Raw genomic sequence first — 114616 nt, 5'->3', positions numbered from 1 at the left:
TCAGAGCGGCCATGGAAATGATTACAGAGATTATGGTTAGTCTGAAGGCACCCGCATCCCCACCCGGCACTTGCGTAAAGGTATAAATGGCGGCTGATAAAGTTTGCGTTTCACCCGGAATATTGGAAACAAAGGTGATCGTTGCTCCAAACTCCCCCATTGCTTTTGCAAAGGAAAGGATCATCCCGGCAATAATGCCTGGTAAGATGAGAGGCAAAGTCACCGTAACAAAGACCCAGACCGGACTTGCGCCCAAGGTGGAGGCAGCATCCTCCAATCCCCTGTCTACTGCTTCAACTGAAAGGCGAATGCTGCGTACCATCAACGGGAACCCCATCACGGCACAAGCCAAGGCAGCACCAGTCCATCGAAATGACAAAACAATCCCAAGATTCTCGGCAAGGAATGCGCCTATTGGTCCCCGCCTTCCAAAAAGAACGAGCAGGATGAAGCCGGTAACAACGGGGGGTAAGATCAATGGGAGATGTACCAGGCCATTTAAAAGTGACTTCCCCCAAAACCGCCCTCTGGCCAACAAAAGGCTCACTGCAATGCCAAAGGGCAGACTGACAATCATCGCTACAGTTGCAATACGCAAACTGAGATGAACGGCTGCCCACTCTTCCGTGCTTAACGAGAACCAATCCAAATCGAAAGCTCGCTCTATTCGTTTGCTGCAGGTCTTGGCCTAAGCCAGTCGTTAATTAAGAACTGTAAAACCATGTTTTTCGAACATGGGTACAGCTTTGTGTGATTTCACATAATCGAGCAGCGACATGGCATGAGCACTCTTGCTGTCAGCCAGCATCGCAATCGGGTAAACGATTGGCTTATGACTTTCTTCCGGGAAGGTTCCGACAATTACCACTTCTTTATCGGCCATGGCATCGGTCCTGTAGACAATGCCATATGGTGCCTCACCGCGTGAAACCAGTAGCAATGCAGCACGAACATTCTCTGTACCAGCGATCTTACTTTCGACAGAGGCCCATATGCCTAATGTTTCCAGCGCAGCCTTGCCATACCTACCCGCTGGAACCGAATCAACTGCGCCCATGGCTAAACGGCCATCGCCAAGAAGCCTGGCCAGATCAAAACCCTTTTCTATCTCGAAGTGCTCGGCTTTGTCTGTGGATGTTATGAGAACGATACTGTTGCCAAGAAGGCTTGTTCGTGTGGCTTCATTGATAAGTTTCTTTGCCGCAAGATAATCCATCCAATCCAGATCTGCTGAAATGATAATATCTGCAGGAGCGCCTGACTCGATTTGCTTGGCCAATGCCGAGCTGGCAGCATAAGATGTAGTTACTTCCCTACCGGTTTCGGCACTCCACGCTGCGGTGACCTCATCGAGTGCATTTTTAAGGCTTGCAGCGGCAAAAACCGTAACCTTCTCAGCTGCTTGGGCTTGGTCGATTTGGAGGGATGTCACCAACGAAAAAACTGTTAGCACAGTTGCAAAATATCTAGTCCAGTCACGATATTGAACGCTCATTGAAGCTCTCTTTGCCACCGTCATATTCCTATGAATATATCGATGGGCAAAGAATGGCCAGCGTTATATTTGGCGGGTTACAACCCAAAATACCCCACAGTCAAAAACTGCAGGGTACGATAAAACTGGAAGATCGGTAGGTGATCAGCGCTGCTTGGCTTTGCGAGCAGCATAACGGCGGTCACGTTCCGCCTTACGTTCGGCTTCGTCCAGAACAACTCTCGCAATGCGGTTTTTTGCTTCGGCAGCGAGTGCTTCGGCTTCAGCAGCAGCAGCTTCTGCAAGAGCATGGGCTTCAGCGGCTTTGCGCTCTTCTTCAAGCTTTGCCAACCGGTCACGCTCAGCTTTTCTGGCTTCGCGCGCAGCAATGATGGCTTCCCGTTCTGCTCGTTTGGCAATCATTTCAGGATCATCAGCTTTTGGTGCTGACTCAAATTTCTTCAGCAGAAGCTTTTTTGCCTCTATCGCCGCGGCGCGACGTTCGTTCAATTCTTTAAGATTTTTCAATAGAAAGCGGTCCTGTCGTTGCAAGCAATTGGCTTTTCAATTGCCGGGCGATGAAAAAGGCTGGACATCAAGCCCAGCCCTTCCATTTTATCCTACCACGGAATGCGCTGGAAGCGAACACCGTGGCCGGTTATTATACGGCTGCGAGTTGATCCGCCGACATTTTGCCGGACTTCTTGTCGCGAACGAGTTCGTAGCTGATCTTTTGACCCTCAACGATGTTGCGCATTCCAGCGCGTTCAACTGCGGAGATGTGAACAAACGCATCTGTCCCGCCATCATCCGGCTGAATAAAACCAAAACCTTTTGTTGAATCGAACCATTTAACTGTGCCTGTGGCCATGATGGACCTCCGTCTAGCAGCAACAACTGGCACCTATTAACAGGCGCCTCCTATTAATCGAGTTTTGAAGAAGGAGCTTGTCGAAGCGCTAGAAAGCGTAAAACAAAGTCAGACGATCCAAAATCCAATGCTTCTATTTACAGTCCGAACCCGCAGGGATCAACCCACTGCACGATTTGTTTTTACATGTAAAATTCCAGCCGGTTTATTTGCGTACAAGCTCATGAAATTCATCGCGTTGGCCTTCTATTTCAGTTGAAACCACAAGCGCCAATTGTTTTCTGTCAAAGAGGTCAAACCATTCATCCCATTCCACAAGCCGGGAACTTCCCAATTCGTCCGGGCGATCGGAGCCAGTCTCATCATTATCCTTATATACCTCTTGTCCGAACTTTATCATCAATATTGGTTCTGTGACGCCGATGAGATCAGCTGCGTCACGTATGGCAGGCACCCCCGAACGAGCACCAGCCCAATCGCGAATAGCCTGATGATCTGTAAGCAACGTTGTTTCAGCCATCTGTTCCTCCTGTCTGAAATTCAACGTCGACATAGCGGATGAGGTTCCGCCTCCAGTCACTTTCCAACGGAAGGACCCAGTATGGAACGCTCCTCCTTCATAAGCATTATTCCTCGTGCATAGGCATTGTGTGGTTGGCCATTGAGGGATTAATCGATGAAAACTCTTGCTAACGCCGTATTGGTACTCGCCGTGCTCGCCGTACTTGGCGTCGGGGGCGTCTATTTCTATTCACAAGAATCGGCAACTGTTGCAATCGAACAAGGTTATGGTCCCAATCCCGTCCTTCCTGCCCCCAATCCCAAACCCATCCCCACGGTCAACGTTGCCAAAGCTAGCGAATGGCCGGAAGGTGTCACGCCAAAGGCAGCGCCAGGCTTGAAAGTCAATGCACTTGCTAAAGACCTTGATCATCCACGCATGATCCGTGCTCTGCCCAACGGCGATGTTCTTGTTGCCGAAAGCAATGCGCCCGAAAAGAAGGATCAAGGTTTCAGCGTTCGAACATGGTTAGAGGATTTGATGAAGAGCCAGGCCGGCGCAAAGGTTAAAAGCGCAGACAGAATCATATTGCTACGCGACGCAGATAATGATGGCGTCGCGGAGGTGCGCGAGACATTCCTGCAAGATTTGCGCTCTCCCTTCGGAATGACACTGGCAAATGGTAAACTTTATATAGCAAATACCGACAGTATCGTTTCAGTGCCCTATATGGATGGCGACACTCAGTCCACTGCCACACCGGAAAAGGTTGCCGATTTACCGGGTGGACCAATTAATCATCATTGGACCAAGGATGTGACTGCGAGCGCTGATGGCAGAAAGCTGTATGCAACGGTTGGATCCAATAGCAATGTCGGCGAAAACGGCATGGATGCTGAGAAAAACCGGGCGAGCGTTCTCGAAATTGATCTTGAAACTGGCCAACAACGTGTATTTGCGTCCGGACTACGAAATCCCAATGGTATTTCCTGGAATCCTGAGAGCGGTGAGCTTTGGGTAGCGGTCAATGAACGTGACGAAATCGGCAGCGATCTCGTTCCAGACTACATGACCTCCGTTAAAGAAGGTGGGTTTTACGGTTGGCCTTACAGCTACTACGGGCAAAATGTTGACATGAGAGTAAAGCCGCAAAATCCTGAACTGGTGGCAAAGGCGATCAAACCGGACTATGCGCTTGGTGCGCACACTGCGTCACTCGGACTCACATTCAATACCTCTTCGCTTCTGGGGCCAGAATATCAAAATGGCGCATTTATCGGCCAACACGGATCGTGGAATCGTAAACCGAGGAGTGGCTACAAAGTGATCTATGTGCCTTTCGCCGACGGCAAACCCAATGGCGCCCCAAAGGATATTCTTACCGGCTTCATAAGCGACAATGATGAAGCATTTGGCCGACCTGTTGGTGTTGCAATCGCCAAGGATGGCGCACTCCTTGTTGCAGATGATGTGGGAAATACGATCTGGCGCGTCGTTGCCAATTGAGCTCAAAACCGAAACTTACTGGTGATTCAAGCCATCTGGTTGGAGACGGCAACCACGGCCGCGATCCATCTTCTCACGTCATGAGCAGAATGGACTTTGTATTGCGCATCGCTTTGAAACAGTGGCTCGCCCACTCTGACGGAACAACCGCTTGCCCCATTAACAAAACGGAACATTGTCTCATCCGTCAGATCATCGCCAATAGCCAAGGGCTTTCTACCCTTAAAGGGAGCCATTGCCATAAAGTCTGCTACAGCAGACCCTTTATCCGTTCCAGACGGAAGCAATTCAACAACCATTTTCCCACTTTGAAGTTTCCAGCCATCTCCAAGTTTGGAATGGACCTCAGACATCGTAGCCTGTACTGCCCTCTCAGCCTCGGGTACCAAACGATAGTGCATGGCTATGGCCAAGCCCTTGTCTTCGATAATGGTTTGCGGCCAACGCGAAGTCAGTTTTTCAAGCTCCTGTCGGGCTTGATCGAGCGCCAAGCGATCAATGAGCTTCCTACCGAGATTTCCCGAGCCATCCCTGACTTCCGAACCATGCATCCCCGCAACAGGAAACTGAAACGGAGCAAACATGGCGTCGACGGATTCGATTGAACGCCCAGTTACAAGAGCCATTGCACCATCCAACTGCGTGAAAAGTGACAGCAATTGGCCCGGCAACTCCTCTGGTATGCTGATACCCGTAGGTGTCGAGGCAAGGTCGACCAATGTTCCGTCGATGTCCAAAAACAATGCCCAGTTATGGAGATTGTTTGGAAGTACTCCCGTCATATCGGATTTCATACTAAAAATTTTCGCCGTGTTGATTGAGCTGACATTTATTGTTTAAACTCAGCGGAAGACGATTGGTTCATTACGAAATCAAAAAAAAGGGGAACCATCTGCCCCTGAGAGGATTGGGTTTAATTAACACGAATGCAAGGGACTTATCTATGGGACGGTTGGTTGTTGTTTCAAACCGAACGGCAAACCTCACTAAGAAATCACAAGCAGGCGGATTAACAGTTGGAATTGTCGATGCATTAAAAAGTCAAGGCGGCCTCTGGATGGGATGGGATGGGCGCATATCTGAAGATATTTCATCGATAAAAAGTGAAAGTCACGGCAACGTCGTCACGCTGACGACATCTCTCACTCCAGACGAACACGAGAAATATTATCTCGGATTTTCAAACAAAGTGCTTTGGCCCGCATTTCATTACCGGCTGGACTTGATGGATTACCGGACCGAATTTGCCGATTGCTACGCTTCCGTCAATGAACGTTTTGCAGCCACACTCGCTCCCCAGCTTAAACCAGAGGATGTGATCTGGATTCACGATTATCATATGATCCCCATGGCGGCAAAATTACGCCAGAATGGATGCCAGAATAAAATTGGTTTTTTCCTGCACATCCCCTTCCCTTCTGTCGATGTATTTTCGGCCGTTCCAAGACATGAATGGCTGCGCTCCTGCTTACTCCAATATGATCTCATCGGATTTCAGACGGTAAATGACGTCCAGAATTTCCATCGTTATCTGAAAGAACATTCCGACGCGGATATCATTTCACCAGAGCTGGTGCGGGTCAGAGACCGGACAATTCACATCGGGCATTTTCCGATCGGAATCGACGTGAAGCAATTTGCCCAGACGTCTGGCAAGCCAGATGACACTGTAGAACTGGAACGCATGCGCCGTAAGATGTTGAAGCGCTTTCAGATCATATCTGCTGATCGTCTCGATTACTCGAAAGGCTTGCCACATCGCATAAAAGCATTCCGTAAGTTTCTTGACCTATATCCTGAGTACCAGGGTCATGCCGAATATCTGCAAATTGCTTCTCCTTCACGTGAAGACGTAACAGCTTACGGTGATATAAAATCGGAACTCGAACAGCTTGCCGGTGCAGTCAACGGCAAGTTTGCCGATTTCAACTGGGCGCCTATACAATATATCAATCGCAGCATCGCACGTTCCAAACTGGCCCCTTTGTTTAAATCGAGTTTGATAGGTCTCATTACGCCCCTGCGTGATGGAATGAACCTCGTTGCAAAAGAATATGTTGCTGCACAGGATGACGCAGATCCCGGAATACTGATATTATCCAAATTTGCTGGGGCTGCCGAAGAACTGAGCGAGGCTCTGATTGTAAATCCTTACGATATCAACGATGTAGCACAGGCTATTCAAAAGGCAGCGACCATGCCACTGCCCGAAAGACAATTGCGTCACCGCAAGCTTTTAAAGCGTGTCACAGAACACGACGCGCAATGGTGGCAGCGCGAATATCTCGATGCACTTCTTGGCAAAACTGAACGGCCACAGCTTATACATCAGTTCACCAAACACTCACCTATCCACCTGACAACTTAACCAAGCACGATCAGGAGAAGTGAATCAGAATGCCAAACCGGAATAAGGTGCCGACATCAGCCTATCGCCTGCTTTTGAAAAACGGTGTCAATTTCAATCACCTGGCGTCAAGGGTGCCGTATCTGAAACGATTGGGGATAGATTGCGTCAGCGTTTCATCGGTCTTTGATACAAATGATGCGGGCAATGGACGTCGATCATTTGATCCGACTATGCTGGACCGGAAATCAGGCGGCGAACAGGGATTTGCCAGGCTCATCCAGTCATTGGAAAAAGCGGGTATGAGCCTTTTGATCGACATCAATCCCAACCAAATTCCAGCTTCCCACGAAAATGCCTGGTGGAGTTCGCTTCTCGAGTGGGGCAAGGACGCCAAATACGCCAAATACTTTGATGTTGACTGGCGCAGCCAGCTCAGCCTGCCGGTGCTGGAGCGACCGCTCGCCGAAGAAATCGAGAATGAGTCAATCAGCTTGGTATTTGACACCACAGCCAACACGCTTGGACTATCTCACTCTGATAATCTATATCCATTGTCGCCGTCATCTTACACGAACGTTTTAAAGGGACTTGATAGTGAGTTGGCTGAGCAGTTTCGTGAAGCAGCATCTGATGCTCAGCCACTTTATCCCGACCAATTCCATGAAAACTTGCGCATAATCTACGGGCAGAGCAGCGTCTCCAATCGTCTCGGTCTCGCTGACCACCTCAACAGGCTATCCACTGACATCACATCGCTAAAGAAAATTCTAGCAGAGCAGCACTGGATTCTGACGACCGTCGCCAACGCCCGCAAATACCTGCCTTACCGACACTCATATGACTCGCTTTATTCCGTTGGGGCGAATGTGGAGAATCCTGATGTTTTCAACGACTTTCATAAAACCGCGCTGGAACTAATCAAATTAGGTGCAGTGCGTGGATTTCGTGTAAATCAAATAGATGGCCTTGCAAATCCTGCTGGATATTTGAAGCAACTGCGTCACGCTGTCGGTAGCGACGCTTATATCGTTACCGACAAGATTTTCTTGAATGGAGAAATCCAGTCAGGGGAGTGGAGTGTGGATGGAACGGCTGGCTATGAGTTTATTGCCGTCACTGCGAATGTTTTGATCGACCACGCACAGCGACCAACTCTAGAACATGCCCATGCGACTATGGCTGGGGTAGAACGATCTCAGGAGAACCACTATCGCGGGGCGAAGTACGCCATTCTGCATAAGAAGTTCGCGCCAGAATTGAATGCATTGGGGAATCTTCTCCTACCATTTGCATCCGAAGACATTGATGAACTTGAAATAAGGCGCGTAGTTTCCGAAACCATCACGGAATTACCAGTGTTTCGAACTTACTCGAACGATCGCCATGACCACTACACTGTCATTCTGGAAACAGCAGGCATAAAAAGATCGGACTTGCCACCAAGAATATATAATGAGTTTGACACTCGCTATCAGCAACTGTCGGCCGCAGTGATGGCTCAAGCGATAGAAGAATCCTATCGCTACGACCGCGGTCCGATTTCGCTTGACGAAATCACAGTCTTCTCCGCAGATGCAAAACAGCCGGTTGAGGCATTTCATGCACACATGACTCAAAAAGCTCAAACAATGCCTTTGGGCATGAATGCAACCAGCTTTTCTTATGCGACGAAATTTGGCGAAGATGCTCGCATGCGCCTTCTGGCGCTCACCGAAGCACCAGCTATCTGGATACAATGCGTTTCTGATTGGCGAATACGTTTTGCTGAAAACGTCAAGATGATTGAAGGTGCCCTGGTTCCACACCCAGAAACCGAGTGGCTCATTTATCAGACCATGGCTGCAATCTGGCCTCCGCAACTTCATCTCGATGATCAAAAGTCACTTTCAGCTGTTCAGGAGGAACTAACTGGCTTTGTGATCAGAGCCATACGGGAAATGAGGAAGGATGCCTTTTGGACCGAAGTTAACCGGCCCTATGAAATGGCAATCGCTGACTATATCAGCGGCATTTTCCTCGATCGCGCATTTCTGATGGAATTTGCAGATCGGATGAAGCCCTATTGGGTTACAGGAGCGGTCAATAGCCTCTCACAAACCGTTCTTAAAATGACGACACCCGGCATTCCCGTCATACAAACTGGTTCTGAGACTTGGGATTTCTCGCTTTCACAAACGGGCGCGCCTGACGATATCGGCTTTGAAAAACTAAGCACACAACTGAACTACGCCGAGCAATCTCCATTCGTTAACTTGTTAGCGGATTGGCATTCGGGTGCCTTGAAACAACGCGTCATCACGATGCACCTTCGACTAAGACAGCGCTATCCCGAATTGTTTTTGCAGGGAGACTACATTCCGCTACAGGTCAGCGGCATCAATTCAGATCATCTTCTGGCCTTCCTGCGCCGCAATGAATCTAACTCGTGTATTGTCGCTGTACCCCGCTTGCCGTTCGAGGCCGTCTCGAAATTTCACGAGCCATTCATGCCCCTTCCGGCTTGGGGTGACACCACCATCCATCTGCCGGAAATGAGATCCGCAGTTTTTGAGAACATTCTGACGGGCGAGACGATTTCACCAAGTGACGCACTGCTCGCAGCTGAGGTGATGCGCGACTTCTCGACAGCAACGCTCATCGCCAAATAAGTAAAACACTTCTTGACTGTTTAAGCATGGAACTCGCTTCGAACTGAAACTCAGCTTTATGCCGCATCAAGTGTAAGCCGCCGATAGCTTCCAGGGGCCTTGACCCTGCCTACGGCTGCCGATGGCGGTGTCAGTTTCATCGCCTCTGTTACTGCACTTGCTACAGAATTGCTGTTCTGGAGCAAAAAGGAATAGCGAAGGCCGGACTGGCGGATGCGCTCCGCCAGATCCACCGCAGCGCGCCAGCGAGCCGCCATCGAGCTGTAATTGCCTTCTAAAAGCAGACAGGTCAGGGATGTGGGTCGTACGTAAAACTCTGGATAGTATTGCAGATCGCGGTGCGCGTAGTCCGTAACAACGGCTGTCAGCGGTCCACGGATGGCACAATAGTTAAAACTGCCGTCTGCATTGGAGGCACCACCATTTATCTCGAAAAGCGGTCTTCCGGTTTCGTCGCACAGCACAACAAAATTGTGGCTGGCTATCCCGGCAAAACGTGGAATAGGGTATGAACCGAATAATATTTGGTAGTTCATAAAGCGTCAACTTTCGAGCAGTTTATGGTGGATTCACTCATTAAATAAAGCATTTATTTTCAAAGACAACACACGAATTTCTACTAAAACACACCAATATATTTAGTTAGTCGACGAATACTTGTTTACCCTTCGATTTTAAACGCTTTTCTACAATGGTATCTGGCAGAATGACCGAAAATAATATTTGCGAACAATCGGTTGTTTACGCCAAAAACAATCATCTTTGTCGGCAAAACTTAGATCGCATTAAACAACGCTCACTTCAATTTCTGCAACGCCATCTACGCCACCAGTCATTTTATCCCCGCGATGTATTGCTCCAACTCCCGCCGGTGTTCCAGTAAAGATGAGATCTCCTGCTTTCAAATTGAACAGCGTCGAGAGATAGGCGATGGTTTCGGGTACCTTCCAGATCATCTGATCAAGATCGCCACGCTGACGCTCAACCCCGTTTACCTTCAGCCATATTGCCCCTTGTGCGGGATGACCAATTATTGAAGCTGGTACTATCGGTGAACATGGTGCAGATGATTCAAACGCTTTACCAACCTCCCAAGGGCGGCCAAGTTTTTTCGCTTCTCCTTGCAGATCACGTCGCGTCATATCCAGCCCCACCCCGTAGCCAAATACGTGATCAAGCGCTGCATCCGCAGCAATATTTATTCCGCCCTTCCCGATTGCTATCACCAGTTCCATTTCAAAATGAACATCATCTGTGGCCGGTGGATAAGGAAAATTCTCACCTTGCTTTACAAGTGAATCGGAATTCTTCTGAAAGAAAAAAGGCGGTTCGCGATTTGGATCATGACCCATTTCGATTGCGTGATCGGCATAATTGCGTCCAACGCAATATATCCGGTGAACAGGGAAAAGCTTGTCTGTGCCGGAAATCTCCAGTCCCGGCTGGGGGGCAGGTTCGAAAATAAACTCTTTGGGCATGATGTTGTTTTTACCGCTCATTGATCGCTGAACTTTTTCTGGACTAGATCATCCATATTACATGCTATCAAGATCAGAAAACGGTTATCCAGCCACGCCGCTCGCAACGGGAACTTTCGTCTTCATGCATCTAAGATATGACCGGACGGATTCAGAAGCCACCCAAGTCGATGATGACGTTCTGCTCGAACACGCACAGCGCGCAAGCTTCGCCTATTTTTGGGAAGGTGCACATCCGAAAAGCGGATTGGCACGAGACAGGTCAGGCCGAACCGCCGATCCCGTCAATGATCTTGTAGCCATTGGTGGATCAGGTTTCGCATTCATGGCGATTTTGGTTGCCGTGGAACGCAACTGGATTTCACACCGGCAAGCCCGCGAGCGGATAGATATCATGCTGTCGGCATTGGAATGTACAAAAAGATATCAGGGTGTTTTCCCCCATTTCATCAATGGCGCTGATGGTTCTACTGTCCCCTTCTCAAAGCTGGATGACGGAAGCGATCTGGTTGAGACATCATTTCTCATTCAAGGGCTGGTTTGTGTCAGACAGTATTTCAGCTCCGCAAGAGCCGAAGACCGGACGATGCGGGAACGCATTAACCGCATCTGGAGGGATGTGCAGTGGAACAGCCACATAAAACCCGGCAGTAACGTTCTCTATTGGCATCACAGTCCAAAATATCGGTTCGCTCGAAATGTACCAATTCAGGGATGGAACGAGGCGCTAGTCACCTATGTTCTGGCCGCTGGCTCCGAACAATATGGTATTGAAGCTGACACTTATCATAGCGGATTTGCGCGCAATGGAGCCTTTCTTAATGGACGTGATTATTACGGCATAAAGCTGCCGCTGGGAGCCGATTATGGTGGTCCTCTATTCTTTGCGCATTATTCATTTTGCGGATTGGACCCCCGAGGCCTCTCCGATCGCTATGCGGATTATTGGGAACAGAATCACAACCATAGCCGGATTAATTATTTGCATAGTGTCCATAATCCACATGGCTATACGGGTTATGGAGCCAATTGCTGGGGGCTCACGTCAAGTCACGGACCCAAAGGCTATCTGGTCAGTTCGCCTACATCCGATTTCGGAGTGATTACACCAACAGCGGCTTTAAGTAGCATGCCTTATACTCCCGCCGAATCCCTACAAGCACTTCGCCATTTTCTCGCCATGCCCAAAGGAAAGATGATGGGCCGGTTCGGCTTCATCGATGCGTTTTCACCAGCGAGCAACTGGTACGCTCGGACATATCTGGCAATCGATCAGGGACCGATTGTCGCGATGATAGAAAATTACCGCAGCGGTCTGCTTTGGTACCTGTTCATGAGCGCCCCAGAGATAAAACACGCATTGTTGAAATTGGGTTTTCAAAGTCCGCATATGGGAAAAACTGGGGAACCAAATCATCGCTGATCCATTGCATCAATTCGTATAATCAAACGGTTTTCAATCAAGTTCAATTCAATCCAGGGGTCGGCAATGAAGGTTCACGCCGTTTTCAATCGCGAGGGCGGCACATTCCGCAGCATGGACATGGATCTGTTTACACAGACTGCAAAGAACATTTTTGAGAAGCACGGCCACAGCTTTCAAAGCGAAGTGGTGGCGGGTAAAAATGTTGTAAGAGCACTCAAGAATGTGGCGGCAGAGGCTGGCGAACATGTGCTTATGGCAGGTGGTGGTGATGGCACGATTTCTGCAGCAGCGGATATCGCCTGGAAGGCGAAGGTGCCACTCGCAGTCCTGCCAGCGGGCACCATGAATCTCTTCGCAAGGGCTTTAAAAATCCCGTTGGAACTCAATGCTGCTCTGGAGAGCCTCGCAAACGGTCAGATTGAGGCAGTCGATATCTCGACCGCCAACGATGAGAGCTTCGTGCATCAATTCTCCATCGGCTTCCAACCGCAGATGATCAAGCTTCGCAATACGCTCGAATATAGTTCCCGTTGGGGTAAAAAACTGGCAAGCTTTCGTGCTTTTCTCAAAGTAATGGCCAAGCCCCCACGTTTTGCCGTGAGAATAACGATCGATGGAAGCCCAACCGAAAGAACTGTATCGGCGATCTCCGTAACCAATAATCCCTATGGCCAAACAATGCTACCTGTGCAGGAGCATGTAAACAGAGGGGAACTTGGCGTGTATATCGCGGGCAGCCTTACGCCTGGCACCCTTATGAAGCTGGCTTTAACAGTCATAACTGGTTCATGGCGTCGTAACACAGACGTCAATGAGATTTTGGCAAAGGAAGTAAGTCTCCACTTTCCTCATTTGAGAAAAAGCGCCAAGGCGACGATCGATGGAGAACTTATCGCCCTACCCAAGGATGTTAGAATAGCGATCCATGCGGGAGCATTGAAGGTCCTTGTTCCGCAGAAAGAGGAGCAGAATCAAGAACGGGACGACTAATGTCACCCCGCCCCCTGATCCTGATTATCTATCAGCTCTTCTTTTTTGGCTTGCGTACAGGCTCGGACTGACCAGAAGCCTTCTTGGCAGCGGCAGCTTCTTCGGCCGCAACCTGGTCTGCGCTTTTCGGCATTGTATCGACAACCGAGCGCACTGTCCCTTTATCAGTAACGGTACACATTGCATCGCGAATGTCGGCTCTCAGGCGCACCTGATTTACACCACCGCCAATTGGTTGGGCATCGACGGCAGTGATATGACGTTCTGTCAGGAAATATTTCGATGCTGCAGCCGCAATGCACGGATCAGCCAGCGCTGCATCGACGGGTGGGCGAACGGGCGCAAATGTTGGCAGGATTGTTGGCCGCATATTCGGTTCGCTTGTCGTGGAACACGCTGCCAATGGGACAAGAATTGCCAATGGGGCAATCCGGCATAGGATGTTGTTGGGCAGGCGCATTTGCTCTCTCCGCAAAGATCGTCTCGAGGGTGGTGTGTAGGGCAAAAACTATTCGCTTTTTAACAATTGTCGAGTGGCACAACTGTCACTATGGGACTTTATTGCAACAATCAATCAGGGCGCAACCGACAGCATCCAGTTCAACACCAGCCGCCAATCGGTCATGCGAATAGGCGTTCCATGACTACCACTTTCGAATCTGTGAAATTTAACCGGATAGCCTGGAGCCTGCGCTCTAATTTTTTGATAGAATGCCTCTTGATTGGTAATCGGGAACACAGGATCTCGACTCCCGTGCCCGAAGAATACCGGAACTCGACGTTTAAAGGCGGGAGAACCAACGAACGAGTCATCCCACAAGGAGCCTAGCAAAACCAGACCGGCAATATTTTTGGAAGCTGTAGTATCGTTTGCCAAACGCCAGCACAAATGCCCACCCATCGAACCGCAGGCAACCAACAGCCTGGCTTTGGGTGATCTGGCTTTGAAATAGCTGATCAAACCCGAAATCTCACCTGCACCCTTTCCTTCAAAGTCAGTAAAATCAGGGGACAGATAAAGTCCTCCATTTTTGTCCATCAGGTTCTTGAGGCGATTGAAATTGCCTCCAAACGTGTGGTCATTCATACCTTGCTGACGATTACCGCCCTGCCCGTGGAGATAGATCACTATGACTGAGGCGCCATCGAGGGTGCCAACCGCCATGACCTTCATTGCGCCCGTATCTATCGTAACTATCAAATCCTTTTGCGAACGCTTGGGCTGCATTGACACATAAGTCTGCCTTACACGCCGCTCCGGGATTTGATCGCGTCCGTTAATGTCGCGCATTTCATTGTAGTCTACGACAATATAATCCCCATTGTCGCTTGTTCTCAAAACATCCGGATAGGCAAACAAACTATCCTTATATGGCTCGATCTGTGCGGCCGATGCTGAACCGGCACACCACATGAAAATCAATACTGCAGACAAACCAAGCTTGTTCAATTCCTGTCCCTATCGTGATTATCGCGAGAGCGGAAAGCCTTGATTACCTGCCCAATGATCGCAACTGCAATTTCCTGCGGGCCGATGGCCCCGATGTCCAGACCGATCGGGGCATTGATCAAGCCTATACGATCATCATTGAATCCCATCAACTTCAATCGCTCAACACGTTTTGCGTGAGTTGTACGGCTGCCGAGAGCTCCAATGTAGAAGCATCCGGCATTCAAGGCCAATTCTAAAGCCGGATCATCGATTTTCGGGTCATGAGACAACACAGCCAACGCACAATAAGCATCAAGGGGACGTTCCAGCAGGACGTCATGCGGCCAGTCAGCATAGACCGCCACACTGGGAAAACGCTCCGGTGTCGCGAATGCAGAGCGCGGATCAATGATCTCCATCTCATAGCCGGCAGCCTTTGCCATAGGAGCCAGTGCGGCGCTGATATGAACAGCCCCAATGACAACGAGGCGCGGAGACGGCAGATAAACATTGAGAAAAAATGAGCGACCGTCGAGTTCTACGACCCCGGATTGTCCTGTTAGAAACGCCTTTTTGAGCGCATCGCCCAATTTACCCGCTACAGGGTCTGCTTCTCTTACTACCCGATCTCGCCCATCGGTAAGGTCGGTCAACATGATCACGGCACGGCGTTCACGTCGCTCTTTATTCAATTTCTTCAGGCTAAAGGGATCCATGATTAGCCCAGCCGTTCAACGTAAATTTTGATCCGCCCTCCGCAGGACAACCCCACTTTCCATGCGGTCTCATCGGCAACGCCAAATTCAAGCATAGTTGCTTTGCCGTGATTGATCACGTCAGCTGCCTCGGCGATCACCGAGCTTTCGACACACCCTCCTGAGACCGACCCCTCGAAATTTCCCGCATTATCAACAACTAACTGGCTTCCCGCCTGCCGCGGCGACGATCCCCACGTCTCAATGACGGTAGCTATGGCAACATCCCGGCCTTGCCTCATCCAGCCTTCTGCAATCATTAACGGATCAAGTGGCTGTTGTGGCATCATCACAACTCAATCTCCGACGCGATGATAGCCGCGATCAAGGTAAACAAGCGGGCTTTCAAGCTTACCCATGCTAATGGCAGTCACCTTGCCATAGATGACGTAATGAGTTGCCACTTCGTGCGTATCAATAATCCGGCAATCAAAGCTTGCAAGCGCATCGACCAAGACAGGCGCTCCCGTTTGCGCTGTATGCCAATTTCCAAGTGCAAATCTGTCAGTCTGTGAAAGATCACCCTTGCCGGAAAACGCCTCCGACAGGGCTTGCTGTCGAAAAGACAGTGTATTCAATGCAAAGACCTGATTCTCGATGAAAAGATGATTGAATTCATGCTTGCGATTGAGGCAAACGAGCATAGTTGCTGGATCGTCAGACACTGAACAAACAGCCGATATTGTCACGCCACGACGCCCAGCGGGTCCATCAGTGGTCAGGATATGAACGGCTTCGGCAAAATGGCTCATCGCATTGCGAAACGCGAGGGGCTCTATCTTCTGGTCTTTGGCTATAAACACAGTACTATTTTTCCATTTGTCTTCGCATCACTACCGCAAGACGTATCATTTATATAGGCCCGGATTGCGCTGAGTGAAGGAAACAGTTACCGAAAACAGGCTATTGCCTACCAGATACAAGGAAACGGCATTTTTCGATGATTCCCCTGATCCGCACGACAACCTTCGTTCTCGGCCTGGTGTTCTGCACTATCGCACATGCCGAAGACAAAATTGGTGTCGTTGCGCCAATATCAGGCGCTTTTTCTCGCTTGGGCAATCAGCTCGTAGATGGAACCACGATAGCAGTTGCATCGGATAAAGATGGACAAGGGGCATCAATAGTCACCAGCGATGACAAGTGCACGGCAGCCGGAGGCACTGAAACTGCGAAACAGTTACTTCAATCGGACGTCGTTATTGTGGTGGGATTCCTGTGTACAGAATCGCTTGAAGCTGCGTTGCCTATTCTTGGTCAGAAAGGCATAGCAATTATCACACCAGCCATACGCTCGCAAACGCTGACGGAGTTGCGGACCGAGCAACGTTATCCTGTTTTCAGACTTGCTCCTTCAAACCGCAATGAAGTGAACGAGACCAGTGCCATACTCGCTGACCGTTGGCATTCCACACCCTTTGCCATAATTGACGATGGGACAATCTTTGGGCGTGAACTTGCCTCAGCTATCCGCGCACGGCTTGAGGAGAAGGGTCTCAAACCAGTATTTTCAGATACTTATCGTCCGGGTCTCGACAATCAGAATGCGCTTGTCGGCCGCCTCAAACGCGCTGGTGCTACGCAGGTGTTTGTTGGTGGAGAACGTGATGATGTCGCCGCAATCGGGCGTAGCGCCACAGCGCTGGGTTACCCGCTGACAATTATCGGGAGCGAGGCACTGAACGCTTTAGGCAAAGAAAATGACCTTGCGATCGGGACGCTCATGATCGCGCCTCGTGCCGCGCAAACGCTGGAAAGTGCTCGCGCCGCAAAAAATGCGATTGAACTCGCAGGCAAAGTTCCTGAAGGCTACACAATCGCTGCCTATGCAGCCGGAGAAGTTGCTCTGGCCGTGCTGAAAGCCGCAAGATCACAAGCGGGCTCAATCAGCGAGCTGCTGCGCAAAACTACTTTTGAGACAGCAGTTGGACCGGTACAGTTCGATGCAGCAGGTGAACGTATTGCCGACACTTATCGTCTGCAAAAATATGATGGAAGACAATTTGTTCCGGAGGTCAATTAATGGCACAACGGACCGGTGCGTTTAATCTCATCACCGATGTTAGCGGCCTCAAAGTTGGCAATGCGTCCAGTGAGCGTGTGAAATCCGGCTGCACGGTCGTACTTTGTGATGCACCGGCAACGGCGGCAGTCCAAATACTCGGCGGCGCGCCGGGCACGCGTGAGACAGACCTACTGGAGCCGCATAATACGGTTGAAGCCATTAACGCATTTGTTCTATCGGGCGGCTCGGCGTTCGGGCTGGATGCTGCATCGGGCGTTCAAGCGGCGTTACGTGAAATGGGTATTGGCTTTGAAGTTGGAGCACAAAGGATTCCCATCGTTCCCGGAGCGATCCTGTTTGATATGCTCAACGGCGGTGACAAGGATTGGGGCCGGTACCCGCCCTACCGGGAGTTGGGATATGAAGCTGTGCATTCCGCTTCGCTGGATTTTACTCTTGGTACGATCGGTGCCGGAACAGGCGCAACAGTCGCCGGATTAAAAGGCGGATTAGGGTCAGCCTCTACGGTTCTGGACAATGGAACAACAATCGGCGCTCTTGTGGCTGTCAATGCGCTGGGCATGGTTACCGTTGGAAATACGCGGCACTTCTGGGCTTCGCCCTTTGAAATTGCTGATGAATTTGGCGGATTTGGCCTGCCCCACCCTCTGCCCGGCGAGGCTGCCGATATACGGACGAAATTCAGCGATGCAGCACGCGGCGCAAACACGACCATCGGCGTCATTGCTACCGACCTCATCCTCACCAAAGCTCAAGCCAAGCGCTTGGCAATAGCCGCCCATGACGGTTTTTCCCGGGCAATATGGCCTTCCCACACGCCTTTCGATGGTGACCTGATCTTCGCCCTTGCCACTGGAACAGCCGGACGAGCGCCGGAAATTGGCGAGTTTATTGAACTTTGCGCCAGTGCTGCCTCCACAATGGCAAGGGCCGTAGCGCGCGGTGTCTATGCTGCGACCCCTGCTGAAAACGATCCTTACCCCGTCTGGCGCTCACTGACATAAGCTTGTGTGGCAAGGCTGCACATGATAGGTGCGCGCCAACCATTTCCTATCCGGAGAATATCATGAGCCGTCCGCTCGTTATCGCCCCATCCATCCTTGCATCGGACTTCTCGAAGCTTGGCTCAGAGATTACCTCCGTCCTTAATGCAGGCGCAGACTGGATCCACATTGATGTCATGGACGGTCATTTCGTACCGAATATAACCTTCGGGCCAGATGTCGTGAAAGCCATCCGGCCATTGACCGATGCTGTTTTCGATACACATTTGATGATCGCCCCGTGCGATCCATATATCGAAGCTTTTGCCAAGGCAGGTTCGGATATCATCACTGTTCACGCGGAAGCAGGACCGCATCTGCATCGTTCACTACAGGCTATTCGCGCTTTGGGGAAAAAAGCAGGCGTTGCGATCAATCCGGCCACGCCGGAATCGGCGATCGAATATGTTCTCGATAATGTTGATCTTATCCTGGTGATGACAGTCAATCCCGGCTTTGGCGGTCAGAAATTTATCGCTGAGATGCAGGATAAATTGAAGAAAATCAAAGCCATGATCGGCAACCGCCCTATCGATATTGAAGTGGATGGCGGCATCACGGCAGAAACAGCGCCCTTGGCTGTCGCCGCCGGAGCCAATGCACTGGTTGCAGGGTCAGCTATTTATAAAGGTGGGACAGAAGCCCAATATAAAGCTAATATCGACCTGATACGGAGTTCGATACTCAAGGGGGCGTAATGTCATATCGCCAATTATCAGGTCTAAGTTTGGTGGCTATTATGGTTGCAATGCCAACCATCACCCAAGCTGGAGATGCGGCAAAACTTGATATTATTGGTTTTTCCAAAGATGGCGGCACATTCGCGTTTGAAGAATACGGCGTTCAGGATGGTTCAGGCTTTCCCTATGCAAACCGGTTCTACATCGACACAGCCACTGACAAATTTCTTTCTAAAACGCCGGTTCGGATAAGATTGGATGACGAGAATTCGTCCATCGAGAACGCTCGCAGCAAGGCGGAACAGGATGGTCAAGCCCTGACATCTTTGCCCGATGCGGAGCTGCGCGAAAACGCTGGCCAAACAGTCGCCTCCAACCCCGTAACCGAGCTTTCTTCCGATCCATTCAGGGTGACCGTAAATCCAAGACCGATCTTTCCGGCCCTTGATGCGAGCCTGACAATCGCACTTCAGGAAACCGCTGTCCCTGCCAGTCAGGATTGCCAAAACATGGGCGAAATCAAAGGGTTCCGGCTTACACTTACTGAGGATAAGCCCGGCGTTAAATCCGAATTACTGCATGAAGACAAAGCCATTCCCTCCAGCCGCGGTTGCCCTCTCGGCTATAGTATCGGCGCTGTCCAGACCTTCTATCCAGACGGTAGCAAGCCGGTTGTTGCTGTCATGATTGCGGTTCGCGGCGTTGGATTTGAAGGTCCGGACTACCGATGGCTTGCGGTGACCCGGCAGCGATAATCCACACACGGCAACACCAGCCGGAAAGTAGCATTGAGTGATGCGCCCCGGTCTGATAGACCGCACTGAAATCTGATATACACTCGCCGACAGGAAAACACATGATCCCGCGCTATTCGCGGCCCGAGATGGTCGCAATCTGGTCCCCCGAGACAAAATTCCGCATCTGGTTTGAAATTGAAGCACATGCCTGCGACGCTCTTGCCGAGCTTGGCGTGATCCCGAAAGAGGCGGCCAAAACAATTTGGGAAAAAGGCGGCGCCGCGACATTTGACATCGATCGCATCGATGAAATCGAACGCGAGACCAAGCACGATGTCATTGCTTTCCTTACACATTTATCCGAAATCGTTGGACCGGATGCACGTTTCGTGCATCAGGGAATGACCTCATCGGACGTTCTCGACACCTGTTTCAATGTGCAACTCATGCGTGCCAGCGACATTCTTCTGGATGATCTGGACCGGCTATTGGCTGCCCTGAAGGTTCGCGCTTTTGAACATAAGGATACAGTCACGATTGGGCGCAGTCATGGCATTCACGCCGAGCCGACAACATTCGGGGTGAAGCTGGCTCAGGCCTATGCGGAATTCGAAAGATGCCGCCATAGACTGGTCGCTGCACGTGAAGAGATTGCAACCTGCGCCATCTCCGGCGCTGTTGGAACTTTCGCCAATATCGACCCACGTGTTGAAGAGCACGTCGCTAAGGCATTGGGAATGCAGGCAGAACCGGTTTCGACGCAGGTTATCCCGCGTGATCGTCACGCCATGTATTTTGCAACTCTGGGTGTTATTGCCTCTTCGGTTGAGCGATTGTCCGTTGAAATCCGGCATTTGCAACGTACGGAAGTATTGGAGGCGGAAGAGTACTTTTCACCCGGACAAAAAGGCTCCTCAGCCATGCCGCACAAGCGAAACCCGGTCCTGACGGAAAACATGACCGGCCTCGCACGCATGGTGCGCGCTTTTGCACTTCCGGCAATGGAAAATGTGGCGCTCTGGCATGAACGCGACATTTCGCACTCGTCGGTTGAACGTATGATCGGTCCCGATGCGACCATCACGCTCGATTTCGCCTTGGCACGCATGGTTGGCGTGATTGAAAAGCTGCTGGTTTATCCAGACAACATGTTGAAAAACATGAATAAATTCCGAGGCCTGATCCATTCCCAGCGTGTATTGCTCGCGCTGACACAGGCAGGCGTTTCGCGTGAGGATTCCTATCGCCTCGTTCAACGCAATGCGATGAAGGTGTGGGAGCATGGCGCAGATTTCCTTGAGGAACTGCTTGCTGATGCCGACGTGCGGGCGTCTCTGCCGGAAGATGTCATTCGTGAGAAGTTCGATCTCGGCTACCACACGAAACACGTCGACACGATTTTCCAGCGTGTGTTCGGCTCAACCAGCAACAACTAATTTAAAGCCGGAGGTTGCAATAATGCCGGAAAATTTTGAGATTTTTCAGCAAAGTTTCAGCGAACTTGCGCGATAAGGAAGCAGAACTTTGAAAGAGACCGCTAAAACGGTCTTTTTCCCAAGGAAATAGCTGTTCCGTCCTGAAAATCACGAAAAGAGGAATTGAACGCCCGTTCAATTCCTCTTTTTTTATTCAAATTCATGAAATTCGCTCCAGCGAACCGCTCGACAAGAAATATGGTTTTCTAATCCCAAAAAGGACGCAGAAATTCCCGGCGAGCTTCGCGTCTTGATTTGCCAATATCCCGAAGCTGTTCATCGGTCAGCTCACTGAGACACATACGGCTTCGCCGCTTGGCCAGAGCCGAGCGCATCCAGTTAAGCACCCATGCAATTGCCAGGGGTGACCTACGACGTCTTTCACAGGTCTCGTTTGACCGGCAAGATGAATTTATTGTATCTATTGTACTCATTGTATCGATCCTTCAAGCCAACATTGACTCGAGTATTGTCATCTATGTAATGAATTGACTCCATTTGAATCGCAATATATTCATTGTCACCATGACAAATTGGCTCCCAGACCTCGAAACCGACATTGAACCCCAGGAGCGCCGCGGTCCGCTCTATATGCGGCTGGCGAACAGGATCGAATCCGACATAGCGCAAGGCGTCCTTCCGCCCGGCACCAAGCTGCCGCCGCAACGCAATCTCGCCTTTGATATTGGCGTGACTATCGGCACGGTGGGTCGCGCCTACAATCTCATTCGCGAGCGCGGGCTGGTTACCGGAGAGGTCGGGCGTGGCACATATGTGACCAGCCACAAGGATGCCCCCCTGATAGAGCGTTCCAGTCTTTCCACGCCATTTGGCGGAACGCGCGGCGCAATTATTGAGCCGGGTAATATCCGTCTCGACTCGACCGCTGCTATTGATGTCGGCCAGTCTGAATCGATGGAACGGTTGCTACAGGGCATTGTGAAACAATATCCACGCGAAATATCCAGCTATTCGCGCACCCTGCCCCAAGGCTGGCTGGAAGCGGGAAGCAAGTGGCTCTCATCGGCAGGCTGGGCGCCAGAGCCCGCATCAATCGTGCCGACACTTGGTGCCCATTCGGCAATTCTTGCAATTATTGCCGCAGTGACAGCGCCGGGCGACAAGATCGCATTCGAGGACCTGACCTATTGTTCTGCCGCACGCAGCGTCAATCTCATGGGCCGGCGCAGCATCATCATGCACACGCAAGCCGGATATGCGACGCCGGATGACTTTGAGCGTCTGTGCGCTCAACAGCATCCGAAACTCGTCTTCCTCATGCCCTCGCTGCATAACCCCACAGCAACGACCATGCCGGAAGAAAACCGCAGTGCCTTTATCGATATTGCACGGCGCTACAATGTCTGGATCATTGAAGACGAAATCTATGGCTCGGTCATGCAGGACGAACATACTGCCATCGCTGCGCTGGCACCGGAGCGCACATTCCACATTGGTGGTCTGTCGAAATCCGTCGCCGCCGGTGTACGCGGCGGGTGGGTTGCCTGCCCTCCTCATCTGGCAACGCGGGTCTATACCGCGCACAAGATGGTCACCGGCGGAATGCCGTTCACAATGGCGGAACTCGGCGCACAATTGGTCAATTCGGGTGAAGCAGATCTCATCCGCAGCAAAGTTCGCGAGGAGGTCCGCGCACGTGAAGCAATTGCGCAAAACATATTTGCGGGATTGGATTTCAATTCCCAGCCGCTTGCGACATTCCTTTGGGTCAAACTGCCCGACCCCTGGCTTTCTGCGACATTCAAGAATGCCGCTCTCAATGAAGGCGTGCTGATTGACGATGAAGATGAATTCAAGCCGGGCCGCACCGAGAAAACCTTTCATCGCGTGCGGATTGGGATAACAGTGCCCGCAAGCCGCGAGGAACTGGCCCAAGGATTTTCAATCATCCGCCGCCTGATGGACACGGATAATGCGAGTTACGACAGCTATTCGTGACACCGGGCGTGAACACAGATAGGCTCGACACTGGCATGAATGAAGGAGACCGGCATGACTAAAAAAATGGCTTGGCTATGTGCCATTGCGGCAATTGTTGCAGTTGCAGCATTTCTCGTCATGAATCCGCTGAAGAACCGCACGACTGACTCTCAGCCCTCGCCGCATGCACTCGATCAATCAAACTGACCGATTGAACTAGTCACAAGTGGGCGCACCCGCCAAGCGGGCACGCTCCGTGACCAAGGCGTCAATCGCACGCCGGACCTCCCCAACGCCCCAACCCGACAATTGGGCTTCGTCAGCAATCACCAACATTTCTCTTGTTGAGACTTCGTCCAGAAAGCGGTCGCGAAGCGCCTCCATGCAATGGGCGTGGCGCTCCTCAGGCGATTCATACTCTACCTCGGTCAATGGACCGACTATCGCAGCTCTCATCATAGCGAACTCCTCGCAAAATGACTCAATGCGGATCGAGCAGAACAGTTCCAATGCAACGCCGCCCCGCTCTGAAGAACGGAGCGGCGCGGATCAAGCTTGTTATTTAGCGACCGGCGTGTTGAGCAATTGCTGTTCCCACAGATAAGCAATACCGCTACCGGCTGCATGCTGAAGCATAACCTCGTTCAGCGCCATGGCAGTTTCGCCCCGCGCCCAGTCACGTTGCCACTCAGCGGCCAGCGCCATCCAGGTCATCAGGTTGATGCCAGCCGCGCCCATGCGCTGGATGGCAACTTCGTGCGCCTCAACCGAAACAGCACCGGACGCGTCGGTGATCACCGTTACGTCCCAGCCTTCTCCGGCAGCCTGTATCGCCGGCATAGCAACACAGATTTCGGTCCATAGGCCAGCGATGATCAACTGCTTGCGGCCAGTTGCCTTGACTGCGTCCACCACTTTCTGGTCTTCCCAGGTGTTGATGAACGTGCGGTCAATCACCTTCTCGTCAGGGAACACATCGGTGATCTGGGGAAAGATTTTTCCACCCCTATCGGCGATTACGCTCGTCAGAATGGTCGGGACGCCAAAGACCTTTGCGGCTTTCGCCAGCGCAGTCGAATTGTTGACGACCATATGCGGATCGTGACTGTTCAGGTTCGTGAGCTGATAAGGCTGGTGGTCAATCAGAACCAGTACCGAGTCTTCGGGGCGTAGAAGCGAAGCAAGGCCATTACGAAACGTCATTATAACATCCTGTTTGCAGTTGTGAGTGGGGTTTGCGAGCAGACATACGCCGGTTGCGGCGTTGCCCTGACATGGACATTGTCATTCCTGTTTGGGATACGGTAGTAGTCAGTTGTGCCAATCTGTGTCGCGAAAACAGGAACGCCGGAATGGATATCGAAGAGCTGCGAACATTTGTGGAAGTCGCAGACGCTGGGGGAGTTTCGCCCGCCGCGCGGCGGCTGGGTGTCTCAAAATCAATCGTCAGCAGACGGCTGGCACGGCTGGAAGCAGATCTCGGCGTCCAGCTTCTTGCCCGTACCACCCGTGGTGCCGCTCTCACGGAAGCCGGAATCACATTCCGAGATCACGCAGCCAAAGTCTGCGCGGAGATCGATCTGGCCCGAGAAACGATCCTACCCGCCGGAGATCTTTGCGGTCGCTTGCGCATTGCTGTGCCACTTTCTTTTGGCATAACCCACTTCGCGCCTGTGCTCGCGGATATGGCGCAACGCCATCCGCAGCTGCACATCCACACATCCTACAGTGATCGCTTCGTTGATCTCATCACAGAAGGCTTCGACTGTGCGATCCGGGTTGGCTATTTGCAGGATTCCAACCTGATCGCAAAGCGCGTCGGGCCAATCTATGGGAAGCTCGTCGCCAGCCCGGACTATATCAAAATGCATGGTGCACCGGAGACGCCGGAGGAGCTTGCTGCTCATCAGGCACTCATGCAGGGAACAGAAGCATGGCAGTTTATGGATGGCGACAGGATTGTCACGGTTCATCCGCGAGGGCGTTTCAAGGCAGACAATGCCATAGCTCTTGCCGCGGCAGCATTGAAAGGCCTCGGCATCGCCTGGTTACCCGATGGCGTCACCCATGAACATCTGGCCTCCAACAGGCTGGTTCCGGTCATGACTCGCTATCCACCACCTCCGGCTGGCATATATGTTGTACGCCCACCAGGGCAACATCCCACAAGAAAGGTGCGTGTCCTGACCGAAATGTTAATCGAATGTTTCGAACACCCTGCGGAACCTATAGGACGCGAGCAATAGAGCAAGCGCTCAGTTGAGTTCTTGGGCAAGTCCAATGAGAAGCCCCCCGGGCCCGCGGATGTAGCAGAGCCGATACACGTCCTTATACTGCACGACTTCACCTGCCAGCTGCGCACCCCGCTTGTAGAGCCTTTCAAGCGTCTCATCAATGTCGTCCACGGTGAACATGGCGCGGAGATAGCCCAGAGCATTCACCGGGGCATTGCGGTGATCTGCGACAACAGGCGGCGCGAGGAAACGGGACAGCTCAATCCGGCTGTGGCCGTCTGGCGTGCGCATCATGGCAATTTCGACATGCTGATCGCCCAGACCAGTGACGCGCCCGGCCCATTCTCCTTCGATCGTGGCCCGACCTTCAAGCTCAAGGCCAAGCTCAGTAAAAAATTCAATCGTCTCTTCGAGGTTCTCGACGACGATTCCAATATTGTCCATTCGTTTGAGCGCCATGTCTCTAAGCTACTCAATCGAAAAGGCATCGTCCAGCCTGATGACAAGAGTCATTAAAACAGCTCGATCCATTTCAACAACAATTGCTGGCCGTTATGAAGCACATAAGAACAGTGTTATCTTCTGTTCAACAGAGGATGACTATCCTCCCTTCTACTCGCTCTCCAGCATCTCCTTGACCGCCGTTGCCAGTTGCTTCAGCGAGAAGGGTTTGGGCAGGAAGCCGAATTTTGCATCTTCCGGCAGGTTCTTAGCAAAAGCATCCTCTGCATAGCCGGAAACGAAGATGAACTTGATATCTCCGTAATCCTTGCGCAGTTCGCGCAACAAGGTCGGACCATCCATCTCCGGCATGACAACGTCGGACACAACAATGTCGACCTTGCCATCCAACTCTTTCATGACCTCCAGCGCTTCAACGCCGCTCGACGCCTCATGCACCGTATAGCCGCGTGATTGGAGCGCACGCAGGCCGCCCATGCGTACAGCATCCTCATCTTCAACCAGAAGCACGGTTGCCGTGCCGGAAAGGTCCGTTGCCTTTTCAGGCTTCTTTTCTTTCTTCGGCGCTTCGATCTGGACCGCTTCGCCTTCGGCATTCAGAACCTGTGGCTCGGCACCTTCCACAAAACGCGGCAGCAGAATGCGGAATGTCGAACCCTTGCCCAGTTCGGATTCCGCATGGATCGAGCCGCCGGTCTGTTTGATAATGCCATAGACCATGGAAAGGCCAAGGCCGGTGCCCTTGCCCACTTCCTTGGTGGTGAAGAAGGGTTCAAAGATTTTGGCGATGGTTTCGGGCGTCATGCCTGTGCCGCTATCGACAACCTCGACCACCACATAATCGCCGGGCACGACATCGCGGTAATTCAGGCGGGCGGTTTCCGCCTCCCCCATATTGCGGGTGCGGATGATCAAATCGCCGCCTTCCGGCATGGCATCACGCGCATTGACTGTGAGGTTGACCACGACCTGCTCGAACTGGCCAAGATCGGCCTTCACCTGCCACAGATCGCGGCCGTGCTCTATTTTCAGATTGACCTGCGTGCCTGCCAGACGCGTCAGCAACATGCGCACATCGGCAATGACATCGGTGAGGTTGAGAGCCTCGGGGCGCAATGTCTGGCGGCGCGAGAAAGCCAGAAGCTGGCGCACCAGCGATGCAGCGCGGTTCGCATTCTGCTTGATGTTCATAATGTCGGCAAAGGACGGGTCCGATGCGCGATGATTGGTCAAAAGCAGATCAGACGACATGATGATGGCCGTCAGCACATTATTGAAGTCATGCGCGATACCGCCCGCAAGCTGGCCGACGGCCTGCATCTTCTGGCTCTGCGCCATGGTGGCTTCAAGCGCCTTCTGCTCGGTGGTTTCGACCACGGAGACAATCGCCGCCTCTTCGGAGCCGTCTTCTGCACCGGCGTCGAAAACCGGGCTGATATAGAAGCGCAAATGCCGCTCCTCATTGCCCGGAATGACCGTGTCCACGGGAGAGATCTCGGCTTTTCCGGCAAAGGCGGAAGCCAGAGCGCGGTCAAAAGCTTCGCGGTCACGCTCATGCACGACGGTTTCAAGCGGAATGCGCCGGTCAATATCATCGCGGTCGACCACGGGGGCAAAGAGGCCAAGGAAGCGCGCATTGGTGCGCAATATCTTGCCGGTTGAATCCACAGCGGCAATGGCCATGGATGCCGAGTTGAAGAAACGTGTGAACCGTACTTCCGCAGCGCGCAAGGCTGCTGACGTGTCTTCGCCCTCGGCGCGATCAAGGACTATCGTGCGCGTCGGGCCACGCTTGCCATCGCGCTGTGCCTGAACGCGGTGATAGAAGCGAACGGCAAGGCTCTGGCCATTGGCCTTTTCCAAATCAAGATCAATAACCGTATTGCGGCTTGTTCCCGCCTCCGTCTTGACGGCATTGATCAGGGCCATGCCATTGCCCGCAACGATCTCGCGCACGTTCATGGAGCCGGGCGTAAAGCGCGTCAGGTCGATGCCCAACCACTCGGCCAAAGTTGCATTGATATAGATGATACGGCCATCAGGATCGGCGGAGAAGAAACCGGCGGGCGCATGATCGAGATGATCAATGGCTTCCTGAATGTCCTGAAAGTAACGTTCCTGCTCGGCACGCTCGGCAGAAATATCTGAAATCTGCCAGGCATAGACAGGCACAGTCTGGTCCGGAATGCCCGCAACAGGGCGCGCCTTGACGCGGTACCAAGTCGGCACAGGCTCACGGGATGGATCGAGCGGACGCGACAGGCGAAGCTCTTCCTGTCCGGAAATTCCATCGCGCAAACCATTGGCAAGGCGGTAGATCGGATCGGAAGCGGCAGGCTCGCCGGAAAGGATGTGTTCGATGGGGCGCACATCGTCCGAACTGGTTACGCCCGTCATCTCGGCATAGGCACGATTGGCGTAAACAATGCGGCCCTTCTGGTCGCAGACGACCGTACCTTCCGGATAGGTATCAACAAAGGCGCGGGTCAGCTCGTCACTGGTGCCGCGGGGCGTGAACTGGATAACATTGATGGCCGATCCGAACAGGTAGAATACACCGGTCATGGCAAGCACGCCAAGCAGGCCAAGCAGGAATTGCTGGCCCAGCTGGTCGCGATAGATGAAATACAGTACGGAAATACCGACCAGCACGATGCCGAGCAGAATCAGGCGCAAGCCTGCCCTGTTCGATTTCGTGTTGGCGATAATCGGTTCCGGATAAAGATCGCTATTTGTTTCCTGAGACATGCGTCTGCTATTCGTTTCTTGAGACATACGTCTCAGGCCCCTTTTTCATCGTCCAACCAGCACGCTGCCGTCTGGCCTACTGCTTGTCTCATACTTCTCGAATCGGTTGGATCATATCTTTGACTGGTATTAAACCCTATCCTTTATCGGATAAGCTTTATTCCACGCCTTATGGTCTAAATGTGTCTGGGAATCATCAGGGTTGCGACTGTGAAGTCCACTCTGTAGTGTCACGCGAAATTATGCTGCGAAGCCCGTGTCGGGGAACAAGTTTTCGGGCTTGGTGGATATTGTAAAGGAGAGTTTGTCATGAATGCATGGCTTGCCACTATCGTCGGCGAAACCGCCGCCCCTATTGTGGGGTTTATTCTTCTGTTTGCCCTGGTCATCGCTCTGTTATTGCTTGTCTTTGCCGTATTGCGGCGGGTAACAGGCGGAACCTTCGTGGCAGGCGGGCGCAACCGGCAGGTGCGGCTCTCGGTGACCGACGCCGCTGCTGTCGATAATCGCAGACGCCTTGTGCTTGTGCGCCGCGATGATGTCGAGCATCTGATCCTTATCGGCGGCCCGAGCGATCTCGTTATTGAGCAGAACATCAGGCAATTTGCCAAACAGCCCTCCCGCATCGAACCGGCGGCGGCCAACTCCTCCGAGCCTGACCTGAAAACGGAACGCAAGCCGGTAGAGCCGCCCCGCGCCGAACCTGTTTCGCCCGCGCCGCAGGCAACGGCGCCAGTGACACGTCCGGCACCTCCCATGCAGCCAGCGCCGCAGGTGCCCCTGCGCACGCCAGCGCCCCAGCCGACGCCACCTCGTGATGCAAAACCACCAGAGCCGCCCCAGCAGACAGCGGCTGCCCCCTTGCCGCCTATACCGCCAATGGCACCCATTCCGCCGATTACGGCAAAGCCTGAACCTGCAAGGACGTTCCCCTATGTGGCTCCAACGGTAGCTGCAGCAGCAATTGCGGCAGAGGAGGCTCCTGCTATTACTGCACCCGTCCGCGATGCCAGCAATAGCTGGGAGCGCACGGCTTCGCCGTCTTTTGGCAGCGAAAGCAGAACCGAACCAGCGGTGGATACACCGGAGCCGCCGATCACCGCGCCGGAACCGGTCAGGCAAATTTCCGGTGAGCAAAGGGCCAGCACGGCAGCGGCATTCCCGTTCGCTGCCCGCAATGAACCTGTCTACCGCGAGCCTTCACTCGACAATATCGAGCCTGAGGAGACTTCCGAGCCGGAGATCACGCTAAGCGATGCTGATTTTTCGGACGCTTTCGATCCGGAACTGGCGAGCGAACTCAATATCGCCCCCGGTGAAGAGGCCAACAGGGACGAACAATCGAAAAAAGCTGACGATATAGAGGATGAGATGGAACGTCTGCTCGGCGATCTTTCTCGGCCCGACCGTTAGAGGAGTGCGGTCCGATTGCATTAAGAGCATCTGCGTGGTTCGCCCTTCGACAAGCTCAGGATGGCTCACCATGAGGGATGTTGGTGGCCGCAATTAAGTCACAACCCTCCTCATGGTGAGCCATCCTGAGCTTGTCGAAGGGCGAACCACGCACAAGTAAACCTGTAAAACATAAAAAAAGCCCGGTTTCCCGGGCTTTTTTTTTAAACTCAATCGTCGCGATAGACTTTCTCGCGTCGCTCGTGACGTTCCTGAGCTTCGATGGACAATGTTGCAATCGGGCGGGCGTCAAGCCGCTTGAGACTGATAGGATCGCCAGTTTCTTCGCAGAAGCCATATGTTCCATCGTCGATGCGCTGCAAGGCTGCATCAATCTTTGAAATCAGCTTGCGCTGACGATCACGAGCCCGAAGCTCGATAGAGCGGTCTGTTTCTGAAGAAGCACGATCGGCAATGTCCGGCAGGTTTGCATTTTCCTGCTGCAGGATTTCGAGCGTTTCGCGGGCTTCCCGCAAAATGTCGTTCTTCCAGTCAATCAGTTTTTCACGAAAGTAGGATTTCTGCCGATCACTCATGAAAGGCTCGTCATCCGTGGGCTTATAGTCAAGATCGATAAGTTTATTCATCATTGAATCACCCTGCACCTTTTAGACGCGAGGAGGCCTATATAGGTCGTGTCCGATGAGCGCACAACCACAAAAAGACATAGCAAATCAATAAAGAAGAAGAGCAAAATCGCTTAAAATAACGGCATTTAAGCCCGTTAAATTGGATTTTTGGCGTCCAACGTCAAGAAAATGAGGCTAAAAATTGGCATTTCCGGCCCTCAAAGCTCTACTTGCGGTTGCGCTCTGCCTTGCAAAATTGCACCCCGCACAGAATATTTGCAGGCTGGTTTTGCACACTTATTTGAGAAATGATGAATTTGCCGCATGATCCAAAGGGGTAATTTGCGTCAAAGAGCGAAGCATGGCACCTTTTCACGCCTGTTCCAGAACGGAGATAAGTAAATGAGTCTGGTCTATCTTCTCCGTCATGCCAAAGCAGTCTGGCCGACACCGAGCCAGAAGGATTTTGACCGTAGGCTGGACAAGGACGGGACGGAAGCTGCCAAACTCCTCGGATTGGAGATGAGGCGCGCCAAGCTGAAACCGGACGTCGTTTTATGCTCAACTGCGATCCGTGCCCGCCAGACACTCGACTATGTAGGGTTGGAGCCGCCCTTTATATTGCAGGAACTCGAAAGGCTTTATTCCGGCGGCCCGGACACCTATCTGATGGCCATTCGCATGGCCGGTCTCGAACATGAGGGCAGCCAATCGGTCATGCTGGTCGGACACAATCCCATGATGGAGGAAGTCGCCATGGCATTGTCTGGTCGCGGCGATCCTCCAACCCATCCGACATTCATCTCCGGTTTCCCCACCGCCGGTCTTGCGGTGATCGAATTTGATGTGCCGCTGGCTGAAGTTCGCCCTGGCAAGGGTACCCTGCGGGAGTTCTTTTCACCCTCGGAGCATTTGTGAGATTCGGATTGCACATGCCTTGTGCCAAACAACGTATCTTGAGTTTGACACGAACAGCCCCCAAATGGGTTCGGGACGAACGCCGCAATAGGATGATTATCGATTGGGTACATTCACCACAGGACTGACGAGTTGGGCCGATGAAGCGAGGATTGCACTCGACACACTGACCGAGCGCACAACATCTCTGACTTCGCCATCCGTCCGCATCGGCGTGACCGGGCTTTCTCGTGCGGGCAAGACAGTCTTCATCACGGCGCTCGTGCACAATCTGATTCATGGCGGGCGCCTGCCCCTGTTCGAAGCACAAAAGTCGGGCCGCATTGCCAAAGCCTACCTGGAGCAGCAGCCGGACGACGCCGTTCCACGGTTTCAGTATGAAGATCACCTGAAAGCGCTGATCGAGGACCGCATCTGGCCGGATTCGACCCGTGCGATTTCCGAATTGCGCCTGACAATCGAGTACGAATCCGCATCGGCCTGGGGCCGCATGTTTTCCGGCGGCAAGCTCTCGGTCGATATTGTCGATTATCCGGGTGAATGGCTGCTCGATCTGCCCTTGCTGGGCAAAAGCTATAATGAGTTCTCCCGCGATTCATTTGAATTGGCTCAATTGGAAAGCCGTCATGATCTGGCTGAAGATTGGCTCAAAGCTTCGGCAGCAGCCGATGCATCTGTCGACGCCGATGAAATGACAGCGCAGAGACTGGCAAAAAGCTTCACTGCCTATCTGAAAGCGGGAAAGGCCGATGAGCGAGCGCTTTCCACGCTACCGCCAGGCCGCTTTTTGATGCCAGGTGATCTGGAAGGCTCACCCGCACTGACATTCGCGCCTCTCCCGGGCTTGGGCTCTGAAAAACACAGGCCCGGCTCGCTTGGCGCCATGATGGAACGGCGCTACGAGGCCTATAAGACCCATGTGGTAAAGCCTTTTTTCCGCGAACATATTGCGCGGCTGGACCGGCAAATCGTTCTGGTCGATGCCATGCAAGCGATGAATGCGGGGCCCTCGGCTGTCGCCGATCTGGAGCGGGCGCTCACAGAAATCCTCTCCTGTTTCCGTCCCGGCAGCACAAACTTCCTGACCGGGCTGGTACAAAGGCGCATCAGCCGCATTCTTGTAGCAGCAACAAAGGCAGACCACCTGCACCATGAAAGTCATGACCGATTGCAGGCCATCGTGCGCCGTCTTGTCGATCGCGCCATAAGCCGCGCTGATTTTACCAGCGCCAGCGTCGAAGTACTGGCAATGGCTGCGGTGCGAACAACGCGCGAGGCCACTGTCACCCAAGGCAAAGACACCTTGCCCGTCATCGTCGGAATACCGCTGAAAGGCGAGACAATAGACGGCGAGAAATTTGACGGCAAAACCGAAACCGCCATATTTCCCGGTGACTTACCGGAGAAACCGGATTCAATATTTGAAGGACCGGAATCGGTTGCCGAGGATCCGGCTATCCGCTTCGTTCGCTTTCGCCCACCCAAACTGGAGAAGACGGCGGAGGGCTTTACACTTTCGCTGCCGCATATCAGGCTGGATCGGGCCATACAATTCCTCATTGGAGATCGCCTCGCATGAGTGAAAAACGCAAGCCAGCCTCGTTTCGCGTGAGCCCGCCGGAAGAAGTGGAAGCGCCCGCAAAGGCCACTGAACCGGCTTCTTTCGCACAGCGCAAGCCAACAGCAATCAAGGATATTGCTGTTGTAACGCCTGCGGCGGTGGATGTATTTGACCTCGACCCCGAAGCTGCCAATGAGCTTGATGCGCTGACACCGCCGCCAGCTCTGGCGAATAGAAAGAAGTTTTCATTCGCAACGGTTTTTACCGGCGCACTTGGGGTACTCCTATCGCTGGCACTTGGCCTTTGGGCCGACAATCTTATCCGCACCCTCTTTGAGCGCGCACCCTGGCTCGGCTGGATGGCGCTTGGCGTTACAATACTCGGCGCATTGGCATTGATTGCTATAGTAATGCGTGAAACGCTGGCATTGCGTCGCCTCTCCTCTGTTCAACATTTGCGCGATGAGGCGGCCAAGGCCGCCAGCGAAAACGATCCGGCTCAGGCAAAGGCGGCTGTCGCGAAGCTGGTCAGCATCGCCGAAACGCTGCCAGCGACAGCCAAGGGCCGCGCGCTTCTGCATGATTTGCGCGATGATGTGATTGATGGGCGCGACCTGATACGTCTCACAGAAACCGAATTGCTGCGCCCGCTTGACCGGCAGGCGCGTGAAATGATCCTTGCCGCATCCAAGCGCGTGTCGATTGTGACGGCGGTCAGCCCGCGCGCGCTGGTTGATATTGGCTATGTTATTTTTGAATCGGCGCGGCTTATCCGGCGCCTGTCGGAACTCTATGGAGGCAGACCTGGAACGCTCGGCTTCCTTAAACTCACGCGCAATGTCATCGCACATCTGGCCGTGACCGGCACAGTTGCCATGGGCGACAGCATCATTCAGCAATTGGTCGGCCATGGTCTTGCAGCGCGCCTTTCCGCACGGCTTGGCGAAGGCGTGATCAATGGTTTGATGACAGCGCGTATTGGCATTTCGGCGATGGATCTGGTGCGGCCCTTCCCGTTCAACGCCGAGAAACGTCCGGGAATTGGCGATTTCATCGGCGATCTGGCAAGGATCGGCGGCACAAAGAAGCCCTGACAGGGCAATAGAAGCATTTCCTATCCCCAAGTTTTATGGCATTGGCAACTGTCTATTAACCATTCCAACCCATGATTGGTTCGAAGCAGCCATTCCAATGATTAGAGTTTGAGTCCGTGTCGATGAAAACAAGCGCAGCAGTTGCCGCCCTGTCCCTGTTCGCCTGCGCGCTATTGGCGTCGCCAGCGCAAGCCAAGGATAAAGACGCGGAATTCTTCGAGAATGTCGAAGGTCAGTGGGTTGGTCCCGGTGAAATCGTGGCGGGCAAATATAAGGGCACGAAGTTTACGTGCACGCTGGCAGGCTCCACACCAGCCACGGCTACGGGTATGACCCTGGATGGAAACTGCCGCGTCGGCATCTTCAATCAACCGATGAAGGCAACGATCAGCCGCAGCGGCAATAGCTACAAGGGCACTTTCCTTGATGGTTCGGCTGGCAAGGGGCTCGACATTACCGGCGGCAATGTCTCAGGCAACCGCGTTGTGCTTGCCATTAACCGCAAGCAGCTCAGTGGCGCAATGCAGGCGAAATTCAACAATAATAACAGCATGAACGTAACGATTTCCGTTCATCTGGAAGACCAGTTGATCCCTGTCGTCGGCATGTCATTGAAACGGGTTGATACCACCGCCGTCGGCAGCGTTGCCAAGAACTGATTGCATGTTTGTCATGCGTGGTTCGACAAGCTCACCATGAGGGAGGTGAGCTGATTGCAGCATTTTGACACTCGCCAAACCTCCCTCATGGTGAGCGCCTGAGCTTGTCGAAGGGCGAACCACGCATACTTCTGCGCTACTATTAAGCAGACCACCAGCCCGCATCATCGCGGGCTTTTGTCATTCCGGTATTGTCCGCCAGCGCCGCCCACTGCGAGACACTTTTTCCATCAATATCAAGCTCAGGGGCGATGTCAGCAAGCGGAATGAGGACAAAGGCGCGTTCGGTCATGCGCGGATGCGGCAGGATGAGGCTGGAGCTTTCGAAGCGATCTATTCCCTCAAAGGCCAGCACATCAATATCGATAATGCGCGGGCCCCAGCGTTCCAGCCGCTCGCGTTTCATTTCCAGTTCAATATTAAGACAGGCCGCAAGCAGGGATTCCGGTTCAAGTTCGGTCACAAGTTCGGCGCAGGCATTATAGAATGAAGGCTGATCGATCTTGCCCCATGGCGGCGTGTTATAGACTGGCGAGACGGCATTAACCGCTGTATCATCGCGGCTATCCAATGCGCGCAGGGCCTGTCCCATGGCCGAGACTGGATCGCCAAGATTGCCACCGAGGCCCAGCCAGGCTTTTCTCAAAGGGGTCATTGACGATTTCCGCGTGATTCAAGCATCGCGTCGGCAAGCGCGAGTGTCCGGCGGCTCATGGCAACATCATGCACACGGAAAACATCGGCTCCGGCAAGCCGCAAAATGGCGGAGGATGCGGCTGTCACCACGTCGCGCTCTTCCGCTTCACCGCCTGAAACAGCGCCAAGAAATCTCTTGCGCGAGGTGCCGGCGAGAAATGGATATCCGAAGGCGGCGAGTTCAGAAAAGCGATCCATCAATGCAATGTTCTCGTCCGTATCCTTGGCAAAACCAAAACCGGGATCGAGCACGATCTGACTGTCCGATACGCCAGCAAGCTTTGCGATTTCGAGCGAGCGATTGAGAAACGCAAATTGGTCGGCGATGACATCCGGATCACGTTCCCGTTCGCGGCCCGTATGCATGATGACAAGCCCGGCGCCGGTACTGGCTGCAAGGTCAGCGATAGCAGGCTCACGCTGTACGCCCCAGACATCATTGACGATATGTGCCCCTGCCTCAACGGCAAGCCGCGCTGTTTCTTCGCGATAGGTATCGACGGATATGATGATATCGCCCTGCTTGGCCAAGGCACTAATGACGGGCAGAATCCGGGATTGTTCGACAGATGGCTCGACCCGCGTCGCGCCAGGTCTGGTGGATTCGCCCCCAACATCAATGATCGACGCTCCATCCTCGATCATCTTCCGCGCACCATCAAGAGCCTGTTCAAGAGAATAATGCACACCGCCATCGGAAAACGAATCGGGCGTTACATTCAGCACGCCCATAATCAGCGCGCGCGGCCCCAAGATCAAAGATCGGCCATGTGCCAATTGCCATTCCCGATGCATTCATGCGCTCCGTTGATTATCCAGTATCCTGTTTTTTAACAGAATCCCGGGAACGTCAATTCATCTGCAACGTTTTTGACGATACTCTACGTATGATGCACACTGGCCGAAGAAAAGGAAAAGCTGAATGCACATTTTGGCCAGATTAGCCGCCAGCTCGATTGCGGCTGTTATTGCCTCCACTCTCATCATGCCCGCTGCAAACGCCGCAACCGTATTGCGAAAATACCAATATTTCACATTAAATGCGCATAATGCCGCCGAACTCGACAAGGAATTGAGCCGCAGAGGGCCAATGCTGACAAAGACCGGCGACCGGCATCCCGGCATGACGCGGATGCGCTTCGACAGTAAAGTTAAGTTTGGCTCCAACGGCAAGAGCTGTCAGATTGTGGATGCGGACATTGTTGTGCGCGCAACAGTATACCTGCCCCGCTGGAAACAGCGCCGCACGGCAAAGCGCGATCTCGCACTTGTTTGGGATACGCTTTCAGCAGACATCAAACGCCACGAGGAAAGCCATATCGTTATCGCCCGCACAGCAGCCGGGGATATGGAGCGCAAAATCAAAGCGCTGCCCTGGCGCAGCGATTGCGTGAAGATGAAAGCTGATATCGACGCGCTAACGGCAAAGCTGCTCAAAAAGCACGATGCGGATCAGGTGCGCTTTGACCGCGTTGAAACAGTAAATTTTGAGACACGGTTTGAACGGCTATTGACCTATCGCATGGTCAAGGAACTGGCCAAGCCTTGAGGATGCAGAGTATCTCTCCCCTTGCGGGAGAGAAAGCGATTTCAGCAACTTAGCTTCTTGGCTAAGTGCTAGAAATCGTCAGAGAGGGGATTTCCAATTATCATACTACCCCCTCTCTTGAATTTTATAAGAATTTAGCAAAGTGGCTAAATTCAAGAAAATCCTTTCTCCCCCACAAAGGGGGAGATAAGTGCGCCCAACAACCCTCAGTTCACGCCGAGCTTTTTCTGCAAGCTGGTTGATGATGTTGTGTATTGGAACACAACGCGCTCACCCGGATTGACGATGCGCTTTGCCGCCTGAGTCATCAATGCAGCTTCATGGAAACCTGACAGGATCAGCTTGAGCTTGCCCGGATACCAGTTGATGTCGCCAATTGCGAAAATACCGGGTTCGGATGTTTCAAACGTCTCGACATTCACCGAAATGAGATTCTCGTGCAGATTCAGGCCCCAATCGGCAATCGGGCCCAGTTTCATGGTGAGGCCGAAAAATGGCAGGAGGCGTGTAACAGGAATTTCGACCTCCCCTTCAGAAGCCTTGATAACCGCATGGGTCAACTCGCCATTATCACCTTTGAGGCCCGATACTTGTCCCAGCTCAAAACGAACACTGCCGCTTTCGACCAGTTCAAACATCTTCTTGACGCTATCGGGCGCGGCGCGGAATTCCGCACGTCGATGCACCACAGTCAGGCTGCGGGCAATTGGTTGCAAGTTCAGCGCCCAATCCAGTGCACTATCGCCGCCACCCACAATCAACACATCCTGATCGCGGAATTCATCCATGCGGCGCACGGAATAGAAAACGCTTTTGCCTTCATAGGCCTCAATCCCGGGAACCGGCGGGCGCTTTGGCTGGAATGATCCGCCACCGGCAGCAATAACAACAACCTTGGCTTCAAAAACTTCAGCATCGTCTGTCTGGACGCGGAATGATCCGTCTTCGAGACGTTCAAGACTGGTCACCATTCGGTTAAAATGGAACTGCGGCGAAAACGGCTTGATCTGCTCCATCAGCTTTTCGGTCAATTCATTGCCGCTGATGATCGGCCAAGCCGGAATATCGTAGATCGGCTTTTCCGGATAAAGCTCGGCGCATTGGCCGCCCGGACGATCGAGAATATCGATGAGATGGCATTTCAAATCGTAAAGGCCAAGTTCAAACACCGCAAACAGGCCAACCGGACCTGCACCAATGATGACAACATCGGTTTTGATAATCTCGCTCATCGCAAATTCCTCATGCCGGACGGTTCTATGCCGCGCAGATAGAAAAAGGGGTAATGGCTGGCGTGTTCACCACACGCGGGCTGCCATGCGCGTAACGATTGCTTGTCGCAAGGTCAAGGCAATGCAGCCAATCAAGCCATGAAAAGCCGCTTTGCGGTTTGATTCTCATGGGTCGTTGAGAAAATATCAGCCTATGAGTTAGTCGGCTGCATTTGACTTGTGCGCCCTTCGACAAGCTCAGGATGAGGAAGGTGGGTTGAATGCAGGAAAGCCGTTGCTGTAAGCTTTGCAGCCACAACGCCATTGCAATCCGACAACATTCCTCATGGTGAGGCTATGAAAAGCCGTTCTGCAGTTTGGTTCTCATGGGTCGTTGGGCTGCATTTCTGTTGCGCGCCCTTCGACAAGCTCAGGATGGGGAACGTTGGTGTATTGCAATAGACATCAACGGCATGGTTCGCCCCACTGCAGCCAACTCACCTTCCTCATGGTGAGCCCCGTCGAACCACGCATCACAGAATTGCAACGAATAATCAGGACTGACGTTCCGGCACGTGCACCACAAGACCATCCAGTTCATCGGAAACGCGGATCTGGCAGGACAGGCGTGAATTGGGACGCACATCATAGGCGAAATCGAGCATGTCTTCTTCCATGGCTTCGGGTTCGCCAGTTGTCGCCGCCCACTCATCATCCACATAGACATGACAGGTGGCGCAGGCGCAAGCGCCACCGCATTCCGCATCAATTCCTGGAACAGCAAAACGAATGGCGCTTTCCATAACGGTAGAGCCATTTTCGGCATCCGCTTCGATGCGTTCGCCACCATGTGTGACAAAGGTAATTTTTGCCATGAATTAAAGCCCCAGTGATCAAGTTACCGCTGACATAGGGCTTTAAAGGCGTAAGTCAATTGTACTCCCTGACGCAGAGCGCAGTTCAGCGGGTAATCGCCGCTATATAATCGCGCACATCGTCAATGGCCGGGCGCAGGTTCCTGACCATCTTCGAATCGCTGGGAGACTGCTCGACCGCTTCCGCCAACTCGGCCACGCGAAATGCACCGATTGCATTGGCCGAACCCTTGAGCGAACGGGCAAGCCGGACGCGATCATCGGGATTTGCGTGGATAAGTCTGTCCACAATGCCGCAGGTCTGGCGAGAAAACAGATTGAGAATTTCGGTTTCAAGAGCGCGATTGCCGAATGTCTCACGTGTAAGATGCACAAGATCAATCGGGCGCTTGCGCGCTGGCTTCGATCGCTCGCCACCTGGCGAAGCAAATGCCATCGATGCCTGTTGAGCCATTGGAATATTCTCCTGAACGCTTTTACATTTGAACTGACAAGCCTATGCTCATGACGCTCATTCAAGGTTAAAACGAGGCAGAAATCGTGCTTAAATGGTGCCTTATGGTGAACGCAGGGTAAATTTTTGCCCACAATTGAAATTTTGCGCGAGGCTCAAAAATTAACCTTGTGTTTAAACTTTTAAGCATTTCCTGAATCCATTGTTTCTTTCCAAACCATGTGCCAGTACATTAGACTAGCGGCGTAAAGAGTATGGCGCGGCTGGCCCCACATGTGGCCACCGCCCAATATTGTGAGGAAAACATGGCCACAGCCCCGAAAAGCAAGGCTTTCAAAGCCGAAGACGAGCTCGGTGAAGCCCTTGAAAAGGCTCTAGAAATCGATTTCGACGAGTCAACGCTCGGGATGGATATGGATCTGTCTCCAATTGATGACGATCTCTTGTCCCTGAATGATCTCGAAGCCCAGATTTCACAGGCGGCCCAGGAGTTGGCCGCTGAGAAATTCGAGACACCCGCTGCGGCCGAACCCGTAAAATTGCCGGAACCCGAGGTAACAGCGCCTCCCGCTGCCGCCATTCCATTGCCTGCGCCAAAGCCGCAGATCAAGGCCGCAAATCCTATTCCGGCAGCTCCGCCCGCGCCGCCAAAGGCTCCGGCTGTGCCATCACAGCCTTCGTTCCGACCAGCCAATGATGATCTGCTGCAAGCAGCAAAGACCACTCATTCCACCAGTTCCGTGCCGCAGCCAAAATCCTACAGTCTGATTACAGGCATCATCAGCGTCCTTTGGGCTGGTGGTGTGCTGGCGCTCGGCAATGCGCTCTATGGATCATCGCTTTGGTCTATCCGCTCCTTCTCCGACTTCGCCGCAGCGCCTTATGCAATTGGCATTGCCGCCGCGATCGTCGTTCCAATCATGCTTTTCTGGGCGTTTGCGATCATGATCCGCCGCGGTCAGGAAATGCAATATGCTGCGCGCTCCATGGCGGAAGCTGCCATGCGCCTGTCTGAACCGGAAATGCTCTCCTCCGACCGCGTTGCTTCGCTGGGTCAAGCCGTCCGCCGCGAAGTTGCGGCCATGAGTGAAGGTGTCGAGCGCACGCTGGCGCGCGCTGTTGAGCTGGAAACACTGGTCCAGACCGAAGTGAACCAGCTTGAACGCGTCTATACGGATAATGAGTACCGCATCCGCACGCTCGTTGACCGTCTTGGCGGTGAGCGCGAATCGGTGATCGGCCACGCTGAGCGTGTGCGCGCTTCAATTTCGAGTGCCCATGAGCAGTTGAAGGATGAACTTTCGCTGGCAGGTGAATCCCTGCGCGAACACCTTTCCAGCGCGTCCACCAATCTCAGCATGTCTATCAACCAGTCCGGCGAGTCGCTCATTGAACGGCTGACCCAGAGTGGCCAGGTCATTTCCGAGCAGATCGTTTCCCGTTCGGATGACATATCAAACAAGATCAGCACTTCCGGCGAAGCCTTTGCAAATCTTCTGGAAATGCGCATTGCAGCCCTGTCCGAACAGACAGATTCCGTAACGATGAAACTGGCCGATACGCTGGATGGCCGCACCAACAGCATGTTGTCGCTGCTGGGCAACGCCACGCAGACCTTGGTTGGCGAATTCGACACGCGTCTGGCCGGTCTCGACACGACGATCAATGAACGTGGCCGTTCGCTGCTTGCAGAGTTCGAAACCCGCGCTCACTCCCTGGATGCCAGCACCGAGCGTCTCAATTCGGCCCTCGAAGCCCGTGCGCGTCAGATCAACGAACAGTTGATTGAACGTACGCGCGACATCGCCAAAACCTTTACCGATGGCCGTGCCTCTATCGACGGCATTGTCGACGAGACAAAAGCGAAGATCGGCAACGATCTGACAACGCTTTCCGATCAGGTCGGCAGCCTGCTTTCCACCAATGCGGCAGCACTTTCCGACCGTCTGATCGAAAGCCGCGAAGCTCTCGCTGCCAAGCTTGCCGAAGAACGCGAAGCGCTGGCCGCGACGCTGGTTCAGGAAACCGACCGCGCTGCCGTTGTTATTCGCGATCAGGCGGGACAGATCGGCGACCACACCTCCAACCTCAAGACCGTTCTGGAAAGCAGCACTGCTGCCATCGGTCAGATCATCGACGGTCACGGCTCGACCCTGGAAGAACGGGCTGCCGGTCTGCGTGCATCGCTTGAGGACAATGACTCCCGCATTGGAGCCACGCTCGAACAGCATGCCAAGGCAATCGAAGGCCGCACCGCCGGGCTTCATACGCTGCTCGAAGACAATGATGCCCGTATTGGCGCAACACTCGAACAACACGCCAAGGCAATCGAAGACCGCACAGCCGGTATGCATGCGGCCTTTGCCGACACCGATACACGCATCCGCGATACGCTGGACGAACATGCTCGCAGCATCGATCTGCGCAGCGCCAATATTGAAACAGCGATACAGGCCACCGACACGCGCATTGGTCAGACACTTGATGCGCATGCCAAGATCATTGATGAGCGCACCATTGGAATGCGCGCGGCATTTGTTGAAACGCACGCCAAGATTGCGCAGACGCTCGATCAGCACAATAAGAGCCTGGACGAACGCAATCAGGAAATTCAGCTGGCTCTTTCCGGCAGTGATGCCAAGCTGGGCGAAACTCTTGCTGCCCATACGCAAGCTATCGATGCACGCAATGCCGAAATTCAGGCGACGCTGCTCAATAGCGGCACACGTATCGATGGTACATTGAGCGGCTTTATCGACAGTGTCGATGATCGCACAGGGCGCATCGAAACTGCATTGACCAGCAGCGATGCGCGCATCAGCGATGTTCTGGCCTCGCATGCCAGCGCCATCGAAGAGCGCACTTCCGGTATTGGTCAGGCGCTGATCGATAGCGACTCGCGCATCAGCAATATCCTTTCCTCGCATGCAAGCTCAATTGACGAGCGTACAGCGGGAATTGAGCAGGCACTCAGCAATAGCGATCAGCGTATCGGCCAGACATTGGCTTCGCATGCTTCGTCGCTGGATGAGCGCACCGCCGGTATTCAGGCAGCGCTTGAGAATACCCATGCCCGTATCGGCGAAACGCTGGCACAACATGCCAGCGATATCGAGACACGCACCGCAGGTATCCGTTCTGTACTCGACAGCAGCAATATGCAGATCGGCGATACGCTGGCATCACACATCGGAACGCTGGACGAGCGCGCTGCCGCTATCCGTGCCGCACTGGCAGATAGTGACACCCGCGTCGGCGAAACGCTCAACGATCATGCGAGCATTCTTGACCAGCGTATCGCGGCCATTCGCGCGGCAATGGAACAGGGCAATGCAGTTCTGGGCCAGACGCTTGACGACAAGGCGGGAGCGATCGGCGACCGTACGGTAGCCTTGCAGGCGGTTCTGCAAGACAGTGCTGATGTGCTTGCCAAGGCCTTCGAAAACCATGGCGGTACAATCGACGAACGCACGACAACCATGCAGAATGCATTGGCCATTGGCGTCGACAATGTTCGCAAATCACTCGAACAGAGTGCTTCGGTTGTTGCCCGCACGCTGCGTGAGAAAATCACAGAAGCTGCCTCTACCCTGACTGGCGAGGCACAAAAGGCTGGTGAGGCTCTTGACGGTCATGGCGAGGCCTTCAGCCAGCGCATGAATGAAAGCCTTGCAGAGACTGAAAAGCGCCTTGGTCAGCGTGCGACGGAAGCCGCAGCAAACCTCGAAGCATTGGAGGCCCGCTTCTCGGCAGCCACCGATACGACCGCTTCGAAGCTTGCTGAAAGCACACGCGAACTCAACGAGGTTCTCTCGGCCCGTTCGCAGGAAATCATCAGCATTCTCGACAATACGGCGCAGCCGCTGGTCGAGAGCCTTGCCGATAATGGCCGCACGCTTGCCTCGCAGCTGGTTGAGGCCACGACATCCGCTACCGAACGCCTGCGCGTCGAAAATGCGGCTCTGATCAATGCAATCGCCAGCCGCACTGCAGAGACAATTACTGCTGTTCAAGCGGCCAAGGCTGGTCTGACCGACGATGTGAGCAACCTTATCGACCGCCTCTCCTCGTCCAATGCGAAGCTTGGCGAACTGATCGATATGGCCACCAAGAATCTTGGCGACATTGACGGACGCTTGCTCGACACGACAACTGCCTTTGCCGAAAATGCAACCAAGGCGGCGGAATCGTTCGAAACATCGACCCGTCTGATCGATGGCAATCTCGGCAAACTGTCGCAATTGTCCAACAGCACGCTGACCGACATTGCTTCCATTGCCCAGCGCTTTGACGAGCACGGCAATATGCTGAGCAAGGCATCAGAGCTGATCAACGCATCGCAAACCAACCTTGCCTCGACTTTCGACGAGCGCCAGGAAGCCTTGCAGACATTGGCATCTGGCCTCATCGCCAAGTCGGAAACCATCGAGAAGACCATGCGTTCGTTCGAATCGCTTGTTTCTTCCGCCTTTGACCGCGCCGAAGGCCGGGCGAACCAGACAACCGAGCAGATCCGCAATTCGATCTCTGAAGTTGTGGAGCAGGCATCGCAGAAGTTTGCCAACGCGACCGATGAAATCCGCCGCTCTTCCGCCGCGATCCGCACGGAACTGGAACAGACCCGTTCCGAATTGCAGCGCGGTGTGATGGATATGCCTGAAGAAGCCAAGCAGTCCACAGCCCAGATGCGCAAGGCTGTTTCCGAGCAGATCAACGCATTGAAGGAACTATCGGAAATCGTTCAGAAATCCGGTCGCCTTACCGATGTTGGTGAGGCACGGGTGCAGCGCGCAGCTCCAGCTCGTGCAACGGCGGCCGTCGCGGCGCAACCACAGCGTACCGAAGCTGTAGCTCCGGCACCGCGCCCTGCAACGCCTGCTGCTTCAGCACCGGCGGCGCCTGCAATGCGCGGAACAATCGACACGCGCGGCAATACCGAACCGGCTCGTTCTGCCGGTAATGGCTGGGTGTCCGATCTTCTACGCCGTGCTTCGACCGAAGAGGCCGAGACTCCAAAGGCACCGGCAGGCCGCTCGCCCGGTCAGGTTGTCGAGTCACTCAACTCCCTGTCGATCGATATTACCCGCGCCATTGATCATGAGGCATCTGTTGAACTCTGGCAGCGTTACCGTGCCGGTGAACGCAATGTGTTCACCCGCCGTCTCTATACGCTCAAGGGCCAGCAGACCTTTGACGAGATCAAGCGTAAATATTCGTCAGACAGCGAATTCAAGCGTGCTGTTGACCGCTACATGGATGATTTCGAGCGCCTGCTTGAGGACGTCACGCGCAATGATCGCGACAACACAACCACACAAGCCTATCTGACCTCGGACACGGGCAAGGTTTACACCATGCTTGCCCATGCGAGTAATCGCCTGCGCTGAGATTGGTTTGATATGAAACTGAAAACGCGGCCCTGGAGCCGCGTTTTTGTTAGTTTGTGCGTGGTTGATGCCGACTATCTCTCCCCTTGTGGGAGAGAACGCGATTTCAGCATCTTAGCTTCTTCGCTAAGTGCTGGAAATCGCAAGAGAGGGGGTCCTGCACTTATGAACTACCCCCTCTCTTGAGTTTTCTAAGGATTTAGCAAAGAGGCTAGATCCAAGAAAACTCTTTCTCCCCCACCAAGGGGGAGATAACCAGCACCAAGCAGCAACAACTGCTGTAACACTCAAGCCCCCTCCAACGCCGACACCTGCCCGAACATATCCCTGTAGGCTGTGGGCGTGGTTGCCAGTTGCTGGCGGAAGTGATGGCGCAATGTAGCTGCCGTACCGAAACCCGTATTTGCAGCTATTGCCTCGACGGACAGCGATGAATTTTCCAAAAGATCGCGCGCTTTCCCCAACCGCTCGGACAAAAGCCATTTGGCAGGCGTCATGCCGGTTGCAGCTTCAAAGCGGCGCAGAAAAGTGCGCGGGCTCATACCAGCGGCTTTGGCGAGGCTCGCGATCGAAAAATCCTTCTGAATATTGTTACGCATTGATTCAAGCAGCGGAGAAAGCCGCACGCCTTCATGGGCTGTGGGGACGGCCTGCTCGACAAATTGCGCCTGCCCGCCATCGCGATGGGGAGCAACGACGAGACGCCGCGCGACTTTATTGGCAGCTTCCGTACCAAAATCGCGGCGAATAAGGTGCAGGCAAAGGTCAATACCCGCCGCGCTGCCCGCTGAGGTCAAAATACTGCCCTCATCGACATAAAGCACATTTGGCTCGAATTGGATGTCCGGATGGCGCTCGGTCAACAGATCTGCATAGCGCCAGTGGGTTGTCGCTCGGCGGCCAGACAAAAGGCCTGCCGCAGCGAGCACGAACACACCAGAGCAAATAGAGAGAATGCGCGCGCCATTGGCATGAGCCTTTTGCAAAGCCTGCACCAGAGATTCAGGCACAGAATGCTCGACACCGCGCCAGCCGGGCATGATGATCGTGCCGGCCCGCTCGAACAGATCAAGACCGCCATCGGCAAGAATACGCACACCGCCCGTGGCGCGAAGCTCGCCCATTTCAATGCTGGCAACTGCGAACTTGTACCAATCATCGCCCATTTCAGGCCTGGGTAATCCGAACATCTCAACCACGACGCCAAACTCGAAGGTACAAAGACCATCATAGGCAACAGCAACCACAAGCGGATTATCAAGGCGGTTCGGATTTGACATGATCTTGACGATATATGGCATTCTTGCCAACTACCAGACATTTATCACTTGTTCTACTTCTTGCTTACCAACACGAGGAGAGCAAGAATGAGCTATGTAACTGAAATTGCACCGGCCCCAGCTGAACAGGTGATCGAGCATTTTTCCAGGCGCCTATCGCTGGAAACAGACTGCGCCGACGTGGCACAGGCGTTGAAAGAAGGTGCTGATTTTGTCCTGCTGCATGTTGTGGGAACAAGCGCTGCCTATGAGCGCCGCCATATTCCCACTGCAATCCATTTGAACCACAGGGAAATTTCAATTGAACGCATGGCTGAATGGCCACTTGATACGCTGTTTGTGGTCTATTGCGCCGGACCTCACTGCAATGGCGCAGATCAGGCAGCGCTCAAGCTGGCGCGTCTCGGGCGCCCGGTAAAAATCATGATCGGCGGAATAACCGGTTGGGCCGATGAGGAATTGCCTTTTGCAACGGGTCCGGAAGCGGGGAGCTTTAAGCAGGCGGCGTGATTGCTTATTTCTTTTCTGCGCTGCATTGAGTTTCTAAAATTGGCATCCAGCTCAATGCGTGGTTCGACGGGGCTCACCATGAGGAAGATTAGCGATCTGCAAAGCTAGCCATGAATGTCGGTGATCTTGTTCATGCAACCCATGAACCTTCCTCATGGTGAGCCCCGTCGAACCACGCATTGAATGGGATGCCAAGTAGTCGGGTATTGAGCTTACGGCTTAAATAACCGAAAGGGTCCAGGTGACGATATCGCTGGTGGTGGCGTCGAAGGCGCTGTCCAAGGCTGCGATATAGGAGGCATTTCCAGCGCCCCTAACTGGAGCGGTGGAACGGAAGACCTTCGTCGCACGCACGGTGCCGTTCTTGTCATTCAATAGCTTCACAGCAATCTCGACGATAGCTGTTTCGTTGCCGGAAGCATCAATGTTGAAGGTGCGGATATTGCTGATCACCTGATAATCAATGGCGAGGCCATCACCCGGGCGCCCCACGCCGCCAAGGCGTCCGGTGCTTTCAAATGCTTGTGCCAGACGTGACTGCACAATATTTGGCAGGCGATCCGCCCATTGCGCGCCTTTCAGGAACGAAATGGAATTGGGACCGGAGCGAACAACGACGTTTTCACCATCGAGCGCCTTCAAGGCCGATGGTGCGGCGATCAATATCTGACGGCCTTGCTTTCTTGACGAGCTAACTTCAGGCGACGGGCTGGAGAGATCAAATGTGTCGAGCTTCTTGGAACTGGCACAGGCCGACAAGGACAAGGCGATAACCAACGCAGCCATTACTGTTTTCGATTTTATCACTTAACCAATCCCACGCGTAACATGTTATTAACTTTCATGCGTTGCGAATCCATCAAAGTCAACGGCGCGTCCGTCCATCATATTCCGGAACATTGCCGCCACCACCGAAAATTACCCGCTGCGGGTTTTTCTCAAGATCTGTAATGGCGCGCTCAATTCGCCGAACCGACTGCCGGCTTTCATTGACAAGCGCCTGTACGTCACGCAATCCCTGACCCGAAAAACGGTTGAGGTTATCGGTGATTGGCCCAAGTCTCGCATTCAAATTATCTGCCACTGAACGATAGGATTGCAGCGTCCGACGCGCCTCGCGCACAACACTGCCATCCTCGTCGGAAAGCTGCTTGTCCAACTTGACCAGTACACCGTCCACACGTGTCGAGGCATTATTCAATTTTTCCATCATCTGCCGCGCTTCAGCGACAACTGCCTGAACATCTTCAGCACTGCGGCTGAACTTTTCGATAACGTCAGAATTCTTGGCAAGGGCGTCCGTGAACTGCTTCGTATTGTTGACCGTATCAACAAGAGGCCCTTTCACTTCCGTGATGAAGCTTTCTATCGATCCAACCGCGCCATCAACGCGCTCAAGGATCGTTTGAGCCTTTTGCAGAAGGTTATTCACAACCGACGGATCGGCATCGATACGAGCAATGGAATCCTCCTTTGCGGCCTCTTCAAGGAGCATCGGCTCATAGAGCTTGCCCCCCTTCAACTCGATGAAAGCCTGACCAGTAAGCCCCGCAAAGCCCAGCGTCGCCTGTGTAGAGCGCGTTATAGGTGTTGTCGCATTGACTTCCGCCTGTGCGATAACTGCATCAGGGTTATTGCTGTCAATCGACAAGCGCCGGATAGTGCCCACCTTGATACCGTTGAACAGCACCTGACTGCCGTCCGCCAAACCTGTTACGGAGCCGAGAATGCGGATTTCCAAAGTCGCAGTCTCAGCCTTATCGCCATAACGCGCGATCCAATAAACGAATCCGAAGGCAAACATGCAGACAGCAAGCGTAAAAATACCGACCAGAACATAATTGGCTTTTGTTTCCATGAATTACTCTGCCCGACCCTGTTGTTCCGCTGGCTTGCTCTGCGGTGGTACGCTTGGTGTTGGCGCGGCTTCACCGCGCGGCGTACGCCGCCTGTTATCGCCATTGGATACAATTTGACGAGCGCGCTTTCCACGGAAATATTCTTGCACCCACGGATCGTCAAACGCCAACATATCCTCAATGGTTCCTTCAATCAGAACCCTCTTGTTTCCCAATACCGCGATTCGGTCACACACAGCGAACAAACTATCAAGATCGTGCGTCACCATATAGACTGTCAGCCCCATCGTGTCGCGCAAATCAGCAATCAACTCGTCGAAGTCCGCTGCCCCGATGGGATCAAGACCTGATGTCGGCTCGTCAAGGAAAACGATCTCCGGATCAAGCGACAAGGCACGGGCCAAGGCCGCACGCTTGATCATCCCGCCGGAAAGCTCTGATGGAAATTTGTCTGCCGTATCGGGCTTGAGCCCGACGAGTTCGATCTTGAGCCGGGCAAGCTCATCCATAAGCTTCTGAGGAATATCGAGATATTCCCGCATTGGTACCTGAATGTTTTCAAGCACTGTCAAAGATGAAAACAACGCCCCATGCTGGAACAGCACGCCCATGCGCATATCGACAGCGAGCTTGTCCTGCTCGCTCGCCTCGTCGATATCGTGACCGAAAATGCTGATTTTACCCTTCTGCTTCTGATTGAGGCCAAGGATTGTCCGCATGAGAACAGATTTGCCTGTACCCGATGCGCCGACAAACCCGAGAATCTCACCGCGATAGACATCGAGATTGAGATTGTCGAGCACGGTCGAGCGGCCGAATGACACACTGACATCTTTCACAGAAAGGATGACATCGCCAACCTTTCCATCGGTGCTCTGGTTGTTTTCTTTCGAATTCATGCGCCTCGATCTACTTTAAGCAGCCTCGCCGGAAGGTTGCTTCTACAGATTAAAAATTGATGGATGCGTAGAAGATGGCGAAAATACCATCGACCACAATAACGACAAAAATCGATTTAACCACAGATGCCGTCACCCGTTGTCCCAGCGATTCAGCACTACCGCCAACCTTCATGCCTTCAACAGAAGCCATCACGCCAATAATCATGGCCATGAATGGCGCTTTGATCAAACCGGCAAGATAGCTCGAAAGATCAACGGCCTCGCGCAATCGCTGGATAAAGGCATCCGGCGGAATTCCGGAATAAGCCCATGTGATGACCATGGCGCCGCCTAATGCTGCAAAATCCGCAATAATTGTCAGCAATGGCAGAGAAATCACCAGCGCCACGAGCCGCGGGAAAACCAGAACCCCGACGGGGTTGAGGCCGATCACCGTCAGTGCATCGGTTTCTTCGCGCATTTTCATTGAGCCGATTTCGGCTGTGATTGCGCTGCCGGAGCGCCCGGCAATCATGATGGCTGTCAAAAGCACGCCGATCTCACGCAGCACCAGAATACCCACAAGATCGACGACGAAAATTTCGGCACCGAAATAGCGCAGCTGGAAAGCGCCCTGCTGGGCAATGATGGCCCCGATAATTGTCGACATGAGTACAACCACCGGCACAGCACCGATACCCATACTGTCGATCTGGTGAACGATTGCCGCCGGGCGGATACCGCTGCGACCGCTACCCTTCATCTGTGCACCGCGCACAGTGGCTCCGAGAATATGCATTGCCTTGATGAAATCATCACCAAAAGCATAGACCATGCGGCCGATCCATTCGAAGAATCGCATTATCAAGGATGGACGTTCTATATGAACCACTTCTGGCGGAGCAGCTGCTATCTCGCCAACGGCTTCGAACAGCGCGCCCCAGCTTTCGGACTGCCCTTCAACGGAAACGGTTTTACCGGACTTCTCCAGTGCAGTTCGCAGGCGCTCTATCAGCCAGGTTCCGGCCGTATCGAGCAATTCCACGCCAGAAAGATCGATAACAGCACTTGAAAAGCCATTATCGCGCTCAATATCGCGCATGGCTTCGTCCACGCGGCGAACATTGCGCGTGGTCCATGCTCCGGTAAGTGTCACTGTGGCGTGGTCTCCGTCCTTGTTGAACGCAACATGGGGAGGCGCGGCAGTAGAAGCACTTGAATTGTTTGCTTTATCGGTCAACATCACCAACACACATACCGAGTCTCCGAACCGATGTCACTGGAACAATTAAGGCGCAGATTATGATAATCAACCTGGATATTGCGGTAGAGCGCTGGCCCATTGCCGGAACGTTTACCATCTCCCGTGGTTCCAAGACTGAAGCTGCAATTGTCGTATGCACACTAGGCGACGGGGAGCACAGTGGCCGTGGTGAATGCGTTCCTTATGCCCGTTACGGCGAGAGCATCGAATCAGTTTGCGCCGAGATCGAAAGCTTGCGCAATGCTTTGAGCAATGGCGCAAGCCGTGACGATCTTACGAATCTATTGCATGCAGGTGCGGCGCGCAATGCGGTGGACTGCGCCTTCTGGGATCTCGAAGCCAAGCGCAATGGCACGAGCGTAGCCTCCATGCTCGCCATGCCAGCGTTGCGCGATCTGACAACTGCCGTGACTGTTTCTTTCGGCGATGCTGCCACCATGGCAGAGGCGGCCCGAGGCTTTGCCAACAGACCGTTGATCAAAGTCAAGGTCGGCGGTGAAAATGATGCCGAGCGGATTACCGCCGTCGCGCAAGCTGCACCTTCAAGCCGCATCATCATTGACGCCAATGAAGGCTGGACCAATGCCAATATTGTCGAGAACATGCTTGCCTGCGCGAAGGCAGGCGTTGTTCTGATCGAGCAGCCATTGCCTGCTGACAATGACGCCATCCTCGCTAAAATTCCGCATCCGGTGCCGATCTGTGCTGATGAAAGCGCCCATGGCACGGATGATTTGCACACATTGCTGGGTCGCTATGACAGTATCAATATCAAGCTGGACAAGACCGGCGGTCTGACCGAAGCGCTGCGCATGCACAAACGCGCGCGCGAACTTGGCTTCGGCATCATGGTTGGCTGTATGGTTGGAACATCCTTGGCCATGGCTCCAGCTGTCATCGTGGCGCAGGACGCTGATTTTGTCGATCTCGATGGTCCCTTGATTCTTAAGGAAGACCGAACGCCCGGGCTTGAGTTTAACGGAAGCCGCGTGTCACCGCCTAAACCGGAATTATGGGGTTAGAGCCGCTCAAGCCGGAGAGATATGATGGCCATGAACAGGCCGATGGCCGCGAGGGCGGCCATGGCGTAAAAGCCGTAAATTCCCGTCGCGGCATAGAGCGGTCCTGACGCCATGGTGGCTATTGCCAGCGATGTGCCGACGAAAAAGGTGGAGAGCCCCTGTGCCGTGCCGCCGCGTTCTTCCGGTATCGTCAGCACAATCATTTTCTGCATGCCAAGAAATGACAAGGCAAAGGAAAAACAGTGCAGGCACTGGACAACCAGAAACCCGCCAATGCCAAGCCCCGCAGGCTCGATCAAAGGGAAGACGGCCCAGCGGAATATGGCAACGGCAGAACCAATCATCAGCACTCTGGCGGGGTGGAGATTGCCAAAGATGCGGCGGAAACAGGTGAACATGATCACCTCCGCAACCACAGAAATCGACCAGAATGCGCCGATGATGGTTTCTTCTATGCCGATCGACTTCCAGTAAATCGCAGAGAAACTGTAGCCATAGGCATGACTGGCCTGCGTTATGCCCGTCGCGATAAGAAAGGTTACAAAAGCCGGACGGCGTAGCGCCCTGCCCGCATCAGCTATATCCACATCCAATAGCGGGGAAAGCCTGCGTGGTTTGCCGATCCTCGGCACGATAAAGCTCATGCCACAGGCCAGCAGCAGCGAGCCAAGCAAGGCCCAAGGAATGATGTGCTCGCCCAAACGCTGGATGAAGATGCCCGCAACAAATGATGTCAGCAGAAATGAAATCGAGCCCCAGACGCGCATCCTGGCAAAATCGGCGCCGTAACGCCGGACACCCGAAAGCGCTATCGTATCAGCAACGGGCACTTGAGACGTCCATGGCGGCGAAAGCAGCAATGATACAGCAAGGATACCGACAAAGCCGAACGGCACGAAGTAAAACGCCGCGACAATGACCGCCAATATCGTACACAGACTCAGGATATGCGCGCGATCATTGGAGCGGTCAGCCAGCATTGAAACCAGCGGCGCCGCAATAACCCGAATGAAAAGCGGCATCGACAGAACGATGGAAATTTCAGTCGGTGTCAGCGAACGGTATTCAAGCCAGAGCGGAAAATATGGCAGGTGCAACCCGTTCGACATGAAAATAGCGAAATAGGTCAGCGCAATCCGCAACTCAAAGTGAGACGGCTTGCCTTGGTTTAGATCCGCAACAGCGGCTGTCATCGGTGGAACTTTCGGAAAGTACGCAGCTGTTCAGGCAGAATCGCAACCATGCGTTGCCTTGTGATTCGCAACTAGCATGAAAATTAGCTTGTTCATAGAAACAGGGGCGGTTTCAACGCAAATAACGGTGCGTTTTTGGCCCTCGCCAAGAGCTGACTTCTACCGCACCGAAATAGTCCGGCCGGATTTGGCCGTTTGCTCCGGCACTTCACGCGAGACGCCAATCCTTGTCAGGATGCTTTCGAAAATGTCGGCGCAGGCTTTCCAGCTGAATCCCCGCAATGTCGTTTCCGGATCGACGCGGCCCATGGCGAGAGCGGCCAGAGCCGCTTCACCCAAATCCTCGGAAAGAACACCCGCGCGCGTTGCATCAATAACGTCCTTCGATCCCGGTACGGGATAGGCGGCGACTGGCAGTCCGGAGGCTATGGCTTCCAGCAGCACCAGTCCAAATGTATCGGTGCGGCTTGGAAAAACGAAGACATCAGCACCGGCATAAAAGCGCGCCAGAGCCTCGCCCTCATGTTTGCCGGCAAAGACGACCTTTGGATATTTGCGCTTGAGGCTATCAAGATCAGGGCCATCACCGACGATCAGTTTCGTGCCGGGTAAATTCAGCGACAGGAAAGCTTCAAGATTTTTCTCGACCGCCACGCGCCCGACGCAGATGAAAACCGGTTTTGGCAGATAAAGATCAATATTCGCTTGGGGCCGGAACAATTCGCGGTCCACGCCCCGCGTCCAGACTTTTAGCGTATTGAAACCTCTGGCAACCAGTTCATCATGGATGGACTGTGTTGGTACAAGGCAGGATTCGGCAGCATTATGGAAGCGGCGCAGCCAGCCATAGGACCAGGATAGCGGCACCGGCAAACGCTTGCGCAGATATTCGGGAAAACGGGTATGAAAGCTGGTGGTAAAGCGCCAATTATTCTGAATGCAGGTGCGTCGCGCCATCATGCCCAGCGGGCCTTCGGTCGCTATATGGACGTAAGCCGGCTGTATGGCCTCAATCCGCGCCTTGACCGCTGACGGCAGGGTCAGGGCCAAGCGAATTTCCGGATAGGTCGGGCAAGGCACGGAGGTATAATCCGCAGGAGAGATGATTGTAACCTCAAAGCCCCGAGCCTCCATCTGCTCACGCACTTTTGTCAGCGTTCGCACGACACCATTGACCTGCGGATGCCAGGCATCTGAAACAATGACGAGCCGTTTTACCTCGTCACGCAGCATTCGCCGCCTTTGGCCGCTTGTCGGCAATCTGGATTACCGGCGCGAAACCTGCATGCTCACTGATAAGATGGGTCCATGACAGAAGCTCCATCCGTCCGTCGAAATGTTCGACAATAGCCGTGCAGCTTTCTACCCAGTCACCCGTGTTGATATATTCAATACCGTCGATCTGCTCGATGGTCGCGTGGTGAATATGGCCGCAGATGACGCCATCAGCCCCGATACGCCGCGCCTCGTCCGAAACGACTGTCTGAAACGAACCGATGAAATTGACCGCTTTCTTGACGCGGAATTTAGCCCATGCGGAGAAGGACCAATAGCGTAGACCAAGACGACGGCGCACCTTGTTCATCACGGTGTTGATCGCAAGCGCTGCGTCATAAGCCCAATCACCCAGATAGGCAATGTGGCGGGCATTGCGTACAACGACATCGAACTGATCGCCATGAATCACAAGGAATTTACGGCCATCAGCCGTCTCGTGCATCAAGCGGTCTGTGACTTCGATGCCGCCGAAATGCGTGCCCTGAAAGTCACGCAGGAACTCATCATGATTACCGGCGACATAGTGAATTGTCGCACCTTTGCGGCTTTTGCGCAGGAGCTTCTGCACAATATCATTGTGCTCCTGTGGCCAGTGCCAGGAACGGCGAAGACGCCAGCCATCGACAATATCACCGACAAGATAGATGGTTTCGGCATCATGATGCTTCAAAAAGTCCAGCAAAAAGCTGGCCTTAGCGCCTTTTGAACCAAGATGGATATCGGACAGAAACAGCGTGCGGAACTTTTTAGGCTCGGCCTCGACCATGATGCGGATCTCCGTATCGCGCTGACGCAAACGCGTCTTCTACGCGACACAAACCCGATTCATGTCACAGTCTTATGACGGCAAGGAAAATTGCAGACTTGCGCGATAAAGGCTTGTATCAAATCTGTGTTCATTTATGCCTCAGGGAATACACTTCGACGACTACGCAGACCGATACTCCGGAAGGAAGCATTTCATGGCCCAGGACAATACGCCCGGCAATTCAGAACTTGATGAAAGCGCGCTGTTTTATCACCGCTTTCCCACGCCGGGTAAGCTGGAAATTCAGGCGACAAAGCCGCTTGGCAACCAGCGTGACCTTGCCCTCGCCTATTCTCCGGGTGTTGCTGCCCCCTGCCTTGCCATTCATGCAGACCCATCGACTGCGGCCGATTATACAAGCCGCGCCAATCTGGTTGCCGTTATTTCCAATGGCACCGCAGTGCTTGGCCTTGGCAATATCGGACCACTGGCTTCCAAGCCGGTGATGGAAGGCAAGGCCGTCCTGTTCAAGAAATTCGCCAATATCGACGTATTCGACATTGAAATTGACGCGCAGGAAATCAACAAGATCGTGGACGTTGTGGCCGCGCTGGAGCCCACATTCGGCGGCATAAACCTTGAGGACATCAAGGCGCCGGAATGCTTTGAAGTTGAAGAACAGCTTCGCGAAAAGATGAATATTCCGGTGTTTCATGACGATCAGCATGGAACGGCCATCATTGTTGCCGCTGCAATTATCAACGGAATGGAACTTGCCGGCAAAGACCTCTCCAAGGTCAAGATCGTCGCTTCCGGTGCCGGTGCCGCAGCGCTTGCCTGCCTCAATCTCCTCGTCAAGCTTGGCGCGGATCGCAAGAACATCTGGGTCTGCGATCTCGATGGCGTGGTTTATGAAGGCCGCAATACGCTGATGGATCGCTGGAAATCCGTTTATGTGCAAAAGACCGATGCGCGCGTTCTTGCCGATGTTATCGAGGGCGCCGATGTATTCCTTGGTCTGTCGGCAGCCGGCGTGCTGAAACCTGAACTGCTCAAGCAGATGGCACCCAATCCGCTGATCATGGCGCTTGCCAATCCCAATCCGGAAATCATGCCGGAAGTTGCGCGCGCCGCACGTGCTGATGCCATGATCTGCACGGGTCGTTCGGATTTCCCCAATCAGGTCAATAACGTTCTTTGCTTCCCCTATATTTTCCGTGGCGCGCTGGACTGCGGTGCAAGTGCGATCAATGAAGAAATGAAAATGGCGGCGGTGCAAGCCATCGCGGCCCTTGCACGTGAAGAGCCATCGGATGTTGCAGCCCGCGCCTATACGGGCGAAACGCCGACTTTCGGTCCCGATTATCTTATACCCTCGCCCTTCGACCCCCGCCTTATTCTGCGCATTGCCCCGGCAGTGGCAAAAGCTGCGATGGAAACCGGCGTTGCCGAACGTCCAATCGAAGATTTCGACGCTTATCTCGACCGGCTGAACCGCTTCGTGTTCCGTTCCGGCCTCATCATGAAGCCGATCTTCACCGCAGCGAAAACCGCCGAGAAGAAGCGTGTCATCTATGCCGATGGTGAGGATGAGCGCGTATTGCGCGCAGCCCAGGTGGTGCTGGAAGAAGGGATTGCCATTCCCACGCTTATCGGTCGTCCGCAAGTTATCGAAACGCGCCTTAAACGCTATGGCCTGAAGATAAAGATCGGACAGGACTTCAATATTATCGATCCGGAAGACGATCCCCGCTATCGCGATTATGTTGACCTGCTTGTCAGCTTGACAGGGCGGCGCGGCACGACACCGGAAGTGGCCCGCACAATGGTTCGCGCCAGCGGCACGGTTATTGCGGCACTGGCTATCGTGCGCGGCGAAGCTGATGCCATGATTTGCGGCCTGGAAGGCCGTTTCGAGCGGCATTTACGCAATGTCGAGTTGATTATCGGCAAGTCGGAAGGCATCCGTAATTTCTCGGCGCTCAGCCTGCTTATTTCGCAGCGTGGCATGCTGTTCCTGACCGACACCTATGTGAATATTGATCCGACTGCGGAAGAAATCGCCGAAAAGACAGTGCTTGCGGCCAATGAAATTCGGCGCTTCGGTATTGAACCAAAGGCGGCCTTGCTCTCACATTCGAACTTTGGCTCACGCGATTCCGACAGCGCTGCAAAAATGCGCAGTGCCTCAGAAATACTGCGTGTGAAGGCACCAGAACTTGAACAGGACGGCGAAATGCACGGTGACAGTGCGCTTTCGCAAATCCTGCGGGAGCGCGTACTGCCCCATTCCCGCCTGACGGACGAGGCAAATCTGCTGGTATTTCCCAATCTTGATGCGGCTAATATTACCCTGAATGTGGTCAAGACCGTCACGGATGCGCTGCATGTCGGCCCGATCCTGCTCGGTGCCGCCAAGCCAGCGCATATTCTGACACCCTCGGTGACATCGCGCGGTATTGTCAACATGACAGCATTGGCGGTGGTGGAAGCTTCGCAGCGGGTTGAATAGAGCCTTTGTCTTATTGCTGCCGCATGAACATGGATGGTTTTGTCAATATCCCAATATGAGACCACCCATGATCCGGACATTTTTGCTCATCCTTGCCGCATCTGGCGCTCTGTTTGCCGGAACAGATTTGTCTTATGCACAAAGCGACACTTGCGCGCGCATGCAAAGCCGTCTCGACAGGCTGAACAATGACCTGACGCTGGATGATTATGAGTTCAATTTGCGCCGGGATCGCATAGAGGCCGCACTTGATGCCAATAATTGCCCGATAAAGGACTTTCAATATCGCGATCTGCCAAGACTGGATGAGGAGGAGCCCGGCTCCTACGAGATTTATGGCGGGCGTGAACCGCAACCTGTAGGCCCGGGATCAATCCCGGTTCCTATCGAAGGTGGCCAATTTCAGACAATGTGCGTGCGCACGTGCGACGGCTATTATTTCCCCCTGACCTATCAGACAGGCGCAGAGAATTTTCCGCGCGACCAAGCGCAATGTCAGGCACAATGTCCCGGAGCACAGCTATTCTTCAAGCCAACAGGCGAAGAACGTCCGGAAGCCATGGTTTCGTTGGCTGGTCAGGCCTATCGGGACATGCCGAACGCTTTCAAGTTCCGTAAGGCTGGTGCCAATGGCACACCGCAATGCACATGCCAGAAAACAGCCGGAAATTTTTCGACCATGGGTGATCCACGCGAACTGGCAAAGCAACCGCCAAAGCCAGCTTCGCCACCAGTCGTTCGGCCCGCACCACAAGCTCCGGCAATTGTCCCGCAGGAGCCGCTGCCGGCTGCAACGCCGCCAGTGAATCCGGCATTGACAGAACCTGAAAAGCCCAACGAGACGCCGGTTCAAACCAAAGTTGAACCTTCGGCCAGCCCAACAAAACCCGCTGCAAAGGCAAATGAAGCGCCATTGCCCAAGCCATTGAGCGAAGACAAGCCAATCGACCCGAACCGCAAGGTCAGGGTCGTCGGGCCAACGTTCCTTCCCGACCAAGAAGCGGCAAAAGATCCGCAAGTTCAGGACCGGAAGCCCGGCCCGTAAGCGCGATACGCAAAGGCATAAACAAGCCTTTGCCTTTGCGCCCGCTCTGCCCCTTCACGGCATCTGTCCACGCTTTCCACGTATCATGGTTCCATGGCTCAGATGGCAAAACATCAAAGGCGGCGCGGATGAACTCACGATCCTCCTCGGCCAGAGGCTCGTCGCTCGAAGGACCGTTTTTGACAATTGCCCACCACTGCGAAGCATCAGATACAAAGGTAAGATTGCTGCGCACAGCCAGCCAGAACGCCTCTGCATCATCACCTACGATGCCAAGCGCAGCAAGCCTGTCTTTGGCATCGCTAAACGGCATGGTATGGATCAGCGTGCGGTTAAGCGCATCCAGATCGGCAGGATCAAACTTCGAAGCCGATTTCGATGTAGCTGCCGGATCAAAAACTGCGGCTAGCGCGTCCATATCGGGCATGGCAACAACATTTTCCGAAGTGCCAGTCAGCACGGCAAGGCTGGCAACGGCCATGGGCTCATAGCCAGCGCGGCGCAGACTGCCCACTGACAAAGCACCTGTACGCTTGGACAGGCCCTCGCCTGTCGCAGTTGTCAGCAGATTGTGATGACCAAGCTGCGGTGACTTTGCGCCCATCGCCTCAAAAATTGAAATCTGCACACCGCTATTGGTGACATGATCATCGCCGCGAATAATATGCGTAATGTTCATATCAATATCGTCGACAATCGAGGTGAACGTATAAAGATAAGTGCCGTCCTCACGGATCAGCACTGGATCTGACAGGGATGCCAGATCGACGGTTTCCGGTCCGCGCACCAGATCATCCCAATGCACTTCGGTACGCACCGGGGCGAAAGGATCATCCTTGAAATTCGGCAGAAGGAAACGCCAATGCGGGCGCTTGCCCTCTGCTTCAAGCTTGGCTCTGTCTTCGTCAGACAGCTTGAGCGCATCGCGTCCATAGACAGGCGGCAGGCGGCGCGCGAGGCGCAACTTGCGTTTCAGATCAAGCTCTTCAGCAGTTTCATAGCAGGGATATAGAAGTCCGGCGGCCTTCAGCTTTTCAGCCGCCGCCGCATACTCGGCAAAACGCTTCGACTGATACTCGACACGGAACGGCTTGATTCCCAGCCATTCGACATCTTCGGCAATGGCTTCGACATATTCAGTCTTTGAGCGTTCGACGTCGGTATCGTCAAAACGCAGGACCATTTGTCCGCCATTTTTCAGCGCAAACAGCCAGTTGAACAAGGCAGTGCGTGTATTGCCAATATGAATATAGCCAGTGGGCGAAGGTGCAAAACGTACGATTGGGGTCATGCTCGGGGCATATCGGATGCAGCGATGAATGGCAATATGGGCCGCGCTTGCACGCGGCCCATATTCTTAGCTGTCCTGGAGCATAAGGCCCTTTGTCAGCTCCATCGCCTGCAATTCGAACAGGCCACGATAGATACCGCCCTTGAGCCGTATCAATGCTTCGTGGTTGCCCTCCTCCACGATACGGCCATGGTCAAAGACCAGAAGCCGGTCGAGAGAGCGCACAGTGGACAGGCGGTGAGCGATCACCAATGTCGTCCGGCCGAGCATCAACCGTTCCATTGCCTGCTGGATCAGCATTTCCGATTCTGAATCGAGACTGGAAGTCGCCTCGTCCAGAATAAGAATTGGAGCATCGGCAAGAAATGCGCGGGCAATGGCAACACGCTGGCGTTCACCGCCGGAAAGCTTCACACCGCGCTCACCAACGAGCGTGCTGTAGCCTTTCGGCAGATTGGTGATGAACTCATGCGCACTTGCCTGGCGCGCCGCTTCCTCCACCTCTGCCTGCGTGGCTCCAGGCCTTGCATAGGCAATGTTTTCCGCCAGCGTCCGGTGAAACAGGATCGGCTCCTGCTGCACAATGGCAATTTGCTGGCGTAACGACGCCTGTCTGACATCGGCAATGTCCTGCCCGTCAATACGGATCTGACCTGACTGCACATCATGCAGACGCTGGATCAGCTTGACGAATGTGGACTTGCCCGAGCCCGAATGCCCGACCAGACCAACCCGCTCGCCCGCCCGGATCGTTGCCGAGAACCGGTCATAGAGCGGCAGTCTATGCGCGCCATAATGGAACGTCACATTGTCGAACTCGATCTTGCCATTGGTGATCTGGATCGGCTTTGCACCGGGCCGATCATCAATGCCGAGTGGTTGACTCTGAATATCAACCAGCTCTTCCATGTCATTGACGGAACGCTGCAAATTGCGAATGTCCATACCGACTTCACGCAGATATCCCTGCAGGATGAAGAACGAGGTGAGCACAAAGGTGATGTCACCCGCGCTTGCATGGCCATTGGCCCACAGAAGCAGTGCCGAACCGATCATCGAGGCCCTCAAGACAAGAAGCATCGAGCCTTGTGTTGTCCCGTTGATCGTTCCGCGCCGCCATGTGCGTGCCGTACGGTCACGCCATTTCGCCACGACCTTGGCAAGCCGCGCATCTTCGCGTGCTTCTGCACCAAAGCCTTTGACGACCATGTTGCAACTGACTGCATCGGCCAAAGCACCACCGAGCTTTGTGTCCCAGCGATTGGCAAGACTTGCCATAGGCGCAACAAAGCCAAGCGACATGAGCACTGTGACCACCACAAACAGCAGCGAACCAAGACCGACGATGATGCCCATGACCGGCCAGTACCAGGCCATCAGCGCTGTCGAGCCGATCAGCATGATGATGGACGGAAACAGCGCCAGCAGCAGCGTATCGTTGAGCAGATCAAGCGCCCACATACCACGCGTAACCTTACGCACGGTCGAACCGGCAAAGCTGTTCGCATGCCAGTCCGTCGAGAAACGCTGGATACGGTAAAAGGCATTCGCAGCAATATCGGACATCATTTTCAATGTCAGCTTGACCACTGTCATAAAAATAATGTGCCGCAGGACAATCGCCCCCAGAGAAAGGGCAATCAGCGTCGAGAAGGCTGCCATTGCAGCATTCCAGGTTACTTCGTCCTGCGGGCTGCCTTTGACAATGGCATCGACAAGCCGACCCGAATAAAGCGGAGTCAACACATCGGCCAGTGTCGAAAGCAACACGGCGGTAAATGTCAGGGACAGACGCACTGGTTGCGCCTGCCAATGTTTCCAGGTGAATCCGAGAACGCTGCGGAAAGCTCCGCCCCGGATGGCGAGTCGAAAAAAAGCCATGACAATCGTCCGGCACATACGCACCGGCCTCAATAGGAATTGTAGAACGAAGATGCCGTTTAGTAGGAAAGCAAATCAGTACGGCATTGTGGTGTGGCGACTTGGCCGAATACGGACAAGGCCAATGTCGGCGATGAGTTCTTGACTTGTGAAGCCAATAGAAAAGCCAGAAGGCTTTTCGCCATCACATATCAGGAACGAGCGCCGCCCCGTGGGGACATCATAAAAGCTGCCATTCGTGAACCTCCCGGTCGTAATTGCCGGAGATTGGCTTATAAGCGAATCGCGTTGCGCCGCCAAGCGCCTATTTTTTGGGCAAATGGCTTTGGCTAGCGGGTGCGGCCAGATTGCAACAGTGCAGCTTACTGCCTGTCACGGAATCTGTTGGTGATCGGGTAGCGGCGGTCACGACCGAAATTCTTCTTTGTGACCTTTACCCCCGGTGCCGATTGGCGACGCTTATATTCAGCGATATAGAGCAGATGCTCGATACGCTCCACTGTCGCCCGTTCATGGCCACGCGCGACGATTTCGTCCACGCCCATCTCATTTTCAACCAGACATTCGAGAATATCATCCAGAACCGGATAAGGCGGCAGAGAATCCTGATCCGTCTGGTTTTCGCGCAGTTCCGCCGAGGGCGCCTTGCTGATGATATTGAGCGGAATCACCTCTCCAGATGGACCAAGCCCACCGGCTGGCACGTTCTTGTTGCGCCATTCGGACATGGAATAGACCTGCATTTTGTAGAGGTCTTTAATCGGATTATAGCCGCCATTCATGTCGCCATAGAGTGTGGCATAACCAACGGACATTTCCGACTTGTTGCCGGTCGTCACAACCATCGAGCCGAACTTGTTGGAAATCGCCATAAGGATTGTGCCCCGCGCACGGCTTTGCAGATTTTCCTCGGTAATGCCTTCCTTCGTGCCCTCGAATGTGGGGCCCAGCGCTTTGAGAAAACCTTCTACCGGCTCGAAGATCGGCACGATATCATAGCGGCAACCGAGCAACCTTGCGCAATCCTCGGCATCTTTCAGCGAATCCTTGGATGTGTAGGTGTAAGGCATCATAACAGCACGAAGCCGCTCCTCACCCAGTGCGTCAACAGCCAGAGCAGCGCAGATCGCCGAATCGATACCACCGGAAAGGCCGAGCACGACATCCTTGAAGCCGTTCTTGTTGACGTAATCGCGCAGGCCGAGCATGCAGGCACGATAATTCGCCTCCTCGCCCTCCGGAATACGCGACATCGGGCCTTCACCACAGCTCCAGCCATCTTTGCCGCGACGCCATGTGGTGACAATCAGCTGTTCCTCAAATTGCGACATCTGGAATGCGAGATTCTTGTCGGCATTGAAGGCAAATGAAGCGCCGTCGAAAATCAAATCATCCTGCCCGCCAAGCTGATTTGCAAAAACCAGCGGCAGTCCGGTTTCGATGACCTGGCGCAATGCCACCTGGTGGCGCACATCAACCTTGCCGCGATAATAGGGCGAGCCATTGGGCACGCAGAGTATTTCCGCGCCGCTTTCCGCCAGCGTTTCGCAAACGCCAAGATCGCCCCAGATATCCTCGCAGATCGGTATGCCGATGCGCACGCCTCTGAAATTAACCGGCCCCGGCATGGGGCCTGGCTGAAACACACGCTTTTCGTCGAATTCACCATAATTAGGCAGATCAACTTTGAACCGCTCGGCAATGACCTCGCCGCCATCCAGAACCATGACCGAGTTGTGCAGCCCGGTCTCACGCCGCAGCGGCGCACCGATAATGACACCGGGACCACCATCAGCCGTATCCTTGGCGAAGTCTTGAACGGCCTTTTCGCAAGCCTCGATAAATGCCCGCTTCAGTACGAGATCTTCCGGCGGATAGCCGGAAATGAACAGCTCCGTGAAAAGCACAAGCTCGGCGCCTTGCCGCGCTGCATCGGCTCTTGCTTCTCGCGCTTTGGCAAGATTGCCCCTGATATCACCCAAGACGGGATTGAGCTGCGCTATGGCGATGCGGAGAATGTCGGGATTTTTGCTCATTTTGAACATATATCGTTTCGTTGATGGAAAAACAATGTGGCCATGAAGCGTATCATAGGAAGAATACGCGCCAGAGCGTGTAGAGCCAGACAGTTGCAACCAGAATAACGGAGATCAACACAGCGAGCGAACCGCAATCTTTGGCAATCTGAATTTCCTTGTGAAAGTCGCGTGAAACCGCATCGCAAGCTGCCTCAATACCAGTGTTCAAGACTTCAACCATGATGAGAAACAGCAGCGACCCGGTGAGAAGCAGGAAAACAAGACCAGAGGGCGCTATGATAGCAGCAACGGGAATGGACAGAAGAAACAGTACAAGCTCCTGTTGTACTGCCTTTTCATGGACAGCAAGATGCTTGAGCGCCCGCATTGAATTGATGAATGCCATAATCAACCGGTGCATGCCCTGCCCCTGTATATTCCAGACATGCCAGCTATATGATCACGACATCCCGCGTCAATGCTTGTGAGACGGCGCAACCACAATCCCGCTGTTGCTTTGCTCATATTGCGGCAGACCATCGGCGATTTCGTAGTAATCACCTTTATCAGCAACGAAAATATGGACTTCCCCCTCAAGCCCCGTGGGACTGTCGAAGGCGCCAGCCATGACCGATATGTAGTCGAGGTCATTGTGCTTCCAGAATAAAACAGAGCCGCAATGCTTGCAGAAGCCGCGCCGGGCAAACGCGCTGGCTTCAAACCAGCTGATATTATCCTTGCCGGATATGTCGATGCAGTCATCCTGGACATTCGTTGCCGCATAGTGATGACCGGACTGTTTACGGCATTGCGAGCAATGACAATAGACAACGCCACGCAGCGGGCCTCGCGTTTCAAAGTGCACTTTGCCGCAAAGGCACGAGCCTTTATGCAATTCTGTCATAAATCACGCCTCCGTTGAAGGACTGGAGAATAGGCCGGTAACTCTGTCCGCTTTCGCATTCACGCCTTGGCAGATCGTTTTGACGACAGCACCAGCAGGAAGGCGCCAAACAGCGCCGACAGCAGGGATCCGAGAAGAACGCCCAGCTTTGTTTCATCCTGAAGCAAAGGCGAATTAGCATAGGCGAGCAGCCCAATGAACAGGCTCATCGTGAAGCCGATGCCGCAAAGTGTGGACACGCCATACATTTGCGTCCAATTGGCCCCCGAAGGGCGCTCTGCAAATCGCATTTTGATGGCAAGCCATGCAAAGGAAAACACACCAAGCTGCTTGCCTACAAACAGACCGGCGGCAACGCCGAGTGGCACAGGGTCGGCCAGATTGGACAAGGAAACACCACTGAATGAAACACCCGCATTTGCAAAGCCGAATATTGGCACGATTGCAAAAGCGACCCATGGCTGGATTGCATGTTCAAGCTGGAGAAGTGGTGAATTCGCCTCGCCCTTGTCGCCCTTCATGGGGATCGTCAATGCCAGAAGCACACCTGCGATTGTGGCGTGAATGCCGGATTTGAAAACCAGTATCCAGAGAATCACACCAAGCACGACATAGGCCCAAAGTCTGACCATTCCCATGAAATTCATCGCCATGAGAATGGCAAAGACGAGAGCGACACCCGCCAGCGCCGGAACGTTGATGCCCTCTGAATAGAACAGCGCGATAATGATGACCGCACCAAGATCATCGATAATGGCAAGCGCCGTCAGAAATACCTTCAATGACATTGGAACGCGTGATCCGAGCAGCGAAAGCACGCCAAGGGAAAATGCAATATCCGTAGCTGATGGTATAGCCCAGCCCCGGATCGTATCGCCCTCGTTAAAAGCAATGAAAATCAAGGCCGGAACAACCATGCCGCCAACAGCGGCAAAGCCCGGAAGCGCCCGCCGCGACCAGTTGGACAATTGTCCGCTGATCATCTCCCGCTTGATTTCGAGACCGACAAGCAGGAAGAAAACCGCCATCAATGCGTCATTGACCCAATGCAGGACGCTGAGACCGCCAACATAGAGATGCAGCAGATCGAAATATGCCTTGCTTAGCGGCGAATTTGCGATGATCAGTGCCAGCGCAGCAACAACCATCAGAATGATGCCACCAGAGGCCTCACTTGCCATAAAGGAACGGAAGGAGGCTGTCAGACGGGCTCGGCGGGGTGCTTTTATTTTCATACCCGCCTTGATAGAATCCGAAACTGAAAAACTCCACCCCAAATTGGTCAGTTATGACATTAATGTGAGTAAAATAATGATAGACAAGGAAGGCATTACTTGCGCGGTATAAATTTCAAAATCCCTGCCAGGTCCGACCCTTGTTCACTGCCCCTGTCGGACGGGTGAGTTGTGCCATCATTTACTGGCAATTCCTCGAAGTCGAACGGGCTGATACCAACCAGACAAGCGACATTAACACCATATTCCTCCGGATTGGACCGGCGCTGGTGATGGGTATAGATCCCGCATTTCGAACAGAAGTAATGTTTGGCCGTGTTGGTATTGAATTGGTAGAGGGTCAGCGCGTCTTTGCCTTGCAAAATGTTGATGTCACCCACATTCGCGCTCACGGCAACGGCACCGCGCATCCGGCAATAGGAACAGGTGCATCTGCGCGCGCTATGCAAGCCATTCTTCAACCGCACATGAAAACGAACGGTGCCGCAATGGCAAGAGCCGTCAATCTCATCGATATTCTTGTCCATCAGAACCTCCTTCGCCGCACCTCGCCCCTGATACAATAATGGCGGCCACCCGGACCGCCATTCAATAATTTTTTAAAAGTCAGCCGGATCAGCCGTTTGCAGCAATTTTCTGCGGCTGGCTGTCACGCTCCTTCTTGAGAAGCTCAGCAACCAGAAACGCCAACTCCAAAGCCTGATCGGCATTGAGACGCGGGTCACAATGGGTGTGGTAGCGATCCTGCAGATCTTCCGCAGATATAGCGCGCGCGCCACCTGTGCACTCTGTCACATTATTGCCGGTCATCTCGATGTGAATGCCGCCAGGATATGTGCCCTCGGCATGATGAACTGCAAAAAAGCCTTCGACTTCCTTGAGGATGCGGTCGAATGGACGCGTCTTGTAGCCATTGGCAGTGATCGTATTGCCATGCATCGGATCACAGGACCAGACAACGTTACGGCCTTCCTTCTGCACCGCGCGGATGAGCTTCGGCAAATGATCGCCAACCTTGTCGTGACCGAAGCGGGCTATCAATGTCAGACGGCCAGCCTCGTTTGCCGGATTAAGCAGATCAATCAAACGCAACAGGTCGTCAGGCTCCAATGTCGGGCCACATTTGAGACCAAGCGGATTTTTGATACCGCGGCAATATTCGATATGCGCATGATCAGCCTGACGCGTACGATCGCCAATCCAGATCATGTGACCGGACGTGCCATACCAATCTCCGGAGGTAGAATCGACACGGGTCAAAGCTTCTTCATAGCCGAGCAGCAGCGCTTCATGACTGGTGTAGAAGTCCGTCTCACGCAGTTGCGCGTTTGTTTCAGCCGTAATGCCAACGGCGCGCATGAAGTCGACCGTATCGGCGATACGGCGTGCGAGCGTGCCATAACGCTCGCCTTGCGGGCTGTCAGCCACGAAGCCAAGCATCCACTGGTTGACGTTTTCCAAATTGGCATAGCCACCTTGCGCGAATGCACGCAGGAGATTCAGCGTTGCGGCGGACTGGCGGTAGGCCATTTCCTGACGCGCCGGGTCTGGAACACGCGATTGCTCGCTGAACTCAGTGCCATTGATAATATCGCCGCGGTAGATTGGCAGCTCGATACCGTTCTTTGTTTCCGTGTCCGAAGAACGCGGCTTGGCAAACTGACCCGCGATGCGGCCAACCTTGACGATGGGCTGCGAGGCACCAAATGTCAAAACGACTGCCATCTGCAGGAACACGCGGAAAAAGTCACGAATATTGTCTGCGCCATGTTCGGCAAAGCTTTCGGCGCAATCACCACCTTGTAGCAGGAAGCTTTCACCACGGGAGACGGCGGCAAGCTGCTTCTTCAGCTTGCGTGCCTCACCTGCAAAAACCAAGGGTGGATATGTCCTAAGACGGGCCTCGACATCGCTCAGCGCCTGAGCGTCCGGATAAAAAGGCACCTGCTTGATCGGTTTGCCTCTCCAGGAAGTCGGTGTCCAGTTCTTGGTCATTATTGCACCTGTTACTTGCTTTCCACTTTGGTAGCGTTTGTTTGAGATTTTCCGGTCATGCCGGAAGGCGCTCATATAGTCCAATTATGCCTATGATACCAGTCCCGTTAACAATTGCGGCGCTGATGGGATTTGGCCGTTGTGAGAAGGGCGAATTTATATTACCTTAACGTAAAAGTAATTGCGGGAGGCAGCAATGCAAGAGATTACTTTTATGGCAGCGGATGGTTTTCCCTTGCATGGCAATCTGTACAGTGGATCAGGGCAGAAGCCGGCAGTTCTGATTTCTTCGGCTGCCGCAGTTCCAGACAGTTTTTACAGGCATTTTGCCAATCGGCTGCTTGAACTTGGCGCGTCTCAGGTGCTCACCTATGATTATCGTGGCGTCGCACAATCTCTTGTTCCCAAAGGCTGGAAGCCGCGCCTTCACATGAAGGATTGGGCTGTTCTCGACATGGTGGCCGCGCTGGATGAGTTGAAAAAAGCTTCAGGCGACAAACCGATCGTCGGCATTGGCCATTCGTTTGGAGGCGTCGCAATCGGCCTATGCAATCGATCCGCCGATTTTGAACGGTACACCACCCTCGCCTCGCTGTCGGGCTATTATCGCAACACCGCCGAGCCCTTTGCTGTGTTTGCCAGAATGAATCTGTTGGGCGTGCCACTCACATATCCACTGGGACGACTTCCCAAGTGGAGCGGAATTGGTGAGGCCCTGCCGGGCAGCATTTTCCGGGACTGGGCACGCTGGTGCCGCAATCCGAACTTCCTGTTTGAAGACCCGAAAGTTCCCGAAGCACGGTATTTTTCAGCAGTGGAGATACCGGTGCTGGGTATAGGCATAAGTGATGATCCCTGGGGCACGCCAAGGGCCGTTCGATTGTTCCTTGAAAGACTTGTGAGTGCAGACGTTCACGAGCTTTGGCTATCGCCGGAAAATCTTGCCGATAAAATTGGCCATCTTGGCTATTTCCGCAAAACCCGTGCTGAAACCCTATGGCCGGATGTCATGAACTGGTTGCTGGATGGCACGCCTCCCGCAAACGCGATAAAACGCACCAGCGTCCGTGCCGCTTGAGACTAAGGTCGTGCTTTCATCCGAGAAGATATTACCTATTATCGTTCCATTATTTTGATTTCTCTTATTTATTGTACGTACAATATATGATAATCATTTGGGACGAACCGAAACGCATTGCGAATATCGAAAAGCACGGACTCGATTTCTTGGATTTAAGCCTCGACTTTTTTCTTAGTGCAAACATCAGGCCCGCCAAGAAACAACGGCTTCAAGCAATCGGCTATCTCGACAATGGGATGATCTCCGTTATCTTTTTTCAACTCGGTAGCGAAGGGTGGTCGATAGTATCAATGCGCCCCGCCAATCCGAAAGAAAGGATGGTATACTATGACAGCTAAGCCGAGTATCCAGAAGGAGTTCAGGCAGGGTCGTGGCTATTCACGTGATGACTGGGACGACGTGTCGGACAATCCTGAATGGACGGAGGAGGAGTTAAAGAACGCGCGTCCATTTCGCGAAGTCTTCCCCGAAATGGCGAAAAAAATAGAAGAGGAAATCGCCAAACGTGGCCGTCCCCTTTCAGCTGTCACCAAACAGCCGGTAACAATACGCCTCGATCCCGACGTGATTGCCAAATTCAAAGCGACCGGCCGAGGCTGGCAGTCCAGAATTAATGAAGTGCTGCGGCAAGCGAAGGTGTGATCTCCATCAAACTCAATCGACGCGTTCGCCTTTAACGATGCGGTAGCTTGGCTTATACATTGTAACAAGCTCTTCCGAAGCGGTGGGGTGAACAGCCATTGTTCGGTCAAAATCGTCCTTGGTACAGCCCGCCTTGATTGTTATTCCAAGCAGTTGCGCCATTTCCCCTGCATCTGGCCCGAGAATATGAGCACCCACCACCTTGCGGCTGGCCGCATCGACAACAAGCTTTGTCAGCATCCTGTCCTTGGCTCCCGAAAGCGTATTGCGCATAGGACGGAACAGGGCGCGATAGATTTCAACCTCGTTGAATTCCTTGGCAGCCTCCTCTTCCGAGAGACCCACCGTGCCAATTTCGGGCTGTGAGAACACTGCGGTGGCAATGTCGCGGTGATCAGGCTTGGTTGGATTGTTTTTGAAAGCCGTTTCAAGGAAACACATGGCTTCGTGGATGGCCACGGGTGTCAGCTGCACGCGGTTTGTGACATCTCCGACTGCCCAGATATTATCGACAGTTGTGCGTGAATAGTCATCAACCTTGATCGCGCCGATTTCGTCTACTTCCACGCCGACCTGCTCCAGACCGAGCATTTGTGTGTTGGGTACACGACCAATTGCCAGCATGACCTGATCGGCCATTAATTCATCGCCAGACGATAAATGCACATCAAGGTGCCCATCAGGATTGCGTTTGACCTCTTTCAATATCTCGCCGCAGCGGATTTTGATGCCCTTGGCTTCCATCGCCTCATGCAGAAGATGACGCAAATCATGATCGAAGCGGGACAATATCTCTTTACCCCGATAGACCAGGGTTACATCAACGCCCAATCCGTGAAAGATATTCGCGAACTCAACCGCGATGTAGCCGCCACCGGCAATGATAATCGCCTTTGGCAACTGCTCCAGATGAAATGCCTCGTTGGAGCTTATGCAAAACTCATACCCCGGCAGCGCAGCGTGCGGATTTGGATGACCGCCAACCGCAATCAGAATCTGATCGGCAGTGATGCGCTTTCCCGTTTTGAGTATCTCGACCGTGTGGGCATCAATCAGCACGGCACGGCTGTCGAATATCTCCACATGCGAATTGTCCAGGCCCTTGCGATAGAGCCCTTCCAGTCGCGCAATTTCCTTGTCCTTATTGGCAACGAGCGTTGACCAATCAAATCTCGTCTCGCCGACAGACCAGCCATAACCGGCAGCCGCTTCAAAATGTTCCGGAAATTGAGACGCATAAACGAAAAGTTTTTTGGGAACACAGCCGCGTATCACACAGGTACCCCCCATGCGAAACTCTTCGGCAAGACCGACCTTCTTGCCCATAGCACCCGCAAGCCTGCCAGCGCGAACACCGCCTGATCCGCCTCCGATAACGAAAAGGTCGTAGTCAAACTGCGTCATGGTGAGAGAACTCCGAATCTGTAGTTGGCCAAACTATATGGGACTTATCCGGATATTTTAAAAGCACAAAGCCCGGCATGAACCGGGCTTTGAAATCAAATTCACGTAGGAGCCAAATCAGGGCTTAGGTGTTTCAGGTGCAGCCGGAGTTGCAGGAGCAGGCGATGTGGCAGCTGCTGCTGCGACAACCTTTTCCGCGACAGCCTGGGCCAGATCGCGCGCTATTCCGCGCTGCCAGATGCCAGCTGCCTTCAAAACTTCACGGGTAACAATGGGACCTTCCGAGAGAAGCTTTTTGCCGGCCGGAGAATTGTAAAAGCCGGTGATGGCATTCAGGTCTTCTTCCGTGAAGGAAACAGCATATGCGCGGGCCGCCTCATTTTCGAGGTCGCCACGACGCGAGGCCAAGGCCAGAGCCTGTTCATCAACCGCCGAACTGATGATCGCTTCCAGATTCGGATCTTTCTGAATCAGCTCTGCCTTCAACTGCTGAGCAACCATAGGTAGAATCGAGTCGAACTGATCGGTCGTCTTGATGGCAGTAACAGCGGCGCGTGCAGCAGCCAGATGGGATGGAGTGATTTCCTGCGCTTGTGCAGAATAAACACCGCCCAGCATGATTGCGATGGACAAGGGTGCAATCAAGCGGCGAAAGCCAGTTGCTCGGTTCATGAATTTATCGCTCCGTTTTTCGTTGTATGCGTCTCACCCAAAGCGTCTCCAAGCTTGCGGATGAAACAACAGTTCTAATGCTACTGCATGCCTAGACAGATTTATCACGCAGCAATGTCTGAATACCGTCAGCACCGGCCAATATGGCTGTATGCGCCAGATTCAAAAATAAACCATGCTCCACGACGCCGGGAATGGCATGCAAAGCATTGGACAAGGCTCTTGTATCCGGAATGCGGCCAAAAGATGCATCCAGGATCAAATGCCCCCCATCCGTTACAAATGGCTCTGTACCAAATGCATCGCCTCCCGTCATCCTTAATGTAATGGCACCGGACAGGCCGAGCCCGGCAGCTGCCCGCTCTATCGCCAGCCTGGTCGAAGCCAATCCAAAACGATTGACCTCAATGGGAAGTGGAAAAGCGCCGAGCACATCAACAAACTTGGACGCATCTGCAATGACAATCATGCGGCTGGAAGCAGCGGCAACGATTTTTTCACGCAGCAGCGCGCCTCCCCCCCCTTTGATCAGGCTAAGTTGTGCATCAACTTCGTCGGCACCATCGATGGTGAGGTCGAGCTGCGGCGTTTCTTCAAGGGTCGACAGTGGAACGGCAAGTTCGCGGCAAAGCTTTGCAGTGCGTTCGGAAGTAGGCACGCCGATAACAGATATCCCCGCTTCGACTTTCTTTGCCAGCAGGCGAACGAATTCTTCTGCTGTCGATCCCGTGCCTATGCCCAGACGCATGCCATCCTCGACATAAGTCAGGGCCGCAGCGGCAGCTTCGATCTTCAGTGTCTTCGGGTCCATAACCAGTGCGCCCTCTTGTAGCTTTGACTTGCCATCTTTTTGCATTGACATTGGGCTCCCTAACACGTCAGGCAAAAGGGTCAAGACTCGCCTTGTGATTTTGGCGGGCTTGTATGCCATAAAGCGATAGCAGGAATAGAAATGTCTCAACCCATTATCGTCTTCGATCTTGACGGAACGCTGGTCGACACAGCTCCCGATCTTCTCGACAGTCTCAATCATTGCCTGAGTGCGGCAGGAATGCAAAAAGTCGATCCGGTAGCACTGCGCCGCTATGTCGGCCAGGGCGGCCGCGTCATGATTGAGCGTGCTTTCGAGGCACAGCAAAAGCTGCTGAGCCCGGAACAACTCGATTGGCTTCTCGGCCTGTTCATCGAGCATTACGGAGCAAACATGCCCGGACACTCAGCGCTTTATGAAGGCGTTGCCCAGACAATGGACGAGCTTGCCAATGCCGGTTACCTCCTTGCCGTTTGCACGAACAAGTTTGAAGGTTTGGCTGTGTCGCTGCTAGGTCACCTTGGAGAGACAGCGCGTTTTGCGGCAATTACCGGTGGTGATACGTTTGCATTCAGGAAACCAGATCCGAGGCATCTGGTTGAGACGATCAGACTGGCGGGTGGCGATCTCGACAGGGCCGTGATGGTGGGCGACAGCCATACAGATATCAACACCGCAAAGGCAGCTGGAATCCCGGTTATAGTGGTTGATTTCGGCTATTCGGATAGGCCGGTTGCAACTTACGATCCCAGTCGGGTCATTTCACACTATCGCGAACTGAGTGTCGAAATGGCTGGAGATTTGATTGCTGCTGTAAATGCATAGGTTTTCATCCAACTGGAACAAAACAGCTTATTGCACGTTCTGGATTCTAGAATGATGCCGACAAAATTTGGTTCGTCATCAGAACGAAGTGTTTGATACTTCGGGAAACTCTGGAGGAATTATGAAAAAGCTCACTTCAATTCTGACAGCAATGGCCATGTCTGTCGGGATGCTATCGGCGGGAGCCGCTCCGGCTGCTGCGGCTCCAATCGCTCCAGTTGCAATTGAAACAGGCACCAGCAATCTACAGACCGTACGTGACCACCGGCGACACTGGCGCGGCGGCCATCGCGCCCGCGGCGACAGACATTGGCGCGGCCACCGTGGCTGGAGAGGCGACAGGTATTATCGCGGTCATCGTGGTTGGCGCCACCATCGCCCCGGATATCGCTATCACAATGGCGCATGGTTTCCGCTGGCAGCTTTCGGCACCGGTGTGATTATTGGCAGCACTGTCAATCGCCCGGTCTATCGTGGTGTCCGTTCGCACACGCAGTGGTGCTATAACCGCTATCGTTCCTATCGTGCGTCGGACAACACATTTCAGCCATATAACGGCCCACGCCGTCAATGTTACTCACCATACTGAGGTGACGCGGCTTGATTCTAGAGCCCGGCTGCTCGCAGCCGGGCTTGTTTCCTGTTAGCCGACATCAACAAAATGCCTTCATATTAGACGAAGGCCGTATTGCTCTTGCCCACAACACATTATAGCTGCCTAGTTTTTAACCCGTCTCATATATGGCGGGCGCTGCTGGAGGAATATGCTTGCATTTTTCCCCGAACGCGCTTGAATGATAATTATATAAAGGGGGATTTGAGTGAAGCCATTTGACGAGATGATCAAAACCGGCGACGAGGTTCGTCCACCATATGACCAGTTAAAGAACTGGCTCGACACGCAAAACCCAGGCCGATTGGCGCAAAAAGCACTCGATGCTGAGAATGTTTTTCGTAAAACCGGTATTACCTTCGCCGTCTATGGCGATGAAGAGGCCGCCGAGCGGCTTATCCCCTTCGACATTATCCCACGCATTATAACCGGAAATGAATGGCGACGCCTTTCGCAAGGTATCGAACAGCGTGTGATGGCGCTGAACGCCTTTCTTGATGACATTTACCACCGTCAGGAAATCATCCGCGCAGGACGCATCCCCCGCGAACTGTTCACGCATAATGATGCCTATCTGCCGGAAATGGTTGGGTTCCGCCCGCCGGGCAATGTTTATACTCACATCATTGGCGTCGATATCGTTCGTACGGCGGAGAATCAGTTCTATGTGCTGGAGGACAATGCACGGACCCCTTCCGGCGTCTCCTACATGCTGGAAAACCGCGAAACAATGATGCAGCTCTTTCCGGAGCTGTTTCAGCAGATCAAGGTGCGTCCGGTAGAGACCTATCCAAAAATGCTGCGACAATCGCTTGCTGCCGTCGCGCCATCGGGGTGCAATGGTACACCAACAATCGCAGTGCTGACCCCCGGCATCTATAATTCCGCCTATTTTGAACATGCGTTTCTGGCTGATCAGATGGGTGTGGAACTGGTTGAAGGCAGCGATTTGAAGGTCGAGAATGGCAAAGTCGTCATGCGCACGACCGAAGGTAACCGCGCAATCGACGTTCTATATCGCCGCGTGGACGATTCTTATCTTGACCCCCTCACCTTCCGCCGCGATTCGGCGCTGGGCGTTGCCGGCATCATGGATGTCTACCGGTCCGGCAATATAACCATCGCCAATGCACCGGGAACCGGAATCGCTGACGACAAGGCGCTCTACTCCTACATGCCGGAAATCGTCGAATTCTACACCGGCCGAAAGGCAATATTGGAAAACGTGCCGACACATCGCTGTTCCGAGCCGGACACGCTCAAATATGTTCTCGAAAATCTCAGTGAACTCGTTGTGAAGGAAGTGCACGGTTCCGGCGGCTACGGAATGCTTGTTGGGCCTGCTGCTTCAAAGAAAGAGTGCGAAGATTTTGCGCTGAAGCTGAAAGCCAACCCTAAAAACTACATCGCCCAGCCGACACTGGCGCTATCGACCACACCGATCATGACGGAAAAAGGTCTCGCGCCACGCCACGTGGATTTGCGACCTTTCGTGCTCGTTTCGGATCGCATTCGCATTACGCCCGGCGGGCTGACACGTGTTGCCCTGAAGGAAGGCTCGCTGGTCGTCAACTCAAGTCAGGGTGGCGGCACAAAGGACACTTGGGTACTGGACGATTAAGATTCAGACGATTGCGGAAATAAGGGCCATCCATAAGGCTCCCGATACATAAAAGAGGGAATTTATTAGAAAATGCTACTTGGGCGTACCGCAAATGGTCTTTACTGGATGTTTCGCTACATAGAGCGGGCAGAAAACATGGCTCGCCTGATCGATGCCGGATTGCGCATGGCGCTTACCAAGACCTCCGATGCACCGGAAGAATGGGCTTCGGTTCTCATGAGCGCCGGTGTGAAGATCGGCTACGACAATAAATACAAGGAATACAATGCCAGCCTTGTTTCAGATTTCCTCTTGCGTGATCTGGACAATCCTTCGAGCGTTATCTCCTGCGTTGAAACGACCCGCTCAAATGCGCGCATGGTGCGAACCGCTTTAACACGCGAAGCATGGGAAAGTGTCAATGAAACCTGGATGGTGTTGAAATCCACCTTGGCGTCCGCCATTCCGGAAACAGATCTGCCGCGTGTTCTCGATCAGATCAAACGCGAAACTGCGATTATTCGTGGTGCTTTTCACGGCACAATGCTGCGCAACGAGATCTTCAATTTTGCGCGGATCGGCACATTCATCGAGCGGGCCGACAACACGGCACGAATTCTCGATGTGAAGTATTATGTACTTCTGCCATCGATTTCCTATGTCGGGACGACACTTGATAATTTTCAATGGGAATCAATTTTGCGGTCGGTTTCTGCCCATCGCTCCTATCGCTGGGTCTATGATATCGAGTACAATCCAGTGAACATTGCCGATTATCTGATCCTGAATTCGAGAATGCCCCGCTCGTTGAACTTCTGCTATTCCAATATCGTCGACAACCTCAAACATCTGGCAATCGACTACGGCGCCCGTCATGAATGCCACGACATGGCCGAGGGTATCATGACCCGACTTGAGAACAATGATATTCGCACAATTTTCGACAATGGACTGCATGAGTTCCTGAGTGATCTTATCTATCAAACAACTGGCTTGAGCAGTAAAATCGCCAAAGCCTACAATTTTGATTGAGCCCCATGCTTCTGAATATCCAGCACAATTCCCATTATCGCTATGATGCGCCGGTTCACTACGCTATTCAGCGGCTGCGTCTTCATCCGCAAAGCTCTCCCGGTCAGAAAGTAATCGACTGGGCTGTGACGGTGGAAGGTGCCACGCAGGAGGCAAATTATCGCGATGGCTATGGCAACCGGACCATGCTTATAAGCGTTGATCGCGGCACCGAGGAGCTTGTGATCCGCGCAGCGGGGCATGTCGAAACAGACGACAGGAGCGGCGTCCTTGGCAAGGTCTACAACTTCATGCCGATCTGGCTTTACGAGCGCGAAACGGAACTGACGACGGCTGGTGATGCTATCAGAGAATTGGCCGCTGGATTGCCTGCCAAGTCGGACCGGCTGGAAACTTTACATGAACTGATGGGAGCGTTGAACCGGAAGCTGGTCTATACGCCCGGCTCAACCACCATCAACACGACAGCAGAAGAAGCACTCCGGCTCGGGACTGGCGTTTGTCAGGATCACACGCATGTATTCCTGTCGGCCGCCAGACTTTTGGGCATCCCTGCCCGCTATGTTTCCGGCTATCTGATGATGAACGATACAATAGAGCAAACAGCCAGCCATGCCTGGGCCGAAGCACATATTGACGGACTGGGATGGGTCGGCTTCGACGCCGCCAACGACCTTTGCCCTAATGAGACCTATGTCCGTATTGCCTGCGGCCTCGACTACCGCGAAGCAGCCCCTATTTCCGGAATTCGCTTTGGACCATCAATCGAATCGCTTGCTGTCGTGGTCAATGTGGAGCAGTAATCGCTCTTCTATTCGAACTTGGGATTCGCTATGACTTATTGCGTCGGGCTCAAACTGGACCGTGGACTTGTGTTTATGTCTGACACAAGAACCAATGCGGGCGTCGACAATATTTCGACATTCAAGAAAATGTACACTTGGGACAAGACCGGCGACCGGGTGATCACGCTTCTATCGGCCGGCAACCTTGCGACCACGCAGGCTGTTATCAGCGTACTTAATGAGCGGACAAAAACGCCCTCTGAACGCTCTCCTTCAATTTACGAAATGCCTTCCATGTTTCAGACCGCCAGATTGGTCGGAGACACCATTCGCGACGTCATCCATCAGGTGGATAGCGGTGGGCAGCGGGCCGATTCTTTCGGAGCTTCAATCATTCTCGGCGGCCAGATAAAGGGCGGAGACCCACGCCTTTTCCTCATATACCCCGAGGGAAACTTTATTGAATCCACGCTGGACACGCCATTTTTTCAGATTGGCGAGCACAAATATGGCAAGCCGATCATCGTGAGGTCTTATGATCCAGCAATGACTTTCGAGGAAGCGACAAAACTTCTGCTCGTTTCATTCGATTCCACGTTGAAATCGAACCTGACCGTGGGCCTGCCCCTTGATCTGCAATTTTACGAGTCAGACAGTTTCCGCCTCGGCTTTGAGAAGCGTATCGAGCGCAATGACCCCTATTACGAGATTATTTCGGAAGGCTGGTCGCAAGCTTTGAAACTTGCGTTCCAAAGCTTGCCGCCATTTGAAATCAAATCGGGCGATTAATCCGGTTAGAGATTTGCTGTTTGTACAGTATCGGCCTGACGAACGGCCTGTGTCTTGACGAGTGCCTTTCCGAGATGGGCGTCGCGCTCATAAACATCATCATAATAATGAATTTGCCCCGTCGCCGCATCCGGCCAGGCTGTGAAGTAGGAGACATAAACGGGAAGCTGTGATTTCACCTTCACATTACGCTCGTTCTTGCCAAAATATTGCTTCAGCTCTTCAACAGGCATTTCAAGCACGGCCGCAGCCATATCCCGCGGACGCTCCAGACGGATGCAGCCGTGGCTCAAAGCACGCATATCTTTTTTGAAGTACGATTTGGCAGGTGTGTCATGCATGTAGATGTCATGGCTGTTTGGAAAAAGTATTTTCAGTTCGCCAAGCGCATTGTCGAGGCTTGGCTTCTGACGAATGCCAACGCCACCGCCATTTGATGCAACCTGTCGCCAGTTGACCGAACTTGAGGAAACCACGCGGCCAGACTTATCGTAGACCTCATAGCCGCTCTTTTCCAGATAGGATGGGTTGTTCAGGATTTTCGGCATCATCTCGTTGAGAATAATCGAGCGCGGAACCCCCCAAGAGGGATTGAATACCACTGTTTCAATCGTATCGTTGAAGAAATAGGTTTGGTTTCTCGGCGATCCGACAACGACGTTCATCGAGAGTTTTTCAGTGCTGTCGCTGAAATATTGGGCGCGATATGCAGGCTGGTTGATGAAGACATAGCGATTGCCAAAGTCGCGAGGCATCCAGCGCATACGCTCCATCGAATAGAGAATCCGGTCACGCTTGGATGCACTGCTCTCCCCCTGAAGTGACTTGATCGTGGCATTGCCGATGATCCCGTCTACCTGCCGCCCCTGCGATTTCTGGTAGTCCTTAACAGCCTCGATGAGGCTTTCATCATAGGTCTCAGCATTTTCATTCGCCTGCAGGATCGCGTCATGCTGGAGAAGATAATCCTTCGGTGCCTTTGCCCTGATAAGAGCAACAACGTTCTTTAGCTCGGCATTGCTTTGGCCGGGTCGGATCAATGTGCCGGGCGCAATGCGAACAGAGGGGCCAGCAGTATCAGCAATTGTGTGCAGATTCTGCTTCAGCTCCGTGTACCATTTGCTTTGCGGCTCAAACCCGGACAGCACGGCGGCCGGATCGGCAGCCGAGGCGAGCTGACCTATAACGACACGTGGCTTCACATTATCCGTATTCAGATCATGAAAACCGCTTAGACGATTAGGATTGACGCGGCCATCCCCCTGATCCATCGCATAACGGAGAGCCCGGGCGGAGAGCGAAAGTTCGAACGCGGCAAGTTCCTTCAAGCGAGCAGGGATATCGCTCCGCTCATAATCGTCACCCGGTACTTTTACAGCATAGTCTTGCGGATCAAGTCCGCTTTCCGCTGCCTTTGCAAATAGCGCAACAACTGCCTTGGCTTTTGGCGTAACATCATAGGAGACTGTCCAGATTGGATGTTGGCCCGATGCGTAATATGCGACAATCGCATCAGCGATATCTTTTTCCGCTTTCACATGCGCTTCGCGAAGATGATCAATCTTCAAACCGAACTGGTCCATCTCCATGGAAGGCGCAACGCCGGTGCCGACTTGCGCAGATGCTGTCAGTTGCGGGTCAACCTTGCTCAAATCGATCTGAACCAGTGCTTCCGGCTTGTAATTATAGTTCGTGGGCGCTGTAACGGTTACGCGTTTGATCGGCGCACGTGGCGCGGGAGCAGAACTCTGATCTACATTAACCCTCGGCGCTGGCGGCGTGACAGGCTGTGATTGTACGCGGCGATTAGGGAACAGGAGTTCCATAAGATTATTGGCCGCCGATGCTTGTGGTACGGCACTCGCCGTTGCCGACAGCATTGCGGCCAGAAAGAGTGCCCGTTTTTTCGAGAAAGAATTCATAGTGCTCGCCCAGCTGGAACAGTCTCGCCCGCAATTAAATGCAGGCAGTCAATTTGATATCGCTCCAGTTTCGACACATCTTGTTTAGATTGTTTTAACAATGCCCCGCCCCCGGCAGTTTATTCTCCGGTGACGCATTTGAGCACGTCACCTTGGTTCAAAGGTTAACGTGATTCAATGTCCATTTCATTTTGATTCACTACACGACGAGTTGATCATGGGCGTTCTTTTCTCGAACATGCAATAATGTCACAGTACAAGCGATCAAAACATCGAATTGGGGGATACGATGAATAGATTTTACCGCGTTTTTCTAGTATGTCTTGGCGTTTTTTGTCTAAGTTGCTTTGGTGCAACAGCAAAACCGCTGAAGAATAACCTTGTCGTGAAAAAAATTAACAACAACAGACCTCAAGTGCAATCGACACAATATAAGTCGGACTTTTCGCCAATCACACGAAAAAGTGTTTCTTTTCCTTCCAAATATTCAGCCGGAACAATCGTTATACGCACCGGAGAACGGCGCTTGTATCATGTGACATCAGCAGGCCGTGCAACGGCCTATGGAATCGGTGTCGGTAGAAGCGGGTTCACCTGGAGCGGCAGCAACAGAATTTCACGAAAGGCCGAATGGCCAGGCTGGACGCCGCCAGCACGCATGCGTGCCCGTGAAGCCAAGAAGGGTCGCATCCTTCCTGCCTATATGCCGGGTGGACCGAACAATCCGCTTGGCGCAAGGGCCTTGTATATTGGTTCGACAATCTATCGCATTCACGGAACCAATCAGCCATGGACGATCGGTCGGGCCATGTCGTCCGGCTGCATAAGAATGGCGAATGATGATGTGAAACATCTTTATGCCAAGGTCGGTATCGGCACGCGCGTCGTCGTTTTGCGGTAGTTTATGAATGCTTCCGACTGACAGGCTCGCGGGCAAGACCTTTCTGTGTAAGCTCATCGAGATATGCCTGCCAGCGCATGTCCCTGTTTCGGCCAAGATCAATGAGATAGTCCCAACTGAACAGGCCCGTATCATGCATGTCATCGAAGGTGATCCGCACGGCGTAATTGCCAATCGGTTCCATCTTGGCAATCTCGACATTGATTTTGCCGGGAACGGTCACGCGCTGCTCGGGAGAATGCCCCTGCACTTCCGCTGACGGCGATGCCACACGCAGTAACTCGGCGCTCAAATCATAGCGCTCGCCATTATCAAATGTGATCGACAAAGATTTGCGATCCTTGCTGACACGCAGTTCCTTTGGCCAGGCATCGGTCATTCCTGATATCCTTGTTTTCATTTGGTGTAGGCGTTGTCGTCGGCTGCTGCAAGCGGCAAGACACGACCTCATAATTCCGCTGATCGGTATAAGCAAATGCGCGCAAACGCCTCATCCGGTCGGGCATTGACGAGATATGCAACAACTGGACAAGTCTTTGATGCCGCACTATCTCTAGGGTCAGGAGGAAGCTCTTTGGCAATATTCGACCAGACGCCAGCACAGACATCGATGATCGACCCTTTCGGGCGGACGATCAATTATCTGCGCGTGTCGGTAACGGATCGCTGCGATTTCCGCTGCACCTATTGCATGTCGGAACATATGACGTTCCTGCCGAGAAAAGAACTTCTGACCCTTGAAGAACTGGACCGTCTTTGCACGGCCTTCATCGAAAAAGGCGTGAAACGGCTAAGGCTCACAGGCGGAGAGCCGCTTGTCCGCAAGAATATTATGCACCTTATCAGCGAGCTTTCCCGACATTTGCGTTCCGGCGCTTTGGAGGAGTTGACGCTGACAACAAATGGCTCACAGCTCGCGCGGTTCGCGGATGAACTGGCTGACCTTGGGGTAAAACGCATCAATGTATCGCTGGATACGCTCGACGCGGCTAAATTCAAGGCAATCACGCGCTGGGGTGATCTGGACCGCGTCATGGAAGGCATTGACGCTGCGCAGAATGCAGGAATCAAGATCAAGCTGAATGCCGTAGCGCTTAAAGGCTTCAACGATCTCGAAATTCCGCACATGATCCGCTGGGCGCATGGACGCGATATGGATCTGACCTTAATTGAAACCATGCCCATGGGCGAAATTGATCTCGACCGCACGGATCAATATCTGCCCCTGTCGCTGCTCAGAGCCAAGCTGCGTGAAGAGTTTACCCTGAACGACATTCCCTACAAGACCGGCGGCCCTGCCCGCTATGTCGAAATTCCCGAGACGGGTGGTCGCGTTGGCTTTATCACGCCGATGACCCATAATTTCTGCGAAAGCTGCAATCGCGTCCGCCTGACCTGCACCGGCACGCTTTATATGTGCCTTGGACAGGAAGATGCCGCAGATTTGCGGGCGCCCCTGCGGGCATCCGAAGGCAATGAACTTTTGAGCAATGCAATCGATGAAGCTATTGGCCGCAAACCAAAGGGCCATGACTTCATTATCGACCGTCGACATAACCGTCCGGCAGTTTCCCGCCATATGAGCGTGACCGGCGGGTAAATCCAAAGATTCCGCATGCGTAGCGTCGCTTTCGTTGATATATCAATGGAAGCGATTCTGGAGGAGAATCGTCCTGCCCAGCGGAAGTAAAAATCTTGGCGCTATCTCCCAACATGCGCGGAAGTCTGTCCATGGCTATTGGCATGGCGTGCTTCACTTTTAATGATGCGACAGTCAAATTGGTCGCCGAAGAAATGAACATGGGACAGGTCATGCTGGTCCGCAGTTCAATTGCCACGGTATTGATCGTGGCCTTGGCCTGGCATCAGGGCATGCTTACCCCAATCCGGCAAGCTCTTCACAAGATGACGATATTGCGCGTTATCGGCGAGGTCATCGGAACAATAACCTTTCTTGTTGCTCTCGTGCACGTTCCGCTTGCTCTGGCATCTGCCATTCTTCAGTCACTGCCGCTTGTGGTCACACTCGGTGCTACACTGCTTTTCGGCGAACCTGTGGGGTGGCGTCGATGGGGCGCTATCGTGATAGGCCTCGCAGGGGTTTTGATAATCGTTCGCCCGGGCCAAGAGGGAATGAGCCCTTATGTTCTGCTGATTGTCATCACAGTGATTTTTGCAGCGCTACGTGATCTTGCAACGCGGAAAGTCCCGAAAACCATTCCTGTGCTCATGATATCCGCCCTGACATCGGTTGGCGTCGGCATGGCCGGTGCGGCCATGATTGTACCTCTGGGCGGCTGGACACCCATGTCGGCCACAAACATATTCCTGCTGGTCCTGGCTGCCTGCTGTGTCATGGCTGCCTACCATTTTCTTATCCTTGCGATGCGCGAAGGGGAAATTTCCTTCGTTGCGCCCTTCCGTTACACGAGCCTGCTGTGGGCAATTTTGCTTGGCTTTCTGTTTTTCGGCGATTTGCCCGATATGCCCATGATCATCGGATCAATCATTGTCATTGGCAGCGGGCTGTATACGCTTTACCGTGAACGGATGGTGAGCCGCGTCAAGCCGGCGGCGACCGCAGCGGCATCTTCGCCCGACGGAGTTTGACCTTGAAAACAGCGGGTATCATTCTGGCGGGCGGACAATCGCGCCGCATGAATGGGTCTGACAAGGCTCTTTTGCCCTTCGGTACGGGCCGACTGATCGACCACGTTCACCAACGCCTTGCACGTCAGCTGCCGATTATTGCCGTGAACACCAACAGTGATTCTGCGCATTTTCACCATCTCGGCATTCCGATCATTCCCGACAGCATTGCCGGATTTGTTGGTCCACTAGCTGGGATACTGGCCGGGATGGAATGGGCCGCAGCACAGAGCGATGGCTTCTCGCATATATTGACTGTTGCGACCGATACGCCGTTTTTCCCGGATGATCTTCATGAGAGACTGAGCCAGCAGGTCGTCAATGCACCGGATGCGATAGCGATTGCATCTTCAGCCGGGCGTATTCATCCCGTTTTTGGCCTGTGGCCGATTTCATTGCGCGGTGAACTCCGCGAATGGCTGGCTGATGACGAGAATCGCAAAGTGATGAACTGGATTGATACGCACCCGCATAAGAGCTTTGAGTTTCCGCTGACGGCGACGCAAACAGACCAGCCGATCGATCCGTTCTTCAACATAAATACGCAGGAAGATATTCTCGAGGCACAAAAACGATGGACGAATTCAACATGATGAATCGCCTGTTCGGCATAACTGGCTGGAAAAACTCCGGAAAAACCACCCTGACAGTCAAACTGGTTGCCGAGTTGACGCGGCGGGGCTGGAAAGTCTCGACGATTAAACATGCACATCATGATTTCGACATCGACAAGGAAGGCACAGATTCTTATCGCCACCGCAAAGCCGGGGCCGGCGAAGTTGCGATTGTTTCCGGCCGTCGTTGGGCGCTGATGCACGAACTGACGAATGAGGATGAGCCATCATTATCCACAATTCTGGAGCGATTTTCGCCCTGCGATCTCATATTGATTGAGGGATATAAACGCGAGGGGCATAAGAAGATCGAGACAAGACGTCAGGAAGGGCGCTCAGGCGAGCGCTTGACAGCCGGTGACCCGACGATCGTGGCTATTGCCAGTGACCACCCCTTGAGTGAAGAAACGGTTCCGGTTTTTGATCTTGATGATGTTAGCGGACTTGCTGATATGATCGAGCGTGAAACGGGACTTCGTATTTGACGTGTTTGAATATGTCCTTTCACGCCATGCGTGCGAAATAAAAATATAGAGGTCGAAACAATCGAAATTTTTACGGGCAAATTCGTTAAACGGCACACGATTCCCGGTTGCTTTTCCTTGAAAACTAGTGGGAATATCCGTGCCAGGAGCAGTAACGTAAACTGCGACTTTGCCCGGAAGGCTGTCCAGAAAAAACAGGGGAACAGCCGGGCCCATAAAAGAGAGGTTCAAATAAATGCGTACAACCAAGCGTCTCGCAATCGCGATTTCCGCTGCAGCGCTCGTCCTTACCATGGGTGCAGCCCATGCACAGGACACGTTGAAGATCAAAATCGCTTCCGAGGGAGCTTACCCTCCTTTCAACAATCTGACTTCAGACGGCAAGCTTGAAGGCTTCGACATCGATATCGGCAAGGCGCTGTGCGAAGAGATGAAAGCAGAGTGCACTTTCGTCACGCAGGATTGGGATGGAATGATCCCTGCCCTTCAGGCTGACAAGTTCGACGCTGTTATCGCTTCCATGTCGATCACGCCGGAACGCCTGAAGCAGGTCGATTTCTCCAAGAAATATTACAACACTCCGCCAGCAATCGCGGTACCGAAGGACTCGGATATCAAGGATGTCACCCCGGAATCGCTCGAGGGCAAGTCCCTTGGCGTTCAAGGTTCAACGAGCCATTCCAACTTTGCCGAGGCCAAATATAGCGGCTCTGACATCAAAATGTATCCGACTGCCGACGAGTATAAGCTCGACGTTTCAAACGGCCGTATCGACGCAGTGATGGACGACGTGGTTGTGCTCAGCCAGTGGGTGGATAGCGAAGCTGGCGCATGCTGCAAAATTCTCGGCACAATCACCCCAGTAATTGCAATCCACGGTGAAGGCGCTGGCGTAACTGTCAAAAAGGGCAATACAGCGCTTGCAGACAAGTTCAGCGAAGCGATTGTAGCCATCCGCAAAAACGGAAAGTACAAAGAAATCAACGACAAGTACTTCAAGTTCGACGTCTATGGTGCAGAGAACTAAGATAAAAAGTTGATCTGATATGCAGATGGCGGATAAGACTGCCATCTGCGAACTTACAAAAATGACGGGTTGGGGAATTGCCCGCGAGATATGAAAGTTGCCTATGGAAGGCTCAATAGCACTCTTGGGGTTTGGCGAAGGCGGATGGGGCCTGAGCATAGCCAGCGGAATTCTTGTCACTGTAACCCTGGCACTTGCCACCTTGCCTTTGGGATTGGCGATTGGCTTTTTCGTCGCCCTCGGAAAGCAGTCGGAAGAACCTTCGCTCAAACTCGCCGCCAACATGTACACAACCATATTTCGTGGCTTGCCTGAACTGTTAACACTGTTTCTGGTTTATTACGGTGGGCAGATCGGCGTTCAAAAAATCGGTCAGTTACTCGGCTATACCGGAGCCATAGAGATCAACTCGTTTATCGCGGGCATGTTCGCCTTGGGCACGGTGTTCTCGTCCTATGCGAGCGAAGTTTTCCTCTCTGCATTTCGCGTTATTCCCAGAGGTCAATATGAAGGCGGCTATGCAATAGGCCTTTCCTACGGGCAAACCATGCGCAAGATTATCCTGCCGCAATTGATCCGTATCGCTCTGCCCGGTCTGGGCAATCTCTGGCTGATATTGCTGAAAGATACCGCGCTTGTGTCGGCCATTGGTCTTGCGGACATTTTGCGTCAGACTTCCGTGGCAGCACGTGTGACGAAACACGCTTTCCTGTTCTACGGAACTGCATGTCTTATTTTTCTTGTCCTCGGCATTCTTTCGTCTTTCGTCATCGGCGGTATTGATCGTTGGGCGGCCAAGAGTGGGGCAAAGAAATGACCGATAACGCGATCTCCCCCTCAGCGGCCATCCAGCGCCCCCCTTCGCCCCCAAAGCCTTGGACGAAAACACGCATTACCGGTTATGTACTCGTAGGACTTTGGACGGCATTGATCGTCGGTCTGGTGTATTTTCTCTATAGCGCTTGGGACATAGAACTCGTCAGCAAATACGCTCCGACCTATTTGTCGGGGCTATGGACCACCATAAGCCTCGTTCTATCGTCAGTTATCATCGGAGCAGTCCTGTCGATTCCGGTCGCGCTTGGACGGATGAGTAAAAACTGGTTCATCTCATCCATCGCCTATTTCTACGTCTACTTTTTCCGCGGAACCCCGCTGATAGCACAGGTTTTCCTGATCTATTACGGCCTGGGATCGTTCAACAAAGAACTTCAGGCAATCGGCCTTTGGGGATTCTTTCGTGAGGCCTGGTACTGCGCATTGCTGTCCTTTGCACTCAACACCGCCGCCTACCAGGCCGAAATCCTGCGTGGTGCCATTCGGAGTGTTTCGCCCGGACAATGGGAGGGCGCAGCCTCCTTGGGCATTTCCAAGTTCGTGACATTCCGCAAAATCATCCTGCCTCAGGCGTTGATCGTTGCTTTGCGGCCCTATGGCAATGAGTTGATCCTCATGATCAAAGGTTCAGCGATTGTGGCACTGATTTCGGTCTATGATCTCATGGGCTATACCAAACTGGCCTATTCACGTACCTTTGATTTCCAGACCTATCTGTGGACTGCAATTATCTATCTATTGCTGGTTGAAGCTCTGCGTCACTTATGGGACTGGGTGGAACGCCGCATTACCCGCCATCTGGTCCGTTAAATCATAAAGAGAATCTCAATGCTCAAAATCTGGGGTCGTACAAATTCGACCAACGTCAAAAAAGTCCTTTGGATTGCCGAAGAAGCAGGCATCGCCTATGAGAACATCGCAGCTGGCGGCGCATTTGGCATAGTCAGCGATCCGGAATATCGCGCCAAAAACCCGAATGGGCTGGTGCCCACACTGGAAGATGGCGACTTGATCCTTTGGGAAAGCAATACAATCGTCCGCTATCTTGCTGCGCAATATGGCGGTTCGGAGCTTTTCATTGCCGATGCCGGACAGCGTGCAAAAGCAGAAAGCTGGATGGATTGGACAACATCCACGCTTGCACTTCCGTTTCGTGACCTGTTCTGGAACGTGGTCCGCCTGACACCAGACAAGCAAGATCACGCGGCCAAGGAAGCAGGTTTTCAAAACTGTAGCAAATTATTTGCGATGGTGGATGAAGCGCTGGCATTGCAGCCTTATCTGTCTGGCTCAAAATTTGGCATTGGCGACATTCCCTTGGGTTGCTTTGCTTATGCATGGTTTGAAATGCCCATTGATCGCCCGGACCTGCCACACCTCAAGGATTGGTATGAGCGGCTGAAAGCGCGCCCCGCCTATCAGAAATCCGTGATGACTCCCCTCACTTGAGGAGCGTCATCAAGGATTCAAGCGCCAGATCCCCTGTAAGCCGTCCTGATAGACGGCCTCATCCGTCGAAATCGTTATTGCCTCGATGTTCGACCATTTTTCCGCAAAATCACGATAGTTGGACGAGAAAACATTGCCCGACTGGCCAGTCGTCTGGATATAGGTGGACCGGTTGAGATCGGAGAGATCGAACAAGCCGCGATAGCTTGAACCATGCGTCGCGCGATAGGGATTGCTCTCGTCAGTGAATGTTGATTTGCCCCGATCCAACGTATAAGCGCCACCCGAAGCAGGCACAGTGACGTTGAACAATCTATCGAGCGGACTGACCTGAGCAAACGGGCGGTGGCTACTATAGGCATAATGCAGCGCGCCCCAATTCCATTTCGTGCGATCACTGCCCAGTCTCGTCTCAATATCCTTCAGCGCATCGCCGAGTGAAAGCGCCAGCACGTCCCCGCAACTCTCTTTTTCCGGTGTTCGCCCATCATCGCACCAATCACGCCCCGGATTTGGTCCAAGCCAGCGCATCATGGCATCGACGCGGCTCTGCCAGTAAGACGGGAAGGCATCGCCCAGATCGTCTTGGAGAATCCGTTTTATCGCAAGCCGCAGCCAGGCATTGAACAAGAGCGGTTCGGTGCGCGTACGATCCTCAACAAAGTCCCATTCTTTCAATTGTTTTATCGCGCTGAGATCGACATCATCCCGGCCCTCTACCAGTTCAAGCATGACCGGAGCCAAAGCAGCATAAGCACCGGCATAGACATCGCCCTGCACTACCCTGTTTGTTTCCAGCGTTTGCTGATTGGCATTGTAGATCAATGATTTGATCCGCTCAAAGCGCCATGGTTCATCCCAATCAAAGGTCAAGAAGTGCGGGTAGCTGGCATCAATCATCTTCGTATTGGCAGTGGCCAAGACATTATCCGCAGGATTATAAACGCGCGGCAATTCTTCATAGGGAATATAGCCTTTCCAATCATAGATCGCATCCCAACCGGGGGACGGCGCACGGCCCATGATTTGGTTTGCAGGATCGCGAACCGGAACTCGACCCGGAGCAATCATTCCGATATTGCCGTCAACATCTGCAATGACCATCGATTGCATCGGCGTAACATAATCGGCCATTCCGTTCTGGAAATCCGATACACTGGCAAAATCCCAGAGCCGGAATCCGGCGGCAATCGTCTTGTCATCACCCGCAAGCACAGTCCACGCAAGTGATGCAACGGTCCCATCCGCCAAATAGTGATCAAGGCCGCGATAGTCCGATGGAAGAACCGGGCCATGACGCGTAATATGTCTGTCAAAACTGACGGTTTCACTGCCTTTGACGCGAATCTCCACCCGTTCCTTCTCAAATGGGCGGAATCCTTCGGGTGTCTGATATTCTTCTGGATTGGCCGGATTGATTTTCTCGATGAAAATGTCCTGAACATCAGACCCTGTATTGGTAAAACCCCAGGCAAGCTTGTCGTTGCGACCAAGCAGCACCAGCGGCGCGCCGGGAAGCGTGACACCAACCAGGTTTTTCGCTGTCCCATCTGATTGCTTCACCTGAAGATGCGCGAGATACCAGATGGCGGGTGCGGTCAAACCCAGATGGGGATCATTGGCAAGGATTGGCTTGCCAGTAGCAGTACGGGCTCCGCCAACGACCCAATTGTTGGATGCGCCGGTGGACATGATCTCATCAAGCGCAGCAAATCGCTTCTCCGCTTCCATCGCACCTGTCTTGATCGTTCCTGTCTGCAAGCCAAGTAATTGCTGCAAATTCGGCAGTGGCGGCGGGGTATCTCCGCTGACGGGAGGTAAGAGATCAGCGATCTCCTGCTCATTCATGCCAAGACGGGCGAATTTCAGTCGCAGCACCTCGTCATCAATATTGGCCGCGAGCGTAACCGACATCAGCTTCAGCGTTACGATGACATCGGCGGCGGTCCACTGCTCGGGGAAATGCTGCAGAATGACAAATTCCGGTGAGTATTTCGCCCCAAAAGAAGGCCCGGCTCTATCGATGAACGCATTGATGCCGCGCACATAGGCATCCACTTTTTCCCGATCTGCGGGTGCCAGTGAATCTGCCGAGCTTTGAGCGGATTCATACAGACCGAGCGTACGGATGAACACATCGGTCGAAATGGTTTTGTCACCGAAAAGTTCTGACAGGCGGCCGCGTCCCGCCATGCGGTTGACCTCCATTTGCCATAGGCGCTCCTGCGCATGCACAAAACCCAGCGCGCTCAACACGTCTTCAACAGAGGAGCCACTGATATGGGGCACGGCATGTTTATCACGGGTGATCGTAACTGGACCGGACAAGCCGGCAATGCTTGTTTCACCGGTTGCGGGTGCAACAGAACCCGCAAGCCAGACATAAGCAAAGATAAAAGCGAGAAGAGTGAGAGGTATAAGCGAAAAAACAATCCAAAGCAGGCCTTTGATGATGCGCCGCAATATTCTAACCTCCGCAAATCGACCTGATTGAAGGCCATAAGACAGAGGAATTTACGGAATGGCAAGTGTTGCATTTATTGGTCTGGGCGTCATGGGTTACCCGATGGCGGGGCATCTGAAAACACGGGGCGGTCATGACGTGACAGTCTTTAACCGCAGTAGAGAAAAGGCCAGCAAATGGTCGGAACAATTCTCCGGATCACATGCCGACACGCCTGAAAAGGCGGCAGAGGGCAAGGATTTTGTCTTCTGCTGTGTCGGGAATGATGATGATCTGCGCTCGGTAACGATAGGCGAGAATGGCGCTTTTCACTCCATGAAAAAAGGCGCGATTGTTATTGATAACACCACAGCATCAGCGAAGGTTGCGCGCGAACTCAGCGCCGAAGCGACAAAGCGCGGGTTTCATTTTCTGGACGCACCCGTTTCGGGAGGACAGGCGGGCGCTGAAAACGGCGCACTGACAGTTATGGTCGGCGGCGAAGCGGCGGCTTTCGAAAAAGCCAAACCCGTCATCGAATCTTATGCAAAAATGGTCGGCTTGATGGGTAATGCGGGTGCCGGCCAATTGACCAAAATGATCAATCAGATTTGCATTGCCGGTTTGGTTCAAGGATTGGCCGAGGGCATCCATTTTGGCAAGAAGGCAGGACTTGATATCGAAAAAGTCATCGAAGTCATTTCCAAAGGCGCTGCAGGCTCCTGGCAGATGGAAAACCGCCACAAGACCATGAATGCCGGTAAGTATGATTTTGGCTTTGCCGTTGACTGGATGCGTAAAGACTTGGGCATCTGCCTTGCAGAGGCGGACCGCAACCAGGCAAAGTTGCCGGTTACGGCGCTCGTTGACCAGTTCTACAAGGATGTTCAGGTGATGGGCGGGAATCGCTGGGATACGTCATCCCTGCTCGCGCGGCTGGAAAAGTAGCCAACCGCGCGACAGAGGATCAATTCGATTCCTTGTCGATACTCATATATTCCAGCGGCAATTCGGTGGTGTATTTGATCTGCTCCATGGCAAAGGCAGACGATACATCCCGAATGTCGATCTTGCTGATCAGACGCTTGTAGACAGCATCATAGGCCGCGATGTCAGGCACCACTACGCGCAGCAGATAGTCGACATCGCCGCTCATGCGATAGAACTCGACCACCTCGGGGAACTCCTGCACAACTTCCGAAAAGCGCTTGAGCCATTCATTATTGTGCGCGCCTGTCCGGATGGAAACAAACACCGTCACCCGCGTATTGACCCGGACCGGATCAAGAATGGCGACCCGGCGCTGGATTACGCCATCTTCTTCAAGCTTCTGGATACGCCGCCAGCAAGGTGTCGTCGACAGTCCAACTTTCTTGGCAACATCAGCAACTGCCAGCGTGGCGTCTTCCTGAAGAAGGCGGAGTATCTTTCGATCGAGTCTGTCCATGTTTGCTTACCCCTTGGAATGGGATACTTTATGAGCTGATTAATAGCCATCGTACAAGAAAATTATTCCAATCTTTTTCAATTATAAAAAATTTTCATCCGAAAACGGGTCAAATTAGATTCTGAACCGTCTGTTGGAGCACTGGCAGAACATCTTGCGCGAACCATGGATTTTTTTTCAGCCAACCGCTGTTACGCCAGGATGGATGGGGGAGAGGCAGGATTGCGGGAGAGGCTCGGTCATTGAAATATTCGTGCCAGCTGCGCACCGTATCGGTCATGCTGGCTTTGCGGTGTGAACCGAGATGATAAGCCTGCGCATATTGCCCAATGGTGAGGATTAATTCCACTTGTGGCATGGCTGCAAAAAGTCGGTCGTGCCAGATTTCGCGACATTCCCGGCGCGGCGGCAGGTCTCCGCCTTGCTTGTCATAACCCGGAAAGCAAAAACCCATTGGAACAATGGCAAATTTGTCCGGATTATAGAATGTTTCGCGATCAACACCCAGCCACTCACGCAGTCGCTCCCCGGATGGATCATTGAACGGAATGCCGGTATTATGAACGCGAATACCGGGAGCCTGCCCGCAGATAACAATGCGCGCGATGGACGAAGGCACACAGACCGGATTGGGTTCATGAGGCAAAGGCACACCATATCGCGGTTCGTCGCGACAGATCCGGCAAGCCTTTATAGCCGCACTCAGATTATCCAAACCAGTGAGACCCACCGTAACAGCCAATATCAGGCCTTAGCGCTCGGGCGGCTGGAAACCGCCTCATGCCAGCGTTTCAAGTTCTGGAACTCGTCAGGCATGGTTATCTTGGCGGGTTTCAGAAAGTCGACACTGACAAGCAAGGTTATATCGGCAATTGAAAAATGATCTCCGGCAACAAATGGATTGGTTGCCAGTTGCTCATTCAGTAAAGCCATGAATTTCACGGCCTTGGGTCGATTTGCCTCGCCCCATTCCGGAATTTGCGGAAGCTCCCATTCCGCCATGGCTGGGTGAGTATGCCGGAAGGCCGACGAGACTGGTCCGAAAAAATTCAGTTCAACACGCCGGTTCCACATTTCAATATTTGCTTTGCCGAGTGCCCCTTCGCCAAATAGAGGCGGTTGCGGGTGCAACTCTTCAAAATATCGGCAGATCGCGACGGATTCGGTAATAACGGTTCCATCATCAAGTTCGAGAATCGGCAACCTCTGCAAAGGGTTGAGCGATTGTATTTCGTCCGAGCGATGCCCCATTGCTCCCATATCGACCGGCACAAGCGGTATGTTCAGGCCTTTTTCAGCCAGAAATATGCGTGTGCGTCTGGGGTTGGGTGCACGGCCTCCATCATATAATTTCACCAGATACCTCCCAGTAATCGAACACCCCACGCGATGACCATATCAATCGCTTCCGATATGGGGTTCCGCTTAGGTTGCAATGTTTCGGTAGCGCCATCATGCGCTCTACGCCAATCCTGCGGTGTTTCAAATGTATCCGCCCATATGCCAATCCTGCGTCCACGGGCGAGCAGCTCCGCATCACGATAATCGCCATAGGCTATAGCCTGGCCCGTTTCGACCATAATACGGTTGACGTTGTTCTGGCCAGCAAAACAGGTTGCTAGAAAGCGATTAAACTTGTCTCGCCCCTCTCCCTCACACCGCACTTCTGTTCTGGCAACGAGCTTTTGCAGAGATTGCCGGGCGATCTGCCCGCAATTGCGCAGTAATGGCTGCCTGCCACACATTTGATCAAGCTCCGGAGCATCAATGCCCTTTAGCCGTATACGCTGCTTCGAGATTACCAATGTGTCTCCGTCAATCACGTAGGCATTGCCGGACAGGTCAACGGCTGGTGGTCTATGATCAATACGTGCAACGAGCAACGCCACCAATCCGAAGAAAATGAGCATCAGGCAGATATCGACAAATTTGCGAATGGCCGAGCGCGGTGCTGACCGGTTTGCTGACCATCTTCGAGAGGGGCGAAAGCGCCTCCTCACGATATGCACGCTTGATAAAGTCGTTTCATATTTACCTTTATCGCACAGAATAGATTCGCTTTTCTTACCGCAATCAAGGCCGTTTTAATCATTTATGAACGGGCTTGCGATGCAATGCACCCACTTGGCATTTATCCACCCGGAATGAGGCTTATGGCACTACTCGACGCAGGCCATGCAGACAAGAACATAGTTGACCGGCGCAAACTGCCGCGCAACCGGGATATGTCCATGGTTGTTCGCAGTGCCCGCGAGCGCCTCATGCAACGTACAAAAACAATGCATTTCGACCGCGAATTGCTGTTCATGCACACGCGCGCGTTGATCATCAATGCTGCCACTATTCCCCTGCTTATTGCCATCGTTACCGTGACCAGCATCTTTGCCGGCTTTGGCCAGCAAATGATTATATGGGCTTGTTTCAGCATTTGCCTTTATGCCCTGCTTGGTGTGCTGGCACGCCAGATCAATAAAACCAGTATCAGTGATACCCAAATCCCCCAATGGCACCTTGCCTATCTGCTTGGTCACTTCCTCACAGGCATCGGGTGGACATATTTCATATTTCTCCAGTGCGAAAGCTGCGGGATCAATCAGTTTTCAATCATCAAAGCTGTGGTTCTCATTCTTGCCATGGCCATCACAGCCGTATTTTCTTCCGCCCTGCGCCTGGCAGTACCAGCCACATTTACCCTCCCTATCCTCACCTATATAAGCACCGTATCCGGTAGCCTTGCCGATCCGGCTCAAGCGACGATGGTTGTGATGCTGCTGGCCGGGTTGATGTTTTTTTATCTCGTTGCCACGCGCCTCAATCATTCGGTGGTTTTGACCTTGGCTCTTCAGGCCGAAAAAGATGCACTGATTGCTGAACTTGAAACTGCAAATGCCATGTCCGATGAAGGCAGACGGCAGGCAGAAGAAGCAAACCTTGCAAAATCACGCTTCCTAGCCTCAATGAGCCATGAACTGCGTACGCCGCTCAACGCGATTCTCGGTTTTTCGGAAGTCATGGTCAGAGAAGTATTGGGGCCAATCGAAAACGCTACATACCGGGAATATGCTGGCGATATTCATGCTTCGGGTGAACATCTTCTCAATCTTATCAATGAGATTTTGGATCTGAGCCGCATTGAAGCTGGCCGCCACACGCTCAATGAAGATGCGGTGATGCTTGCCGACGTTGCCGATGAGTGCATTCGCATGATGTCTTTGAAGGCACGTAACAAAGATATAACACTCGTTCCGCAATTCGAGTCCGGCATGCTTCCCATGATGGGCGATGAACGTTCCTTGCGGCAAATCCTGCTCAACCTTATGGCTAATGCAGTGAAATTTACGCCATCAAACGGAAAAATATACGTGAAGGTCGGTTGGACTGCGGGCGGCGGTCAATATCTGTCGGTTCGCGACACCGGGCCCGGCATACCGGCTGACGAAATTCCCATTGTCCTGTCTGCCTTTGGTCAAGGGTCGATTGCGATCAAGACCGCTGAACAGGGAACGGGACTCGGGCTACCCATCGTTCAAGCGCTTGTTCACGTACATGATGGCGAGTTTCACCTCTTCTCCAAGCTTCATGAGGGCACAGAGGCCCTCGCAACTTTTCCGCGAAGCCGCGTTGCTTTATCCGGTGCGAAAGACAAAACTTCAGCACAGCCTCAAAAAGCGGCCTAGAAAACTCAAGTTCTGGACATTCGTCCTGTTGTTTTTCCTGTTCTGCGGCGCGCCAATGCACACTCAGTCGACGCCAGAATCAGCAAAGAATTCTGATTGAAAGACCCGTTTCGAGCGGGCCTTTCCCATTGACTAATCGCGATTGCTGACACCTGCCTGCTCGAATGTCGCCATGCCGCTATGGCAAAGCGCTGCAGCCTTGACGATCCCTGCGGCAAGCGCAGCACCTGTGCCCTCGCCCAATCTCATACCAAGGTCGAGTAGCGGCTTTTTTCCAAGCCGCTCAAGCACTTTGTGGTGGCCGGGCTCAGCCGATACATGGCCGATCAGGCAATGATCAATCGCTTCAGGATTGGCCGCATGAAGGATGGCCGCCGCAGCCGTGGCGACATAGCCATCAATAATAACCGGGATTTTCTCAACGCGCGTCGCTAGGATCGCACCAACCATGGCAGCCACTTCACGGCCACCGAGACGGCGCAGCACTTCCAGCGGGTCCTTCAGATGTGACCCGTGCAAAGCAACCGCAGCCCGCACGGCATCGGCTTTGCGCTTTAGTCCCTCGCTGTTGGACCCTGTGCCCGGGCCAACCCAATCTTCGGCGGTACCGCCATAGAGCGCATGAAAAATAGCGGCGGCGATGGTTGTATTGCCGATTCCCATCTCGCCGATGCAAAGCAGATCTGTACCTCCAGCAATGGACTCCATACCAAATGCCATGGTTGCAGCGCAGGTCTTTTCGTCCATCGCTGCTTCTTCAGTGATATCAGCGGTCGGATATTCCAGCGCCAGATCAAAGATTTTCAGGCCAAGATCATTAGCAATGCAAATCTGGTTGATTGCAGCGCCGCCAGCAGCGAAATTCTCGACCATTTGTGCAGTTACTGACGATGGATAGGGCGACACGCCTTTTGCGGTGACACCATGATTTCCGGCAAAAACAGCAACCAATGGCCGCGTGATCTGCGGCTGCGATCGTCCTGTCCACGCTGCAAGCCACTCGACGATCTCCTCCAGACGGCCCAGCGCTCCCGGCGGTTTGGTCAGCATGGTGTCGCGCTTACGAACCGCAGCAACAGCCGCATCGTCAGGTCCGGGCAAAGTGTCAATAAGGGTGCGGAAATCGTCAAATGGCAGGCCAGTGGTCATGATATTCCTTGCGGTCAACTCTTATGGCAAATCAGAATTACCCGTCCTATAAGCGCTGTATGGGAAAACGCAAAGGTCAACATTCGGCGCAGAGTGTCGCGACCTCTCAACCAAGGTGTGCGGCATGGACTTGATCACGGATATGATGCGCTCGCTGGCGTTTCTTTCTCGCATAAAAGTCGCGCCAAGTTGGTTCGAGGAAACCAGCGGAAGACTTGCGGACAGCGTGCGTGGATTTCCGCTGGCGGGTGTCCTGCTGTCTTTGCCTGCTACGGCTATCCTCATTATCTGCTGGCTGCTTGGCCTCGGTGACATTGTGACTGCGATCCTGGTGATAACAACGTTGATCGCGACCACGGGCGCACTGCATGAAGACGGTTTGGCCGATGTAGCTGACGGTTTTTTTGGTGGTAATACGGCAGAACGACGCTTGGAGATCATGAAAGACTCCAGCATCGGCTCATACGGCACCTTGGCACTGATCCTGACAATCTTGCTGCGCATCGCATTGCTTGCAGCCATCATTGATGAAGTCCATCTGTTTCAAGCGGTTCTTATCGTCATCGGTACAGAAGCTGCCAGCCGGGGATTGCTGGTAAAATTCTGGCAAGTCCTGCCCTCAGCACGAAATGGCGGCGTTGCTGACACAGCCGGAACGCCCGATGCAGCCGCAGCAAATTTCGCGCTCATGTCTGCCAGCATTGCAGGTGTCGTCGCTTTTGGCATCGCTGGTGGGCTCTTGGCTATTGTCCTGGCCGCCATTTTGACAGCACTCATGTTTTTTGGGTTCTGCCAATTGTGCCGGGACAAAATTGGCGGGCAAACAGGAGATACACTGGGAGCCATACAGCAATTGACGGCAATTACACTGCAACTCGGGCTTGTCATTACCCTCTAACCACACCAGATTTGTTATATGAGTATAGAGTCACCCTGCATCCTGGTATGCGCGATCGACATAAAAACCGGCTATTGTTTCGGTTGCGGACGTACGCGCGAAGAAATCGCCGGCTGGATCATGATGTCATCAGACAGCCGCCGCTCTATCATGATATCCCTCCCTGCCCGCCTTGCAACATTGGAGCGGCGTCCACGCCGGGAGACTCGTCGTAGCCGTATGGCTCGGGAAAAGCAGGAGCAATGACGATGCGGGTTTTCTGGATTGCCATTGCTCTTATCGGCATTGTTCTGCTGCTATTGGTTACAAACAATGATGCAGGTTCGACATTCGGCCTTGCCAATGGTGCATTCGCTCGCCTGGCCTATTTCGGCATATTGGGTGTCGTCGTCGGCTCTGCACTACTCGGTTCGGGAATTCCGCTTAGTCATTCCTTACGCAATCTCGCCATATGGGTTGTCATCGTACTCGCCCTCGTGACCGCATACCAATATCGCTACGAATTGCAGGATGTTGGCCATCGTATCTCCGCTGGCCTGATACCGGGTAGCCCGATTTCCATGCGGGATGGAGACGGTCTGGTTTCTGTAACACTGGCCAAGGCGGAAAACGGACACTTCGAAGTACGCGGTCAGGTCAACGGCAAAACCGTGCCCTTTATGATTGACACCGGCGCATCATCCATCGTGCTTTCTTCCGACGATGCGCGCAGAGCGGGCATCAATCCAGATAAACTCACCTATAGCACGCCCGTTATGACAGCCAATGGCCTTGCAAATGCTGCAAACATCACAATTGACAGCATAAGGATTGGCGATATTGAGCGGCGTAACATGCGCGCCATGGTAACGCAGGACGGCCGTATGGACGGCAGCCTGCTCGGCATGAACTTCCTCAATACACTCAGCGGATTTTCAGTTCGAGGCGACCGGCTGGTCTTGACCGATTAGGCCGCTTTTTCAGCGGCAGTGCTCTGAATTGCCTCATAGGCGCGGCGGATGACGTTACTGGCCGCCCCTGTCTGATTGGCTTCTGTTGACAGGATTTGCCGCCAGCGCCGCGCACCGGCAGCGCCGTGAAACAAACCGACCATATGGCGGGCTATATGAGACAAACGTCCGCCCGACGCGATATGCCGATCTGCATAATGGCACATATGATCAATAATGGCATCCATTGAAGCCGGACGATCCTCGACACCATAAACAATCCGGTCAACATCAAAGAGCATCATCGGGTTGTGATATACAGCGCGGCCCAGCATGACACCATCAACATGATTCAAATGCTCAAGACCTTCATCGATGGTTTGAATACCACCATTTATCCCTATGAATTGATTCGCATATCGCTGCTTGAGCCGATAGACGCGATCATAATCCAATGGAGGAATATCGCGGTTTTCCTTTGGTGAAAGCCCCTTCAGCCAAGCCTTGCGAGCATGGACCCACAGAGCATCGGCACCAGCGCCAAAAACACCTTGTGCAAGTTCATCCAGAGCTGTTTCAATATCCTGATCATCAACGCCAATCCGGCATTTTACGGTGACTGGAATGTCGACGGCCCGTTTCATGGCAGCAACGGCTTGCGCAACGATGTCCGGCGTTTTCATCAGGCAAGCGCCGAATGTTCCAGATTGAACACGGTCCGAGGGGCAACCGACATTGAGATTGATTTCCACATATCCCATCGCCTCGCCGATACGGGCAGCTTCCGCCAGCTTGGAAGCATCTGATCCACCCAATTGCAGCGCAACAGGCTGTTCCGCGTCCGCAAAACCAAGTATCCGTTCCCGGTCTCCATGTATGGCAGCATCGGCAACAACCATTTCAGTATAAAGCAGAGCGTGGCGCGTGAACTGGCGATGCAGAGTCCGGCAATGCCTGTCTGTCCAGTCGATCATCGGCGCTACTGCGAAGCGGTTGGCACCATAAGCACTGCTAACTGACATTTTTTCGCTGTCTGGTCTCGGATATGTTGTTGTGCCTTCACATAATATCCCGAGACACAATTGTCCACTCCACAGGTTTTCGCGGATCAAACCTGCTCCGAGATTGCCGCTTTCACTGCCATTTTTCTCAACAGCGTAACGAATTCGCCCCCGGCTCGCGCCACCTCGCCCGAATTATCAATCATGATAGCGTCCGAAGGATCGCAAGGATTGGCTCCAGCTCGCATCAGACGATTTTGAATTTCGTCAGCACTTTCGCGGCCTCGCGCTGCCAAACGTTTTGCCAATACTTCATGTGAAGCCGTTATGTGGACGACAGCAAAATTTGCATAGGTGGCACGAAGCTCTGGAATGATGCCGCGTGAGACATTGGCAATGGCGACAGCGCCGAACTGGATTTCATCGCAGACGGACTTCGGCAGGCCATAGCAAAGACCATGCGCCTCCCACTGATGCGAGAAAGCACCCGACTGTGACGCTTTGGCGAACTCCTCGTCGCTCAGCGTGTCATGATCTTCCGCATCGACAGACGACGGGCGGGTGACCACGCGACGTACGAAGTGAAATCCCGGCTCATCTTTTAACGCCACTCTTGCATAATCGATAATGGTATCCTTACCGGCGCCACTTGGTCCGACGACCGCAACAAATACACCATTTCGAATGGAGTCTGCCGGAGGATCAAGCAAACGCTCTATTGAAGCAGAAGCTGTCATCACACCACTCTGCGACCTTCGCGCCATACTGTGCGCACGACCGGAATGTGCTCATCGACACGAACGCGAACAAGATCGGCACGCTTGCCAATTTCAATGATACCGCGATCTTCAAATCCTACCGCCTTGGCAGGATTCCTGGTCACAAGCTGAATGGCTTCGGGCAGCGTGATATTATCGACAGTTTCACTCAGGAAAAACGTCGATTGGATCAGGCTGAAAGGAATGTAATCTGACGACAGGATATCAAGATATCCATGTTCGGCAAGTTCTCGTGCCGACACATTGCCGGAATGTGAACCACCGCGGACCACGTTCGGCGCGCCCATCAGTACAGACAGTCCTGCCTGCTTGGAGGCAGCAGCAGCTTCAAGGGTTGTTGGAAACTCCGCAACCTGAATACCCTGTTCAATTGCCTCATCAACATGTGCCGTCGTCGCATCGTCGTGACTGGCAAGAACGATCCCGTTCTCACGACAAAAATCTGCAATCGCTTTGCGATGCGGCCCCGAATTCTCCGCTGACTGCGCCATTCGCTTTTCGCAGAACGCGTTGAACTCGACGTCGGACAATTTTAACTTGCGCTGGTAGTAGATTGCATAGGTTTCAAGATTGACAAACTGCCTCTGACCGGGTGCATGGTCCATAAGAGATGCAAGTCGAACACGGCTGTCATTTTCGAAGAATGCAAATCCATCCAGACAATCGGCTGCCGAAACTTCGCAGCGCAGATGAAAATAATGGTCCGCGCGCAAGCGATCCTGCCTAACGCTGTCTTCAATTGCATCCGCCAGTTTACGAATTTCCTGCGGCGTCATATCAGCATCTTCATCCATACCAACGCGCAAGGCATCCAGCACGGTTGTGATACCCGATGTTGCAATCTGCGCGTCATGAGCAAGCACCGAAGCGATAGGATTCCAGCGAACCTTGGGGCGTGGCATATAATGGCCTTCAAGGTGGTCCGTATGCAGCTCAATCAGCCCCGGAATGAGGTAGTCACCCTCAAAATTTTCGCCACCCGATGCGGGCGTGCTGGAAATATCAGCGATTTTGCCATCGCGAATGAGGACGGAACCCAGGACGACTTCATTCTCCAGAACGATTTTGGCGTTGTTCAATACAAGGTCGGCGGACATTTCAAGCGGTCTTTCTTATGTTCGTTCCTGCCAGCGGATGCAGGGAATGTACTTCGAATGGGGCACCGGGCTCTGCCTCGGTAAACAATGCGATATTTTTGATCTCGACCGGCTCTTCGAGCACTGGCTCAAGAAATTCGCTCAACATCTGCGAGATTTTTTCGCGGTCAGGTTCAGCAACAGGGTTGGTAAGCGTCATGTGAAAACGAAAATCATCGAACACATAGGGATAGCCCCATTGCTCCAGATTACGACGTTCCGAAGCACTCATTTTGCCAGGATTGCGTCTTGCGATTTCCTGCGCATTCGGCGGCGCGCGAAAACGATCAAATGCAACAACAATATCATTAGCCAATTGGTTCAGCCTCGCCACAGGTTCTTCGGGAACCAGTGCAAAGAAACCATCAAGATTTTCAATCTTCAGCTTGGGAATCTCCACGGGCTTCATGGAGGAAGCAAAGTGCATCAATGCTGATAAAAGCTCACGCTCTTCCAACCCCTCGGCAAGATGAAAAGGTGCCTTGAGCGTCGCATGAAACCCATAACGACGCGCCGATTCCGTGAGCTTCGTTACTTCCCCATGCGCCAGATTGCGAATTTGAGGCGCGCGCACCGGCTGCCCGGTAAAGGCATTCCGGCCAAGCCAGTTAGCCGCTACTTTCAACAATGGATCGCTGGAAGGCGGTGTAAAATAAATCGCATAGCGCATTTTGATTCCTCCGGAGCAGTCTCGCGTTACGCTCCGATTATGACAAGCCTTTGAATATAGCCAATCTTATTGCTGCTTCCCCATCAAGCGGGAGCGCAGTGCATTGGATATTCCATCAAAGATAAAGATCACCGCGAGGATAAGCACGACCATATAGGCAACATTATGCCAGTTGGTATTGGTGCGCATCGCCTCCCAGAGTTTCAGGCCGATGCCGCCTGCACCAACCGCTCCGATGATGGTTGCCGAACGGGTGTTCGACTCCCAGAAATAAAGCGCTTGGCTGGCGAAGACCGGCAGCACTTGCGGCAGAACGCCGTAGCGTTGAACATTTACGGGCGCTGCACCCACAGATTTGACGCCTTCGCGCTGTTTGTCATCAATGTTTTCCAGCGTCTCGGAATAGACTTTCCCCAATGTACCGGTATCGGTGAAAAAGATTGCAGAAATACCAGCAAGCGGTCCCGGGCCAAAGGCGCGCGTAAAAAACAATGCCCAGATCAGCATATCGACCGAACGAAGAAAATCGAAGAACCGTTTCGTAATCTGATTTGCAAAGAAGTTTGGCATGATATTGCGTGCAGCTATGAAGGCCAGCGGGAACGATACAAGCGTTGCAAGCAAAGTTCCGACAAAAGCCATCACAATGGTCTGCATGAGCTTGGTCCATACATCGCCGTGCTGCCAAGCGGAATTGTACCAGATATTGTCAAAGGCCAGCGCGGCATTCGACATTTCGGGCTTTATACGCTCGCCACTGACAATCATGGATGCGACTTCACCGATGGATTTATTCCAGAATGGTGATGCCGTATCGAACACAAAATTCGCCCAGCCGAAGAAACGGCGGCTGATAACAACCCGCTCGGGAATAATATCCGCAGTCCCGGAAAAACCGAAATTGACCGTAACCTGATCTTCCTTGAGCGACGCCCAATCAGGCAAAGCGCTCTGAGGTTTGGCGCCTTCAGGTTCAATGAGGACGAGGAGTGTCTCGTTGCCACGGATTGCAACAACTTGCGTCGGGGAGATCTGCAGTGAACTGCCCACGCCAAACGTTACCGTAACATCATTACCCTGTTGTATCGCCCAATCGGGTTTTGGATTGTCGCCAAGCTCTGAAAACCGCGGATAGCTGATGGTTGTCCCTTCAGCGCTCATGCGAACTGTCGTGCGGATTGCATAGGACACCCAATCGCGCGCATAAATTTCGGCCCGCTGCCATTGACCTGTCGCAAGCACCGTTCCGATGGAAAAAAACCACCAGCAATAAACCAGATAAAGCACCACCCCTGCGCCAATGATCAAGGGCATGAAACGCTTCAAAATCGATGGATTGAACACATCGGGATAGCGGGATTCGAAATCGGCAACGTTAAGGGAGGTTAGAGCGCTCATGACTGTTTGCCTCCGAACGCGAATGCCTGATTGCCGACAAGTCGTCGTCGCAGCCAGGCAGAGAATTGATCGACGGCTATGATGGTTGCCAGAAGCAGCAATATGATTGCCAATGTCTTGGCTTGATGCCCGCGCCCGATAGACAAGCGCAGTTCCTCACCAATACCACCACCACCGACCGCTCCGATGATTGTCGAGGCACGGACGTTAATTTCCAGACGCAGCAAGGCATAGGACATGAAGTTTGGCATGACCTGCGGGACAATACCGAAGCCAACGCGTTCGAACCAATTGGCACCAACAGCGCGCAGCCCCTCATCCGCCTTCATGTCGGCATTTTCGACCACTTCGAAAAACAGCTTGCCAAGCGCGCCGACTGTGTGAATGCCGACCGCAAACATGGCGGGAATAGGCCCCAATGAAAGGATAGCAGCGAAAAACCCGGCGATAACGATTTCCGGAAAGGCGCGCAGAATTTCCATGTAACGGCGCGCTGCAAACCTTATCAGCTTGCTTTTCACGAGATTTTTAGCCGCCAGAAAGCAAAGAAGAAAACCAAAAAACGCACCAACCAATGTCGAGATGATCGCGATATTCAGCGTTTCCAGCATCTTGTAGAAATATTCAGGAATGTAGAACGCACCGAAGACGTAGACCCGGCCCTCAGGATAGTCGAATTTCAGGCTTCCATCGAAATAGGGTGATGGCAAATCAAACAGCGCGCGCCAGACTTCCCAGCCGTCACGCGGTACGAGATCGCCAGCAAAATCAAAGAAATGCGGAAGCCGGTCGAAGAACTTGCCAGCGTTCGAATCATTTGCAAACCAAAGCGAACCAGAAACGGCAAGCAGCAGTCCTATTCCAATGAGCCAGGAATATGCGCGGCGACGGCTGGCAAGCTCCTGCCAGTGACGTTCGATTTCGATACCGTCAGGCGTTAGTTCTATCGAATTGACGCGGCTCATCGGCTGGTCCTTCCAGAGCATAAAAAATCACGGCCAGATCAGGTGATCTGGCCGTGACAGAGTGGTTGAATTAACCGCCGATCTGCGCCTTGCGTGCGTCAATGATCGCCTGATAAAACTCGGTATTGACTTCAGTATAGCCCTTGAAATCCCCCCCCATCGTTGCTGCAAAGCAGGCTGGGTCCGACTTTGGAAGATCCATCATGAAATTCTTGAACTTGGTCTTGGTATCATTGTCGAGCGAGGTTCGGACAACAATTGGACCATTAGGGATGAGCGGTGACTTCCAAAGCTCTACAAAGTCTTTCATGTCGATGGTTCCTTTATCGACCATCTTGCGCAAGTTGCCTGATGTGTAGCCTTCATCGAACTTGCCAACACCTGAACCAAATGTCGTGCCAGCATCGAACTTGCCGTCTTTGACCGCAAGAACGAGGTTTTCATGGCCGCCGCCAAAACCGGTTTCGCTGAAATAATCTTTTACAGACGTCTTGATGTCTTTTGGCAATGAGGTCACAGGAACAAGGTAGCCGGACGTTGAGTCCGGATCAGCAAAACCAAGTTTCTTGCCATTCATATCGGACAGAGACTTGATGCCACTATCCTTGCGCGCAACCATGATCGAATAATATCCGGTTGCACCATCGGTTTGAACCGTCGTCAGAATCGGCTCAACGGCTTTCGGGTCAGCCAGATAAATTTTTGCAAAACCAGATGCGCCAAGCTCAGCATAATCCAGTGTGCCGCCAAGCAAGCCCTGGATAACGCCATCATAATCTGTGGCCGGGAAAAGCTTGACATCCTTGACGCCAAGAACCTTTGGCAATTGATCGACAATGCACTGGTAGTTACGCAGGCGATCGGCTTCGTTTTCGCCGCCGATAATGCCAACGCGAAAAGTTTCAAGATTTTCGGCACGAGCCATCGAGCCGGCTAGCATTGCGCCGATTGCGATGGCACCAAGAAGGGCTTTTTTGAGCAACATTGGTCTCTCCTGTCAAACTTCTGTTTGAGTTTGCGATCTGTTCATGGTTGCCCGTGACGTGGGCTAGACGATCTCTCAGCGAGCGGCCAGAATGGCCTCAAGCTCGGGAATGGGTTTTGGCGCGCCGCGCGAAATGCTGGTGGATGTAATAGCTTCTGAAAATGCGTCCTTGAGACCGTCGGCACCATAAATGCGGCGGGCGGCCATTTCTGTCAGCTCGTCCGGACCTCCGTCGAAAACGATTTTTCCACCCTGCATGCCAATGATGCGCTGGCAAAAGTGCCTTGCCGTATCCAGCGTATGCAGATTGGTTATAACCGTAAGGCCCTCCCGCTCATTGATATCACGCAGCGATTCCATAACCACTTGCGCATTGCGCGGATCCAGCGAAGCAATAGGCTCATCGGCCAGAATAACCTTGGGATTCTGCATTAACGCTCGGGCGATAGCGACGCGCTGCTGTTGGCCACCGGAAAGCGTCCCGGCGCGCTGCAAGGCCGTCTTGGCTATGTCCAACCGCTCAAGAGCCGCTATTGCCATGGCACGTTCTTCACGTGAAAAAATTCCCAGAAGGCTTTTAATCGTTGAGCGATGATTGAGGCGTCCAAGCAAGACATTGGTGAGTACATCAAGTCGCGGCACGAGATTGAATTGCTGGAAGATCATTGCGCAATCGCGCTGCCAGTTGCGCAGATTGCTGCCGCGCAATTTCGCAACATCCGTGCCATCAAAAATGATAGAGCCTTCGGAGGGATCAATCAGCCGGTTGATCATGCGCAGCAGCGTTGATTTCCCAGCCCCTGACCGGCCAATAATGCCAACCATCTGACCTTGCGGAATTTCTACATTGACGTTGTCTATGGCGATATTACTGCCAAAGCGCCGCGTCACGTTTTCGATTCTCAGCATCAATTAACCTCTGTTGGCGTCAGCTTGTGGTAGAGGGTTTATGTGAACCTGCAATGGCGGTTTTGTCTCAGTTTCGTGACAACTTTCAGTTGCCTTACGCACCGTGTTTTTCCAGAAATTCCTGGATCTCCAATTTGCGGAAATCATCAAGTGCCGCACGTAGTTTGGCGTGATCCCAATCCCACCAAGCCAGTATTTGCAGGCGTTCTGCGGTGTTCGAATCAAAACGGTCCCGGATTTTTTTGGCAGGAACTCCACCTACAATTGTGTAGGGCGCAACATCCTTCGAAACCACGGCTCCAGCTCCGATGACAGCCCCGTCACCGACAGTCACTCCGGGCAGAATTGTTGATCCGTGACCGATCCAGACATCATGCCCAATGGTGACAAGATTTGACCGTCGCCATTCAAAAAACTCGTCATCAACACCCGCATCATCCCAATATTCGGCAGAGCGATAGGTGAAATGGTGCAGTGTCGGCCGCCATGTCGGATGGTTGGTCGCGTTGATGCGAACACTGGCTGCAATATTGGCAAACTTGCCAATTTTCGCACACCACACCGCGCCGTCCTGCATAATGTAGGAATAGTCGCCGAGCGTTGCCTCACTTATGCGACAGCGCTCGGAAACTTCCGTGTAACGGCCCAAACTGGAGTCGTGAACCGTTGCGGTTTCATGCACGAAAGGTATTTCCGACAAACGGCTCATGCGGCTATTCCGCCTGGAACTGAAAACGCCATGACATCGATAATCCGGTCGGCGACAGCCTCACGTACATCATCATCATGAAAGATACCAAGCATGGCAACGCCTGCATTTTTCTTGTCACGAATCATGGAAATCACAACATCGCGGTTTCTGGCGTCGAGCGACGCGGTGGGCTCATCCAGCAATAGAATTGGATGATCTGTGATAAAGCCCCGAGCGATATTGACGCGTTGCTGCTCACCGCCAGAAAATGTTGCTGGCGGCAACGACCATAGCCGCTCCGGTAAATTAAGCGCCGCAAGAAGAGCAGCAGCCTTTTCGCGCGCTTCATCGCGGTCATTACCGCGCGCAACCAGCGGTTCAGCCACGACATCAAGAGCAGAAACGCGCGGCACTGTACGCAGAAACTGGCTTACATAACCAATCAGATCACGGCGAATGCCAAGCATTGTGCGAGCGTCTGCGGCCGCAACATCAACCAAGCGATCACGATAAGGCACAATGATTTGTCCCGTATCAACAGCATAATTGCCGTAGATCATCTTAAGGATCGAGCTTTTGCCAGCACCGGATGGTCCGCCCAGCACCGCACATTCCCCTGCTTTAATGGAGAAGGAAACATTGGCCACCACCGGCAGGCGAATGCCATCACGCAAATGCATGGTGAAGCTCTTGGCGACATCGGAAACAACGAGAGGTGTCGGCATGGTCAAACCTGTAGAATGGAGGAGACAAGAAGCTGCGTATATGGCGCTTGCGGATCATCCAGAACGCGGTCGGTAAGACCCGTTTCCACGACATGGCCGTCCTTCATCACCATCATACGATGCGACAGAAGACGAGCGACGGCCAGATCATGGGTCACGACGATAGCTGCCAGACCAAGATCGCTGACAAGGCCGCGCAGTAAGTCGAGAAGCCTTGCCTGTACTGAAACATCCAGCCCGCCCGTCGGTTCATCCATGAAAATGAGACGCGGATGGGTAACAAGATTGCGTGCAATCTGAAGTCGCTGGCGCATACCACCGGAAAAATCGCGCGGCTGATCGTCTATGCGATCCGCTGCTATCTCAACACGGCCAAGCCAGTCAGTGGCTGTCGCGCGGATATTGCCATAATGCCGGTCGCCAATTGCCATCAGCCGCTCCCCGACATTGGCACCAGCTGACACGGTCATTCTCAAACCATCAGCTGGGTTTTGATGAACAAAGCCCCAGTCTGTGCGCATGAGGAAGCGCCGCTCTGCCTCACCCATGCGGTAGAGATCGCGGAAGTGCCCATCGCGCATGCGGTATTCGACGGTTCCGGCGGAAGGCGCAAGCCGCGTCGCCAGACAGTTGAGCAATGTGGTCTTACCGGAGCCAGATTCGCCAACCACAGCAAGCACTTCGCCGGGAAAAAGCTCGAACGAAACATTCTTGCACCCGATACGGCTTCCGTAAAATTTGGATAATGCCCCAACCTTCAAGAGAGGTGTATCGCTCATTCTGCTGCCTCCACCTGTGGTGCCGATAGATGACCGCGATGTCCTGTGGCCTGACGTTCTTCACAAAAATCCGTGTCGGAACAGACGAACATGCTGCCTCCCTTGTCATCGAGAATGACTTCGTCGAGATAGCTGCCCTTAGCCCCACAAAGAGCGCATGGCTGCGAGAATGTCTGGATCTCGAAAGGATGATCCTCGAAATCGAGGCTGACAACCTGCGTATAGGGCGGAATTGCGTAAATGCGCTTTTCCCGCCCTGCTCCGAAAAGCTGCAACGCTGGTGAATTGTGCATCTTTGGATTGTCGAACTTTGGCGTCGGCGACGGGTCCATCACATAGCGCCCTTCTACCTTCACCGGATAGGCGTATGTGGTCGCGATGTGGCCATGACGGGCAATATCTTCGTAGAGCTTCACATGCATGAGCCCATATTCCTCAAGCGCATGCATCTTGCGTGTTTCAGTTTCACGCGGCTCAAGAAACCGCAAAGGTTCAGGGATTGGCACCTGATAGACCAGCGTTTGACCTGCTGCCAGCGCGGTTTCTGGAATGCGATGGCGTGTTTGAATGATCGTCGCCTCGGTGGTCTTGGTGGTAACCGGAACATTGGAAACCTTCTGGAAAAAGGCGCGAATTGAAACCGCATTCGTCGTATCATCAGCGCCCTGATCAATGACTTTCAGCGTATCTTTCGGGCCGATGATCGCGGCGGTCACCTGCACGCCACCGGTGCCCCAGCCATAGGGCATCGGCATTTCGCGGCTGGCGAACGGCACCTGATATCCGGGGATAGCAATAGCCTTGAGAATGGCCCGGCGGATCATCCGCTTGGTCTGCTCATCAAGATAAGCAAAATTATACGTCGCAAGCTCGGTCATTCTGCGGCCTCACTGATCTGGTTCTTTTGACGTTCATGTTCGCCGCGCATACGGCGCACGAGATCGAGTTCCGCCTGAAAATCCACATAATGCGGCAGTTTCAGATGCTCGACGAAGCCGGTGGACTGAACATTGTCGCTGTGTGAAATGACGAATTCTTCATCCTGCGCCGCGGCAGTGATGTCTTCGCCGAGTTCCCGTGCCCGCAATGCGCGATCGCAAAGGGCCATGGACATCGATTTGCGTTCGCTCTGACCGAAGACAAGACCATATCCACGCGTAAACTGTGGCGGCTGCTTCGACGATCCCTTGAATTGATTGACCATCTGGCACTCGGTCAGACGAATACGGCCAAGGGTTAGCGGAAAATCAAGTTCGGCGACTTCCAGTTCAACTTCAACTTCGCCGATGCGAATCTCACCGGCAAACGGATGGCTTCGCGCATAGCCGCGCTGGGTGGAATAGGCCAAACCAAGCAGAAAACCTTCATCGCCGCGCGCCAGGGCCTGTAGCCGCACATCGCGCTCAAGAGGGAAAGTTAAAGGCTCGCGTGTCAGATCGCCTGTTTGAGCACCCTCTGGCATATCGCCATCAGCTTCGATCATGCCGTCATGGCCCAGAATATCCGTCACACGCGGCGTGTGCTCATAGGCTTCCGCGCGTTGATCCGGCACATCAACCGATGCATCTTCTGCAAGTTCCGGGTCGAGCAAACGGTGGGTGTAATCGAAGGTCGGACCGAGCAACTGACCACCGGGCAAATCCTTGAACGTCGCAGAAATACGCCGCTCAATGGTCATCTGCGACGTCTCGACCGGCTTTGTATAGCCGAAACGCGGCAATGTCGTCCGATAAGCCCGGACGAGGAAAATCGCCTCTATCAGATCGCCGCGAGACTGCTTTACAGCCAGCGCAGCAAGCTCGGTGTCGTAGAGCGAACCTTCCGCCATGACGCGATCGACAGCAAGCGCCAGCTGCTCGACAATCTGGTCGAGGCCAATAGCTGGAACCGAGCGATCACCACGGCGGCGATCTGCCAGAAGTTTGTGCGCATTGCGAATGGCGGCCTCACCGCCCTTAACGGCAACATACATGACTCAAGCCTCCTTCTTGGAAATGCGTGTTGTGCGCGGCAAAGCGGCGAGCGCGCCATTGCCAGCAAAGATCAGGTCGATACCACGCGGAAAAGCGCCACGATTTGCTGTCCATTGCTCCATGAACATTTTAGGAATCTCGCTCGGAGCAAAGACTTGCGTATCTTTGATTCCCGGACCTTCAAGTGTCAGTTTCTGCGGACCATCAAAACCCGCGACCTGCAAAATGATGGTGGTGGAGCGATCAGGATACTCAGACGTACCTTTGGCAAATGCATCGAAAGACGGCATCGTCGCAATATCACTGACCAAAGCAAAATCGGCATGGGAAGGGTCGTTGGTGAGTTCAAGGCCGGTGTGAAACTTCAGCCAGCCGATGGCATCCTGCGAAGCCTTCACCGGCTTGTCACACCATACGGTAGCATCGTGGTCGAAGAGCGTAGCAGCGATCGAAGCCGCAACAGGCGATAAAGGCGATGGAGCAAGAGCCAGATCACTGACAGAAAGGACACGGCCCGAATTGGCCATAGCGTCCATCAATGCCCGAAATATTTCCTGCGAGTTTAATACCGTGTCGGTGAACCCGCCTTCAAAAACCTGAGTTGCTGAACGCATCAATCATCTCCCCGCACCATAGTAAAAAAATCGACCTTGGTTGCAGCGGCCTCCGCCCGCCTTTGTTCAAGACCCTCATTCAAACGCTGCGCGATAGGAGCGAGCACATGAGCTTCAACTGCCTGACGATGGGCTGGCTCCTGCCAAATCGCATCAAAGACCGCTGCAAGCTTGACTTTCTCGCTTGAACGTCCGAGCGTGTAGGCATGACCAACCGTGCCATTATCGAGCCGTATGGTCGCCCGCGTCACCGTCGCCTCACCCAGATTGAAAGCCGCCCCACCGCCGCCGATACGCCCCCGCACCATGACCAACCCAGTTTCGGGGCCACGCAAAGTCTCGACTGCGGGCTTGTTTTCCCAGCGATCCCAGAACTGCCGCATCTCCTGCACAGTTGCTTGCGCCAGAAGCGCCATGGCCGCTTTGCGGTCAGAATTTGCAGCTTCTGGCGTCGTCACCTCGGGCTGCGAACCCATTTCCAAATTTACATTGCTCATTGACACCTCGCAGCAATTTGTCTATTTATCTATACAATTAGACAATAAGCGCGGTTATAATACCCGTCAATGACAGGAGCATGACAAAGCATGCGTTCAAGCCATCTGATAACGAGAAACAGCGGCGTCGCTGTCTGGCGCCAGATCGCTGATCAAATCAGGAGCGATATTTCGGCAGGCAAAATGGCCAAGGGCGTGCGGATGCCACCTGAAATCGAGCTTGCGACACGGTTTTCGGTAAACCGCCATACAATTCGCAGTGCGATAGCTGCTCTCACCCAGGAAGGCGTGCTTCGAGCCGAACAGGGACGCGGGACATTTGTCGCCAATGCAAAAAAGCTTACCTATCGAATCGGTGAACGCACAAGATTCTCGGAAGTTCTCTCCACGCAGGTTCGTGAGACAAAGGGCATGTTGCTTGGTTCGGCTTTGGAGGAGCCCACACCGGAAGTTGCCTCTGCACTGGGATTGCATTCCGGTATGGTCATCAGAATCGATACGATGCACACCGCAGACAACAATCCCATATCCTGCGCTACAGCCTGGTTCGATGCTGCACGTGTGCCAAATATGATAGAGGATTATCGTGCGTCAGGTTCGGTGACCGCAGCGTTCAAACAGGCCGGAATTGACGACTATCTGCGTCAGTCAACGATTATTGGAGCTTGTCATGCTGATGCCGAGGATTTGCGACACCTGAAACTTTCGCCCGGCGCCATCGTCATTGTCGCAACAGCCATCAACGTCGATATGGAGGGGCGGCCAGTTGAATACGCAAAAACGCGCTTTTCCGCCGACCGCATGGAAATTGCAATCGGCAACCAGACGAGCGGTTAATCTACCACATGGTTTTCGCAGCTCGCTCCGGCCATTGACGGTCATAGGTATCGCCGTCGAAACGGGTTTCGCTCAATGCAGCGAGGATTTGACCCGGCGTGGGGAATTCCTTTGGCGAGCGATGCTTTGCCGGATTCCAAAGCTCAGAGCGGATAAGTGCACGGGCACATTGGAAGTAGGCCTCTTCAACCTCGATGACGGTGACGGAACGGGGCGCTTTACCATCCACAACAAAGCTTTCAAGCACCGCTTGATCCGTTTCGATATAGGCTCGTCCGTTGACTCGAAAGGTCGTTGTCAAACCGGGTATAAGAAACAACAAAGCCACACGTGGGTCCCGAACAATGTTTCGCAACGAATCAATGCGGTTGTTGCCGCGCCGATCGGGCAACATCAACGTCTGTTCATCGTGAACTCTAATAAAACCGGCAAGATCGCCGCGTGGTGAGCAATCCAACCCCTCCGGACCGCTGGTGGCAAGGGCAACAAACGGCGACCCCTCAATCAGCAAGCGATAATCCGGCGTGATTCGATTAGCGACTTTGGCAGTAGAAGCCTCGCTTACACCACTATAAATGGCTTCAAGTTGTTCTATCGAGGTAATTCGCGTCATCAATTCTCTCCTGCATGCCTATTCCGGGTAAGATGCCATGATGAAACGATTATGACAGCCGCCACTTTGGAAATGACAGAGAGACTGCACTAGTATATCAGTCGCGCGACCAATAATCGGGAGAGATGGCATGGGCGGATTTGCAGCAATTGGCGAGTGTATGATTGAACTCTCCGGTGCCAATGGCGACCAATGGCGCATGGGTTTTGCAGGCGATACGCTCAACACCACCTGGTATGTCCGCGCGCTCACCAAATCCGAATATCCGGTAGACTATGTTACAGCATTCGGGGACGACCCATTCTCCATCAAACAGCGCGCCTTCCTGAATGAAAATGGTATCCAGACAGCCAATAGTCCTATAATCGCGGGTGCACGACCGGGACTTTACGCGATAAGTTTGACTGGTGCCGAGCGTTCGTTCACCTATTGGCGTAATGACGCCGCTGCGCGCCAGCTGGCGGATGACACGGAGGCGCTGGCCAAAAGCCTTGATGGACGTGAGATTATTTATTTCTCCGGAATCACCATGGGTATTTTGAGTCACCAAAACCGTCAAAATGTTTTAACCGCGATCAGCAATGCACGCAGGCAAGGATCGCTCATCGTATTTGATGCAAATTACCGCCCTCGCCTATGGGAAAATCCCGAGACAGCCCGGCAGGTGCTTAGTAATGCTTTTCACGTCACCGACATCGCCTTGCCCACATTTCCAGATGAGAACGCGCTTTTTGGAGATGCAACACCGAACGACACGGCCACTCGGATAGCAAGTTATGGCGTGCGGGAAATCATTGTTAAAGACGGAACAGAACCAGCGCTTGTTGTTGTTGATGGGCATCAGGCGAGCGTACCGGCAGTCAAAGCGAAGGCAATCGACACGACAGGCGCTGGCGACAGCTTCAATGGCGGGTATATTGCTGCGCGCCTTGCCGGCCTCGATCCCACCAAGGCGGCAGCCAGTGCACATAAAGTTGCTGCTCGCGTGGTAGAATTCCACGGCGCGCTTGCTCCCATGAGCGAAGCGCGCGCTGCCTTTGGCAATTAAGATTTTTTAAAGCTGTATTTGGTCATTTGGCTGTACGTTTCGTCTGGCCGCAGGATCGCCTGTGGAAAGTATGGAAAATGGGGCGAATCGGGCCAAATCTGTGGCTCGAAGCACAGTGCCGCATAATTTTCATATGTCTTTCCGGTTAGACCAATGGCAGGCTTTCCACCAAGCGTATTGGATGCGTAGAGTT

At 53.3% G+C, this 114616-nt stretch carries 117 protein-coding genes (2 of these 117 cut by a window edge); 49 read left to right on the top strand and 68 right to left on the bottom strand.

The features are described from left to right. The 5 genes from modB to ACYJL1_RS09405 form a co-directional block, all read right to left on the bottom strand. Window positions 1-649: the 5' portion of a molybdate ABC transporter permease subunit gene (gene modB, locus ACYJL1_RS09425; RefSeq protein WP_460895169.1), read on the bottom strand. Its footprint begins 53 nt before the window's first position; 649 of the gene's 702 nt are visible here — the first part of the coding sequence; the start codon lies at window positions 647-649; its stop codon lies beyond the left edge, outside the window. A gap of 51 nt (window positions 650-700) precedes the next feature. Further along, window positions 701-1495, bottom strand: coding sequence for a molybdate ABC transporter substrate-binding protein (gene modA / locus ACYJL1_RS09420; RefSeq protein ID WP_460895168.1), 795 nt, complete (start codon window positions 1493-1495; stop codon window positions 701-703). 144 nt (window positions 1496-1639) lie between these two features. Further along, entirely contained in the window at window positions 1640-2002 is a 363-nt protein-coding gene (locus ACYJL1_RS09415; RefSeq protein WP_460895167.1) for a DUF6481 family protein, read from the bottom strand. Window positions 2003-2135: 133 nt separating this feature from the next. Further along, on the bottom strand, window positions 2136-2345 hold the full coding sequence (locus ACYJL1_RS09410) for a cold-shock protein (RefSeq protein WP_115052800.1): 210 nt from the start codon (window positions 2343-2345) through the stop codon (window positions 2136-2138). Between the two features lie 205 nt (window positions 2346-2550). After that, window positions 2551-2865 (bottom strand): hypothetical protein, encoded by a 315-nt coding sequence (locus ACYJL1_RS09405; protein ID WP_460895166.1) that lies wholly within the window; start codon window positions 2863-2865, stop codon window positions 2551-2553. A gap of 156 nt (window positions 2866-3021) precedes the next feature. On the opposite strand from ACYJL1_RS09405, the gene ACYJL1_RS09400 reads away from it, so the two are divergent. Then, window positions 3022-4353 (top strand): PQQ-dependent sugar dehydrogenase, encoded by a 1332-nt coding sequence (locus tag ACYJL1_RS09400; RefSeq protein ID WP_460895165.1) that lies wholly within the window; start codon window positions 3022-3024, stop codon window positions 4351-4353. A gap of 26 nt (window positions 4354-4379) precedes the next feature. Here ACYJL1_RS09400 and otsB read toward each other — a convergent pair whose 3' ends face one another. Further along, window positions 4380-5135 (bottom strand): trehalose-phosphatase, encoded by a 756-nt coding sequence (gene otsB, locus ACYJL1_RS09395; protein ID WP_460895164.1) that lies wholly within the window; start codon window positions 5133-5135, stop codon window positions 4380-4382. Window positions 5136-5209: 74 nt separating this feature from the next. On the opposite strand from otsB, the gene ACYJL1_RS09390 reads away from it, so the two are divergent. Together ACYJL1_RS09390 and treY are read left to right on the top strand one after the other, a co-directional pair. Beyond that, complete coding sequence (locus tag ACYJL1_RS09390) at window positions 5210-6721, top strand: alpha,alpha-trehalose-phosphate synthase (UDP-forming) (protein ID WP_460895163.1); 1512 nt, start codon at window positions 5210-5212, stop codon at window positions 6719-6721. Between the two features lie 29 nt (window positions 6722-6750). Next, window positions 6751-9351, top strand: coding sequence for a malto-oligosyltrehalose synthase (gene treY, locus ACYJL1_RS09385; RefSeq protein WP_460895162.1), 2601 nt, complete (start codon window positions 6751-6753; stop codon window positions 9349-9351). 56 nt (window positions 9352-9407) lie between these two features. On the opposite strand, the gene ACYJL1_RS09380 is transcribed toward treY, so the two are convergent. Together ACYJL1_RS09380 and ACYJL1_RS09375 are read right to left on the bottom strand one after the other, a co-directional pair. Further along, window positions 9408-9887 carry a hypothetical protein gene (locus ACYJL1_RS09380; RefSeq protein WP_460895161.1) on the bottom strand — a complete coding sequence of 160 codons (480 nt, stop codon included), beginning with the start codon at window positions 9885-9887 and terminating at the stop codon, window positions 9408-9410. A 249-nt stretch (window positions 9888-10136) separates the two neighbouring features. Continuing rightward, complete coding sequence (locus ACYJL1_RS09375; RefSeq protein ID WP_460897994.1) at window positions 10137-10829, bottom strand: fumarylacetoacetate hydrolase family protein; 693 nt, start codon at window positions 10827-10829, stop codon at window positions 10137-10139. A gap of 394 nt (window positions 10830-11223) precedes the next feature. Here ACYJL1_RS09375 and ACYJL1_RS09370 point away from each other — a divergent pair, with 394 nt between their 5' ends. Together ACYJL1_RS09370 and ACYJL1_RS09365 are read left to right on the top strand one after the other, a co-directional pair. Then, the gene (locus ACYJL1_RS09370; protein ID WP_460895160.1) at window positions 11224-12252 is read left to right on the top strand and encodes a glucoamylase family protein; all 1029 of its coding nucleotides are present in this window, start codon (window positions 11224-11226) and stop codon (window positions 12250-12252) included. A gap of 66 nt (window positions 12253-12318) precedes the next feature. After that, the gene (locus tag ACYJL1_RS09365) at window positions 12319-13245 is read left to right on the top strand and encodes a diacylglycerol/lipid kinase family protein (RefSeq protein ID WP_460895159.1); all 927 of its coding nucleotides are present in this window, start codon (window positions 12319-12321) and stop codon (window positions 13243-13245) included. 31 nt (window positions 13246-13276) lie between these two features. Here ACYJL1_RS09365 and ACYJL1_RS09360 read toward each other — a convergent pair whose 3' ends face one another. The 5 genes from ACYJL1_RS09360 to ACYJL1_RS09340 form a co-directional block, all read right to left on the bottom strand. Continuing rightward, a complete protein-coding gene (locus tag ACYJL1_RS09360; RefSeq protein WP_460895158.1) occupies window positions 13277-13705 on the bottom strand; it encodes a hypothetical protein in 429 nt (142 codons plus the stop codon). Window positions 13706-13819: 114 nt separating this feature from the next. Next, window positions 13820-14659 (bottom strand): alpha/beta hydrolase, encoded by an 840-nt coding sequence (locus ACYJL1_RS09355; RefSeq protein ID WP_460897993.1) that lies wholly within the window; start codon window positions 14657-14659, stop codon window positions 13820-13822. A 32-nt stretch (window positions 14660-14691) separates the two neighbouring features. Next, window positions 14692-15393 (bottom strand): XdhC family protein, encoded by a 702-nt coding sequence (locus ACYJL1_RS09350; RefSeq protein ID WP_460895157.1) that lies wholly within the window; start codon window positions 15391-15393, stop codon window positions 14692-14694. Between the two features lie 2 nt (window positions 15394-15395). Then, window positions 15396-15719, bottom strand: a complete 324-nt coding sequence (locus ACYJL1_RS09345) for an XdhC family protein (protein WP_460897992.1) — start codon at window positions 15717-15719, stop codon at window positions 15396-15398. Between the two features lie 9 nt (window positions 15720-15728). Continuing rightward, on the bottom strand, window positions 15729-16184 hold the full coding sequence (locus ACYJL1_RS09340; RefSeq protein WP_460897991.1) for a flavin reductase: 456 nt from the start codon (window positions 16182-16184) through the stop codon (window positions 15729-15731). Window positions 16185-16372: 188 nt separating this feature from the next. Between ACYJL1_RS09340 and ACYJL1_RS09335 the strand changes: the two genes are divergently transcribed. The 5 genes from ACYJL1_RS09335 to purB all read left to right on the top strand — a co-directional run bounded on the left by ACYJL1_RS09335 (window position 16373) and on the right by purB (window position 21354). Beyond that, a complete protein-coding gene (locus ACYJL1_RS09335) occupies window positions 16373-17455 on the top strand; it encodes a branched-chain amino acid ABC transporter substrate-binding protein (RefSeq protein ID WP_460895156.1) in 1083 nt (360 codons plus the stop codon). Then, complete coding sequence (locus tag ACYJL1_RS09330; protein ID WP_460895155.1) at window positions 17455-18462, top strand: P1 family peptidase; 1008 nt, start codon at window positions 17455-17457, stop codon at window positions 18460-18462. The genes ACYJL1_RS09335 and ACYJL1_RS09330 overlap by 1 nt, the downstream gene beginning before the upstream one ends. A gap of 62 nt (window positions 18463-18524) precedes the next feature. Beyond that, window positions 18525-19199, top strand: a complete 675-nt coding sequence (rpe, locus tag ACYJL1_RS09325; RefSeq protein ID WP_460895154.1) for a ribulose-phosphate 3-epimerase — start codon at window positions 18525-18527, stop codon at window positions 19197-19199. Between the two features lie 41 nt (window positions 19200-19240). Further along, window positions 19241-19936, top strand: coding sequence for a DUF2259 domain-containing protein (locus ACYJL1_RS09320; RefSeq protein ID WP_460895153.1), 696 nt, complete (start codon window positions 19241-19243; stop codon window positions 19934-19936). Between the two features lie 101 nt (window positions 19937-20037). Then, a complete protein-coding gene (gene purB, locus ACYJL1_RS09315) occupies window positions 20038-21354 on the top strand; it encodes an adenylosuccinate lyase (RefSeq protein WP_460895152.1) in 1317 nt (438 codons plus the stop codon). Window positions 21355-21599: 245 nt separating this feature from the next. Here the strand turns inward: purB and ACYJL1_RS09310 are convergent, their stop codons facing one another. After that, window positions 21600-21695, bottom strand: a complete 96-nt coding sequence (locus ACYJL1_RS09310; protein WP_460897990.1) for a DUF1127 domain-containing protein — start codon at window positions 21693-21695, stop codon at window positions 21600-21602. A gap of 223 nt (window positions 21696-21918) precedes the next feature. On the opposite strand from ACYJL1_RS09310, the gene ACYJL1_RS09305 reads away from it, so the two are divergent. Then, window positions 21919-23352 (top strand): aminotransferase-like domain-containing protein, encoded by a 1434-nt coding sequence (locus tag ACYJL1_RS09305; protein ID WP_460895151.1) that lies wholly within the window; start codon window positions 21919-21921, stop codon window positions 23350-23352. A gap of 54 nt (window positions 23353-23406) precedes the next feature. Further along, window positions 23407-23541, top strand: coding sequence for a hypothetical protein (locus ACYJL1_RS09300; RefSeq protein ID WP_460895150.1), 135 nt, complete (start codon window positions 23407-23409; stop codon window positions 23539-23541). A 9-nt stretch (window positions 23542-23550) separates the two neighbouring features. On the opposite strand, the gene ACYJL1_RS09295 is transcribed toward ACYJL1_RS09300, so the two are convergent. Continuing rightward, entirely contained in the window at window positions 23551-23793 is a 243-nt protein-coding gene (locus ACYJL1_RS09295; protein WP_460895149.1) for a hypothetical protein, read from the bottom strand. Window positions 23794-23892: 99 nt separating this feature from the next. Then, the gene (locus tag ACYJL1_RS09290) at window positions 23893-24537 is read right to left on the bottom strand and encodes a hydrolase (RefSeq protein WP_460895148.1); all 645 of its coding nucleotides are present in this window, start codon (window positions 24535-24537) and stop codon (window positions 23893-23895) included. 149 nt (window positions 24538-24686) lie between these two features. Between ACYJL1_RS09290 and ACYJL1_RS09285 the strand changes: the two genes are divergently transcribed. Next, complete coding sequence (locus tag ACYJL1_RS09285; protein WP_460895147.1) at window positions 24687-25580, top strand: LysR family transcriptional regulator; 894 nt, start codon at window positions 24687-24689, stop codon at window positions 25578-25580. Between the two features lie 9 nt (window positions 25581-25589). Here the strand turns inward: ACYJL1_RS09285 and ACYJL1_RS09280 are convergent, their stop codons facing one another. Further along, window positions 25590-26027 carry a VOC family protein gene (locus tag ACYJL1_RS09280; protein WP_460895146.1) on the bottom strand — a complete coding sequence of 146 codons (438 nt, stop codon included), beginning with the start codon at window positions 26025-26027 and terminating at the stop codon, window positions 25590-25592. 153 nt (window positions 26028-26180) lie between these two features. Beyond that, window positions 26181-28778, bottom strand: a complete 2598-nt coding sequence (gene cckA, locus ACYJL1_RS09275) for a cell cycle histidine kinase CckA (protein ID WP_460895145.1) — start codon at window positions 28776-28778, stop codon at window positions 26181-26183. A 309-nt stretch (window positions 28779-29087) separates the two neighbouring features. Here cckA and ACYJL1_RS09270 point away from each other — a divergent pair, with 309 nt between their 5' ends. After that, a complete protein-coding gene (locus ACYJL1_RS09270; RefSeq protein ID WP_460895144.1) occupies window positions 29088-30191 on the top strand; it encodes a hypothetical protein in 1104 nt (367 codons plus the stop codon). 209 nt (window positions 30192-30400) lie between these two features. On the opposite strand, the gene dksA is transcribed toward ACYJL1_RS09270, so the two are convergent. Continuing rightward, on the bottom strand, window positions 30401-30817 hold the full coding sequence (gene dksA / locus ACYJL1_RS09265; protein WP_040854267.1) for an RNA polymerase-binding protein DksA: 417 nt from the start codon (window positions 30815-30817) through the stop codon (window positions 30401-30403). Window positions 30818-31201: 384 nt separating this feature from the next. Here dksA and ACYJL1_RS09260 point away from each other — a divergent pair, with 384 nt between their 5' ends. The 4 genes from ACYJL1_RS09260 to ACYJL1_RS09245 all read left to right on the top strand — a co-directional run bounded on the left by ACYJL1_RS09260 (window position 31202) and on the right by ACYJL1_RS09245 (window position 35031). Next, window positions 31202-31717 carry a SixA phosphatase family protein gene (locus ACYJL1_RS09260; RefSeq protein WP_460895143.1) on the top strand — a complete coding sequence of 172 codons (516 nt, stop codon included), beginning with the start codon at window positions 31202-31204 and terminating at the stop codon, window positions 31715-31717. Between the two features lie 103 nt (window positions 31718-31820). After that, window positions 31821-33296: a YcjX family GTP-binding protein gene (locus ACYJL1_RS09255; protein ID WP_460895142.1), complete on the top strand. Its 1476-nt coding sequence runs from the start codon at window positions 31821-31823 to the stop codon at window positions 33294-33296. Beyond that, entirely contained in the window at window positions 33293-34372 is a 1080-nt protein-coding gene (locus ACYJL1_RS09250; RefSeq protein WP_460895141.1) for a YcjF family protein, read from the top strand. Before ACYJL1_RS09255 ends, ACYJL1_RS09250 begins: the two co-directional genes overlap by 4 nt. Before the next feature lie 122 nt (window positions 34373-34494). Continuing rightward, window positions 34495-35031, top strand: coding sequence for a hypothetical protein (locus ACYJL1_RS09245; RefSeq protein WP_460895140.1), 537 nt, complete (start codon window positions 34495-34497; stop codon window positions 35029-35031). Window positions 35032-35173: 142 nt separating this feature from the next. On the opposite strand, the gene folK is transcribed toward ACYJL1_RS09245, so the two are convergent. Together folK and folP are read right to left on the bottom strand one after the other, a co-directional pair. Continuing rightward, complete coding sequence (folK, locus tag ACYJL1_RS09240) at window positions 35174-35686, bottom strand: 2-amino-4-hydroxy-6-hydroxymethyldihydropteridine diphosphokinase (protein WP_460895139.1); 513 nt, start codon at window positions 35684-35686, stop codon at window positions 35174-35176. Then, a complete protein-coding gene (folP, locus tag ACYJL1_RS09235; protein WP_460895138.1) occupies window positions 35683-36522 on the bottom strand; it encodes a dihydropteroate synthase in 840 nt (279 codons plus the stop codon). Before folP ends, folK begins: the two co-directional genes overlap by 4 nt. A 127-nt stretch (window positions 36523-36649) precedes the next feature. Here folP and ACYJL1_RS09230 point away from each other — a divergent pair, with 127 nt between their 5' ends. Next, window positions 36650-37276 (top strand): DUF922 domain-containing Zn-dependent protease, encoded by a 627-nt coding sequence (locus tag ACYJL1_RS09230; protein WP_460895137.1) that lies wholly within the window; start codon window positions 36650-36652, stop codon window positions 37274-37276. A 206-nt stretch (window positions 37277-37482) separates the two neighbouring features. Here the strand turns inward: ACYJL1_RS09230 and ACYJL1_RS09225 are convergent, their stop codons facing one another. From ACYJL1_RS09225 to ACYJL1_RS09215, 3 genes are all read right to left on the bottom strand, one after another. Next, window positions 37483-38508 carry an NAD(P)/FAD-dependent oxidoreductase gene (locus ACYJL1_RS09225; RefSeq protein ID WP_460895136.1) on the bottom strand — a complete coding sequence of 342 codons (1026 nt, stop codon included), beginning with the start codon at window positions 38506-38508 and terminating at the stop codon, window positions 37483-37485. 533 nt (window positions 38509-39041) lie between these two features. Then, window positions 39042-39362, bottom strand: coding sequence for a 2Fe-2S iron-sulfur cluster-binding protein (locus ACYJL1_RS09220; protein ID WP_460895135.1), 321 nt, complete (start codon window positions 39360-39362; stop codon window positions 39042-39044). 85 nt (window positions 39363-39447) lie between these two features. Continuing rightward, complete coding sequence (locus ACYJL1_RS09215; RefSeq protein ID WP_460895134.1) at window positions 39448-39816, bottom strand: Hpt domain-containing protein; 369 nt, start codon at window positions 39814-39816, stop codon at window positions 39448-39450. A gap of 305 nt (window positions 39817-40121) precedes the next feature. Here ACYJL1_RS09215 and ACYJL1_RS09210 point away from each other — a divergent pair, with 305 nt between their 5' ends. Beyond that, window positions 40122-45203 carry an apolipoprotein A-IV repeat region-like domain-containing protein gene (locus ACYJL1_RS09210; protein WP_460895133.1) on the top strand — a complete coding sequence of 1694 codons (5082 nt, stop codon included), beginning with the start codon at window positions 40122-40124 and terminating at the stop codon, window positions 45201-45203. Window positions 45204-45490: 287 nt separating this feature from the next. On the opposite strand, the gene ftrA is transcribed toward ACYJL1_RS09210, so the two are convergent. Next, entirely contained in the window at window positions 45491-46504 is a 1014-nt protein-coding gene (gene ftrA, locus ACYJL1_RS09205) for a transcriptional regulator FtrA (protein WP_460895132.1), read from the bottom strand. Between the two features lie 66 nt (window positions 46505-46570). Here ftrA and ACYJL1_RS09200 point away from each other — a divergent pair, with 66 nt between their 5' ends. Beyond that, entirely contained in the window at window positions 46571-46993 is a 423-nt protein-coding gene (locus tag ACYJL1_RS09200; protein ID WP_460895131.1) for a rhodanese-like domain-containing protein, read from the top strand. 219 nt (window positions 46994-47212) lie between these two features. Here the strand turns inward: ACYJL1_RS09200 and ACYJL1_RS09195 are convergent, their stop codons facing one another. From ACYJL1_RS09195 to ACYJL1_RS09180, 4 genes are all read right to left on the bottom strand, one after another. Next, entirely contained in the window at window positions 47213-47779 is a 567-nt protein-coding gene (locus ACYJL1_RS09195; RefSeq protein WP_460895130.1) for an ABC-type transport auxiliary lipoprotein family protein, read from the bottom strand. Between the two features lie 79 nt (window positions 47780-47858). Further along, window positions 47859-48851 carry an MlaD family protein gene (locus tag ACYJL1_RS09190; RefSeq protein ID WP_460895129.1) on the bottom strand — a complete coding sequence of 331 codons (993 nt, stop codon included), beginning with the start codon at window positions 48849-48851 and terminating at the stop codon, window positions 47859-47861. 3 nt (window positions 48852-48854) lie between these two features. Next, complete coding sequence (locus ACYJL1_RS09185; RefSeq protein WP_460895128.1) at window positions 48855-49751, bottom strand: ABC transporter ATP-binding protein; 897 nt, start codon at window positions 49749-49751, stop codon at window positions 48855-48857. A gap of 49 nt (window positions 49752-49800) precedes the next feature. Beyond that, on the bottom strand, window positions 49801-50976 hold the full coding sequence (locus ACYJL1_RS09180) for an ABC transporter permease (protein ID WP_460895127.1): 1176 nt from the start codon (window positions 50974-50976) through the stop codon (window positions 49801-49803). Between the two features lie 59 nt (window positions 50977-51035). Here ACYJL1_RS09180 and dgcA point away from each other — a divergent pair, with 59 nt between their 5' ends. Further along, window positions 51036-52019 (top strand): N-acetyl-D-Glu racemase DgcA, encoded by a 984-nt coding sequence (gene dgcA, locus ACYJL1_RS09175; protein WP_460895126.1) that lies wholly within the window; start codon window positions 51036-51038, stop codon window positions 52017-52019. On the opposite strand, the gene ACYJL1_RS09170 is transcribed toward dgcA, so the two are convergent. From ACYJL1_RS09170 to ACYJL1_RS09160, 3 genes are all read right to left on the bottom strand, one after another. Beyond that, entirely contained in the window at window positions 52016-53212 is a 1197-nt protein-coding gene (locus tag ACYJL1_RS09170) for an MFS transporter (RefSeq protein ID WP_460895125.1), read from the bottom strand. The two genes, dgcA and ACYJL1_RS09170, sit on opposite strands and share 4 nt — an antisense overlap. A gap of 159 nt (window positions 53213-53371) precedes the next feature. Further along, complete coding sequence (locus tag ACYJL1_RS09165; RefSeq protein WP_460895124.1) at window positions 53372-54445, bottom strand: glycosyltransferase family 4 protein; 1074 nt, start codon at window positions 54443-54445, stop codon at window positions 53372-53374. Then, window positions 54435-55256, bottom strand: coding sequence for a UDP-2,3-diacylglucosamine diphosphatase (locus ACYJL1_RS09160; RefSeq protein ID WP_115053272.1), 822 nt, complete (start codon window positions 55254-55256; stop codon window positions 54435-54437). Before ACYJL1_RS09160 ends, ACYJL1_RS09165 begins: the two co-directional genes overlap by 11 nt. A gap of 196 nt (window positions 55257-55452) precedes the next feature. On the opposite strand from ACYJL1_RS09160, the gene ACYJL1_RS09155 reads away from it, so the two are divergent. Next, a complete protein-coding gene (locus tag ACYJL1_RS09155; protein ID WP_460895123.1) occupies window positions 55453-57750 on the top strand; it encodes an NADP-dependent malic enzyme in 2298 nt (765 codons plus the stop codon). Between the two features lie 67 nt (window positions 57751-57817). Further along, window positions 57818-58795: a DUF2865 domain-containing protein gene (locus ACYJL1_RS09150; protein WP_460895122.1), complete on the top strand. Its 978-nt coding sequence runs from the start codon at window positions 57818-57820 to the stop codon at window positions 58793-58795. Here the strand turns inward: ACYJL1_RS09150 and ACYJL1_RS09145 are convergent. The 8 genes from ACYJL1_RS09145 to ACYJL1_RS09110 all read right to left on the bottom strand — a co-directional run bounded on the left by ACYJL1_RS09145 (window position 58713) and on the right by ACYJL1_RS09110 (window position 68119). Further along, on the bottom strand, window positions 58713-60086 hold the full coding sequence (locus tag ACYJL1_RS09145) for a glutamate--tRNA ligase (protein ID WP_460895121.1): 1374 nt from the start codon (window positions 60084-60086) through the stop codon (window positions 58713-58715). The genes ACYJL1_RS09150 and ACYJL1_RS09145 overlap by 83 nt on opposite strands. Window positions 60087-60152: 66 nt before the next feature. After that, window positions 60153-61967, bottom strand: a complete 1815-nt coding sequence (locus ACYJL1_RS09140) for an ABC transporter ATP-binding protein (protein WP_460895120.1) — start codon at window positions 61965-61967, stop codon at window positions 60153-60155. Window positions 61968-62329: 362 nt separating this feature from the next. Beyond that, complete coding sequence (locus tag ACYJL1_RS09135) at window positions 62330-64003, bottom strand: NAD+ synthase (protein ID WP_460895119.1); 1674 nt, start codon at window positions 64001-64003, stop codon at window positions 62330-62332. 52 nt (window positions 64004-64055) lie between these two features. Continuing rightward, window positions 64056-64406 carry a diacylglycerol kinase gene (locus ACYJL1_RS09130; protein ID WP_460895118.1) on the bottom strand — a complete coding sequence of 117 codons (351 nt, stop codon included), beginning with the start codon at window positions 64404-64406 and terminating at the stop codon, window positions 64056-64058. A 54-nt stretch (window positions 64407-64460) separates the two neighbouring features. After that, complete coding sequence (locus ACYJL1_RS09125; protein ID WP_460895117.1) at window positions 64461-64889, bottom strand: GFA family protein; 429 nt, start codon at window positions 64887-64889, stop codon at window positions 64461-64463. Window positions 64890-64948: 59 nt separating this feature from the next. Continuing rightward, a complete protein-coding gene (gene nhaA, locus ACYJL1_RS09120) occupies window positions 64949-66124 on the bottom strand; it encodes a Na+/H+ antiporter NhaA (protein ID WP_460895116.1) in 1176 nt (391 codons plus the stop codon). 95 nt (window positions 66125-66219) lie between these two features. Then, a complete protein-coding gene (locus ACYJL1_RS09115) occupies window positions 66220-66651 on the bottom strand; it encodes a GFA family protein (RefSeq protein WP_460895115.1) in 432 nt (143 codons plus the stop codon). A gap of 88 nt (window positions 66652-66739) precedes the next feature. Continuing rightward, the gene (locus ACYJL1_RS09110) at window positions 66740-68119 is read right to left on the bottom strand and encodes a class II 3-deoxy-7-phosphoheptulonate synthase (protein WP_460895114.1); all 1380 of its coding nucleotides are present in this window, start codon (window positions 68117-68119) and stop codon (window positions 66740-66742) included. Between the two features lie 196 nt (window positions 68120-68315). On the opposite strand from ACYJL1_RS09110, the gene ACYJL1_RS09105 reads away from it, so the two are divergent. Genes ACYJL1_RS09105 through ACYJL1_RS09095 form a run of 3 tightly spaced genes read left to right on the top strand, consistent with a single transcriptional unit; the run spans window position 68316 to window position 69842 of the window. Then, window positions 68316-69197: an alpha/beta hydrolase family protein gene (locus ACYJL1_RS09105; protein WP_460895113.1), complete on the top strand. Its 882-nt coding sequence runs from the start codon at window positions 68316-68318 to the stop codon at window positions 69195-69197. Continuing rightward, window positions 69116-69538, top strand: a complete 423-nt coding sequence (locus ACYJL1_RS09100) for a BrnT family toxin (RefSeq protein WP_460895112.1) — start codon at window positions 69116-69118, stop codon at window positions 69536-69538. Before ACYJL1_RS09105 ends, ACYJL1_RS09100 begins: the two co-directional genes overlap by 82 nt. Then, the gene (locus ACYJL1_RS09095) at window positions 69528-69842 is read left to right on the top strand and encodes a BrnA antitoxin family protein (protein ID WP_460895111.1); all 315 of its coding nucleotides are present in this window, start codon (window positions 69528-69530) and stop codon (window positions 69840-69842) included. Before ACYJL1_RS09100 ends, ACYJL1_RS09095 begins: the two co-directional genes overlap by 11 nt. A 12-nt stretch (window positions 69843-69854) precedes the next feature. Here ACYJL1_RS09095 and gor read toward each other — a convergent pair whose 3' ends face one another. The 3 genes from gor to rpiA form a co-directional block, all read right to left on the bottom strand. After that, window positions 69855-71246, bottom strand: a complete 1392-nt coding sequence (gor, locus tag ACYJL1_RS09090) for a glutathione-disulfide reductase (RefSeq protein ID WP_460895110.1) — start codon at window positions 71244-71246, stop codon at window positions 69855-69857. A gap of 117 nt (window positions 71247-71363) precedes the next feature. Further along, window positions 71364-71918: a DUF2059 domain-containing protein gene (locus tag ACYJL1_RS09085; RefSeq protein WP_460895109.1), complete on the bottom strand. Its 555-nt coding sequence runs from the start codon at window positions 71916-71918 to the stop codon at window positions 71364-71366. A gap of 91 nt (window positions 71919-72009) precedes the next feature. Then, entirely contained in the window at window positions 72010-72729 is a 720-nt protein-coding gene (rpiA, locus tag ACYJL1_RS09080; protein WP_460897989.1) for a ribose-5-phosphate isomerase RpiA, read from the bottom strand. A 141-nt stretch (window positions 72730-72870) separates the two neighbouring features. Here rpiA and ACYJL1_RS09075 point away from each other — a divergent pair, with 141 nt between their 5' ends. The 6 genes from ACYJL1_RS09075 (at window position 72871) to ACYJL1_RS09050 (ending at window position 78376) form a co-directional block, all read left to right on the top strand. Continuing rightward, on the top strand, window positions 72871-73554 hold the full coding sequence (locus tag ACYJL1_RS09075; RefSeq protein ID WP_460895108.1) for a phosphoglycolate phosphatase: 684 nt from the start codon (window positions 72871-72873) through the stop codon (window positions 73552-73554). A 118-nt stretch (window positions 73555-73672) separates the two neighbouring features. Further along, the gene (locus tag ACYJL1_RS09070; protein WP_460897988.1) at window positions 73673-74143 is read left to right on the top strand and encodes a BA14K family protein; all 471 of its coding nucleotides are present in this window, start codon (window positions 73673-73675) and stop codon (window positions 74141-74143) included. Between the two features lie 232 nt (window positions 74144-74375). Further along, window positions 74376-75788, top strand: coding sequence for a circularly permuted type 2 ATP-grasp protein (locus ACYJL1_RS09065; protein ID WP_460895107.1), 1413 nt, complete (start codon window positions 74376-74378; stop codon window positions 75786-75788). Between the two features lie 72 nt (window positions 75789-75860). Further along, on the top strand, window positions 75861-76802 hold the full coding sequence (locus tag ACYJL1_RS09060; protein WP_460895106.1) for an alpha-E domain-containing protein: 942 nt from the start codon (window positions 75861-75863) through the stop codon (window positions 76800-76802). Between the two features lie 5 nt (window positions 76803-76807). Beyond that, the gene (locus tag ACYJL1_RS09055) at window positions 76808-77605 is read left to right on the top strand and encodes a transglutaminase family protein (RefSeq protein ID WP_460895105.1); all 798 of its coding nucleotides are present in this window, start codon (window positions 76808-76810) and stop codon (window positions 77603-77605) included. A 30-nt stretch (window positions 77606-77635) separates the two neighbouring features. Beyond that, window positions 77636-78376, top strand: a complete 741-nt coding sequence (locus tag ACYJL1_RS09050; protein ID WP_460895104.1) for a peptidase — start codon at window positions 77636-77638, stop codon at window positions 78374-78376. A 5-nt stretch (window positions 78377-78381) separates the two neighbouring features. On the opposite strand, the gene ACYJL1_RS09045 is transcribed toward ACYJL1_RS09050, so the two are convergent. Further along, complete coding sequence (locus ACYJL1_RS09045) at window positions 78382-80298, bottom strand: L,D-transpeptidase family protein (protein WP_460895103.1); 1917 nt, start codon at window positions 80296-80298, stop codon at window positions 78382-78384. A 289-nt stretch (window positions 80299-80587) separates the two neighbouring features. Here ACYJL1_RS09045 and ACYJL1_RS09040 point away from each other — a divergent pair, with 289 nt between their 5' ends. Further along, a complete protein-coding gene (locus ACYJL1_RS09040; protein WP_460895102.1) occupies window positions 80588-81199 on the top strand; it encodes a L,D-transpeptidase family protein in 612 nt (203 codons plus the stop codon). Window position 81200: 1 nt separating this feature from the next. On the opposite strand, the gene ACYJL1_RS09035 is transcribed toward ACYJL1_RS09040, so the two are convergent. After that, a complete protein-coding gene (locus ACYJL1_RS09035) occupies window positions 81201-81578 on the bottom strand; it encodes a gamma-butyrobetaine hydroxylase family protein (protein WP_460895101.1) in 378 nt (125 codons plus the stop codon). A gap of 231 nt (window positions 81579-81809) precedes the next feature. Between ACYJL1_RS09035 and moaA the strand changes: the two genes are divergently transcribed. From moaA to ACYJL1_RS08995, 8 genes are all read left to right on the top strand, one after another. Continuing rightward, entirely contained in the window at window positions 81810-82799 is a 990-nt protein-coding gene (gene moaA / locus ACYJL1_RS09030) for a GTP 3',8-cyclase MoaA (RefSeq protein WP_460897987.1), read from the top strand. A gap of 131 nt (window positions 82800-82930) precedes the next feature. Continuing rightward, window positions 82931-83809: a DMT family transporter gene (locus tag ACYJL1_RS09025; protein ID WP_460895100.1), complete on the top strand. Its 879-nt coding sequence runs from the start codon at window positions 82931-82933 to the stop codon at window positions 83807-83809. 2 nt (window positions 83810-83811) lie between these two features. Further along, window positions 83812-84441 (top strand): molybdenum cofactor guanylyltransferase MobA, encoded by a 630-nt coding sequence (gene mobA, locus ACYJL1_RS09020; RefSeq protein WP_460895099.1) that lies wholly within the window; start codon window positions 83812-83814, stop codon window positions 84439-84441. Then, complete coding sequence (gene mobB / locus ACYJL1_RS09015; RefSeq protein WP_460897986.1) at window positions 84438-84947, top strand: molybdopterin-guanine dinucleotide biosynthesis protein B; 510 nt, start codon at window positions 84438-84440, stop codon at window positions 84945-84947. The genes mobA and mobB overlap by 4 nt, the downstream gene beginning before the upstream one ends. Before the next feature lie 235 nt (window positions 84948-85182). Beyond that, window positions 85183-85974, top strand: coding sequence for an ABC transporter substrate-binding protein (locus ACYJL1_RS09010; RefSeq protein WP_460895098.1), 792 nt, complete (start codon window positions 85183-85185; stop codon window positions 85972-85974). Between the two features lie 103 nt (window positions 85975-86077). Beyond that, on the top strand, window positions 86078-86791 hold the full coding sequence (locus tag ACYJL1_RS09005) for an ABC transporter permease (protein ID WP_460895097.1): 714 nt from the start codon (window positions 86078-86080) through the stop codon (window positions 86789-86791). Then, complete coding sequence (locus ACYJL1_RS09000; RefSeq protein ID WP_460895096.1) at window positions 86788-87621, top strand: ABC transporter permease; 834 nt, start codon at window positions 86788-86790, stop codon at window positions 87619-87621. Before ACYJL1_RS09005 ends, ACYJL1_RS09000 begins: the two co-directional genes overlap by 4 nt. Window positions 87622-87639: 18 nt before the next feature. Next, complete coding sequence (locus ACYJL1_RS08995; RefSeq protein WP_460895095.1) at window positions 87640-88260, top strand: glutathione S-transferase family protein; 621 nt, start codon at window positions 87640-87642, stop codon at window positions 88258-88260. Window positions 88261-88269: 9 nt separating this feature from the next. On the opposite strand, the gene ACYJL1_RS08990 is transcribed toward ACYJL1_RS08995, so the two are convergent. Continuing rightward, a complete protein-coding gene (locus ACYJL1_RS08990) occupies window positions 88270-90723 on the bottom strand; it encodes a penicillin acylase family protein (RefSeq protein ID WP_460895094.1) in 2454 nt (817 codons plus the stop codon). Window positions 90724-90781: 58 nt separating this feature from the next. Between ACYJL1_RS08990 and ACYJL1_RS08985 the strand changes: the two genes are divergently transcribed. Then, entirely contained in the window at window positions 90782-91651 is an 870-nt protein-coding gene (locus ACYJL1_RS08985) for an NAD(P)-dependent oxidoreductase (protein ID WP_460895093.1), read from the top strand. Window positions 91652-91670: 19 nt separating this feature from the next. Here the strand turns inward: ACYJL1_RS08985 and ACYJL1_RS08980 are convergent, their stop codons facing one another. The 4 genes from ACYJL1_RS08980 to ACYJL1_RS08965 all read right to left on the bottom strand — a co-directional run bounded on the left by ACYJL1_RS08980 (window position 91671) and on the right by ACYJL1_RS08965 (window position 94060). Then, on the bottom strand, window positions 91671-92150 hold the full coding sequence (locus ACYJL1_RS08980; RefSeq protein WP_460895092.1) for an Lrp/AsnC family transcriptional regulator: 480 nt from the start codon (window positions 92148-92150) through the stop codon (window positions 91671-91673). Between the two features lie 109 nt (window positions 92151-92259). After that, window positions 92260-92880 carry a uracil-DNA glycosylase family protein gene (locus tag ACYJL1_RS08975; RefSeq protein WP_460897985.1) on the bottom strand — a complete coding sequence of 207 codons (621 nt, stop codon included), beginning with the start codon at window positions 92878-92880 and terminating at the stop codon, window positions 92260-92262. Between the two features lie 14 nt (window positions 92881-92894). After that, entirely contained in the window at window positions 92895-93506 is a 612-nt protein-coding gene (locus ACYJL1_RS08970) for a glutathione S-transferase (RefSeq protein WP_460895091.1), read from the bottom strand. Then, window positions 93503-94060, bottom strand: a complete 558-nt coding sequence (locus tag ACYJL1_RS08965) for a thermonuclease family protein (protein WP_460895090.1) — start codon at window positions 94058-94060, stop codon at window positions 93503-93505. The genes ACYJL1_RS08970 and ACYJL1_RS08965 overlap by 4 nt, the downstream gene beginning before the upstream one ends. Window positions 94061-94303: 243 nt before the next feature. Here ACYJL1_RS08965 and ACYJL1_RS08960 point away from each other — a divergent pair, with 243 nt between their 5' ends. Continuing rightward, on the top strand, window positions 94304-95827 hold the full coding sequence (locus ACYJL1_RS08960) for a sensor histidine kinase (RefSeq protein ID WP_460895089.1): 1524 nt from the start codon (window positions 94304-94306) through the stop codon (window positions 95825-95827). A 132-nt stretch (window positions 95828-95959) separates the two neighbouring features. On the opposite strand, the gene cobT is transcribed toward ACYJL1_RS08960, so the two are convergent. Then, window positions 95960-96979, bottom strand: a complete 1020-nt coding sequence (gene cobT / locus ACYJL1_RS08955; protein ID WP_460897984.1) for a nicotinate-nucleotide--dimethylbenzimidazole phosphoribosyltransferase — start codon at window positions 96977-96979, stop codon at window positions 95960-95962. A gap of 121 nt (window positions 96980-97100) precedes the next feature. Between cobT and ACYJL1_RS08950 the strand changes: the two genes are divergently transcribed. From ACYJL1_RS08950 to ACYJL1_RS08940, 3 genes are read left to right on the top strand one after another with little or no spacing between them, the layout of a single operon-like run. Then, window positions 97101-97874 (top strand): adenosylcobinamide-GDP ribazoletransferase, encoded by a 774-nt coding sequence (locus ACYJL1_RS08950; RefSeq protein WP_460895088.1) that lies wholly within the window; start codon window positions 97101-97103, stop codon window positions 97872-97874. 18 nt (window positions 97875-97892) lie between these two features. After that, the gene (locus tag ACYJL1_RS08945; RefSeq protein WP_460895087.1) at window positions 97893-98120 is read left to right on the top strand and encodes a DUF1289 domain-containing protein; all 228 of its coding nucleotides are present in this window, start codon (window positions 97893-97895) and stop codon (window positions 98118-98120) included. Continuing rightward, window positions 98117-98824, top strand: a complete 708-nt coding sequence (locus ACYJL1_RS08940; protein WP_460895086.1) for a TIGR02281 family clan AA aspartic protease — start codon at window positions 98117-98119, stop codon at window positions 98822-98824. The genes ACYJL1_RS08945 and ACYJL1_RS08940 overlap by 4 nt, the downstream gene beginning before the upstream one ends. On the opposite strand, the gene dusA is transcribed toward ACYJL1_RS08940, so the two are convergent. From dusA to phnG, 15 genes are all read right to left on the bottom strand, one after another. After that, window positions 98821-99825, bottom strand: a complete 1005-nt coding sequence (dusA, locus tag ACYJL1_RS08935) for a tRNA dihydrouridine(20/20a) synthase DusA (RefSeq protein ID WP_460895085.1) — start codon at window positions 99823-99825, stop codon at window positions 98821-98823. The genes ACYJL1_RS08940 and dusA overlap by 4 nt on opposite strands. An 86-nt stretch (window positions 99826-99911) precedes the next feature. Then, window positions 99912-100541, bottom strand: a complete 630-nt coding sequence (phnN, locus tag ACYJL1_RS08930; RefSeq protein ID WP_460895084.1) for a phosphonate metabolism protein/1,5-bisphosphokinase (PRPP-forming) PhnN — start codon at window positions 100539-100541, stop codon at window positions 99912-99914. Beyond that, complete coding sequence (locus tag ACYJL1_RS08925; protein ID WP_460895083.1) at window positions 100541-101680, bottom strand: alpha-D-ribose 1-methylphosphonate 5-triphosphate diphosphatase; 1140 nt, start codon at window positions 101678-101680, stop codon at window positions 100541-100543. The genes phnN and ACYJL1_RS08925 overlap by 1 nt, the downstream gene beginning before the upstream one ends. A gap of 1 nt (window position 101681) precedes the next feature. Continuing rightward, window positions 101682-102389: a DUF1045 domain-containing protein gene (locus ACYJL1_RS08920; RefSeq protein WP_460895082.1), complete on the bottom strand. Its 708-nt coding sequence runs from the start codon at window positions 102387-102389 to the stop codon at window positions 101682-101684. Between the two features lie 66 nt (window positions 102390-102455). Next, complete coding sequence (gene phnE, locus ACYJL1_RS08915) at window positions 102456-103787, bottom strand: phosphonate ABC transporter, permease protein PhnE (RefSeq protein ID WP_460895081.1); 1332 nt, start codon at window positions 103785-103787, stop codon at window positions 102456-102458. Next, window positions 103784-104752 (bottom strand): phosphonate ABC transporter, permease protein PhnE, encoded by a 969-nt coding sequence (gene phnE, locus ACYJL1_RS08910; protein ID WP_460895080.1) that lies wholly within the window; start codon window positions 104750-104752, stop codon window positions 103784-103786. The genes phnE (ACYJL1_RS08915) and phnE (ACYJL1_RS08910) overlap by 4 nt, the downstream gene beginning before the upstream one ends. A 70-nt stretch (window positions 104753-104822) precedes the next feature. Next, a complete protein-coding gene (phnD, locus tag ACYJL1_RS08905; RefSeq protein ID WP_460897983.1) occupies window positions 104823-105734 on the bottom strand; it encodes a phosphonate ABC transporter substrate-binding protein in 912 nt (303 codons plus the stop codon). Between the two features lie 78 nt (window positions 105735-105812). Beyond that, entirely contained in the window at window positions 105813-106646 is an 834-nt protein-coding gene (gene phnC / locus ACYJL1_RS08900) for a phosphonate ABC transporter ATP-binding protein (protein ID WP_460895079.1), read from the bottom strand. A 94-nt stretch (window positions 106647-106740) separates the two neighbouring features. After that, a complete protein-coding gene (locus tag ACYJL1_RS08895) occupies window positions 106741-107355 on the bottom strand; it encodes a DapH/DapD/GlmU-related protein (RefSeq protein ID WP_460895078.1) in 615 nt (204 codons plus the stop codon). Further along, entirely contained in the window at window positions 107352-108062 is a 711-nt protein-coding gene (gene phnL / locus ACYJL1_RS08890; protein ID WP_460895077.1) for a phosphonate C-P lyase system protein PhnL, read from the bottom strand. Before phnL ends, ACYJL1_RS08895 begins: the two co-directional genes overlap by 4 nt. A 2-nt stretch (window positions 108063-108064) precedes the next feature. Then, window positions 108065-108841: a phosphonate C-P lyase system protein PhnK gene (phnK, locus tag ACYJL1_RS08885; RefSeq protein ID WP_460895076.1), complete on the bottom strand. Its 777-nt coding sequence runs from the start codon at window positions 108839-108841 to the stop codon at window positions 108065-108067. Beyond that, window positions 108838-109719, bottom strand: coding sequence for an alpha-D-ribose 1-methylphosphonate 5-phosphate C-P-lyase PhnJ (locus ACYJL1_RS08880; RefSeq protein ID WP_460895075.1), 882 nt, complete (start codon window positions 109717-109719; stop codon window positions 108838-108840). Before ACYJL1_RS08880 ends, phnK begins: the two co-directional genes overlap by 4 nt. After that, window positions 109716-110813: a carbon-phosphorus lyase complex subunit gene (locus ACYJL1_RS08875; RefSeq protein ID WP_460895074.1), complete on the bottom strand. Its 1098-nt coding sequence runs from the start codon at window positions 110811-110813 to the stop codon at window positions 109716-109718. The genes ACYJL1_RS08880 and ACYJL1_RS08875 overlap by 4 nt, the downstream gene beginning before the upstream one ends. A gap of 3 nt (window positions 110814-110816) precedes the next feature. After that, window positions 110817-111428 (bottom strand): phosphonate C-P lyase system protein PhnH, encoded by a 612-nt coding sequence (gene phnH, locus ACYJL1_RS08870; RefSeq protein ID WP_460895073.1) that lies wholly within the window; start codon window positions 111426-111428, stop codon window positions 110817-110819. Then, window positions 111428-111925: a phosphonate C-P lyase system protein PhnG gene (gene phnG / locus ACYJL1_RS08865; protein ID WP_460895072.1), complete on the bottom strand. Its 498-nt coding sequence runs from the start codon at window positions 111923-111925 to the stop codon at window positions 111428-111430. Before phnG ends, phnH begins: the two co-directional genes overlap by 1 nt. Before the next feature lie 90 nt (window positions 111926-112015). Between phnG and phnF the strand changes: the two genes are divergently transcribed. Beyond that, window positions 112016-112762 carry a phosphonate metabolism transcriptional regulator PhnF gene (gene phnF / locus ACYJL1_RS08860; RefSeq protein ID WP_460895071.1) on the top strand — a complete coding sequence of 249 codons (747 nt, stop codon included), beginning with the start codon at window positions 112016-112018 and terminating at the stop codon, window positions 112760-112762. 1 nt (window position 112763) lies between these two features. On the opposite strand, the gene ACYJL1_RS08855 is transcribed toward phnF, so the two are convergent. Beyond that, window positions 112764-113375 (bottom strand): pyridoxamine 5'-phosphate oxidase family protein, encoded by a 612-nt coding sequence (locus ACYJL1_RS08855; protein WP_460895070.1) that lies wholly within the window; start codon window positions 113373-113375, stop codon window positions 112764-112766. Window positions 113376-113505: 130 nt separating this feature from the next. Here ACYJL1_RS08855 and ACYJL1_RS08850 point away from each other — a divergent pair, with 130 nt between their 5' ends. Next, window positions 113506-114423 (top strand): sugar kinase, encoded by a 918-nt coding sequence (locus ACYJL1_RS08850; protein WP_460895069.1) that lies wholly within the window; start codon window positions 113506-113508, stop codon window positions 114421-114423. Here ACYJL1_RS08850 and ACYJL1_RS08845 read toward each other — a convergent pair. Further along, window positions 114420-114616, bottom strand: partial view of an aldose epimerase family protein gene (locus tag ACYJL1_RS08845; RefSeq protein ID WP_460895068.1) — the end only. It continues 823 nt past the right edge of the window; only the last 197 of its 1020 coding nucleotides appear in the window; its start codon lies off the right edge, out of view — the gene reads right to left on this strand; its stop codon occupies window positions 114420-114422. The two genes, ACYJL1_RS08850 and ACYJL1_RS08845, sit on opposite strands and share 4 nt — an antisense overlap.

It is taken from the genome of Phyllobacterium sp. K27 (genome assembly GCF_054796155.1).
Note: the sequence above shows the minus strand (reverse complement) of the source record. Positions and strands in the feature narration are given on the sequence as shown.

Coding starts and splice junctions, on each gene's coding strand:
- ACYJL1_RS09380 (WP_460895161.1), bottom strand. CDS start 9,887: ATGAACTACCAAATATTATTCGGTTCATACCCTATTCCACGTTTTGCC.
- ACYJL1_RS09180 (WP_460895127.1), bottom strand. CDS start 50,976: ATGTTGACCGATAAAGCAAACAATTCAAGTGCTTCTACTGCCGCGCCT.
- mobB (WP_460897986.1), top strand. CDS start 84,438: ATGATGAATCGCCTGTTCGGCATAACTGGCTGGAAAAACTCCGGAAAA.
- ACYJL1_RS09320 (WP_460895153.1), top strand. CDS start 19,241: ATGGTTGCAATGCCAACCATCACCCAAGCTGGAGATGCGGCAAAACTT.
- ACYJL1_RS09230 (WP_460895137.1), top strand. CDS start 36,650: ATGCACATTTTGGCCAGATTAGCCGCCAGCTCGATTGCGGCTGTTATT.
- ACYJL1_RS09225 (WP_460895136.1), bottom strand. CDS start 38,508: ATGAGCGAGATTATCAAAACCGATGTTGTCATCATTGGTGCAGGTCCG.
- phnF (WP_460895071.1), top strand. CDS start 112,016: ATGCGTTCAAGCCATCTGATAACGAGAAACAGCGGCGTCGCTGTCTGG.
- ACYJL1_RS09100 (WP_460895112.1), top strand. CDS start 69,116: ATGGCCGGATGTCATGAACTGGTTGCTGGATGGCACGCCTCCCGCAAA.
- ACYJL1_RS09375 (WP_460897994.1), bottom strand. CDS start 10,829: ATGCCCAAAGAGTTTATTTTCGAACCTGCCCCCCAGCCGGGACTGGAG.
- ACYJL1_RS09010 (WP_460895098.1), top strand. CDS start 85,183: ATGCGTACAACCAAGCGTCTCGCAATCGCGATTTCCGCTGCAGCGCTC.
- ACYJL1_RS09155 (WP_460895123.1), top strand. CDS start 55,453: ATGGCCCAGGACAATACGCCCGGCAATTCAGAACTTGATGAAAGCGCG.
- ACYJL1_RS08855 (WP_460895070.1), bottom strand. CDS start 113,375: ATGACGCGAATTACCTCGATAGAACAACTTGAAGCCATTTATAGTGGT.
- ACYJL1_RS09075 (WP_460895108.1), top strand. CDS start 72,871: ATGTCTCAACCCATTATCGTCTTCGATCTTGACGGAACGCTGGTCGAC.
- ACYJL1_RS09185 (WP_460895128.1), bottom strand. CDS start 49,751: ATGAATTCGAAAGAAAACAACCAGAGCACCGATGGAAAGGTTGGCGAT.
- ACYJL1_RS09035 (WP_460895101.1), bottom strand. CDS start 81,578: ATGACCGATGCCTGGCCAAAGGAACTGCGTGTCAGCAAGGATCGCAAA.
- ACYJL1_RS09250 (WP_460895141.1), top strand. CDS start 33,293: ATGAGTGAAAAACGCAAGCCAGCCTCGTTTCGCGTGAGCCCGCCGGAA.
- ACYJL1_RS09405 (WP_460895166.1), bottom strand. CDS start 2,865: ATGGCTGAAACAACGTTGCTTACAGATCATCAGGCTATTCGCGATTGG.
- ACYJL1_RS08985 (WP_460895093.1), top strand. CDS start 90,782: ATGGCAAGTGTTGCATTTATTGGTCTGGGCGTCATGGGTTACCCGATG.
- ACYJL1_RS08965 (WP_460895090.1), bottom strand. CDS start 94,060: ATGCTCATTTTCTTCGGATTGGTGGCGTTGCTCGTTGCACGTATTGAT.
- phnE (WP_460895081.1), bottom strand. CDS start 103,787: ATGAGCGCTCTAACCTCCCTTAACGTTGCCGATTTCGAATCCCGCTAT.
- treY (WP_460895162.1), top strand. CDS start 6,751: ATGCCAAACCGGAATAAGGTGCCGACATCAGCCTATCGCCTGCTTTTG.
- ACYJL1_RS09290 (WP_460895148.1), bottom strand. CDS start 24,537: ATGACGTTTCGTAATGGCCTTGCTTCGCTTCTACGCCCCGAAGACTCG.
- ACYJL1_RS09335 (WP_460895156.1), top strand. CDS start 16,373: ATGATTCCCCTGATCCGCACGACAACCTTCGTTCTCGGCCTGGTGTTC.
- ACYJL1_RS09200 (WP_460895131.1), top strand. CDS start 46,571: ATGAGCTATGTAACTGAAATTGCACCGGCCCCAGCTGAACAGGTGATC.
- ACYJL1_RS09300 (WP_460895150.1), top strand. CDS start 23,407: ATGACTAAAAAAATGGCTTGGCTATGTGCCATTGCGGCAATTGTTGCA.
- dksA (WP_040854267.1), bottom strand. CDS start 30,817: ATGAATAAACTTATCGATCTTGACTATAAGCCCACGGATGACGAGCCT.
- phnG (WP_460895072.1), bottom strand. CDS start 111,925: ATGAGCAATGTAAATTTGGAAATGGGTTCGCAGCCCGAGGTGACGACG.
- ACYJL1_RS09055 (WP_460895105.1), top strand. CDS start 76,808: ATGCTTCTGAATATCCAGCACAATTCCCATTATCGCTATGATGCGCCG.
- ACYJL1_RS09060 (WP_460895106.1), top strand. CDS start 75,861: ATGCTACTTGGGCGTACCGCAAATGGTCTTTACTGGATGTTTCGCTAC.
- otsB (WP_460895164.1), bottom strand. CDS start 5,135: ATGACGGGAGTACTTCCAAACAATCTCCATAACTGGGCATTGTTTTTG.
- ACYJL1_RS09135 (WP_460895119.1), bottom strand. CDS start 64,003: ATGAGCAAAAATCCCGACATTCTCCGCATCGCCATAGCGCAGCTCAAT.
- ACYJL1_RS09365 (WP_460895159.1), top strand. CDS start 12,319: ATGAAGGTTCACGCCGTTTTCAATCGCGAGGGCGGCACATTCCGCAGC.
- ACYJL1_RS09145 (WP_460895121.1), bottom strand. CDS start 60,086: ATGACCCCAATCGTACGTTTTGCACCTTCGCCCACTGGCTATATTCAT.
- ACYJL1_RS09125 (WP_460895117.1), bottom strand. CDS start 64,889: ATGACAGAATTGCATAAAGGCTCGTGCCTTTGCGGCAAAGTGCACTTT.
- ACYJL1_RS08895 (WP_460895078.1), bottom strand. CDS start 107,355: ATGAGCCGTTTGTCGGAAATACCTTTCGTGCATGAAACCGCAACGGTT.
- cckA (WP_460895145.1), bottom strand. CDS start 28,778: ATGTCTCAGGAAACAAATAGCGATCTTTATCCGGAACCGATTATCGCC.
- folP (WP_460895138.1), bottom strand. CDS start 36,522: ATGCATCGGGAATGGCAATTGGCACATGGCCGATCTTTGATCTTGGGG.
- ACYJL1_RS09105 (WP_460895113.1), top strand. CDS start 68,316: ATGCAAGAGATTACTTTTATGGCAGCGGATGGTTTTCCCTTGCATGGC.
- ACYJL1_RS08880 (WP_460895075.1), bottom strand. CDS start 109,719: ATGACCGAGCTTGCGACGTATAATTTTGCTTATCTTGATGAGCAGACC.
- ACYJL1_RS09005 (WP_460895097.1), top strand. CDS start 86,078: ATGGAAGGCTCAATAGCACTCTTGGGGTTTGGCGAAGGCGGATGGGGC.
- ACYJL1_RS09370 (WP_460895160.1), top strand. CDS start 11,224: ATGCTGTCGGCATTGGAATGTACAAAAAGATATCAGGGTGTTTTCCCC.
- ACYJL1_RS09140 (WP_460895120.1), bottom strand. CDS start 61,967: ATGGCTTTTTTTCGACTCGCCATCCGGGGCGGAGCTTTCCGCAGCGTT.
- ACYJL1_RS09000 (WP_460895096.1), top strand. CDS start 86,788: ATGACCGATAACGCGATCTCCCCCTCAGCGGCCATCCAGCGCCCCCCT.
- rpe (WP_460895154.1), top strand. CDS start 18,525: ATGAGCCGTCCGCTCGTTATCGCCCCATCCATCCTTGCATCGGACTTC.
- ACYJL1_RS08960 (WP_460895089.1), top strand. CDS start 94,304: ATGGCACTACTCGACGCAGGCCATGCAGACAAGAACATAGTTGACCGG.
- ACYJL1_RS09150 (WP_460895122.1), top strand. CDS start 57,818: ATGATCCGGACATTTTTGCTCATCCTTGCCGCATCTGGCGCTCTGTTT.
- ACYJL1_RS09210 (WP_460895133.1), top strand. CDS start 40,122: ATGGCCACAGCCCCGAAAAGCAAGGCTTTCAAAGCCGAAGACGAGCTC.
- purB (WP_460895152.1), top strand. CDS start 20,038: ATGATCCCGCGCTATTCGCGGCCCGAGATGGTCGCAATCTGGTCCCCC.
- ACYJL1_RS09195 (WP_460895130.1), bottom strand. CDS start 47,779: ATGGCTGCGTTGGTTATCGCCTTGTCCTTGTCGGCCTGTGCCAGTTCC.
- gor (WP_460895110.1), bottom strand. CDS start 71,246: ATGACGCAGTTTGACTACGACCTTTTCGTTATCGGAGGCGGATCAGGC.
- dgcA (WP_460895126.1), top strand. CDS start 51,036: ATGATAATCAACCTGGATATTGCGGTAGAGCGCTGGCCCATTGCCGGA.
- ACYJL1_RS09190 (WP_460895129.1), bottom strand. CDS start 48,851: ATGGAAACAAAAGCCAATTATGTTCTGGTCGGTATTTTTACGCTTGCT.
- ACYJL1_RS09280 (WP_460895146.1), bottom strand. CDS start 26,027: ATGGCGCTCAAACGAATGGACAATATTGGAATCGTCGTCGAGAACCTC.
- ACYJL1_RS09025 (WP_460895100.1), top strand. CDS start 82,931: ATGGCTATTGGCATGGCGTGCTTCACTTTTAATGATGCGACAGTCAAA.
- ACYJL1_RS09260 (WP_460895143.1), top strand. CDS start 31,202: ATGAGTCTGGTCTATCTTCTCCGTCATGCCAAAGCAGTCTGGCCGACA.
- ACYJL1_RS09170 (WP_460895125.1), bottom strand. CDS start 53,212: ATGACAGCCGCTGTTGCGGATCTAAACCAAGGCAAGCCGTCTCACTTT.
- rpiA (WP_460897989.1), bottom strand. CDS start 72,729: ATGGACCCGAAGACACTGAAGATCGAAGCTGCCGCTGCGGCCCTGACT.
- ACYJL1_RS09310 (WP_460897990.1), bottom strand. CDS start 21,695: ATGTGTCTCAGTGAGCTGACCGATGAACAGCTTCGGGATATTGGCAAA.
- ACYJL1_RS08940 (WP_460895086.1), top strand. CDS start 98,117: ATGACGATGCGGGTTTTCTGGATTGCCATTGCTCTTATCGGCATTGTT.
- ACYJL1_RS09285 (WP_460895147.1), top strand. CDS start 24,687: ATGGATATCGAAGAGCTGCGAACATTTGTGGAAGTCGCAGACGCTGGG.
- phnL (WP_460895077.1), bottom strand. CDS start 108,062: ATGCCGACACCTCTCGTTGTTTCCGATGTCGCCAAGAGCTTCACCATG.
- ACYJL1_RS09400 (WP_460895165.1), top strand. CDS start 3,022: ATGAAAACTCTTGCTAACGCCGTATTGGTACTCGCCGTGCTCGCCGTA.
- folK (WP_460895139.1), bottom strand. CDS start 35,686: ATGACCCCTTTGAGAAAAGCCTGGCTGGGCCTCGGTGGCAATCTTGGC.
- ftrA (WP_460895132.1), bottom strand. CDS start 46,504: ATGCCATATATCGTCAAGATCATGTCAAATCCGAACCGCCTTGATAAT.
- ACYJL1_RS08980 (WP_460895092.1), bottom strand. CDS start 92,150: ATGGACAGACTCGATCGAAAGATACTCCGCCTTCTTCAGGAAGACGCC.
- modA (WP_460895168.1), bottom strand. CDS start 1,495: ATGAGCGTTCAATATCGTGACTGGACTAGATATTTTGCAACTGTGCTA.
- phnC (WP_460895079.1), bottom strand. CDS start 106,646: ATGCTGAGAATCGAAAACGTGACGCGGCGCTTTGGCAGTAATATCGCC.
- ACYJL1_RS08925 (WP_460895083.1), bottom strand. CDS start 101,680: ATGTCCGCCGACCTTGTATTGAACAACGCCAAAATCGTTCTGGAGAAT.
- ACYJL1_RS09350 (WP_460895157.1), bottom strand. CDS start 15,393: ATGGATCCCTTTAGCCTGAAGAAATTGAATAAAGAGCGACGTGAACGC.
- ACYJL1_RS09215 (WP_460895134.1), bottom strand. CDS start 39,816: ATGGCTCAACAGGCATCGATGGCATTTGCTTCGCCAGGTGGCGAGCGA.
- ACYJL1_RS09245 (WP_460895140.1), top strand. CDS start 34,495: ATGAAAACAAGCGCAGCAGTTGCCGCCCTGTCCCTGTTCGCCTGCGCG.
- nhaA (WP_460895116.1), bottom strand. CDS start 66,124: ATGAAAATAAAAGCACCCCGCCGAGCCCGTCTGACAGCCTCCTTCCGT.
- ACYJL1_RS09085 (WP_460895109.1), bottom strand. CDS start 71,918: ATGAACCGAGCAACTGGCTTTCGCCGCTTGATTGCACCCTTGTCCATC.
- ACYJL1_RS09295 (WP_460895149.1), bottom strand. CDS start 23,793: ATGATGAGAGCTGCGATAGTCGGTCCATTGACCGAGGTAGAGTATGAA.
- phnE (WP_460895080.1), bottom strand. CDS start 104,752: ATGAGCCGCGTCAATTCGATAGAACTAACGCCTGACGGTATCGAAATC.
- ACYJL1_RS09115 (WP_460895115.1), bottom strand. CDS start 66,651: ATGGACAAGAATATCGATGAGATTGACGGCTCTTGCCATTGCGGCACC.
- ACYJL1_RS08995 (WP_460895095.1), top strand. CDS start 87,640: ATGCTCAAAATCTGGGGTCGTACAAATTCGACCAACGTCAAAAAAGTC.
- ACYJL1_RS08875 (WP_460895074.1), bottom strand. CDS start 110,813: ATGTATGTTGCCGTTAAGGGCGGTGAGGCCGCCATTCGCAATGCGCAC.
- ACYJL1_RS09110 (WP_460895114.1), bottom strand. CDS start 68,119: ATGACCAAGAACTGGACACCGACTTCCTGGAGAGGCAAACCGATCAAG.
- phnK (WP_460895076.1), bottom strand. CDS start 108,841: ATGAGCGATACACCTCTCTTGAAGGTTGGGGCATTATCCAAATTTTAC.
- ACYJL1_RS09045 (WP_460895103.1), bottom strand. CDS start 80,298: ATGAATTCTTTCTCGAAAAAACGGGCACTCTTTCTGGCCGCAATGCTG.
- ACYJL1_RS09360 (WP_460895158.1), bottom strand. CDS start 13,705: ATGCGCCTGCCCAACAACATCCTATGCCGGATTGCCCCATTGGCAATT.
- ACYJL1_RS09130 (WP_460895118.1), bottom strand. CDS start 64,406: ATGCACCGGTTGATTATGGCATTCATCAATTCAATGCGGGCGCTCAAG.
- ACYJL1_RS09355 (WP_460897993.1), bottom strand. CDS start 14,659: ATGTGGTGTGCCGGTTCAGCATCGGCCGCACAGATCGAGCCATATAAG.
- ACYJL1_RS09270 (WP_460895144.1), top strand. CDS start 29,088: ATGAATGCATGGCTTGCCACTATCGTCGGCGAAACCGCCGCCCCTATT.
- ACYJL1_RS08950 (WP_460895088.1), top strand. CDS start 97,101: ATGGACTTGATCACGGATATGATGCGCTCGCTGGCGTTTCTTTCTCGC.
- ACYJL1_RS09160 (WP_115053272.1), bottom strand. CDS start 55,256: ATGGTCGAGGCCGAGCCTAAAAAGTTCCGCACGCTGTTTCTGTCCGAT.
- ACYJL1_RS09345 (WP_460897992.1), bottom strand. CDS start 15,719: ATGCCACAACAGCCACTTGATCCGTTAATGATTGCAGAAGGCTGGATG.
- ACYJL1_RS09340 (WP_460897991.1), bottom strand. CDS start 16,184: ATGAGCCATTTTGCCGAAGCCGTTCATATCCTGACCACTGATGGACCC.
- ACYJL1_RS08945 (WP_460895087.1), top strand. CDS start 97,893: ATGAGTATAGAGTCACCCTGCATCCTGGTATGCGCGATCGACATAAAA.
- ACYJL1_RS09050 (WP_460895104.1), top strand. CDS start 77,636: ATGACTTATTGCGTCGGGCTCAAACTGGACCGTGGACTTGTGTTTATG.
- ACYJL1_RS08850 (WP_460895069.1), top strand. CDS start 113,506: ATGGGCGGATTTGCAGCAATTGGCGAGTGTATGATTGAACTCTCCGGT.
- ACYJL1_RS09410 (WP_115052800.1), bottom strand. CDS start 2,345: ATGGCCACAGGCACAGTTAAATGGTTCGATTCAACAAAAGGTTTTGGT.
- ACYJL1_RS09305 (WP_460895151.1), top strand. CDS start 21,919: ATGACAAATTGGCTCCCAGACCTCGAAACCGACATTGAACCCCAGGAG.
- phnN (WP_460895084.1), bottom strand. CDS start 100,541: ATGACAGCTTCTGCTTCAATAGAGCGTTTGCTTGATCCTCCGGCAGAC.
- phnH (WP_460895073.1), bottom strand. CDS start 111,428: ATGCGTTCAGCAACTCAGGTTTTTGAAGGCGGGTTCACCGACACGGTA.
- dusA (WP_460895085.1), bottom strand. CDS start 99,825: ATGTCAGTTAGCAGTGCTTATGGTGCCAACCGCTTCGCAGTAGCGCCG.
- moaA (WP_460897987.1), top strand. CDS start 81,810: ATGATCGACCCTTTCGGGCGGACGATCAATTATCTGCGCGTGTCGGTA.
- ACYJL1_RS09095 (WP_460895111.1), top strand. CDS start 69,528: ATGACAGCTAAGCCGAGTATCCAGAAGGAGTTCAGGCAGGGTCGTGGC.
- ACYJL1_RS09330 (WP_460895155.1), top strand. CDS start 17,455: ATGGCACAACGGACCGGTGCGTTTAATCTCATCACCGATGTTAGCGGC.
- ACYJL1_RS08920 (WP_460895082.1), bottom strand. CDS start 102,389: ATGCGCTATGCGATTTATTTTACACCGCCTTCCAGCGATCCATTGTTG.
- ACYJL1_RS09220 (WP_460895135.1), bottom strand. CDS start 39,362: ATGGCAAAAATTACCTTTGTCACACATGGTGGCGAACGCATCGAAGCG.
- ACYJL1_RS09165 (WP_460895124.1), bottom strand. CDS start 54,445: ATGCTGCGTGACGAGGTAAAACGGCTCGTCATTGTTTCAGATGCCTGG.
- ACYJL1_RS09040 (WP_460895102.1), top strand. CDS start 80,588: ATGAATAGATTTTACCGCGTTTTTCTAGTATGTCTTGGCGTTTTTTGT.